Source organism: Streptomyces capillispiralis, from assembly GCF_007829875.1.
In the GTDB taxonomy this organism is placed as follows: domain Bacteria; phylum Actinomycetota; class Actinomycetes; order Streptomycetales; family Streptomycetaceae; genus Streptomyces; species Streptomyces capillispiralis.
Window position 1 is genome coordinate 2948918 of record NZ_VIWV01000001.1, and the last position, 114537, is coordinate 3063454.

Annotated in this window: 105 protein-coding genes (1 of these 105 running past the window's edge); 42 read left to right on the plus strand and 63 right to left on the minus strand. The window is 72.8% G+C overall.

The window, feature by feature from the left end:
• From FHX78_RS12150 to FHX78_RS12170, 5 genes are all read left to right on the plus strand, one after another.
• Positions 1–300, plus strand: the 3' end of a protein-coding gene (locus FHX78_RS12150; RefSeq protein ID WP_145867460.1) for an SPFH domain-containing protein. 636 nt of this gene lie to the left of the window's left edge; 300 of the gene's 936 nt are visible here — the last part of the coding sequence; the start codon falls outside the window, past its left edge; its stop codon occupies positions 298–300.
• Positions 297–551, plus strand: coding sequence for a type II toxin-antitoxin system antitoxin (locus tag FHX78_RS12155; RefSeq protein ID WP_073932240.1), 255 nt, complete (start codon positions 297–299; stop codon positions 549–551). The genes FHX78_RS12150 and FHX78_RS12155 overlap by 4 nt, the downstream gene beginning before the upstream one ends.
• A gap of 160 nt (positions 552–711) precedes the next feature.
• Positions 712–1236, plus strand: coding sequence for a PadR family transcriptional regulator (locus FHX78_RS12160; RefSeq protein ID WP_145867463.1), 525 nt, complete (start codon positions 712–714; stop codon positions 1234–1236).
• On the plus strand, positions 1233–1928 hold the full coding sequence (locus FHX78_RS12165; protein ID WP_145867464.1) for an ABC transporter ATP-binding protein: 696 nt from the start codon (positions 1233–1235) through the stop codon (positions 1926–1928). The genes FHX78_RS12160 and FHX78_RS12165 overlap by 4 nt, the downstream gene beginning before the upstream one ends.
• The gene (locus FHX78_RS12170) at positions 1925–4261 is read left to right on the plus strand and encodes an ABC transporter permease (protein WP_145867465.1); all 2337 of its coding nucleotides are present in this window, start codon (positions 1925–1927) and stop codon (positions 4259–4261) included. The genes FHX78_RS12165 and FHX78_RS12170 overlap by 4 nt, the downstream gene beginning before the upstream one ends.
• Before the next feature lie 71 nt (positions 4262–4332).
• Here FHX78_RS12170 and FHX78_RS12175 read toward each other — a convergent pair whose 3' ends face one another.
• Positions 4333–5277, minus strand: a complete 945-nt coding sequence (locus FHX78_RS12175; protein ID WP_373312983.1) for a LysR substrate-binding domain-containing protein — start codon at positions 5275–5277, stop codon at positions 4333–4335.
• A gap of 133 nt (positions 5278–5410) precedes the next feature.
• Between FHX78_RS12175 and FHX78_RS12180 the strand changes: the two genes are divergently transcribed.
• A complete protein-coding gene (locus FHX78_RS12180; protein WP_030859927.1) occupies positions 5411–5965 on the plus strand; it encodes a peroxiredoxin in 555 nt (184 codons plus the stop codon).
• 6 nt (positions 5966–5971) lie between these two features.
• Positions 5972–6505 (plus strand): alkyl hydroperoxide reductase, encoded by a 534-nt coding sequence (locus FHX78_RS12185; protein WP_145867466.1) that lies wholly within the window; start codon positions 5972–5974, stop codon positions 6503–6505.
• Between the two features lie 88 nt (positions 6506–6593).
• On the opposite strand, the gene FHX78_RS12190 is transcribed toward FHX78_RS12185, so the two are convergent.
• From FHX78_RS12190 to FHX78_RS12245, 10 genes are all read right to left on the minus strand, one after another.
• Positions 6594–7973, minus strand: coding sequence for an AI-2E family transporter (locus tag FHX78_RS12190; RefSeq protein WP_145867468.1), 1380 nt, complete (start codon positions 7971–7973; stop codon positions 6594–6596).
• Positions 7974–8116: 143 nt separating this feature from the next.
• Positions 8117–8815: an aggregation-promoting factor C-terminal-like domain-containing protein gene (locus FHX78_RS12195; RefSeq protein ID WP_145867469.1), complete on the minus strand. Its 699-nt coding sequence runs from the start codon at positions 8813–8815 to the stop codon at positions 8117–8119.
• Positions 8816–9266: 451 nt separating this feature from the next.
• Positions 9267–10592: an RNA 5'-3' helicase PhoH2 gene (phoH2, locus tag FHX78_RS12200; RefSeq protein ID WP_145867470.1), complete on the minus strand. Its 1326-nt coding sequence runs from the start codon at positions 10590–10592 to the stop codon at positions 9267–9269.
• Between the two features lie 338 nt (positions 10593–10930).
• Entirely contained in the window at positions 10931–11704 is a 774-nt protein-coding gene (locus tag FHX78_RS12210) for an isoprenyl transferase (protein WP_145867471.1), read from the minus strand.
• A gap of 177 nt (positions 11705–11881) precedes the next feature.
• A complete protein-coding gene (locus FHX78_RS12215) occupies positions 11882–12118 on the minus strand; it encodes a hypothetical protein (RefSeq protein WP_145867472.1) in 237 nt (78 codons plus the stop codon).
• Between the two features lie 909 nt (positions 12119–13027).
• Positions 13028–13810, minus strand: coding sequence for a methyltransferase domain-containing protein (locus FHX78_RS36740; protein WP_167531746.1), 783 nt, complete (start codon positions 13808–13810; stop codon positions 13028–13030).
• A gap of 88 nt (positions 13811–13898) precedes the next feature.
• Positions 13899–14774 carry an LLM class flavin-dependent oxidoreductase gene (locus tag FHX78_RS12230; RefSeq protein WP_145867474.1) on the minus strand — a complete coding sequence of 292 codons (876 nt, stop codon included), beginning with the start codon at positions 14772–14774 and terminating at the stop codon, positions 13899–13901.
• A gap of 116 nt (positions 14775–14890) precedes the next feature.
• Positions 14891–15919 carry a hypothetical protein gene (locus tag FHX78_RS12235; RefSeq protein WP_373312982.1) on the minus strand — a complete coding sequence of 343 codons (1029 nt, stop codon included), beginning with the start codon at positions 15917–15919 and terminating at the stop codon, positions 14891–14893.
• Positions 15907–16566 (minus strand): hypothetical protein, encoded by a 660-nt coding sequence (locus FHX78_RS12240; RefSeq protein ID WP_145867475.1) that lies wholly within the window; start codon positions 16564–16566, stop codon positions 15907–15909. Before FHX78_RS12240 ends, FHX78_RS12235 begins: the two co-directional genes overlap by 13 nt.
• 148 nt (positions 16567–16714) lie before the next feature.
• Positions 16715–16927, minus strand: a complete 213-nt coding sequence (locus tag FHX78_RS12245; RefSeq protein ID WP_145867477.1) for a DUF4287 domain-containing protein — start codon at positions 16925–16927, stop codon at positions 16715–16717.
• Positions 16928–17112: 185 nt separating this feature from the next.
• Here FHX78_RS12245 and FHX78_RS12250 point away from each other — a divergent pair, with 185 nt between their 5' ends.
• Positions 17113–17721, plus strand: coding sequence for a GNAT family N-acetyltransferase (locus FHX78_RS12250; RefSeq protein WP_145867479.1), 609 nt, complete (start codon positions 17113–17115; stop codon positions 17719–17721).
• A gap of 9 nt (positions 17722–17730) precedes the next feature.
• On the opposite strand, the gene FHX78_RS12255 is transcribed toward FHX78_RS12250, so the two are convergent.
• The 3 genes from FHX78_RS12255 to FHX78_RS12265 all read right to left on the minus strand — a co-directional run bounded on the left by FHX78_RS12255 (position 17731) and on the right by FHX78_RS12265 (position 21398).
• Positions 17731–18261, minus strand: coding sequence for a hypothetical protein (locus tag FHX78_RS12255; RefSeq protein ID WP_145867480.1), 531 nt, complete (start codon positions 18259–18261; stop codon positions 17731–17733).
• Positions 18258–18986 carry an Imm52 family immunity protein gene (locus tag FHX78_RS12260; RefSeq protein WP_145867481.1) on the minus strand — a complete coding sequence of 243 codons (729 nt, stop codon included), beginning with the start codon at positions 18984–18986 and terminating at the stop codon, positions 18258–18260. Before FHX78_RS12260 ends, FHX78_RS12255 begins: the two co-directional genes overlap by 4 nt.
• Positions 18987–19127: 141 nt before the next feature.
• Positions 19128–21398 carry a Tox-REase-5 domain-containing protein gene (locus tag FHX78_RS12265; RefSeq protein ID WP_145867482.1) on the minus strand — a complete coding sequence of 757 codons (2271 nt, stop codon included), beginning with the start codon at positions 21396–21398 and terminating at the stop codon, positions 19128–19130.
• Between the two features lie 223 nt (positions 21399–21621).
• Between FHX78_RS12265 and FHX78_RS12270 the strand changes: the two genes are divergently transcribed.
• Together FHX78_RS12270 and FHX78_RS12275 are read left to right on the plus strand one after the other, a co-directional pair.
• Complete coding sequence (locus tag FHX78_RS12270; protein WP_145867484.1) at positions 21622–23145, plus strand: discoidin domain-containing protein; 1524 nt, start codon at positions 21622–21624, stop codon at positions 23143–23145.
• Positions 23146–23224: 79 nt separating this feature from the next.
• Positions 23225–23593, plus strand: coding sequence for a DUF192 domain-containing protein (locus tag FHX78_RS12275; RefSeq protein WP_145867485.1), 369 nt, complete (start codon positions 23225–23227; stop codon positions 23591–23593).
• Positions 23594–23721: 128 nt separating this feature from the next.
• On the opposite strand, the gene FHX78_RS12280 is transcribed toward FHX78_RS12275, so the two are convergent.
• The 14 genes from FHX78_RS12280 to FHX78_RS12345 form a co-directional block, all read right to left on the minus strand.
• The gene (locus FHX78_RS12280; RefSeq protein ID WP_145867487.1) at positions 23722–24372 is read right to left on the minus strand and encodes an OmpA family protein; all 651 of its coding nucleotides are present in this window, start codon (positions 24370–24372) and stop codon (positions 23722–23724) included.
• Positions 24373–24380: 8 nt separating this feature from the next.
• Positions 24381–24959 (minus strand): hypothetical protein, encoded by a 579-nt coding sequence (locus tag FHX78_RS12285; RefSeq protein WP_145867489.1) that lies wholly within the window; start codon positions 24957–24959, stop codon positions 24381–24383.
• Between the two features lie 34 nt (positions 24960–24993).
• On the minus strand, positions 24994–25596 hold the full coding sequence (locus FHX78_RS12290) for a pilus assembly protein TadG-related protein (protein ID WP_145867490.1): 603 nt from the start codon (positions 25594–25596) through the stop codon (positions 24994–24996).
• Positions 25593–25826: a hypothetical protein gene (locus tag FHX78_RS12295; RefSeq protein ID WP_145867491.1), complete on the minus strand. Its 234-nt coding sequence runs from the start codon at positions 25824–25826 to the stop codon at positions 25593–25595. Before FHX78_RS12295 ends, FHX78_RS12290 begins: the two co-directional genes overlap by 4 nt.
• 160 nt (positions 25827–25986) lie before the next feature.
• Positions 25987–26880 (minus strand): response regulator transcription factor, encoded by an 894-nt coding sequence (locus tag FHX78_RS12300; protein ID WP_145867493.1) that lies wholly within the window; start codon positions 26878–26880, stop codon positions 25987–25989.
• Positions 26877–28595: a sensor histidine kinase gene (locus tag FHX78_RS12305; protein ID WP_373312981.1), complete on the minus strand. Its 1719-nt coding sequence runs from the start codon at positions 28593–28595 to the stop codon at positions 26877–26879. Before FHX78_RS12305 ends, FHX78_RS12300 begins: the two co-directional genes overlap by 4 nt.
• 17 nt (positions 28596–28612) lie before the next feature.
• Positions 28613–29500, minus strand: coding sequence for a DUF5936 domain-containing protein (locus FHX78_RS12310; protein WP_145867494.1), 888 nt, complete (start codon positions 29498–29500; stop codon positions 28613–28615).
• A 22-nt stretch (positions 29501–29522) separates the two neighbouring features.
• Positions 29523–30467, minus strand: coding sequence for a type II secretion system F family protein (locus FHX78_RS12315; protein WP_145867496.1), 945 nt, complete (start codon positions 30465–30467; stop codon positions 29523–29525).
• 11 nt (positions 30468–30478) lie between these two features.
• Positions 30479–31816, minus strand: coding sequence for a TadA family conjugal transfer-associated ATPase (locus FHX78_RS12320; RefSeq protein ID WP_145867497.1), 1338 nt, complete (start codon positions 31814–31816; stop codon positions 30479–30481).
• A 14-nt stretch (positions 31817–31830) separates the two neighbouring features.
• The gene (locus tag FHX78_RS12325; RefSeq protein WP_229923866.1) at positions 31831–32145 is read right to left on the minus strand and encodes a TadE/TadG family type IV pilus assembly protein; all 315 of its coding nucleotides are present in this window, start codon (positions 32143–32145) and stop codon (positions 31831–31833) included.
• Positions 32146–32308: 163 nt separating this feature from the next.
• Positions 32309–32695 carry a pilus assembly protein gene (locus FHX78_RS12330; protein ID WP_145867500.1) on the minus strand — a complete coding sequence of 129 codons (387 nt, stop codon included), beginning with the start codon at positions 32693–32695 and terminating at the stop codon, positions 32309–32311.
• Position 32696: 1 nt separating this feature from the next.
• A complete protein-coding gene (locus FHX78_RS12335) occupies positions 32697–33950 on the minus strand; it encodes a CpaE/TadZ family protein (RefSeq protein WP_145867501.1) in 1254 nt (417 codons plus the stop codon).
• 9 nt (positions 33951–33959) lie between these two features.
• The gene (gene cpaB, locus FHX78_RS12340; RefSeq protein WP_145867502.1) at positions 33960–34667 is read right to left on the minus strand and encodes a Flp pilus assembly protein CpaB; all 708 of its coding nucleotides are present in this window, start codon (positions 34665–34667) and stop codon (positions 33960–33962) included.
• Between the two features lie 142 nt (positions 34668–34809).
• The gene (locus FHX78_RS12345) at positions 34810–35658 is read right to left on the minus strand and encodes a hypothetical protein (RefSeq protein ID WP_167531966.1); all 849 of its coding nucleotides are present in this window, start codon (positions 35656–35658) and stop codon (positions 34810–34812) included.
• 470 nt (positions 35659–36128) lie between these two features.
• On the opposite strand from FHX78_RS12345, the gene FHX78_RS12350 reads away from it, so the two are divergent.
• Complete coding sequence (locus tag FHX78_RS12350) at positions 36129–37835, plus strand: chitinase (protein WP_145867503.1); 1707 nt, start codon at positions 36129–36131, stop codon at positions 37833–37835.
• A gap of 70 nt (positions 37836–37905) precedes the next feature.
• On the opposite strand, the gene FHX78_RS12355 is transcribed toward FHX78_RS12350, so the two are convergent.
• Positions 37906–39228 (minus strand): Nramp family divalent metal transporter, encoded by a 1323-nt coding sequence (locus tag FHX78_RS12355; RefSeq protein ID WP_145867504.1) that lies wholly within the window; start codon positions 39226–39228, stop codon positions 37906–37908.
• Between the two features lie 209 nt (positions 39229–39437).
• On the opposite strand from FHX78_RS12355, the gene FHX78_RS12360 reads away from it, so the two are divergent.
• A complete protein-coding gene (locus FHX78_RS12360; protein ID WP_145867505.1) occupies positions 39438–40778 on the plus strand; it encodes a M14 family metallopeptidase in 1341 nt (446 codons plus the stop codon).
• 6 nt (positions 40779–40784) lie between these two features.
• Here FHX78_RS12360 and FHX78_RS12365 read toward each other — a convergent pair whose 3' ends face one another.
• The 5 genes from FHX78_RS12365 to FHX78_RS12385 all read right to left on the minus strand — a co-directional run bounded on the left by FHX78_RS12365 (position 40785) and on the right by FHX78_RS12385 (position 45251).
• On the minus strand, positions 40785–41351 hold the full coding sequence (locus FHX78_RS12365; protein ID WP_145867506.1) for a hypothetical protein: 567 nt from the start codon (positions 41349–41351) through the stop codon (positions 40785–40787).
• A gap of 83 nt (positions 41352–41434) precedes the next feature.
• Positions 41435–42922, minus strand: coding sequence for a GntP family permease (locus FHX78_RS12370; protein ID WP_145867507.1), 1488 nt, complete (start codon positions 42920–42922; stop codon positions 41435–41437).
• Positions 42923–43042: 120 nt separating this feature from the next.
• Positions 43043–43453, minus strand: coding sequence for a RidA family protein (locus tag FHX78_RS12375; protein ID WP_145867508.1), 411 nt, complete (start codon positions 43451–43453; stop codon positions 43043–43045).
• Positions 43450–44214: an IclR family transcriptional regulator gene (locus FHX78_RS12380; protein ID WP_145867509.1), complete on the minus strand. Its 765-nt coding sequence runs from the start codon at positions 44212–44214 to the stop codon at positions 43450–43452. Before FHX78_RS12380 ends, FHX78_RS12375 begins: the two co-directional genes overlap by 4 nt.
• Positions 44211–45251 carry a sugar kinase gene (locus FHX78_RS12385; protein ID WP_145867510.1) on the minus strand — a complete coding sequence of 347 codons (1041 nt, stop codon included), beginning with the start codon at positions 45249–45251 and terminating at the stop codon, positions 44211–44213. Before FHX78_RS12385 ends, FHX78_RS12380 begins: the two co-directional genes overlap by 4 nt.
• A 133-nt stretch (positions 45252–45384) precedes the next feature.
• Between FHX78_RS12385 and FHX78_RS12390 the strand changes: the two genes are divergently transcribed.
• Positions 45385–46650 carry an amino acid deaminase gene (locus FHX78_RS12390; RefSeq protein ID WP_145867511.1) on the plus strand — a complete coding sequence of 422 codons (1266 nt, stop codon included), beginning with the start codon at positions 45385–45387 and terminating at the stop codon, positions 46648–46650.
• 9 nt (positions 46651–46659) lie between these two features.
• Positions 46660–48270, plus strand: coding sequence for an N-acyl-D-amino-acid deacylase family protein (locus FHX78_RS12395; RefSeq protein WP_145867512.1), 1611 nt, complete (start codon positions 46660–46662; stop codon positions 48268–48270).
• A 22-nt stretch (positions 48271–48292) separates the two neighbouring features.
• Here FHX78_RS12395 and FHX78_RS12400 read toward each other — a convergent pair whose 3' ends face one another.
• Entirely contained in the window at positions 48293–49225 is a 933-nt protein-coding gene (locus FHX78_RS12400) for a trypsin-like serine peptidase (RefSeq protein ID WP_145867513.1), read from the minus strand.
• Between the two features lie 162 nt (positions 49226–49387).
• Positions 49388–50296, minus strand: a complete 909-nt coding sequence (locus FHX78_RS12405) for a hypothetical protein (RefSeq protein ID WP_145867514.1) — start codon at positions 50294–50296, stop codon at positions 49388–49390.
• 125 nt (positions 50297–50421) lie between these two features.
• Between FHX78_RS12405 and FHX78_RS12410 the strand changes: the two genes are divergently transcribed.
• Together FHX78_RS12410 and FHX78_RS12415 are read left to right on the plus strand one after the other, a co-directional pair.
• Positions 50422–51633: a pyridoxal phosphate-dependent aminotransferase gene (locus tag FHX78_RS12410; RefSeq protein WP_145867515.1), complete on the plus strand. Its 1212-nt coding sequence runs from the start codon at positions 50422–50424 to the stop codon at positions 51631–51633.
• 96 nt (positions 51634–51729) lie between these two features.
• On the plus strand, positions 51730–52152 hold the full coding sequence (locus FHX78_RS12415) for an SCO4983 family protein (RefSeq protein ID WP_145867516.1): 423 nt from the start codon (positions 51730–51732) through the stop codon (positions 52150–52152).
• Positions 52153–52298: 146 nt separating this feature from the next.
• Here FHX78_RS12415 and FHX78_RS12420 read toward each other — a convergent pair whose 3' ends face one another.
• Together FHX78_RS12420 and FHX78_RS37425 are read right to left on the minus strand one after the other, a co-directional pair.
• Positions 52299–54041 (minus strand): WD40 repeat domain-containing protein, encoded by a 1743-nt coding sequence (locus tag FHX78_RS12420; RefSeq protein ID WP_229923845.1) that lies wholly within the window; start codon positions 54039–54041, stop codon positions 52299–52301.
• Between the two features lie 172 nt (positions 54042–54213).
• The gene (locus FHX78_RS37425; RefSeq protein ID WP_229923844.1) at positions 54214–54354 is read right to left on the minus strand and encodes a hypothetical protein; all 141 of its coding nucleotides are present in this window, start codon (positions 54352–54354) and stop codon (positions 54214–54216) included.
• A gap of 1 nt (position 54355) precedes the next feature.
• Between FHX78_RS37425 and FHX78_RS37430 the strand changes: the two genes are divergently transcribed.
• Complete coding sequence (locus FHX78_RS37430; protein ID WP_229923843.1) at positions 54356–54637, plus strand: hypothetical protein; 282 nt, start codon at positions 54356–54358, stop codon at positions 54635–54637.
• Between the two features lie 83 nt (positions 54638–54720).
• Entirely contained in the window at positions 54721–55350 is a 630-nt protein-coding gene (locus FHX78_RS12430) for an SMI1/KNR4 family protein (protein WP_145867517.1), read from the plus strand.
• A gap of 45 nt (positions 55351–55395) precedes the next feature.
• Here the strand turns inward: FHX78_RS12430 and FHX78_RS12435 are convergent, their stop codons facing one another.
• Positions 55396–56268: an alpha/beta fold hydrolase gene (locus FHX78_RS12435; protein WP_145867518.1), complete on the minus strand. Its 873-nt coding sequence runs from the start codon at positions 56266–56268 to the stop codon at positions 55396–55398.
• Positions 56269–56468: 200 nt separating this feature from the next.
• On the opposite strand from FHX78_RS12435, the gene FHX78_RS12440 reads away from it, so the two are divergent.
• Positions 56469–57848, plus strand: coding sequence for an SMI1/KNR4 family protein (locus FHX78_RS12440; protein WP_145867519.1), 1380 nt, complete (start codon positions 56469–56471; stop codon positions 57846–57848).
• A gap of 105 nt (positions 57849–57953) precedes the next feature.
• On the opposite strand, the gene FHX78_RS12445 is transcribed toward FHX78_RS12440, so the two are convergent.
• From FHX78_RS12445 to FHX78_RS12455, 3 genes are all read right to left on the minus strand, one after another.
• Positions 57954–59432: an FG-GAP and VCBS repeat-containing protein gene (locus FHX78_RS12445; RefSeq protein ID WP_167531747.1), complete on the minus strand. Its 1479-nt coding sequence runs from the start codon at positions 59430–59432 to the stop codon at positions 57954–57956.
• A gap of 145 nt (positions 59433–59577) precedes the next feature.
• Complete coding sequence (locus tag FHX78_RS12450) at positions 59578–59868, minus strand: DUF397 domain-containing protein (RefSeq protein WP_145867521.1); 291 nt, start codon at positions 59866–59868, stop codon at positions 59578–59580.
• Complete coding sequence (locus tag FHX78_RS12455; protein ID WP_145867522.1) at positions 59849–60703, minus strand: helix-turn-helix domain-containing protein; 855 nt, start codon at positions 60701–60703, stop codon at positions 59849–59851. Before FHX78_RS12455 ends, FHX78_RS12450 begins: the two co-directional genes overlap by 20 nt.
• A gap of 181 nt (positions 60704–60884) precedes the next feature.
• Here FHX78_RS12455 and FHX78_RS12460 point away from each other — a divergent pair, with 181 nt between their 5' ends.
• The 7 genes from FHX78_RS12460 (at position 60885) to FHX78_RS12490 (ending at position 67071) form a co-directional block, all read left to right on the plus strand.
• Positions 60885–61088: a hypothetical protein gene (locus FHX78_RS12460; protein WP_145867523.1), complete on the plus strand. Its 204-nt coding sequence runs from the start codon at positions 60885–60887 to the stop codon at positions 61086–61088.
• Positions 61088–61504, plus strand: a complete 417-nt coding sequence (locus FHX78_RS12465; protein WP_145867524.1) for an ATP-binding protein — start codon at positions 61088–61090, stop codon at positions 61502–61504. Before FHX78_RS12460 ends, FHX78_RS12465 begins: the two co-directional genes overlap by 1 nt.
• A gap of 9 nt (positions 61505–61513) precedes the next feature.
• Positions 61514–62452: an SMI1/KNR4 family protein gene (locus tag FHX78_RS12470; protein WP_229923842.1), complete on the plus strand. Its 939-nt coding sequence runs from the start codon at positions 61514–61516 to the stop codon at positions 62450–62452.
• A gap of 200 nt (positions 62453–62652) precedes the next feature.
• Entirely contained in the window at positions 62653–63729 is a 1077-nt protein-coding gene (locus FHX78_RS12475) for a substrate-binding domain-containing protein (protein ID WP_145867525.1), read from the plus strand.
• A gap of 15 nt (positions 63730–63744) precedes the next feature.
• Positions 63745–64920 carry a toxic anion resistance protein gene (locus FHX78_RS12480; RefSeq protein ID WP_145867526.1) on the plus strand — a complete coding sequence of 392 codons (1176 nt, stop codon included), beginning with the start codon at positions 63745–63747 and terminating at the stop codon, positions 64918–64920.
• Positions 64917–66455, plus strand: coding sequence for a substrate-binding and vWA domain-containing protein (locus FHX78_RS12485; RefSeq protein WP_145867527.1), 1539 nt, complete (start codon positions 64917–64919; stop codon positions 66453–66455). Before FHX78_RS12480 ends, FHX78_RS12485 begins: the two co-directional genes overlap by 4 nt.
• On the plus strand, positions 66442–67071 hold the full coding sequence (locus FHX78_RS12490; RefSeq protein ID WP_189908516.1) for a hypothetical protein: 630 nt from the start codon (positions 66442–66444) through the stop codon (positions 67069–67071). The genes FHX78_RS12485 and FHX78_RS12490 overlap by 14 nt, the downstream gene beginning before the upstream one ends.
• Before the next feature lie 19 nt (positions 67072–67090).
• On the opposite strand, the gene FHX78_RS12495 is transcribed toward FHX78_RS12490, so the two are convergent.
• From FHX78_RS12495 to FHX78_RS12520, 6 genes are all read right to left on the minus strand, one after another.
• Positions 67091–68224, minus strand: a complete 1134-nt coding sequence (locus tag FHX78_RS12495) for an FAD-dependent monooxygenase (protein WP_145867528.1) — start codon at positions 68222–68224, stop codon at positions 67091–67093.
• Positions 68225–68274: 50 nt separating this feature from the next.
• A complete protein-coding gene (locus FHX78_RS12500; RefSeq protein ID WP_145867529.1) occupies positions 68275–68844 on the minus strand; it encodes a GTP-binding protein in 570 nt (189 codons plus the stop codon).
• Positions 68845–68848: 4 nt separating this feature from the next.
• Positions 68849–69256 (minus strand): DUF742 domain-containing protein, encoded by a 408-nt coding sequence (locus tag FHX78_RS12505; protein WP_373312977.1) that lies wholly within the window; start codon positions 69254–69256, stop codon positions 68849–68851.
• A complete protein-coding gene (locus FHX78_RS12510) occupies positions 69253–69690 on the minus strand; it encodes a roadblock/LC7 domain-containing protein (RefSeq protein WP_145867530.1) in 438 nt (145 codons plus the stop codon). Before FHX78_RS12510 ends, FHX78_RS12505 begins: the two co-directional genes overlap by 4 nt.
• Complete coding sequence (locus tag FHX78_RS12515; protein WP_145867531.1) at positions 69687–72461, minus strand: nitrate- and nitrite sensing domain-containing protein; 2775 nt, start codon at positions 72459–72461, stop codon at positions 69687–69689. Before FHX78_RS12515 ends, FHX78_RS12510 begins: the two co-directional genes overlap by 4 nt.
• Positions 72462–72949: 488 nt before the next feature.
• Positions 72950–74770 (minus strand): phosphoenolpyruvate carboxykinase (GTP), encoded by a 1821-nt coding sequence (locus tag FHX78_RS12520; RefSeq protein WP_145867532.1) that lies wholly within the window; start codon positions 74768–74770, stop codon positions 72950–72952.
• A 338-nt stretch (positions 74771–75108) separates the two neighbouring features.
• Between FHX78_RS12520 and trhA the strand changes: the two genes are divergently transcribed.
• The 4 genes from trhA (at position 75109) to FHX78_RS12540 (ending at position 77724) form a co-directional block, all read left to right on the plus strand.
• Entirely contained in the window at positions 75109–75822 is a 714-nt protein-coding gene (gene trhA / locus FHX78_RS12525) for a PAQR family membrane homeostasis protein TrhA (protein ID WP_145867533.1), read from the plus strand.
• A gap of 91 nt (positions 75823–75913) precedes the next feature.
• Complete coding sequence (locus tag FHX78_RS12530) at positions 75914–76570, plus strand: TetR/AcrR family transcriptional regulator (RefSeq protein ID WP_145867534.1); 657 nt, start codon at positions 75914–75916, stop codon at positions 76568–76570.
• A 50-nt stretch (positions 76571–76620) separates the two neighbouring features.
• Positions 76621–77352 carry a Mut7-C RNAse domain-containing protein gene (locus FHX78_RS12535; protein WP_145867535.1) on the plus strand — a complete coding sequence of 244 codons (732 nt, stop codon included), beginning with the start codon at positions 76621–76623 and terminating at the stop codon, positions 77350–77352.
• Positions 77353–77400: 48 nt separating this feature from the next.
• On the plus strand, positions 77401–77724 hold the full coding sequence (locus tag FHX78_RS12540) for a hypothetical protein (protein WP_145867536.1): 324 nt from the start codon (positions 77401–77403) through the stop codon (positions 77722–77724).
• Positions 77725–78138: 414 nt separating this feature from the next.
• Here FHX78_RS12540 and FHX78_RS12545 read toward each other — a convergent pair whose 3' ends face one another.
• Positions 78139–80172, minus strand: coding sequence for a thioredoxin domain-containing protein (locus FHX78_RS12545; RefSeq protein ID WP_167531748.1), 2034 nt, complete (start codon positions 80170–80172; stop codon positions 78139–78141).
• A 136-nt stretch (positions 80173–80308) separates the two neighbouring features.
• A complete protein-coding gene (locus FHX78_RS12550) occupies positions 80309–81310 on the minus strand; it encodes a translation initiation factor 2 (protein WP_145867538.1) in 1002 nt (333 codons plus the stop codon).
• A 45-nt stretch (positions 81311–81355) separates the two neighbouring features.
• Between FHX78_RS12550 and FHX78_RS12555 the strand changes: the two genes are divergently transcribed.
• The 4 genes from FHX78_RS12555 to FHX78_RS12570 all read left to right on the plus strand — a co-directional run bounded on the left by FHX78_RS12555 (position 81356) and on the right by FHX78_RS12570 (position 92547).
• Positions 81356–85846: a peptidase C14 caspase catalytic subunit p20 gene (locus FHX78_RS12555; protein ID WP_145867539.1), complete on the plus strand. Its 4491-nt coding sequence runs from the start codon at positions 81356–81358 to the stop codon at positions 85844–85846.
• A gap of 80 nt (positions 85847–85926) precedes the next feature.
• Positions 85927–87315 (plus strand): lipase family alpha/beta hydrolase, encoded by a 1389-nt coding sequence (locus FHX78_RS12560; protein WP_145867540.1) that lies wholly within the window; start codon positions 85927–85929, stop codon positions 87313–87315.
• Positions 87316–87610: 295 nt separating this feature from the next.
• Entirely contained in the window at positions 87611–89233 is a 1623-nt protein-coding gene (locus tag FHX78_RS12565) for a pentapeptide repeat-containing protein (protein WP_229923841.1), read from the plus strand.
• A 113-nt stretch (positions 89234–89346) separates the two neighbouring features.
• Positions 89347–92547: a tetratricopeptide repeat protein gene (locus FHX78_RS12570; protein ID WP_145867542.1), complete on the plus strand. Its 3201-nt coding sequence runs from the start codon at positions 89347–89349 to the stop codon at positions 92545–92547.
• 120 nt (positions 92548–92667) lie between these two features.
• On the opposite strand, the gene FHX78_RS12575 is transcribed toward FHX78_RS12570, so the two are convergent.
• Both FHX78_RS12575 and mca read right to left on the minus strand, forming a co-directional pair.
• A complete protein-coding gene (locus FHX78_RS12575; RefSeq protein WP_167531749.1) occupies positions 92668–92910 on the minus strand; it encodes a hypothetical protein in 243 nt (80 codons plus the stop codon).
• The gene (mca, locus tag FHX78_RS12580) at positions 92903–93784 is read right to left on the minus strand and encodes a mycothiol conjugate amidase Mca (RefSeq protein WP_145867544.1); all 882 of its coding nucleotides are present in this window, start codon (positions 93782–93784) and stop codon (positions 92903–92905) included. Before mca ends, FHX78_RS12575 begins: the two co-directional genes overlap by 8 nt.
• A 149-nt stretch (positions 93785–93933) precedes the next feature.
• Here mca and FHX78_RS12585 point away from each other — a divergent pair, with 149 nt between their 5' ends.
• Positions 93934–94332, plus strand: a complete 399-nt coding sequence (locus FHX78_RS12585) for a DUF4307 domain-containing protein (protein WP_145867545.1) — start codon at positions 93934–93936, stop codon at positions 94330–94332.
• 168 nt (positions 94333–94500) lie between these two features.
• Positions 94501–94998, plus strand: coding sequence for a transcription elongation factor GreA (gene greA / locus FHX78_RS12590; protein ID WP_145867546.1), 498 nt, complete (start codon positions 94501–94503; stop codon positions 94996–94998).
• Positions 94999–95067: 69 nt separating this feature from the next.
• Here greA and ilvA read toward each other — a convergent pair whose 3' ends face one another.
• Positions 95068–96297, minus strand: a complete 1230-nt coding sequence (gene ilvA, locus FHX78_RS12595; protein WP_145867547.1) for a threonine ammonia-lyase — start codon at positions 96295–96297, stop codon at positions 95068–95070.
• Positions 96298–96459: 162 nt separating this feature from the next.
• Between ilvA and FHX78_RS12600 the strand changes: the two genes are divergently transcribed.
• From FHX78_RS12600 to FHX78_RS12610, 3 genes are all read left to right on the plus strand, one after another.
• On the plus strand, positions 96460–96960 hold the full coding sequence (locus tag FHX78_RS12600) for a MarR family winged helix-turn-helix transcriptional regulator (RefSeq protein ID WP_145871897.1): 501 nt from the start codon (positions 96460–96462) through the stop codon (positions 96958–96960).
• 133 nt (positions 96961–97093) lie between these two features.
• On the plus strand, positions 97094–97600 hold the full coding sequence (locus FHX78_RS12605; RefSeq protein ID WP_145867548.1) for a sigma factor-like helix-turn-helix DNA-binding protein: 507 nt from the start codon (positions 97094–97096) through the stop codon (positions 97598–97600).
• Positions 97597–97845 carry a hypothetical protein gene (locus FHX78_RS12610; RefSeq protein WP_145867549.1) on the plus strand — a complete coding sequence of 83 codons (249 nt, stop codon included), beginning with the start codon at positions 97597–97599 and terminating at the stop codon, positions 97843–97845. Before FHX78_RS12605 ends, FHX78_RS12610 begins: the two co-directional genes overlap by 4 nt.
• A 21-nt stretch (positions 97846–97866) precedes the next feature.
• Here FHX78_RS12610 and FHX78_RS12615 read toward each other — a convergent pair whose 3' ends face one another.
• Complete coding sequence (locus FHX78_RS12615; RefSeq protein ID WP_145867550.1) at positions 97867–99024, minus strand: cystathionine gamma-synthase; 1158 nt, start codon at positions 99022–99024, stop codon at positions 97867–97869.
• A gap of 197 nt (positions 99025–99221) precedes the next feature.
• Between FHX78_RS12615 and FHX78_RS12620 the strand changes: the two genes are divergently transcribed.
• Entirely contained in the window at positions 99222–100340 is a 1119-nt protein-coding gene (locus FHX78_RS12620) for a hypothetical protein (protein ID WP_145867551.1), read from the plus strand.
• Between the two features lie 31 nt (positions 100341–100371).
• On the opposite strand, the gene FHX78_RS12625 is transcribed toward FHX78_RS12620, so the two are convergent.
• Positions 100372–101412 carry an NAD(P)-dependent alcohol dehydrogenase gene (locus tag FHX78_RS12625; RefSeq protein WP_145867552.1) on the minus strand — a complete coding sequence of 347 codons (1041 nt, stop codon included), beginning with the start codon at positions 101410–101412 and terminating at the stop codon, positions 100372–100374.
• A gap of 173 nt (positions 101413–101585) precedes the next feature.
• Between FHX78_RS12625 and FHX78_RS12630 the strand changes: the two genes are divergently transcribed.
• The gene (locus FHX78_RS12630) at positions 101586–102503 is read left to right on the plus strand and encodes a helix-turn-helix transcriptional regulator (RefSeq protein ID WP_145867553.1); all 918 of its coding nucleotides are present in this window, start codon (positions 101586–101588) and stop codon (positions 102501–102503) included.
• 55 nt (positions 102504–102558) lie between these two features.
• Here the strand turns inward: FHX78_RS12630 and FHX78_RS12635 are convergent, their stop codons facing one another.
• The 5 genes from FHX78_RS12635 to FHX78_RS36745 all read right to left on the minus strand — a co-directional run bounded on the left by FHX78_RS12635 (position 102559) and on the right by FHX78_RS36745 (position 110287).
• Positions 102559–105882 carry a S8 family peptidase gene (locus tag FHX78_RS12635; protein WP_145871899.1) on the minus strand — a complete coding sequence of 1108 codons (3324 nt, stop codon included), beginning with the start codon at positions 105880–105882 and terminating at the stop codon, positions 102559–102561.
• A gap of 232 nt (positions 105883–106114) precedes the next feature.
• The gene (locus FHX78_RS12640) at positions 106115–106798 is read right to left on the minus strand and encodes an ABC transporter ATP-binding protein (protein WP_145867554.1); all 684 of its coding nucleotides are present in this window, start codon (positions 106796–106798) and stop codon (positions 106115–106117) included.
• 78 nt (positions 106799–106876) lie between these two features.
• Positions 106877–108322, minus strand: coding sequence for an ABC transporter permease (locus FHX78_RS12645; protein WP_145867555.1), 1446 nt, complete (start codon positions 108320–108322; stop codon positions 106877–106879).
• 168 nt (positions 108323–108490) lie between these two features.
• Positions 108491–109741, minus strand: a complete 1251-nt coding sequence (locus FHX78_RS12650; protein ID WP_145867556.1) for a L,D-transpeptidase — start codon at positions 109739–109741, stop codon at positions 108491–108493.
• 237 nt (positions 109742–109978) lie between these two features.
• A complete protein-coding gene (locus FHX78_RS36745; protein ID WP_244403707.1) occupies positions 109979–110287 on the minus strand; it encodes a hypothetical protein in 309 nt (102 codons plus the stop codon).
• 148 nt (positions 110288–110435) lie between these two features.
• On the opposite strand from FHX78_RS36745, the gene FHX78_RS36750 reads away from it, so the two are divergent.
• Complete coding sequence (locus tag FHX78_RS36750) at positions 110436–110753, plus strand: LAETG motif-containing sortase-dependent surface protein (RefSeq protein ID WP_167531751.1); 318 nt, start codon at positions 110436–110438, stop codon at positions 110751–110753.
• A 54-nt stretch (positions 110754–110807) separates the two neighbouring features.
• On the opposite strand, the gene hutH is transcribed toward FHX78_RS36750, so the two are convergent.
• From hutH to FHX78_RS12670, 3 genes are all read right to left on the minus strand, one after another.
• The gene (gene hutH / locus FHX78_RS12660) at positions 110808–112346 is read right to left on the minus strand and encodes a histidine ammonia-lyase (RefSeq protein WP_145871903.1); all 1539 of its coding nucleotides are present in this window, start codon (positions 112344–112346) and stop codon (positions 110808–110810) included.
• 148 nt (positions 112347–112494) lie between these two features.
• The gene (locus FHX78_RS12665) at positions 112495–113655 is read right to left on the minus strand and encodes a GGDEF domain-containing protein (RefSeq protein WP_145867557.1); all 1161 of its coding nucleotides are present in this window, start codon (positions 113653–113655) and stop codon (positions 112495–112497) included.
• Between the two features lie 57 nt (positions 113656–113712).
• Positions 113713–114513 (minus strand): enoyl-CoA hydratase/isomerase family protein, encoded by an 801-nt coding sequence (locus FHX78_RS12670; RefSeq protein WP_145867558.1) that lies wholly within the window; start codon positions 114511–114513, stop codon positions 113713–113715.
• Positions 114514–114537: the final 24 nt, after the last annotated feature.

A 114537-nucleotide genomic window follows, 5' to 3' on the forward strand; every position in this document is an offset into this window, starting at 1 on the left:
CGGGTGGAGGCGGCCGGTGTGCAGATCATCGAGTCCCGCTTCACCCACCTCGCCTACGCCCCCGAGATCGCCTCGGCGATGCTCCAGCGGCAGCAGGCCGGCGCGGTCGTCGCGGCCCGGCAGCAGATCGTGGAGGGCGCCGTCGGAATGGTCGAGTCGGCGCTGGCCCGGATCGCCGAGCAGGACATCGTGGACCTCGACCCGGAACGGAAGGCGGCGATGGTGTCCAACCTGATGGTGGTGCTGTGCGGCGACCGCTCGGCGCAGCCGGTCCTCAACACGGGAACGCTCTACCAGTGACGACTCCTTCCGGGGGCCCCGCCCCCCAGGGCCGGCCGCAGCGCAAGCAGGTGCTGCTGCGGCTGGACCCGTCGGTGTACGAGGCGCTGGCGCGCTGGGCCAACGACGAACTGCGCTCGGCCAACGCGCAGATCGAGTTCCTGCTGCGGCGGGCGCTGGCCGAGGCGGGGCGGCTGCCGGGCGAGGCCGGGCCGCTGCCCCGCCGCGGCCGTCCTCCCGGCGGTTCCGCGCCGAGACCCCCGTCGGCCTGACCGGCGCCGGCCCCACCCGCCGGGCAGGCCCGTGACGGGGCGCCGGCCTCGGTAGCAGAACCGTGACAATCGGCGCCCACCTGCGCCTCCGCACACCCCGTCGCGCTCTACACACTCGACGTATACATACCGCGTATACACCGTGTGTAGAGTGCTCGGCATGTCCATCGGTCACACCCTCCTGGGGCTCCTGGAGTCCGGCCCGCGCCACGGTTACGACCTGAAGCGGGCCTTCGACGAGAAGTTCGGTCACGACCGGCCGCTGCACTACGGCCAGGTCTACTCGACGATGTCCCGCCTGCTGAAGAACGGGCTCGTCGAAGTCGACGGCATCGAGGCCGGCGGCGGTCCCGAGCGGAAGCGGTACGCGATCACCGAGGCCGGCATCACCGATGTCGAGCGCTGGCTCGCCACACCGGAGAAGCCGGAGCCGTACCTCCAGTCGACGCTCTACACCAAGGTCGTCCTCGCGCTGCTCACCAGCCGCGACGCCGCCGACATCCTCGACACGCAGCGCTCGGAGCACCTGCGCGGCATGCGGATCCTCACCGACCGCAAGCGCAGGGGCGATCTCGCCGACCAGCTCATCTGCGACCACGCCCTGTTCCACCTGGAGGCCGACCTGCGCTGGCTCGAACTGACCGCGGCGCGCCTCGACAAGCTGCGTGAGGCGGTGGCCCGATGACCACGTCCCCTCCCCCCGGTTCCCTGCTGGTCGCACGGGACCTGCGCAAGGCCTACGGCCCGACCACCGCGCTCGACGACGCCGCCTTCTCCATCCACCCCGGCGAGGTCGTCGCCGTGATGGGCCCCTCCGGTTCGGGCAAGTCCACGCTGCTGCACTGCCTCGCCGGCATCGTCATGCCCGACTCGGGGTCGATCACCTACGACGGCCGTGAGCTGACCGCCATGAGCGACGCCGAACGCAGCGCGCTCAGGCGCTCGGAGTTCGGCTTCGTCTTCCAGTTCGGCCAGCTCGTGCCGGAGCTGACCTGCGTGGAGAACGTCGCCCTGCCGCTGCGGCTGAACGGCACGCCCCGCAAGGACGCCGAGCGGGCCGCGCTGGCATGGATGGAGCGGCTGGAGGTCGACGACGTCCGCACCAAGCGGCCCGGCGAGGTGTCCGGCGGCCAGGGGCAGCGGGTCGCCGTGGCCCGTGCGCTGGTCACCGGCCCGCGCCTGCTGTTCGCCGACGAGCCGACCGGCGCGCTGGACTCGCTCAACGGCGAGCGGGTGATGGAACTGCTCACCGACGCCGCCCGGACCGCCAACGCCGCCGTCGTCCTGGTCACGCACGAGGCGCGGGTGGCCGCGTACTCCGACCGCGAGATCGTCGTGCGCGACGGCAGGTCACGGGACATGGAGCGCGTCGTATGAGGAGCACGCAGTGGGCGCGGGACCTCGCGATGGGGGTCCGGTTCGCGTTCGCCGGCGGACGCGAGGGGTGGATCCGGGCGCTGCTGACCGCCGTCGGTGTCGGGCTCGGGGTGGCGCTGCTGCTGCTCACCACCGCCCTGCCGGGCGCGCTGGCGGAGCGGAGCCGGCGGGAGGAGGCACGCCTCGACTACACCTACGCCCAGGAGGTCAGGCCCAAGGCCGACAACACGCTGGTCGTCGCGGACGTCGACACCCAGTTCGACGACCAGGACGTCCGCGGCCGGCTCCTCGAACCGGAGGGCGACAAGGCCCCGCTGCCGCCCGGCATACCGGACTTCCCCGCACCGGGCGAGATGATCGTCTCCCCCGCGCTGCGGGAACTGCTCGACTCGGACGGGGGCAGGCTGCTGCGGGAGCGGCTGCCGTACGACATCACCGGCACGATCGGCGAGCAGGGGCTGATCGGCTCGCGCGAACTGGCCTACTACGCGGGCGGCGAGGGCCTGGCGGAGCGGATCAACAACGCGACGGTGGGGCGCATCGACGCCTTCGGCTCCCCGGTGCCCAGGGAGCAGGAGACGGACCCGGTCCTCGTGCTGCTGGTCCTGGTCGTCTTCGTGGTGCTGCTGATGCCCGTCGCCGTGTTCATCGCCGCGGCCGTACGGTTCGGCGGCGAGCGGCGCGACCGCAGGCTGGCGGCGCTGCGGCTGGTCGGCTCCGACGGCGCCATGACCCGGCGGATCGCCGCGGGCGAGGCGCTCGCCGGGGCGCTGCTCGGGCTGGTGTTCGGCGCCGGGTTCTTCCTGGCGGGGCGTGAGTTCGCGGCGTCCGTCGAGGTGTTCCGGGTCAGTGTCTTCCCCAGCTATCTGAACCCCTCGCCGCTGCTGGCGCTGCTGGTCGCGGTGGCGGTCCCGGCGGCCGCGGTGCTGGTGACGCTGCTGGCGCTGCGCGGGGTGGTCATCGAACCGCTGGGCGTGGTGCGCACGGCGCGGCCCTCGCGCCGCCGGCTGTGGTGGCGGCTGCTGCTGCCGCTGGCCGGGGTCGGCCTGCTGCTCCCCATGACCGGCCAGGGCCGGGACGGCGGCGACTTCAACCAGTACCTGGTCGTCGGCGGTGTCATGTGCCTGCTCGTCGGGATCACCGCGCTGCTGCCGTGGATCGTGGAGACCGTCGTGGCCCGGCTCGGCGCGGGCGCCGTCTCCTGGCAACTGGCGGTGCGCCGCCTTCAGCTGGGCAGCGGCGCGGCGGCCCGGATGGTGAACGGCATCGCGGTGGCGGTGGCCGGCGCGATCGCGTTGCAGATGCTGTTCGCCGGGGTCGAGGGCGACTACACCGAGGACACGGGCTACGACGTGTCACGGGCGCAGATGCACGTGGAGGTGCCGAAGGGCACCGACCTCGCCGCCGCGGCGGCGAAGCTGGAGGCGACCGAGGGCGTGCGCACGGTCTACGCGCTGTCCGGGGGCTATGTCGGCGACCGGCCCTGGCGGCAGGAGCCGGAGCGGGCCGCCGAGCTGACCGTCGGCGACTGCGCGACCCTGCGCGAGGTGGCGAAGCTGCCCTCCTGCGAGGACGGTGACGTCTTCTCGCTCCGGGGCGGCGAGTACGACACCGACACCCCGGCGCTGAGCGAGCCGGGCCGGAAGCTGTACCTGGAGACGGGCGGCCCCGGCGGCTACGGCGAGGACGTCGTCTGGACCCTCCCGGAAGGGCTGAAGCGGGCCGACTCCGTCGAGGACCCGACCGGTACGAAGCGCGGTGGCTTCCTGCTGACCCCGGGCGCGGTGTCCGCGGAGATCGGCGAGGCGGTCCGCGGGGACCTGTATCTGGCGGTGGACGGCGCGGTGCCGCTCGCCCGCGAGCACATCCGCAACGCGGCCGCCGCGATCGACCCGATGGCCCAGCCGATGACGTGGTACGCCACCGAGCGCTCCGAGCGCTACGACTCCATCCGCACGGGTCTGTTCGTCGGCGCCACCGCCGTACTGGCGCTGATCGGGGCGAGCCTGCTGGTCTCCCAGCTGGAGCAGCTGCGGGAGCGCCGCAAGCTGCTGTCGGCCCTGGTCGCCTTCGGCACCCGGCGGCGCACGCTGAGCCTGTCGGTGCTGTGGCAGACGGCCATCCCGATCGGCCTGGGCCTGCTGCTCGCCTCGGTGGTGGGCACGACCCTGGGCGCGGTGCTGCTGCGGATGACCTCCGCCCCGGTCGACGTGCACTGGACGAGCGTGCTCCGGATGACCGGCGCCGGCGCGGCGGTGGTCCTGCTGGTGACGCTGCTGAGCCTGCCGCCGCTGCTGCGCATGATGCGGCCGGACGGCCTGCGCACGGAGTAGGTGCGCCCATCCGCCCGGCCGGGTGCGCACGTCCCGCGCGGGATGTGCGCACCCGGCCGCCTTTTCAGGGGTCAGGGGGTCACCGTGCGGACCGGCAGGTCGCTCATCGCCTCGCGCAGGGCCGCCGCCAGTTGCTCGTACTCCGGTGCGCGGGCCGCGCCCGTGCGCATCGCGAGGGCGATGCGGCGGGTGGGGGCCGGGTCGGTGAAGCAGCCGGTGAGCAGACGGCTGGAGCGGGTGGTCTCGACGTCGACGGCGGTGCGCGGCAGCAGTGTCACCCCGAGGCCGCCCGCCACCAGCTGCACCAGCGTGGACAGTCCCGCCGCCGTGGTCGTGGCCGGGACGCCCGCGCGGCCGGCCTCGCGGCAGATGTCCAGGGCCTGGTCGCGCAGGCAGTGCCCCTCGTCCAGGAGGAGCAGGTTCAGCTCGCGCAGCGCCTCGCGGGGAATGCCCTCCCGGCCGCCGAGCGGATGGTCCAGCGGGGTGACCAGCACGAAGTCCTCGTCGAAGAGGGGGACTTCGCTCACCCCGGGCACTCCGAGCGGCACGGCGAGCAGCAGCAGGTCGAGGCGGCCGCCGGCCAGTCCGTCCAGCAGGTTCGCGGTCTGCTCCTCGTGTACCTGGAGGTCGAGGTGCGGATAGCGGTCGTGGACCAGCCGCAGGACCGTCGGCAGCAGATAGGGGGCGACGGTCGGGATGACACCGAGGCGCAGCGCCCCGGTGAACGGCGCCCTGAGCGCGTCGGCCTCCTCCATCAGCGCCCCGACCTCCGCCAGTACGGCCTTGGCGCGGACGGCGAGCCGCTCACCGGCCGGTGCGAGCAGCACCTTGCGCGTCGTACGCTCCACGAGGGTGACACCCAGCGTCTCCTCCAGCGCCGACACGGCACCCGACAGGGCCGGCTGGCTCATCCCTATCGCCGCCGCGGCGTCCCGGAAGTGCAGGTGCTCGGCCACGGCGGCGAACGCCCGCAGCTGCGCCAGACTCGGCTGTCTGAGCCTCTTACCCACGGTCACTGATAACTACCTCCGATCAACGCGACCGAGTGTAGCTATTTCACTAATCAATGCACCGTGTGCCAACATCGATCAGGTCCAACCCATGGGAAACGCCTGCAATCCGGGTGTTTCTTCGCTGCAAGGAGAGCCTGTGCTCACTGTCGGTGACAAGTTCCCCGAGTTCGAACTGACCGCCTGCGTCTCGCTGGAGAAGGGCAAGGAGTTCGAGACGATCGACCACAAGACCTACGAGGGCAAGTGGAAGATCGTGTTCGCGTGGCCCAAGGACTTCACCTTCGTGTGCCCGACCGAGATCGCGGCGTTCGGCAAGCTGAACGACGAGTTCGCCGACCGCGACGCCCAGGTCCTCGGTTTCTCCGGTGACTCGGAGTTCGTCCACCACGCCTGGCGCAAGGACCACGACGACCTGCGCGACCTGCCGTTCCCGATGATGGCGGACTCCAAGCACGAGCTGATGCGCGACCTGGGCATCGAGGGCGAGGACGGCTTCGCCAAGCGCGCCGTCTTCATCGTCGACCAGAACAACGAGATCCAGTTCTCCATGGTGACCGCCGGCTCCGTCGGCCGTAACCCCAAGGAGGTCCTGCGGGTCCTGGACGCCCTGCAGACCGACGAGCTGTGCCCGTGCAACTGGAGCAAGGGCGACGAGACCCTGGACCCGGTCGCGCTGCTGGCCGGGGAGTGACCTGACATGTCGCTCGACTCCCTGAAGTCCCGCATACCGGACTACGCCAAGGACCTGAAGCTCAACCTGGGTTCGGTCATCGGCAACTCCGACCTGCCGGCCCAGCAGCTGTGGGGCACGGTGCTGTCGACGGCGATCGCCTCGCGCTCGGCCATCGTGCTGCGCGAGCTGGAGCCGGAGGCGAAGGCGAACCTGTCGCCGGAGGCGTACACGGCCGCCAAGGCCGCCGCCGCCGTGATGGCGATGAACAACGTCTTCTACCGCACCCGCCACCTGCTGTCGGACCACGAGTACGGCACCCTGCGCGCCGGTCTGCGGATGAACGTCATCGGCAACCCGGGCGTCGACAAGGTCGACTTCGAGTTCTGGTCCTTCGCGGTGTCCGCGATCAACGGCTGCGGCATGTGCCTGGACTCGCACGAGCAGGTGCTGCGCAAGGCCGGCGTGGAGCGTGACGTGATCCAGGAGGCGTTCAAGATCGCCGCGGTGATCCAGGCGGTCGCCGCCACGCTGGACGCGGAGGCGGCCCTGGCGGAGTGATTCCGCCCCCGTCGCACACAGCGGGCCCGTCCACCGATCGTGGTGGACGGGCCCGCTGCCGTATCCGGCCCCGCGCCCGCGGGCGGGTCTACGAGGTGCCGCCCGGCCCCTTCTTCTCCTGGGACGGCGGCTGCGGCTCCGGGCCGGGCGCCGGCGGGGCCGGGGCGTCCGGCGCCGACAGCGCCGTGGCGCCCCGGGGCCGCGGGGACTGGCGTACGGCCGCCTCGTGGGAGAACGCGCGCAGATAGCCGACGACGGTGTTGGTGACCGCGACCAGCGGTACGGCGACGACCGCGCCGCCGATGCCGGCCACCATGCCGCCGGAGGCGACGGCCAGCACGACCGCGAGCGGATGGACCCGCACCGCGCGGCCCAGGATGAACGGCTGGAGGACGTGGCCCTCGATCTGCTGCACCGCCAGCACCACCGCCAGCGTCATCACGCCCGTGAACACGCCCTGGGTGACGAGCGCGACGACCACCGCCAGCGCGCCCGACACCACCGCACCCACGAGCGGGATGAACGAGAACAGGAAGATGAAGACGGCCAGCGGCACGGCCATCGGCACGTCGAGGAAGTAGATGCCGAGGCCGATGAAGATCGCGTCGATCAGGGCGACTATCACCGTCCCGCGCACGTACGCCGTCAGCGTCCGCCACGCGGCCGGCCCCGCACCGGCGACACCGGGACGGGCGGCGGCGGGGACGAGCTTGAGCGACCACTCCCAGATCCGCTTGCCGTCGTAGAGCAGGAACAGCGTGGAGAAGACCGCCAGCAGGATGCCGGTGAGCGCCTCCACGACGACGGTGACGCCTTCCAGACCAGCCGAGGTGATCTGCTCGGTGTTGGCGCCGACCGCTTCCCGCAGGTTCTTGGCGATCTCGTTGATCTGCTTGTCGGTGACGTGGAACGGGCTGTTGAGCAGCCAGTTGCGCAGTTCGTCGATGCCGTCCTGGATCTGGTTGGAGAGGGTGTCGATGTTCTCCATGACCTGCCAGGTCACGAACCAGCCTATGAGGCCGATCACGACGAACCCGAACAGCGCCGTCAGCGCGGTGGCCGGCCCGCGCGGCACCCCTATGCGGGTCAGCCGGGCCACCGTGGGCTGGAGCAGGGCCGTGATCAGCAGCGCGGCGACGAACGCCAGCACGACCAGCTGGACGGCGCTGATGACCCGCATGAGCACCCAGAGCGTGCCGGCCAGCACCAGCAGCCGCCAGCCGGCCTCGGCCGCGACCCGCACCCCCCAGGGCACGGCCTGCGCGGGGTCGGGGCGGGCCGGGACGACGGCGGCGTACTCGACCTCGGCCGGCGGCGTCACCTGGTCGGGGCGCGCGGCGGGCTCCGGCCCGGGGTCGGCGTCGGGCCGGCGGTCCCGCTCCACCTCGGCGCGGCGCTCCTCCAACCGCTTGCTGACCTCGGTCAGTCCGGCTCCGACCCGGCCGAGCCACCTTGGCACTCGCGACATGATCCGTCCTCTTCCCCCGTTTCCTCCCACCACTCCCCCTGGAGTCGTCGGTCAGACCGTACATGGCGCGAGCCCCGCACCGTAGGACGGTGCGGGGCTGTGCCGGGGTTGAGCCGGGCCGGGGCGCGGGGCTCCGGGTACTCCTAGTACCAGTTGTTGGCCTGCCAGAAGTTCCAGGCGCCGCACGGGCTGCCGTAGCGGTCGTTCATGTAGCCCAGGCCCCACTTGATCTGGGTGGCCGGGTTCGTCATCCAGTCGGCTCCGGCGGAGGCCATCTTGGATCCCGGGAGTGCCTGCACGAGGCCGTAGGCGTCGGAGGTCGGGTTGTCGGCCCGGTAGTTCCAGCTGGACTCGTGGTCCACGATGTTGCTGAAGCACTGGAACTGGTCGGCGGGGACCAGCTGGCGCGCGAGCGCCTGCACCTCGGCGACCGTGTACGAGCTCTGGACGGCGATCTCGGCGGCTTCGCGGGCCGCGTCGCGGCTGGCGGCGGCCTTGGCCTCCGCGCGCTCCTTGGCCTCACGCTCCGCCTTCTCGGCGGCTTCCGCCTTCTTCGCGATGGCGGTCTCGGCGGCGGCCTTGCGGGCGGCCTCCTCCGCGTCCTTCTTGGCGGTCGCGTCCGCGGCGATGGCCATCGTTTCGGCCTGCTGCGTCAGGGACGCGGTCTGCACCTGGGCCTGCTGGCCCGCGGGGATGTCCGCGAGCAGCGTGGTGCCGCTTGCCGTCGCTTCGGCGTCGTTGGTTTGCGCGGTGCTGCCCGAGGCAACGCCGACGACGCTTCCGACAGCGGTGACCGCGGTGGCCGAGGCCACTGCGAATCCCCGGACCGAGATCCGGCTCACACGGTTTCCTTCCAGCATCGCCCGCTTCGGTGACCCTCGCGGACGCAATCGTGCCCCTGACACTGGCCTCCCCAACTGCGGGTCACGGGAGGCACGGGCCCGGTGGGCAACCCCCGCGAGGGGAGCGCCGCGTGTTACCTCGGGCGGCATACGACGGCGCTATGCAGTTGGAGCTGTGCTTACTGAGGCGCCGTACCTCCCCCTCTGCCTCGAAGGCGTGGGAGGTACCCCCAGGGGTACACCTGTGTCGTATGCGGGGCCTGACAGGAATGAGACTCTGCCGTAACCCGACGGCGCGAGGCAATTCCCTGTTGCGTGTGAAAGCTCACATCCCGTTTGGCCCTGGGGATTGCCGGAAATCCGCACACACGCCGACGCCGCCCGGCTAGGCTCTTCGCCTTTCCGGACGGCGCCAACCCATGGGTAACCGGCCCGCGTTGTCACATGGGGGTCAGATCTGCCCGTCCTCGAGCATTTCGGTCACAAGGGCGGCGATCTGGGACCTCTCGGACCGCGTCAGGGTGACGTGCGCGAAGAGCGGATGCCCCTTCAGCTTCTCCACCACGGCGACCACACCGTCGTACCGACCGACCCTCAGATTGTCCCGCTGGGCGACATCGTGGGTCAGCACGACCCGGGAATTCGCCCCGATGCGGGACAGAACGGTCAGCAGGACGTTGCGCTCCAGCGACTGCGCCTCGTCCACGATGACGAACGCGTCGTGCAGCGAGCGGCCCCGGATGTGGGTGAGCGGCAGGACCTCCAGCATGCCGCGCGCGGTGACCTCCTCGATGACCTCCCGGCTGGTGACCGCCGACAGCGTGTCGAACACCGCCTGCGCCCAGGGGCTCATCTTCTCCGCCTCGGTACCGGGCAGATAGCCGAGCTCCTGCCCGCCCACCGCGTACAGCGGACGGAAGACCATCACCTTCTGGTGCTGCCGGCGCTCCAGCACCGCCTCCAGGCCCGCGCACAGCGCCAGCGCCGACTTGCCGGTGCCGGCCCGGCCGCCCATGGACACGATCCCGACGTCCGGGTCGAGCAGCAGGTCGAGCGCGATGCGCTGCTCGGCGCTGCGGCCCTTGATGCCGAACGCCTCCCGGTCGCCGCGCACCAGCCGCACGTTGCCCTCGGGGGTGACCCGGCCGAGCGCCCTGCCGCGCTCGGACTGGAGGGTGAGGCCGGTGTGCACGGGCAGGTGCGCGGCCTCGGGCACATATACGTGCCCTTCCTCGAAGAGGACGTCCACCTGCTCACCGGGCAGGGTCAGTTCGGACATCCCGGTCCAGCCGGAGGAGTCGGTGATGGCGAGTTCCGCGCGGTACTCCTCGGCGAGGAGGCCGACGGAGGACGCCTTGATCCGGAGCGGGAGGTCCTTCGACACGACGGTGACGTCGAATCCCTCGGCCTGCAGATTGCGGGCGACCGCGAGGATGCGGGAGTCGTTGTCCCCCAGGCGGTAGCCGCTGGGCAGCACGCTGGGGTCCGAGTGGTTCAGCTCGACCCGCACGGTCCCGCCGAGGTCCCCGGTCGGAATGGGGGCGTCGAGACGGCCGTACCGCACCCGGTAGTCGTCCAGCAGGCGCAGTGCCTGCCGGGCGAAGTACCCGAGTTCGGGATGGTTCCGCTTGGCCTCCAGTTCCGTCACCACGACGATGGGGAGCACGACCTCGTGCTCGTCGAAGCGGCTCAGGGCGTTCGGGTCGGCCAGCAGGACGCTGGTGTCGAGAACATAGGTGCGCCGGTCTGGCTTGTGGCGCTTTGCGCTGGTCACCACGGAAGGACGTACCCCCTCGGATGAGGTCGGGGAGCGACGGAGTGGAAGCTGGGCCGGGAGGGCGGGAAGATCCCGACCGGTCGACGGCCGCCCTGCACAGCGGGCCGTGAACCGGCCCTCCGCTGCTTCTTCCGTGCCGTGACCGCACGGTCTTGCTGGTGCAAGGGGCCTCCCGGGCGGACGGCCCCGAGCCGCCCGCTGAGATCCGACACCCGTGATTCGGGCGTCGACCTGCCTGGCTTATTCCCTTCAACGAGCGCCGCCATGCCACGGCATATGACGGCGCCCCGGTGAACAGCGCGTGACGACCGGGGCGGAGGAGGGGGGCAGGGGCGCGTTCAGCCGCCGAAGCGCCGGTGGCGGGCGGCGTAGTCGCGCAGCGCGCGCAGGAAGTCGACCTTGCGGAAGGCCGGCCAGAAGACCTCGCAGAAGTAGTACTCCGAATGCGCGGTCTGCCAGAGCATGAAGCCGGAGAGCCGCTGTTCGCCGCTGGTGCGGATGACGAGGTCCGGGTCGGGCTGGGCCCGGGTGTAGAGGTGACGCCCGATCATGTCGACGTCGACGGCCTCGGCCAGCTCCTCCAGGGAGGTGCCCTTCTCCTGGGCGTCGACGAGCATGGACCGCACCGCGTCGGCGATCTCCTGGCGGCCGCCGTAGCCGATGGCGACGTTGACCACTATCCCGTCGACGTGCGCGGTGGCCTCCTCGGCCTCCTTCAGGGTGGTCTGCATCCCGGAGGGCAGCAGGTCGGGCGTGCCCACGTGGTGGACGCGCCAGCGGCCGTCGGCGGCGAGGGTGCGCACCACGTCCTCGATGATGCCGAGGAGCGGGACGAGTTCCTCCTTCGGCCGGTCGAAGTTGTCCGTCGACAGCAGCCAGAGGGTGACCACTTCGACGTCCGTCTCGCTGCACCAGCCGAGGAACTCCTCGATCTTCTCCGCGCCGGCCCGGTGGCCGTGGACGGTGCTGGAACCCGCGGCCTTCGCCCACCGGCGGTTGCCGTCCATGATGACGCCGATGTGCTTGGGCACCTGAGCGGTGTCCAGGTGGCCTTCCACCCGGCGTGCGTACAGCCTGACCAGCAGGCCCCGCAGCTTGTCGCGCAGGTTCACGTGATCGTCAGCCCCTCCGTACGGATCGGACAGGCGCGGCACCCCGCCGCGTCGCGCGGCAGCGGCCCGGTCTCGGCCGCGGGCGGACCCTGTCCGTATGGCGGTCCCCGGGGGCGAAGCCTACCCCCGCCGGGGCGGGGGTCCCCAAAGTCCGGGGTGGCGCGTTTGTCGGCTCTGTCATCTGTGGTGCGGTGGCACGCCGTTTGCCTGGTGCCGCCGGAACCACTGTCCCGCCGAGCCCTGGCTGAGCGGAACGATGACGGCGATCGCGGCACCGAGCCAGAGGATGCCGAGCGGCATGCCCTGGCCCGTCGCGCTGAGGCCGAACAGGATCTGGACCGAGGCCAGGACGATGGAGGTGACGCGGACGCCGTTGCCCGCCTTCGGGTACTGGAACGCCAGGACGCACAGCACCAGGGTGGGCAGGTACGACCCGGCGAACCGGCCCGCGGAGTAGGCGCCGGCCGTGGCGCCGACCAGGACGGAGAGCAGCAGGCGAGCCCGGTGGCCACGAAGATCACGATCTGGGCGCCGCGCACGGAACCGGGCATGGCGAGCGGGGGGTGGGGCTGGTAGGGGCCGTAGTACGGCGCGGCGCCCGGCCGGCCGGGGGGCTGGGCGCCGGGCGGGGGGTAGGGGGCGGGGGCGGGGGCGCCGTAGGGGGTGGGGGGCTGGGCGGGGCCGGGGGGCTGGGCGCCGTAGGGGTGGGGGGCCTGGCCGGGCGGCGGGCCGTACGGGTTGTATGCGCCGGGCTGGTCGTACGCGCCGGGCTGGTCGTATGCGCCGGGTGGGCCCGGTGGGCCGTAGTGGCCGGGCTGGGCGGGATGGCTCGGCTGGGCGGGATGACCGTACTGACCTGGCTGGGCGGGATGGCCTGGCCGGCCGGGGGGCTGGTGAGGTGGTGTCGGATGCTCGTTCGACATGCCTGGACTCTAGCCAGGGGGTGTGATGGGGCGGCGCTCGATGGCCCGGCGCGGGGCGGAGGGCGGGCGGCAAGAAAAAACGGGCCGGTCCGTGGGGGGGAGACGGACCGGCCCGAGGGGGGGTTTCCACCATAACCCTTCGTAAGTGATGCTGCGTGCATTGGCGCGCCACAACTACTCTCCGAAACCGTCCGGCGACGCCCCGATGGCCGTTCAACCCGCGTTTCCGGGGTGTCGCCTGGCTGAAAACCGGCGAAATACCGTGAAAACAGCGCACGGGAGGGAGCGGAGTGCAGGATGTGGCACCGGCGCGTCGACCTCGTCACACTCTTCCGGCCGTCCCCCCGGACGGGTGACCCCGGCGGTGCCTTCCGCTTGACCCGGCGGTGGTACGGCCGGGTCAGGACTTGCGGGCGTGGAAGAGGTGACGGGTGCTGTGGGCCACGAAGGCGCCCTCGGCCTCGATCCGCTCGTGCAGCTCCCGCAGCCGCGGCAGGTACGCCTCGACGGTGAAGCCGGGGACCATCCAGATCACCTTGCGCAGGAAGTGGACGACGGCGGCGATGTCGTGGAACTCCACCCGCAGCCGCTCGGCCCGCAGATCGACGATCTCCAGCCCGGCCTCCTCGGCCGCGCGCCGTTCGCGGTCCGGGTGCCGCGCGTCGCGCCGCGCCTCCGGCTGCGGTCCGAGGAAGTGCTCGACGAGTTCGTACACACTGCTGGGCCCGACGTGCTGGGCGAAGTAGGTGCCACCGTCCTCCAGCACCCGCGCGATCTCCGCCCAGGGGGCCCGGACCGGGTGCCGGCTGGCGACGAGGTCGAAGGCCCCGTCGGCGAAGGGCAGCGGCGCGTCCTCGGGCGAGGCGACGACGGCGACGCCGCGGGCCCGCAGCAGGGCGGTGGCCTTGCGGACGTTGGGCGGCCATCCCTCCGTGGCGACGAGGAGGGGCGGCCGCCGGAGCGCCCGGCCGAGGGCGAAGTCCAGCACCTCCCCTCCCCCGGTCTGGAGGTCGAGGACCGCGCCGGCCTCGCCCAGCCACCCGGCCAGCGCGATGGCATACCCCCAGGACGGGCGCTCCTCGGTCGCCCGCCCCTCGAACCAGGAGAAGTCCCATCCCTCGGTGGGGACGGAGGCGCCCTCGGCGAGAAGCTCCTCGAACGTACGCGTCTGTTGGTCGGACATGGACCGACCTTGCCTCAACGCGGCGTCGTCTGTCGCTCGGTTATCCGTCGGCACGAGCGCGTGGGAGTCGGTGTGCGGGGCCGGTGACTCAGGGCACCAGTGGCCGCACTTCCTCCGCGACGAACCGTACGAAGCCCTCGGGGTCCGGCTCGTCGGAGGTCGGCTGGAGGACGACCGAGTCGGCACCGGCCTCGGCCAGCCGCTCGACCGCCTCGGCGACGGCACCGGCGTCCCCGGCGACCCCGAGGTCCGTTCGCCCGCCCGCCCCTTCGGCGGCCAGGTCGGCACGCACCCGCTCGTCGGCGCCGGGCCCCGTGGCGGCGAGCAGGTAGACGACGACCTGGTGCGGGCCGCCGGCGCGCCCCGCCGCGTCCCGCCCCTCGCCGATGAGCCGGCGTGCGCGGCGCACCTCCTCGGGTGAGGTGGTGCAGGTGAGGATGGTGCCGTCGGCGGCCTCACCGGTGAGCCGCACGGTACGGGGCCCGGTGGCACCGGCGAGCACGTCGACCGGGCCCGTGGGAGGCCAGTCGAGGGCGACGTCGTCGAGCCGGACGTACCGCCCCTCGGTGGTGACCCGCTCCCCGGCCAGCAGGGCGCGCAGCGCGACGAGATGCTCCCGCAGGAGGGTGAGGGGCGACTCGGCGCGCGCCCCGACCTGCCCCATCCAGTCCTGCACGCCGTGTCCGACGCCCAGGATCGCCCGGCCGGGGAACATACGGTGCAGGGTGGCCGCCTCCATGGCGGTGACGGCGACGTTGCGCAACGGCACGGGCAGCAGTCCGACCCCGACCCGCACCCGCTCGGTCCACGCCAGCGCGGCCGCGGCGGTCGAGATCCCGCCCTCGCGGAAGCAGTCCTCCCAGAGCCAGAGTTCGTCCAGCCCCGACGCGTCCGCGAGCCGGGCGACGGAACGGAGACGCTCGGGGGCGAGCTGGGGCCGGAAGACTGCGCCGAGTGTGGTCATGACGGGGGTCCTACCCGGGGAGGGGTGGGTGGGTAACCCCGGCGGCGGGCGTCGGCGGGGCGGCCGCCCCGTCCAGGCCGGGCAGGACCCGGCCCGGACGGGGCTGTGCTGGGCTCTCAGCGGTTGATGGCCTGGATCTCCTGCACGACGACGTCCTGGGTCGCCCCGAAGTCGCCGTCGGGGAGGTCGCCGCCCGCGCCGCCGGTGCCCGTCCAGTGGATCTCCCAGGTGACCGTGGCCTGAAGCGGGAAGGAGCCGTCGCCCGAGGAGCGCAGGTACTTCACCCCGCACGGCGGCGTCCGGTCAGCGTTGCCCTTCGCGTAGGGCTCGCCGATCCGGCCGTCGTCGATCGCGCAGACACCCGAGGCCGGGTACGTCTCCGCATCCGGGGTGCCCGGCTTGATCTGCAGCGAGACCGGCTCGGCCGTGGCGGTCGCCTGGATGCCGATCGTCGGCACCGACGCGGTGACCGAGACCGGCTTGAACTCCGCGCCGTCCAGCCACGCCCAGGTCGGCAGGTTCACCTTGGTCGCCTCCGCCGGGGCCAGGGTCACCTCGGTGCCGGGGACGCGGATCTCCGCGTAGGCGAGTTCGGCGAGGACCTCGGGGGTCACGGCGTTCTCGATGTCGGCGGGCGGGGGGTCGCCCTCGTCCACCCAGAAGTAGTCCTTGTCGCAGGCGTCCCAGCCAGGCGGGTAACTCTCGTTGACGTACGAGCCCCACCAGTAGCCTTTGCCGGACTTGTCCTTGTTGAACCCCTTCTTCTCGTCGTCGGCGTTGTACTTCTTGCGCTGCTCGGCGTCCCACTCGTACCCCGTGGAGCCGGCTTCCCAGATCGGCTCCAGGTACTTCTGCAACTGCTCGGGGGTGTACTTGGGGGCGTACCAGCAGGCCGGGGGCGTCCATGACGTGGACGAGGTCAGGGCACCCGCGGAACCGCCGCTGCCGTTCTTCGAACGGTCGAAGACGATGCCGCCGACGGTCACGGAGACGGTGCCGTCGGCGCCGGTGTCGGCGGTCTGCTGCGTCCCGCCGTCGGTGCCGCCGAACCCCTTCTCCGCGTTCGCGGGCGTCGCGGCGGCCAGGATCAGCGTGCCGACCGCGAGGGGAAGGAGCAGGCGTTTGTTCCGGATCACGGCTGGCACTTGGCGCTCCCCCTCTGGGACGTCAGGCGCTCGGTGACCCACACGCCGCTCTTGTTCTTGCGCAGGGTGCCGGCGTAGATGACATAGGCGTTCTTCGTCACCGGTGTGACGTCCGTCTTGCCGGTCTTCAAAAACTTGTTGAAGGCCTTGCTCTGGTCCTCGCAGTACAGGAGGGCCGCGGTCCCGTCGTCCTTGAGGACCACGCTCTCGTTGTAGTACCGGGTCTCGCCCGTCGTGCGCGCCTCGTGGTCGACGAATTCCTGGATGTACTTCTGGCTGCCCGCAGCGGCCACGCCTTCGGAGTAGAAGCGATAGGCCTCGTGCAGCGGATCCTGTTCGGCGATGGCCATGTCCACTGCCTTGATGCGCTGTTCGGCGTCGCTGAGCACGGCGTCCTTCACCGGATCGCCCGTCTTCTCCCACTCGAACTTGTACGTGACGTCGGACGGCAACTCGATCTTCGGGCGACCGGCCGAGGCCGAGGCCGACGTGCTCGGGGACGGCGACTTCTCGCCCCCTGTGTCCGCTCCCGCGATCGTGTCCTTGTCCTTCGTGGAACTGTCGTCGTCGCTTCCGCATGCGGACAGCGTCAGGGCCGCGGCGGCGGTCAGCGCGAGCGCTGCGAGCAGGGTGGGGCGGCGGTTCACAGTCGGCTCCCGGTGGGGCGAGGCTTCTCTTGAGCCCGGTCACGTTATCCGCGTCCTGCCTGACGACACCAGAGTGGTAGGTGTCAACCCGTGCGCTTCAGTGCTGAATTGATACAGAACCCCCGCCTCACCCACCCCGGTGGGCCGCCTACTTGCCGCCGGCCTCCGCGAGCGTGTGCGCCACGAGGGCGTTGGCGTGGCCGTGGCCCAGTCCGTGGTCGGTCTTGAGCCAGGTGACGAGTTCCATGTGCTTGGTCAGGGGCGAGGAGCGGATGAGTTCCTTCCACTCCGCTATCGGACGCCCGTACTTCTTCTCGATGGAGGGGAAGTAACTGGCGGGTCCCTTGGCGGTGTCGGCCATGTCGGCGATGTCCTCCGTGTCGGTGCCCGGTGGTCCCGAGCGGCTGGTCGTACGCCCACCCTGTGGGCCGGGGCGGTGTGGTCGCTCGTATGACCGATGACGACGGCTCAAGTCATCGGTCGGATGGCGTGATCGGCGTCACCCCAGGGACACCGTGCCGGCAGCGCGTGGAAAGAATGGCCCATATGCCGATGATCAACACGCCCATGACGGCGACGGCCGACGACGCTCCGCTGATCGGCCGGACCCTGGTCCGTGCCTTCGACGACGACCCGATGATGCGCTGGTTCTTCCCCGACGACGCCTCGCGCGAGGTGCGGCTGGGCCGTTACTTCACCACTGTCTTCACCCGGCAGTACGTCCGCCACGGCAGGTGCGAGCGCACCGCGGTGGCGGCCGCGTTCTGGGTGCCGCCGGAGGCGCTGGACAAGGCCGTTCCCGACGCGGAGACGATCCAGGAGCTCCAGGACATCCTCGGCGACCGGGCTCCTCTCTTCAGGGACGCCGTCGAGGCCACCGCCCGGCACGCTCCCCGGGACCCGCACTGGTACCTCGCCCTGATCGGCGCCGACCCCGCCGCCCAGGGCCGGGGACACGGGGCCGCCCTGCTGCGGTCGGGGCTGGCGCAGGCCGACGCGGCGGGCATGCCGGTCCGTCTGGAGTCCTCGAAGCCGTCCAACCTGCCCTTCTACGAGCACTTCGGCTTCACCGTGCGCGAGGAGCAGCAGCTGCCGGGAGGCGGACCGGTGCTGTGGGCGATGGAACGCCTGCCGCGCCGGCCGGCCGACGTGTAGCCGGGCCGGTCACCGGCGTCGGTCCGGGCCGGCGGGTTCCGTGAGCGGGCGGGCGCTGATCAGGGCGGTGAGGAGCAGGGGGGCGTCGCCGTCGGACTGGTTGAGCGAGACGGCGGCCCAGCGCTCGGGCGCGCCCGGCAGCGGGCCCCACACCGTCAGGTCGCCGTAGCAGTCCTTGGCGGCCAGGGTGCGGAACGGTTCCGGAAAGCCTTCCGGACGGGCGCGGAGCGGGGGGACGGGCAGGGGCACCGTGCGGTGGGGGCCCCAGTGGCGGTCGAGTTCCGCCGTGAGCGCGCGCAGGTGGGCTTCGGCCGCCGTCTCGGCCTCGTTCCATGCCGGGCCGTACACGCCCGTCAGGGGCTCGCCCTCCCAGAGCGGGAAGAGGAGGAAGCCGTCGCCGCGGGTCAGGGCCCACTCGCCCGTGGCCGGGTCGTCCTCGTCGGCCGCCGGGCCGGCCGGCGGCAGGGGGGTGGTCAGGCGGGCCCTGAGGGCGGACACGGCCCGGCCGGTGTCGAAGGGTGCGCCCGAGCGGGTGGTCACAGCGTCGGCCTCGTCATGGGCTGGGGCAGCGGCTCCAGGGCCCCGGCCTCCCCGAGGGACCGGTAGGCCGCGACCACGGCGGCGACGTCACCGGGGGACGCGAGGGTGAGCAGTACGCCCCTGTCGTCCGGGAGGTGCCGGGAGTGGGGCTCCAGGGCGGGCGGGACGCGGGTCGCGCGGGACGGCGACAGGTACGCGACCCAGCCCACCGACGGGGTGCCGATCCGGAAACCGGCCTCCTTCTTCAGGGCTGCGGTCACCGCGCGGTCGCTCACGTCGCCGTAGTCCGGATGCCACACCTCGGCGACGGCGGTGAGGAGTCCGGCGTCCGGGAGCGCGGCGTCGTCCGGGGAGACGATCGTGGCGACCAGCGACTGGAGCAGGAACTGCGGCGCGCCGCCCGCCAGTCCGGCGATCTCCACCTTCCAGCCGGGGGCGGTGTCGGCGACCAGGCGCAGCGACGTGCCGTTCCCAGCCGACCAGTCGTCGGCCTCCTGCGCCGTGCGCAGTGCCGCTCGCAGCGACGCCTCGTCCGGCGGCCGGAGCGTCCCGGCCGGCCCGGAGGCGGGGGCGGTGCGCCAGGTCCAGGGCGCACCGGCCTCCGCGGCCGCGGCAGCGGCGGGGAGGAGTCCGGTGAACCGGTCCAGGGTGGCGTGCCACCGTTCGGCGAGCGTCTCCACCGGCTCCTGCCGGGGGCCCCAGAAGCCCCGCACCACTCGTCGCATCGTCCGCGTCCTCTGCCCTTCCTCTTCCGCTTCCGCTTCCCGCTTCGGCTTCGCGCTTCCCGCTTCCCGCTTCCTTCGGTCCGTCCGCCGCCCACCGCACGCGGCCGTCCTCACCTTAGGGCGCCCGGCCCGGTGGGCCCGTCAGTCGAACGCCTCGGGGCGTCGGTCACCGGCGATCGGTTCGGGGTCCGTGTGGACGACCTCGATGTCCAGGCCCGCGTCCTCGAAGGCGTCCCGCGCCGCGTCGGCGACCTCCTCGTTGGAGAAGTGCCACTCGACGTCCTTGCCGCGGGCGGCCTCGACCTGCCGGCGCGCCTCGGTCAGCAGGCGCTCCCTGCCGGACGGCGTGAGCTCCGTGCGGTCGGCGCCCAGGAAGCTGTCGTAGCCGTTCTTGGCCTCCAGGTAGGTCCGGCGCGAGGAGTCCCAGCCGTCGAACTCGACGTCCGGCACGTCCGGGTCGGTGTGCGGGACGACGTACTCGTACCCGCGCCGTGTGCCGGTGACCTGCTCCTGGTAGCGCAGCCACGACTCGTTCTTCCAGGTGGGCTTCGGGTTGCGGTCGCGGCTCGCCCAGAAGCCGTCCCCCTGGTCGGCGTCCCCGTACGTGCGGCTGCTCAGGTTCTCGGCCCAGTCCGGCGGGTTGTAGTTGCGCGGGTCGTGGGCGTCGTTGCGCACGGGGTCCGGCCACTGCTTCTTGTTCTCCAGCGCCTGCCGGGCGCGCTCCGGTTCCTCGGCGCGCTTGCGCTCCAGGTAGGCCTGGCGTTCGTGCTCGCGGGCCTGGCGCGCCAGCTCCGCCGCCTCCTCGTCGCAGCCGCCCTCCGCGAGGACGACGTGGGGGGCGGGTCCGGCGAGGACGGTGGTGCCGGTGCCGGGGCCGCCGGTGGGGGCTCGGGGGGCGTGGTCCCCGTCGTCGTACGGGGTGCGGCGGGGCGGGGCGGAGAGGGTGCAGCCGGTCCTGCGGGCCGTCTCCTCCGCCTCGTCCGCGGCCTCGTCGGCGCGCCGGGCGGCGTCCTCCAGGGCGTCCAGGTCACCGGCCTCGGCGGCACGGCGTGCGTCCTGCGCCGCCTCGGACGCGTCGTCGACGACCTTGCTCAGTCTGCCGAGCGAGCCGACCTTCTCGGCGATCTTCGCTTCGCCGTAGCCGGGGATGAAGAGGGAACCGACGTTCCAGATGACGGTGGTGACGGCCCGGGTCTCGTTGCCGTCGTTCCACTGGTCGACGACGTCGTCGCCGATGAACGAGTCGAACAGCACGGTTCCGCCGGTGCCGAGCGAGGCTCCGCCCCAGTCCAGGACGGCCCCGAGGTAGTCGCCGTCGCCCCACATGTCGCGGGCGTCGGCGGTGCTGCCCCACCACTGGTCGCCGAGGGAACTGCCGTAGTCCATCAGGCCGTTCCAGGTGTCGACGGGGTTGGTCACCACGTCCCAGATGCCGGTGACGTCGCCCCAGACGCCGTCGACGAAGAGGCCCCCGCCCACTTGTCCCAGCTGGTCGCCGGCGCAGCCGAAGAAGGCGCCGAAGCCGGAGAAGCAGCCCTTGTTCTCGTCCCCGTTCTCATCCCCGTTCCCGTTCTCGGTCTCGGTCTCGGTCTGGTCCTCGTTCTCGCCGGCGTCCGTGGTGGCCGGCTCCTCGTACGGCGGCTCGTCGATCTCGTCCTCGGCGGCCACGGGGTCAACGGGGTCAACGGGGTCCGCGAGGGAGGGGGCGTCCTCCGTCCCGGGGGGCGTGTCGCCCTCCGCGGTGACCCGGCCGTCGTCGCCCGCGCCGGGGGCCGGGCACGCCGTGCCGGTGACGCGGCAGACCTGCGACTGGATACCGGTGAGGATCTGAGTGCCCAGGCCGCTGACGACGAGCGCGGTGATGATCGCCGCGACGACCGCGACCAGGCCCGCGTACTCCACCGCCGTCTGCCCCTCGTCCCGGCGCCGGCGCATCATCCGCGGCAGGGAGAAGGGGCGGCGTTCCCGCCGCTCCGGTGCGGCGAGACGGTACCAGTCGCGGCTCTCCGGACGGGTCAGGAGGAAGAGGATCAGGAGGGGGAGGAGGAGCTGGGTGAGGCCGCGGGCCGATCCGTCGGCCAGGTTGGACACCGATCCGAGGACCAGCCAGACCTGTACGGCGATCAGCCCGGTCCGGATTCCGCTTCCGCCCCGCCAGGTGCGGCGGGCCAGCCACCAGCCGAGCACCCCGGGGGCGGCGGCGTACGCCACCTGGGCGAGCAGTGCGCCGTCCACCGCGTCCAGCGAGGCCGCGGTGAGGAGCAGTCCCAGGCCCCCGAGGACGGTGAGCGCGAACAGCGCGTGCACGAGCAGCAGCGCCCGGGACAGGGGCCGGGGCAGGTCCCGCCGGCCTCCCCCGCCCCCGGGTGCCCGCGCCACCCCGGACTCCGGTCCTCCCCCGTCGAAGGCCATGCCCGCCCTCCTCACGTCCCCCGGTTCGTGACCGTGTTCGGGTCACGGCAGGCCCCGAGGGTAGGAAGGGGCGAGTGGTCGGGGCATGGGCCCGTGGGCCCAAATCAGCGCCCAAGCGATGGCGCGCGCCAGTGTTGTCAGTCCGGCCCGTTAGGGTCCGGATCACCGTCGACGGCCGTGCCGGACGGCGCGTGCTGACGATCCGTCAATCTCTGGAGCACCCATGGGCTTTGAGGCCACCTACGCAGACTTCTCCGTCGATCCGGCTCGGCTGGCCAACGCCGACGCCAGGTACCACGGCGCCCGGTTCGCCGGGTCCCACCTGGCGTTGAGCGCGGGCGGGAGCGTGACGCTGGACTTCGAGGTGGAGGACACGGAGGACGTACCGCAGGCGACGCTCTGCGTCACGGCGCTGGTCTCCAAGCTCGGCTCCTCCATCGGCCACGCCCCCATGGACGTACTGATCCAGGGCGAGACCCTGGTCGGGGGGCTGACCGTGCCCGGCGGCGGGGACCTGCCGCACGACAACGTCTTCGCCGTGCCCGGGCACCTGCTGAAGCCCGGCACCAACACCCTGGAGATACGGTCCTCGGCGAAGGCCGACAGCATGCTCTGGGTCTACCGGGTCACCCTGGACCCGGTCTGGGAGCGCGGACGGTCGGAGCGGGCCCGGACGGCCGAGGCCGCCCGCGACTCCGTCTTCACCTACCGGACGGAACTCCGCCCCGCCCACCTCCCCTCCGCCCCCTGGCAGCAGGCCCAGCAGCTGCTCTTCCACATCGACCGCGACGAGCACTCCCTGCCCGCCCAGCTCGGCTGGCGCGGTGAGGACGGGGCCGAGTCCGCCATCAGCTTCCAGTCCAACATGTCGGACTTCCACGGCTGTTACCGCGCGGCGGACGGCACGGCGTACGAGTACCGGGGACGGCTCGCCGACCGCCGGCCGTACTCGGAGGAGACCGTGAACCTCACCGCCGCCACCCTGCACCGGTTCCACACCGAGGAGGGCTGGGGCGGCGGCTGGCACACCTCGCACGAGCTGCGGTTGCTGGTCGACGACGGCGGAGCCCCCGTCGAGCGGGTGACCTGGCGCGACCAGCGGGGCAACTCCGGCGTGGTGGTGCTGCACGTCCCCGCCACCGAGGTCGAGACGACCGGTGTCGAGGCGAGCGACGAGTTCGACGACGGGGGCGAGGGGGCCGACAACCTCCTCGACAACCGGCACAGCAAGTGGCTGGCGTTCGAGGAGACCGCGCAGCTCGACTTCACCCTCGGCCGCCCCACCGCCGTCACCTCGTACACCCTGGTGTCGGCGAACGACGCGCCCGACCGCGACCCCCGCGACTGGACCCTGCACGGCTCCCACGACGGCCACACGTGGACGCCGCTGGACACGCGCAGCGGCGAGTCGTTCGACGGGCGGTTCGCGTCGCGGGAGTTCCACCTCCGCTCCCGTCCCCGGGCCTACCGCCACTACCGTCTCGACATCACCCGCAACGCCGGTGCGGAGGAGACCCAGCTCTCCCAGGTCCGCTTCGCCGAGGCGTCCGCAGGGCAGGCGTTCACCGGGTACTACCAGCGCCACAACGAGGGCCCCATCGGTTATCGCGGCACGCCGGCCGCCGTCGCCCCCTCCGCGCGGGCCGTCGATCCCCGCGTCGCCTCGGAACTGTCGGCCGCCGCCTCCAGCCTGGCCGAGACCGCCCAGACGCTGGCCGCCCTGGCCGAGCGGCTGCGCAGGCACTGACCGCGGAAGCCTTCGCGGGATACGTTCGGTGCGGACGGGCCGGTCGGTCGGGCGTGCGTGCGGAGGGGGTCGGTGGGAGATGAGGCGCTGGCGGGACGGGCGCGGTGAGCTGACCGTACGGTCCGAGGACGGCGGGGGGACGCCGGTCCGCGTACCCCTGGAGATCGCCACCTCCTACCGGGCCCGGACGAAGGGGCTGCTGGGGCGGGACTCCCTCGACGGGGCCCTGCTCCTCTCCCCCGCCAACAGCGTCCACACCTTCCGTATGCGCATGCCCATCGACGTCGCCTATCTCGACCGGCGCCTCCGGGTCGTCGCCGTCCGCACCATGCCACCGGGACGACTCGGCCTGCCCCGGCTCCGCGCACGACACGTGATCGAGGCGGAGGCCGGGACGATGGAGGGGTGGGGGGTGCGGGTGGGGGCCCGGGTGGAGGTGGACCTGTGAAGACACCGTCTACCGATGGCCGTCGGTCGTACGGCGGCTACTTCCGGCCGACCGGCTCAAGTCTGCGGCTGCGATATCAATCATCATGGTGCGGATCACCCCGGCGGCCCTCCCGAAGCGCTACCGCCTCAGCTGCCCTCCGTGCGCGGGAAGGTGATCTCGACCCTGCGGTTCTTCTTGCGGCCGGCCTCCGTGGAGTTGTCGGCGATCGGGTACTGCTCGCCGTAGCCGCGCACTTCGTAGGTGACGTTGGCGTCGCTCAGCTCCTGGCCCAGGACGCTCTGCACGGCGTTCGCGCGCTGCCGGGACAGGACGTCGCCGTGGGCGGAGGAGCCGAGGTCGTCGGTGAAGCCGAAGACGCGGATCTTCGTCGCGTTCTGGGCCTTGATCTCCTGCGCGATCGCGGAGATACGGGCCTTCGCCTCCGCGCCGAGCTTGGCACTGTCCTTGCCGAACAGCACCTCGGCCTGGAGGGCGAACTTGACGTCGGAGTTGGTGTCCTCGCGGCGTTCCTCGCCGCTCTTGTCCTCGACGATCTGCTTGATGTCCAGGACCTTGGGCTCGGTGAGCGTGGCACCCTCGGGAAGCTTGAGGTCGGGGTCGTTGGGATCCACTTCGACGGGCGCCGAGGCGGACGCCTCCGTTCCCGGAGGGACGCTGGGGCCGTCGTCCGCGTGCGCGACCACCGCGCCGTAGACGTTCGTGGCGACCATGACCGTGGCGGCCGAGAGCACCACGGCGAGGCGCGGCCGCGCCGACCGGCTGTGGGTTCGGATCATGGTGGGCCTCACCCGGAGATCTTGATCGTGCCGCTGGAGAAGGTCGGCAGCTGCAAGGCCACGTCGATCGTGTCGGCCGGTGGGGCGGGGAACTGCATGAAGACAGGAAGGCTCTGGCCCGCGTCGAGGGTGGTGAGGCCCGTCGTCGTGAGCGGGCGACCGTCCGTGTCCCGCAGCACGTAATACCGCTTCTTCCCCTTGGAATCCACGAGCGTGGCACCGCCGAGCGATTGCCCGTGCTTGATGACCTCGGTCTCGTCCCCACTCGTCTGAGCCGGGATGGCCGCCGACTGCGCGCCATCGTTCTTGAGGTTGCCGCTGACGGTGACGAAGCCGCCGGAATCCCGTACAGCAGAGGTGATCGTCAGGAGCAGTCCACTAGTGCCCTGGAGTTCGGCCAGCGGAGTCTCCGCCTTGCCCTCCTGAGCACTCGGCTGGGAACCACTGTCCTTGGAGGCCGATGCCGAAGGACTCGGTTTGTCATCGTCGCCTCCGCCCCCGCAACCCACGGCGCCCAGAGCCAATCCGGCCGCAATGGTCAGTCCGACCATCCCCCTGCGGGCCTGCGCAGTGATCCGAATGCTCATCTCTCTGCTTCCTTCATCACTCGTCATTCGCTTGTCAGTCGGCCAGATGGACGTCGAACAGGTCGTGGGGCTCGGGAAGGAGTTCAATGGGCCCCTTCGGGTCCAGGTTCCACTCCTCGCCCTTGCAGGTGAGCAGCGGCAACACGTCGTCTTCGGCATCCTCGGCCGGAAGCTTGAACGTGCAGCGAGGTTCGATCACAGCGGTGGCGGTGGCAGTCGACTGCCGCTCCTCCGTGCCGGGCACGATCGAGTCCCCGACGGTCTTGTTGGTCCTGACCTCGACTTCGTAGCCGAGAAGGCCTGCCAGGTCACAACCGACCACATGGGCGTCGTTCCGTGCCGCCAACTCCTGGGCGCGCCCGCACGAAAACGCGAGTCCCTCGACGTCACCATCGAAAATGGCCTGCCATTCGGCCGGGTCGAGCAGGTCCTGTACCCACCGGTCCGCGAGCTGGTCCCGGGTGTCCTGTGCCGCCGCGAGCGCCGCCGCGTCGGCGGCGGTCTGCGCACCGTTACGATTCGCCGCGGCCTGGCCGACCGCGAAGTAAGCGAACGCAAGGAAGAGCAGGCCCCCCACCACCGTGATGTAGATGGGGAAGGCCTGCCCTGCGTCTCCGTGCGGGCGGCGTCGCGTCAAGGAGCGACCTTGGCGATCTGAGCATTGATCTTGGTGAGGATGGTCTGGCCGATGCTGGTGCCCGTGATCGCCAGGACGATCAGCACGACCACCGCGATGATGCCCAGGTACTCGACCGCGGTTTGCCCCTTGTCGGCGTTGCGGCGCTGCATGGCCTCGACCGTCGTGTTCTTCCAGCCGTTGACGCGGACCTTGGTCGCGACGGCGGTCTTCAGCATCAGGTCGCTCATGGTGTTCCCCTCCGGCTGACGCGGTGGCGGCCCTGTTCGTGGGGCCGCTTTCGACCTTCGCACCGTAGGGCCGGGTGACCCGGGTGCCGGAGGGTCCCAGGGCCCAAATCCGGGCCCAGGCGCGGGCCCAGCGGTTCGTCCCCCCAGAAGTCACCGTGGTTCACCCCACCCCTCGGCCCGGACCCGGTGCCGTGCCGAGCCATTTCGCGGCGGCTTCCGAGCGGCTGGTGCTGTGGAGCTTGGCGAAGATGCGGTTGATGTGGTTCTTGACCGTCTTCTCGCTGATGAAGCACGTCGCGGCGATCTGCTGGTTGTTCATGCCGGATGCGATGAGGTCCATGATCTCCGCCTCCCTCGCGCTCAGCCGGAACCCCGCCCTGTCAGGGGAAGACTGTGCCATAGGCGATTGCAGTTGCGAAAGGTTTTCCGCAGAAGTAGTCGGGGGCGGGAGGGAGGAGCGGCCGATTCCGGTCTGTGGACGGCCATTTGTGTACGCCCCGCCCAGGCCGTCCGGCAGTTGCTGTCCGGTCCCCTGCGCCTGGCGAAGTTGCGCCAGCAATGCGTCGGCCGCCGTGGAGGTGAAGTGGGCCCGGCCTTCCGTGATGTCCCTGACCGCCGCCACCAACTGGTCCGCCGTGAACTCGCCGTGGACCAGGTAGCCCCCCGCCCCCCGGCGCAGCGCCTCCTGGACGATCTCCGACTCCCTGCTGTACGTGAGCATCACGACGGGGGCGATGCCGACCAGGTACGGGAGCGCCGAGATGCCGTCCACGCCCGGCATGCGGACGTCGAGGAGGACGACGTCCGGGCGGTGTGCGCGGGCCGCCTCGTACGCCGCCGAGCCGTCCGCCGCCTCCGCGACCACCGTGATGTCCTCGCGGCCGGAGAGCAGGGCCGTCAGACCGGCGCGGACCACGGGGTTGTCATCGGCGACCACCACCCGCAGCGCGGGTGGCGCGGGGACGTTCCGGAAGGGGTTCGGCGGCGGCTGCACGAGGGTGCCTCCTCGGTGGAGGTGGAGGTGGAGGTGGGGGGACGGACGCGGGACGGTCATGGGGCCTGCTCCGTTCGGGGCGGTGCGGTCAGGGCCGCCAGCGGCAGTTCCAGGAGGACTTCCGTGCCGCCCGCGTGGTTCCCCCGGCCTATGCGGATCCGGGCGCCGACCGAGGCCGCCCGCTCGACCATGCCGACCAGGCCGAAGTGTCCGGCCCTGCGCAGCTGTTCGAGGCTGGTGCCGGGCGGGAGGCCGCGGCCGTCGTCGTGGATGCTCAGCCGGAGGAGGTCGCCGTGGACGCCGGCGCTGACCTCCACCCGGGTCGGTGCGGCATGGCGGTGGGCGTTCTCCAGGGCTTCCGAGGCGATGGTGAGGACCTGGCGGGCCACGGCCGGGGGCACCGGCGGGACGGTGTCCGCGCCCGTCGGGCTGTAGGCGGCCGGCAGGCCGGTGCGGGTGGAGAAGTCGCGGATGCGGGCGGCCAGTTCCACCAGGACGTCCGTGCCCTGGCCGGGGTCCGACTCGCGGCGCAGGTCGGCCAGGAGTTCGCGGGACTCCGCCGCGGCCCGGCGGGCCGAGCGGGCGACCAGTTCGGCCTGCTGCCGCACCAGTGCCGGGTCCGGCCGGTCGGCGCCGGCCGTGCCCGCGAGTCCGTCGGCCGCCAGGGCGACCCCGTGGAGCGTCTTCGCCACCGAGTCGTGCATCTCCCGCGCCAGTCGCGCCCGTTCGGCGCCGACCGCCTCCGTCACGGCCAGGCGGGCCTGGACCTCCGTCAGGGCGTGGGTCGCGGTGCCGAGGCGGAACATCAGGTTGCGCAGGCTGGAGCCGACCGCGCCCGCGATCACGCAGAGGCCGGGCAGCAGCAGCGTCTCCGCCGGTTCCGCGTCGGGGCTGTCCAGTGCCGCGTGGACCAGCAGGAGGATCAGGCCCTGGAGGGAGGCGAAGACCGCCGCGCCCCGCCAGCCGTAGATCAGGCCCGCGAGGAGGGGGGTGCAGACGCTGACGTAGGCGAGGGTGGTGTCCGGGCCGGCGGAGATCAGGAGCAGGGCGCCGAAGAGGGTGTCGGCGGCGAGGAGGGTGGGGTGGCGCAGGAGGAGGGGGCCGAAGCGTTCCCAGTCGCGGAAGAGGACGTAGGACGCCATGAAGGTGACGACGACCGCGATGCCGACGAGGCGGGTGCCCCAGCCGGGGCCCGCGTTGAGGAGGGCGGCGGGGGCGGCCACGGCGATCATCGCCAGCCTGAAGCCGAAGACCTGCCGGCACAGCGCCTGGAGCGCGTTGACCTGGATCTGGACGTCCGGTCCCCGGGTGGCGGGTGAGGGGTCCGTCCGGGCCCCGGCCGGAGGGGGGCTCCCGGGCGCGCGGGACGCGTCGTCCTCGGGCGCGGGTGATGGTCCCTGCGGGGATGGGGATCCCGGCGTGGATGGGGATCCCGGCGTGGATGGTGATCCCTGCGTGGATCGGGATCCCTGCGGGGATGGGGATCCCTGCGGGAGTGGTGGTCCCTGCGGGGGCGGGGTGCGGTCGGCGGGTGCCGCACCGGGGGGTGCCCCGATCGCTGCCCCGGGGGCTGCCTCGGGGGCTGCCTCGGGTGTCTGTGCGGGGCCCGCCGGTTCCCAGCCGGGGGGCAGGGCCGGGGTCACCGACGTCACGGGGACGTCCGGCGCGCCCGTGCGGGCGTAGGGCGGGAGGACGGTGCCGGCCGGCGGGGTGGTGATCTCCGCCGGCTTCGCGGGGCGGCGGAACAGCCCCGTGCGCTCCCCGGTCGTCGTCATCGCGTCCCTCCCCCGCCCTACTCGCCCGTGACCGCGCCGAAGTCGATGCCGGAGCCGAGGATCAGGCCCGCGCCGAGGAGGATCAGGGTGGCCGGGACCATGAACGTGGTGATCATCATGGTGGCCTTGGGGACCGCGCGGGCCGCCTTGCGGCGGGCGTTCTGGGCGTCCGTACGGCGCATGTCCCTGGCCAGCGACACCAGGGTGTCGACGATCGGCGCGCCCAGTTCCTCGCCCTGCTGCAACGCCGTGACGAACATGGTGACCTGCTCGGAGTCGTTGCGGCGGCGCAGTTCCGCGAAGGCCTGGCGGCGGCTCATGCCGAGGTCCATCTGGCGCAGGGTGATGCTGAGTTCGTCCGCCCACGGGCCCTCGTAGCGGGACGCCACCCGGTCCAGGGCCTGGCGGAAGCCGAGGCCCGCGCTGACCACGACCGCCAGGACGTCCAGGAAGTCGGGCAGGGTGCGTTCGATGACGTCCTTGCGGATGCGGATCGCCGACCAGATGCCGACCTCCGTCCAGAACGCGCCGAAGGCGAGCAGCAGCAGGGCCACGAAGAGCTGGCCGCGCATGAGGAAGACCAGGAAGCCGATGCCGCCGAGGGCGCCGTAGACGGCGCGGCGGGCGGCGTAGCGGTCGATGGTGAGGCCGCCGGGGTTGCCCGCCAGGTCGATCCGGCGGCGGTACTTGGCGACCTGCTTGGGGCCCATGAGGCGCAGTACGGCGGGCGCGTAGCGCATGCCCATGCGGTCGATGAGGGAGTCGACCGCGCCGGTGCGGGTGGAGCCGACCTCCAGGGCGAGCATCAGGTCGCCGGGGAGTTTGGCCTCGGCGCGGTACATGCGGATGCCGGCGAAGACGCCCCAGACGGCGAGGCCCATGAGCAGGGCGAGCAGAAGTCCCATGTCGGTCGGTCCTCCTCGCCGGTCAGACGTCGATGCGGGACATGCGGCGGATGAGGACGAAGCCGACGGCGTACAGGCCGAACGCGATGATCACCGCCAGCTGGCCGGCGGGTGAGCCGGTCATGCGTTCCAGGGCGCCGTCCTTCACGCCGTTCATCAGGAACAGCGAGCCGATGCCCAGGACGGGGACGGCGTACGACGTCATGCTGACCTGGGAGAGCTGGGTGCGCACTTCCCGTCGGGTCTCCTTGCGCTCCTCCAGGGTCTCGGTCAGGTTGCGCAGCGCGCCGACCACCTGGCCGCCGGCCCGGTTGGACAGCACCAGGGTGGTGACGAGGACGACGAGTTCGCGGGAGGGGAGGCGGTCGGCGAGTTCGCCGAGCGCGTCGTCCATGGACGCGCCGACGGCCAGCTGGTTGGCGACCTTGGTCAGTTCCTCGCCGGCCGGGGCCTCCAGTTCCTCCGCGGCCATGCCGATGGCCGTGCGCAGGGCGAGGCCCGCCTGGGTGGCGTTGGCGAGGATGCGGGCGAGTTCGGGGAGTTGGTTGATGAACTTCTCGATGCGTTTCTGGCGCTGCCAGTTGAGGAACTGCAGCGCCACCCAGACGCCGGCCAGGCCGGCGATCGGGCCGAAGAAGGGGGCGAGGGTGGCCTGGCCGACGAGCCAGAGGCCGGCGACCGTGGCGAGCATGGCGGCGAAGAACTCGCCGGGGGTGATGTCCAGGCCGGTGGCGAGCAGCCGCAGTTCCAGTTTCCGGCCGGTCCGGGTGCGGCGCAGGCGGCGGTCCAGGGTCGGGAAGTGCCGGCGGCGGCCGGTGATCGGGATCTGCCCGGTGGCCGACAGCCGGTCCACCAGCGCCTGCCGCTGTGCCCTGCCGGTGGCGTAGGAGTGCACGCCGACGACCGCGAGGACGCAGGTCAGCAGGGTGACGCCGGTGGTCAGCGTGATCAGGTTCTGCAGATCCATGGGGACGGTTCCTACCTGGCTTCTCGGATGGCGAGCTGGTCGGAGGACTGGGCGACGCCGAACGCCTGCGGGATGGGCTGGCTCGCCATGTAGAGGCGGTCGGCGGTGCGGCGCGGGAGGGGGTGGTGGGCGTAGACGCCGTGGACGCGGCCGTCGGCGGTCATCGGGCGGGCGTCGAAGCGGGCGACGGTGGTCAGCCGGTACGGTTCCGAGCCGTGGCTCTCCAGCAGGGCGACCTCGGTGATGCGGCGGGCGCCGTCGGCGAAGCGGGTGAGCTGGACGATCACGTCGACGGCGCTGTTGATCTGGTCGTGCAGGGCCACGAAGGGGATCTCCACGTCGGACATGGAGGCGAGGGTCTGCAGGCGCATCAGGGCGTCCTCGGCGCTGTTGGCGTGGACGGTGGCGAGGGAGCCGTCGTGGCCGGTGGACATCGCCTGGAGCATGTCCAGGGACTCGCCGCCGCGGACCTCACCGACGACGATGCGGTCGGGGCGCATGCGCAGGCTGTTGCGCACCAGGTCGCGGATGGTGACCTGGCCCTTGCCCTCGACGTTCGGCGGGCGGGACTCCAGGCGGATGACGTGCGGCTGCTGGAGCTGGAGTTCGGCGGAGTCCTCGATGGTGATGATGCGTTCGCCGGCGGGGATGAGGCCGGAGAGGGCGTTGAGGAGGGTGGTCTTCCCGGTGCCGGTCGCGCCCGAGACGATGACGTTGAAGCGGGCCTGCACCAGGCCGGCCAGCAGGTAGAGCATGTGCTCGTCGAGCGAGCCGAGGCCGATGAGTTCCTGGAGGGTGAAGGAGCGCGGGAAGCGGCGGATGGTGAGGGTGGCGCCGGTCAGGGACAGCGGCGGGATGATGACGTTGACGCGCTCGCCGGAGGGGAGGCGGGCGTCGACCATGGGGTTCGATTCGTCGACGCGGCGGTTGACGGTGGAGACGATGCGTTCGATCGTCTGCATGAGCTGGTCGTTGGAGGCGAAGCGCAGGGGCAGTTGCTCGACCCGGCCGCCGCGCTCGACGAAGATCGCGTCGGGGCCGTTCACCATGATCTCGGTGATCGACGCGTCCTCCAGCAGCGGTTCGAGGATGCCGAGGCCCAGGGCCTCGTCGACGACCCTGCGGATCAGCTGGGAGCGTTCGACGGTGGACAGGACCGGGCCCTCGCGGCTGATGATGTGGCCGAGGACCCGCTCCAGCCGGGCCCGGCGCTCGGCCGCGGCCAGCGAACTCATCTCCGCGAGGTCGATCTCCTCGAGGAGTTTGGCGCGGTAGGAGGCGACCAGGTGGCCGTCCTCGCCCCGTCCGGCCGTCTCCTCGGGGGAGTTGATGCGTGCCCGCAGGCTCATGAGTCGCTTGCTCCTCAGTGGTCTAGCGGCATCGTGGCGGTCTTGCGGGCCGGGTCGAAGCTCCAGCCCGGCACGATCGAGGGGATCTCGACCGTGGCGGTGACGGTGACCTCGTCGCCGCCGGGTCCGCCCGCGCAGGAGGTGCCGTCGGCGAGCCAGTCGCTGACGGCGGCGGTGCAGGCGGAGCCGTAGGCCTGGTCGAGCGAGGCGCTGCGGGCGCCCGCGCGGGCGGCGGTGCCGGCCTGCTGGGCGGTGTAGGCGATCAGGCCGAGCTGTACGGCGGCCATGGCGACGAGGAGCAGGACCGGGAGGAAGCCGAGGTACTCGATGGCGACCTGCCCCCAGTCACGAAGGCCTCGGTCACGACGGCCCCGGTCACGACGGTCGCGGTCACGACGGTCGCGGTCACGACGGTCGCGGTCACGGGGGCCCGGGCGGGACGGGGCGGGATGCGGCGCGCGGGACGGCGCGTTCGGCGTGCGGTACGGCATCTCAGTCCGTCTCCTCCTCGACCGCGCCCGCGTGGCCCTTGACGTCGAACGGGATGGAGACGGTGCCCGGGAAGAGGAGGGGCACGTTCAGCGTGACGTCGGCGGTGACGAAGCCGCCCGCCGTCGTGCAGTTCACGCTCGCTCCCCCCGCCCACGCTCCTGACAGCTTGTCCGTCCCGGCCGCCTGGCAGGCGCCCTGGCGTGCGCCCGGTGCCGCCGCCGTCGCCGCCCGTACGGCCTCGTCCGCAGCATTCCCCGCGAGGGTGAACGTGTACCCCACGAGCACGAGCTGCCACAGCACCACCAGCGTCACCAGGATCGTCGGCGTCATGCCGAGGAACTCGATGGTGACCTGGCCCCGGTCACGGGCCCGCCGTACCGTCTTCATGTCATCCCCCCGCGTCCTTGCGCCGCCGGAAGCTCACCGCGCCGCGGTCGCCGCGCAGCCGGCCCGTCCTGTGGGCGCCCTCGGCGGCCTTGACCAGGCCGAGTTCGCCGGCCAGGCCCCACAGGGCCTGTTTCACCGTGCTCCTGCTCTCCAGTTCGTGGACGCGGCCCGCGTCGACGACGCCCTGGAGTTCCTTGAAGTGGGCGGGGATCGTGGTGGCCGCCACCGCGGTACCGGTGATCCGCTGGATGAGCGGGGGCTGGATCTCCGTGCCCCGGGTGTGCCGGTTGACGACGATCGTGGTCTCCTCCGCCTTGCGGATCTGCAGCCGGTCCCACATCCGCACCGCCCGCTTGGCGCCCCGTACGGCGATCACGTCGGGAGTGGTGACCAGCAGGGCCGTGTCGGCCATCTCCACCGCCGCCGCGCCCGCCCCGCCGAGCTGGGCGCCGCAGTCGATGACGACGACGTCGTAGCGGGAGCGCAGGGCGCTGACGATCTGGCGGGCGGCGCGGTCGGTGACGTCCTCGCCGCGTTCGCCCTCGCCGGGGGCGAGCAGCAGGGCGAGGCCGGTGTCGTGCCGGAAGACCGCGTCGGCCAGGACGCGCGGGGAGATGTCGGTGATGGCGGCGAGGTCGACGACGGACCGGCGGAACTGGACGTCCAGGTAGGAGGCGATGTCGCCGGTCTGGAGGTCCATGTCGACCAGGGCGGCGCTGCGGCCGGAGGCCTGGGCGGCGAGGGCGAGCTGGATGGCCGTGAGGGTGGTGCCGGTGCCGCCCTTGGAGCCGCTGACGGTGACGACGGTGCCGCCGACGCCGGTGAACACGTCGCCGCCGGAGCCGAGGTGGCGCCGTACGCCGACGGACCACTGGGCGACGGCCTGGACGCGGCTGGCGAGTTCCTCGTAGCTGAGCGGGAGGGCGACCAGGCCGCGGGCGCCGTAGTCCATGGCGGCCTGGAAGAGTCCGGGGCTCGCGTCGGAGGTGACCAGGATGACGCCGACGGACGGGAAGCGCAGGGCGACTTCACGGATCAGTTCGAGGGCGGGGACGGGTCCGATGCGCTCGTGCACGACCACGACCTCGGGCAGTTCGTCGACGGACTCGGCGGCCAGGCGCGCGAGGGTGTCGATGAGCTGGGTGGAGTCGGCCACCGGGGCCACCGGCTCGGCGTCCGGGAGCTGGCTGAGCAGTGTGGTGATGGACCGGGCCGCGTCCGGGTCGCCGACTGCCGGGAGGATCCTCGTGGGCATGCGGGCCTCTCACTTGTCCTTGGCGAGTTCGTACGTCCGGTCCTGCTCCGGGACGGCCGTGTCGCTTCCGGGGGCGACCAGCGCGAGCCGGACCCGCTGGGCGAACGACTCGGCGTAGGTGATGCGCTGGGCGTCGATGGTGGACAGCGCGAAGGTGATCGGGACGGCCTCGGTGGCCTGCCGGTCGCGGTCGCTCTCGTCGGGCCGCAGGGCGGTGAGCCGGCCGACGTCCAGGACCTGGGCGTTGGTCACGATGATCTTGGACTGGGAGGGGTCGCCCTCGCGCTCCCCCTCGAAGGTGGCGTAGACGTTGACCGTGGACCCTGGTGTGATCTTGCCGGCCACGCCCGTGGCCGCGTCGATCATGATGGCGACCTCCTGCTGTCCCGGTCGCAGGGCGGGCCGGTCCACGATCATGTCGGTCTGCAGCAGGGAGCCCTCGCGCAGGGTGGTGACGGCGATCTTGTCCTGGATCTCGCGCAGATCGGTCACCGCGTTCTCGGACAGCCACCGCTCGGGCATCGAGATCTTCTCGAACTGGCCTCTGCCGAGCGCGGTGTAGGGCGCCACGTCGGACTTCAGCCGGTACGCGGTGACCTCGGGGCCGACCTTGGACTCCACGTCGTCGATGACGGAGAGGACGCCGGCGAACGCGCCGAGGGCGCACAGGACCGACAGGAGCAGGAGTATCACGCCGCGGCGCTGACGGGAGTTCATGAACCGTACAACCTCGTTGGGGATATCGGTCGAGCGGAATCGGGCGGGAGCGGGTGCGGTGGACGGTGGCCCGGGCGGGCCGGGTGAAGCGGGGCCGCCGCCCCGGGGCGTGCGGTGCGCCGGGTGCCCCGGGGTGCGGGACTCACCCGGCGATCGCCCGGTGCCCGGTCCGGGCCGGGGGCGGTCCTTCCTGGTCGGGTGGTGTGGCCGAGCAGAACACGCACCGGTCGCCGATGACGTCGATGCCGCACCAGTGGCAGGTGCCGCGCCGCACGGAGGTGACCAGCTGGTACAGGACGGACAGGTCGGGCAGATAGGTGCAGAACTCGATCAGCCGGCCGGTCCCCCACCAGGTCGGGGACTCGGCCGGAAGCGGTGTCTCGCGCAGCCCCTGCACCTTCCAGGACGGGGCCAGGGAGGCGGTGACCCAGTCGGACTGGAGCGGGCCCTTGGCGACCAGCATCCAGGTGCCGAACTCGGGTCCGTCCAGTGCGGCTTCGGGGCCGAGGCGGACGAGCTGCGGCTGCGGGTGGGCGAGGACGGCGAACTGGCTGCCGGGCAGCCAGGACTTGGCGTGCTGCTTCAGGTTCACGGGGACGCGGTCGAGCCGGGCGACGGAGCCCAGCAGCGCCCCGGAGTGGAGGTAGTGGATCAGCAGCCGGCCGGCCGAGGCGAGGACGCCGGGACTGAGGTCGCAGGAGGCGAGCTGGCGCAGCTGGCGGGCCAGGACGGCCAGTCCGAGGGGTGGCAGCTCCGGGCTGAACAGGGCTATGCGGTCGCTCTCCAGGAGCGAGCGCAGGGTGTGCAGCCGGCGCCGGACGGCGAGCGGGGTGGCCCGGGAGCAGACGACGATGACGTGGCCGTGCTGCTCGATGAGCGTCTGCAGCTCGGTCAGGACCTGTTCGAGCGGGCGGGTGTGGACGTCCCGCAGCACCACGGCGGGCAGGGTCCGTTCGTCCTGCGCCGGCAGCGCCATGTCGGCGCTGGTCACGGCAATGGCAGTTGGCACGCGCGGCTCCCCGTTCTCCCCATGCCCGTCGGCCCACCGGGCGTTACTCCGATGCACCCTGGTGACTTCACTGCGTGACTTCCTCAGCACTGTATCCGCGGGTCTGTGGCCGGAGAACAGCGTTTGAGCAGCCGTACAGCAACTCCTGCCGTACAAGGTGCGCCAAAACGGGGCAGGTTGAGCATCTCGCCGGTCTCGATCCGGCCCCGTAGGTGTGGGTCCTGTGCACCGGCTTGACGCGGGGCCCCGCTTCGGACCCCCGGGCCCACGCTTCCCCCGCACACCCCGGACTACTCCCGCTCCCGGGGACGCCTTTTTGGTCTGGACCCATTGACAAGGCTATTGGTCTGGACCACCTTGTCTCCATCGGCGGCCGCCGTCGCTCCTTCCCCGCTGTCCTCCCGCGGTGGCGACCGTCCCTCCCTGCCCTTCACCCCCCACCGGAGGCCCCAGTGGACCGCGCACCAGGAACGCCCGGCCGCAGCAGACGCGTCTGGGCCGCAGCCCTCGTCTCCGCCCTCGCCCTCGCCCTGCCCCTCGCCGGCGCGGGCCAGGCGTCCGCGGCGGACGTCAACAACGCCAGGAACGCCGGGTTCGAGGCGGGCCTGAGCGACTGGACCTGCTCGGCGAACAGCGGCACCACCGTCTCCTCCCCGGTGCACGCCGGTACGGCCGCCCTCAAGGCCACCCCGGCCGGGCAGGACAACGCCCGCTGCACCCAGACCGTCACGGTGAGGCCCAACTCCACGTACAGACTGAGCGGGTGGGTGCAGGGCGGCTACGCCTACCTGGGCGTGACCGGCACCGGGACGACGGACGTGTCCACCTGGACCCCCGACTCCGGCAGCTGGAAGCAGCTGTCCACGAGCTTCACCACCGGTTCCTCCACCACCTCGGTGACGGTCTACACCCACGGCTGGTACGGCCAGGCGGCGTACTACGTGGACGACCTGTCGGTCTTCGGGCCCGACGGGGGCGGCGGCGGGGAGCCGGAGCCCACCGTCCCGGGCACCCCGGGCGGGCTCGGCGTCTCGGGGACGACGTCCTCGTCGGTGTCCCTGGCGTGGAACGCGGTGCCGGGCGCGACGGGGTACACGATCTACCGCGACGGCACCAGGGTGACGGCCGTGACGGGCACCTCGGCGACGGTGACCGGCCTCGCCGCCGCCACCTCGTACTCCTTCCAGGTGGCCGCGTCCAACGCGGCCGGCGAGTCGCCCAAGTCCGCCGCGGTGACGGCCCGGACGAAGGAGAGCGGCACCGGGGGCGGCACCCTGCCCAAGCACGCGGTGACCGGCTACTGGCAGAACTTCAACAACGGCGCCGCCGTGCAGAAGATCTCCGACGTCCCCGCCCAGTACGACATCATCGCGGTCTCCTTCGCGGACGCCACCGGCACGCCCGGCGCGGTCACCTTCAACCTGGACACCGCCGGTCTGAACGGCTACACCGTCGACCAGTTCAAGGCGGACGTCCGGGCCAAGCAGGCGGCCGGGAAGAAGGTCATCATCTCGGTCGGCGGCGAGAAGGGCACCGTCGCGGTGAACGACTCCGCCTCCGCGACGAACTTCGCGAACTCGGTGTACGCGCTGATGCGGGAGTACGGCTTCGACGGCGTCGACATCGACCTGGAGAACGGCCTCAACCCGACCTACATGACGCAGGCGCTGCGGGCGCTGTCCGCGAAGGCGGGCCCGTCGATGATCCTGACGATGGCCCCGCAGACCATCGACATGCAGTCGACGTCCGGCTCGTACTTCCGGACCGCGCTGAACGTGAAGGACATCCTCACGGTCGTCAACATGCAGTACTACAACAGCGGTTCCATGCTGGGGTGCGACGGCAAGGTCTACAGCCAGGGCTCGGTGGACTTCCTGACCGCGCTCGCCTGCATCCAGCTGGAGGGCGGCCTCGCCCCGTCCCAGGTGGGCCTGGGCCTGCCGGCCTCCACCCGCGGCGCGGGCAGCGGCTACGTCTCCCCCTCCGTGGTGAACAACGCCCTGGACTGCCTGACGAAGGGCACCAACTGCGGCACGTTCAAGCCCTCGCGGACCTACCCGGACCTGCGGGGCGCGATGACCTGGTCCACCAACTGGGACGCGACGGCGGGCAACGCCTGGTCCAACGCGGTGGGCCCGCACGTGCACGCGCTGCCGTAGCACCGCCCGTACAGCCGTCCGCCCCTGTCCACGGCGCCGTGGACAGGGGCGGTCCGCGTCCCGGGCCGGGTCAGAAGAACTCCGACCAGGGCTGGTCCCAGATCTGCTTCACGCACAGCACCAGGAAGAGCAGGCCCGCGACGGTGAGCATGCCGTTGCTCAGCCAGCCGTTGCGCCACTCGCGCGGGGTGCGGTCGGAATTGAGCAGCCACAGCAGGGTGAGGGCGAGGAAGGGCATGAAGGCGGCGCCCAGGACGCCGTAGATGATGATCAGGCGGAAGGGCTGGCCCTGGAAGAGCAGGATCATGGGCGGGAAGGTGAGCCAGAGCAGGTAGGCGCGGAAGGCCCAGGAGCGTTCGCGCCGGCCGGAGGCCAGCTCGTCGCCCCGCGCCTCCCGTTCGCCCCGCTGCCGGGCCAGGAAGTCGGCGAACATCAGGCTCACGCCGTGCCAGACGCCGATCAGGGAGGTGAAGGAAGTGGCGAAGAAGCCGATCAGGAAGAGCTTGCCGGTCGCCGTGCCGTACTCCTCCTCCAGGATGCCGCCGAGCTGGACCAGGCCCTTGTCGCCGCTGGCGATCGCGATGTTCGCCGAGTGCAGCAGCTCGGCGCCGACGAAGAGCATGGCGACGACGAAGACGCCGGTGGTGGCGTAGGCGACCCGGTTGTCCAGGCGCATGACCTTCATCCAGCCGGTGTTGGTCCAGCCCTTGGCGTTGACCCAGTAGCCGTAGGCGGCCAGCGTGATGGTGCCGCCGACGCCGCCGATCAGACCGAGGGTGTTGAGGACGGAGTCCTTCTCGTCGGGGAGGACCGGGAGCAGGCCGGCGAAGGCGTCACCGAGGTTGGGCGTGACCCTGATGGCCAGGTACACCGTCACCACGAACATGATGCCGACCAGCACCGTCATGACCTTCTCGAAGACGGAGTACTTGTTGAACCAGACGAAGACCAGGCCCACCAAGCCGCAGGCGATGCCCCACCATTCGAGGTCCATCACGTCGGGGAAGAGCGCCTGGAGCGGCAGGGCGCTGGACGACATCGCCGCCGCACCGTAGACGAAGCCCCAGATCACGGTGTAGACGGCGAAGAACCAGGTGGTCCAGCGGCCGAGGCCGGCCCAGCCGTCGAAGAGGGTGCGGCCGGTGGACAGGTGCCACCGGCCGCACGCCTCCGCGAGGGAGATCTTCACCAGACAGCCGAGGATCGCGGCCCACAGCAGGGTGTAGCCGAAGTTGCTGCCCGCGATGAGGGTGGCGACCAGGTCGCCGGCGCCCACGCCGGTGGCCGCGACGACGATGCCGGGCCCGATGTAGCGCCAACTGGACTTGCGCGGGGAGGGGCCGGGCGCTTCCGCAGCTCCGACGCCCCGAGTGTTTCCTGTGGTGTCCGCCATGAAGGTCAAGAAAGCCCATGGCCGACGGCCGGACAAGGGGGCGTGCGGGGATCTTCACGGGATGCACCTGGTCGAGTGGCGGCCGGGGCCGCGGGCCGGGTGCCCGGCCGGAACCCCTATCTTGACCGGGTCACGTCAGACCCCCAGGATGACCGCACCGCACCACGCACGTCGCCATGGACCACCCCCACCTCCCACAAGGAGACTTCATGCGACTCCGCATCCGCGGCAGACGCCGCTCCACCGCGCTCGCCGCCCTCCTCGCCCTCGCCCTCGCCGCTCCCCTGTCGCTGACGGCCACCCAGGCCGGCGCCGACAGCGCCGTGCGGGCCGCGCCCTCGGCCGAGGACGTCCGCCAGTACGAGATCCACCAGCGCACGACTCCCGTGACCCGTACGGCGATCCAGCGGTCCGGGGTCACCGTGGACGAGGCCGACGAGGAGACCGTGGTGGTCTCCGGGCGGGCGGACCAGATCCGGGCCCTGCGGCAACAGGGCTACGAGGTCACCCCGTTGGGCTCCGCGCCCGACCGCTCGTCCGCCGCCGACGGCATGCGGCTCTTCGACTTCCCCTCGACCGACTCCCGCTACCACAACTACGCCGAGATGAACGCGGAGATCGACCAGCGGCTGTCGGCGTACCCGAACATCATGAGCAAGCGGGTGATCGGCAAGTCCTACCAGGGCCGGGACATCGTCGCCATCAAGATCAGCGACAACGTGGCGACCGACGAGAGCGAGCCCGAGGTCCTCTTCACCCACCACCAGCACGCCCGCGAGCACCTGACGGTGGAGATGGCGCTGTACCTGCTGCGCGAACTGGGCGCCGGGTACGGCAGCGACTCCCGCGTGACGAACATGGTCAACGGCCGTGAGATCTGGATCGTCCCGGACCTCAACCCGGACGGCGGCGAGTACGACATCGCCTCCGGCTCCTACCGCTCCTGGCGCAAGAACCGCCAGCCCAACTCCGGTTCGTCGTACGTCGGCACCGACCTGAACCGCAACTGGGACTACCGCTGGGGCTGCTGCGGCGGCTCCTCCGGCTCCGCCTCCTCCGACACCTACCGCGGTTCCGCCCCGGAGTCCGCGACCGAGGTGAAGGTCGTGGCGAACTTCGTGCGCAGCCGCGTCGTCGGCGGGGTGCAGCAGATCAAGGCCGGCGTGGACTTCCACACCTACAGCGAGCTGGTGCTGTGGCCCTTCGGCTACACCTACTCCGACACCACGACCGGGATGACGGCCGACGACTACAACGCGTTCCGGACCGTCGGCCAGAAGATGGCGGCCAGCAACGGCTACACGCCCCAGCAGTCCAGCGACCTGTACATCACGGACGGGTCGATCGACGACTACCTGTGGGGCACGCACAAGATCTTCGGCTACACCTTCGAGATGTACCCGGGTTCCAGCTCCGGAGGCGGCTTCTACCCGCCCGACGAGGTCATCGAGCGGGAGACGTCCCGCAACCGGGACGCCGTCCTGCAACTCCTGGAGAACGCGGACTGCATGTACCGCTCCATCGGCAAGGAGGCGCAGTACTGCCGCTAGACCGCGTTACTCGCCGTCCTCCCCGGGGCCGGCCGGGTCGCCGGCCGGCTCCGCGGACTTGTCGCCGTCCTCGTCGAAGTAGGCGTCGAGGACGGCGTCCAGTCCGGCGTCCCACTCGGCGAACCGGCTCCTGGACGGGGCCTCGACCTCCAGCGGGTACCAGCGGCGGTCGGGGGTGTGGACGGTGACCGTCCAGCGCTTGCCGAAGCGGGCGGTCTCCGTCTCCACCGCGCCGATCTCGTCCCAGCGGAACTCGCACTCCTGGTCGTCCAGGCGCAGGCGGACGCCGCTGTGATCGGCGACGATCGCGGCACGCCGGTCGGACGCCTCGAAGACGGGGCCGTCGGGGGCCTCCGGCTCCTCGGGGGCGGACTCCTCCTCCGCCTCCGGTTCCGGCTCCGGAGTCGTGTCCTCCGGGACCGTCTTCTCCGGGACCGTGTCCTCCGGTTCCTCCGGCTTCGCCTTCGCGTCCTCCTCGCGGCCGGACGCGGGTGCGGTGAGCCCGGGGATGAAGGCCGGGTCGAACCCGGCGCCTTCCAGGGGCTGGCTGCTCGAACCTATGCGCTGCTCCACACCGCAGGAGTATGGCCGACAAACCTGTGCCGGACACAGCCAGCCCCAACTTCGTTATCGGACGCCTACACGGGCACCACGGTTCACACGACGAGGCTGAGCGCGGCGGCGACCACGAATCCGGCCACGGACAGCACGCTCTCCAGCACCGTCCACGTCTTGAGCGTGTCCCGCTCGCTGATGCCGAAGTACTTGGCGACCATCCAGAACCCGCCGTCGTTGACGTGCGAGGCGAAGATGGAGCCCGCCGAGATGGCCATGATGACGAGCGCCACGAACGCCTGCGAGTGGTCCCCCTCGGCCAGCAGCGGGGCGACGATGCCCGCCGTCGTCACGATCGCCACCGTCGCCGAGCCCTGCGCGACCCGCAGCACCACGGAGATCAGGTAGGACAGCACGATCACCGGCAGGCCGACGTCGTTGAAGGTGTCGGAGAGCGCCTGGGCGACACCGCTGGCCTTGAGGATCGCGCCGAAGACACCGCCCGCGCCGACCACCAGCAGGATGTTGCCGACCGGCTTCAGCGAGGACGTGGAGACGGTCTCCAGGGACTTGCGGGACCAGCCGCGCCGGATGCCCAGCAGGTAGTAGGCGAGGAACAGGGCGAGGGTGAGGGCCACGAAGGGGTGGCCGAAGAACTCGATCACCGAGCGGAGCGTGGAGGGGTCCAGGGCGATCGAGGAGAAGGTGGCCGCGAGGATCAGGATCAGCGGCGTACCGATGATGCCGAGGACCGTGCCGAGCGGCACCGGCGCCTCCCGCGGCTCCACGCCGGAGGCGCGCTGCTCGGCGACGACGGCCTGCTTGGCCTCCTCGGCGGCCTCGACCATGTCCTGCGGCACGGCGACGAAGATGCGCTTGCCGATCCAGGCGGAGTAGGCCCAGGCGGCGACGACGGCCGGCAGACCGCAGACGACGCCCATGAGGATGACCCAGCCGAGGTCGACCTGGAGCAGTCCGGCTGCGGCGACCGGGCCGGGGTGCGGCGGCAGGAACGCGTGGGTGACGGACAGGCCGGCGAGCAGGGGCAGGCAGTAGAGCAGGATCGACTTGCCGGACCGCTTGGCGGCGGCGTAGACGATCGGCGCGAGGACGAAGATGCCGACGTCGAAGAAGACCGGGATGCCGAAGATCAGGCCGGTGAGGCCCATCGCGAGCGGGGCCCGCTTCTCGCCGAACAGGCCGAGCAGCCGGCCCGCCAGCACCTCGGCGCCGCCGCTGACTTCGAGGATCGCGCCGAGCATGGTGCCCAGGCCGATGATGATCGCGACGTGGCCGAGGATGCCGCCCATGCCGGACTCGATGGTGGAGACCGCGTCCGAGCGCTGGACCGTGCCGAAGAGTTCGGTGACCGACAGGCCGGCCAGCAGGCCGACGGCTATGGAGACGCCGAGCAGCGCGACGAACGGCTGGAGCCGGACCTTGATGATCAGGAAGAGCAGGAGCGCGATGCCGATGGCGGCGACGGTCAGCAGTCCGGCGGTGCCGTCGAGCAGGAGGAGCAGTCCTCCGGTGTGCGGTGGTGTCTCCGCCGGTGCGGAGGCGGCGAGCGGGAGGAGCGGATGGGACATGCGGGGGTCCTCTGGGTAAGGGCATGGGGCTTTCGGGCAGGGGGGATCGCGGCACGGCGTCCCCGGGGGTGCGGGACACCGTGCCGTGACGACGTACGGCGGTGGGGGGGGAGGGCGCGGTCAGCCGAGGACGGCGAGCGCGTCGATCTCGATGAGGAGTCCGGCGGGCAGACCGACGTAGACGGTGGTGCGCGCGGCGGGCGGCTGGGTGAGGCCCTGCTCCTCGAAGTAGGTGTTGTAGATCTCGTTCATCTCCGCGAAGTGGTCGACGTCGGTGAGGTAGACGCGGATCATCATTACGTCGTCCCAGCCGGCGCCGCCCTCTTCGAGGATCGCCTTGACGTTGGCGAGGGTCTGGAGGGTCTGCTCGCGCAGGGTGGGGCCGGCGGGCGTGGGCGGCCTGCCCTCCTCGGCGGGCAGGAACCCGACCTGGCCGGCGACCTGGAGGATGTTGCCCTTGCGGACGCCGTGGGAGAACTTCGCGGGCGGGGTGGTGTGGGTCGCGGGGGTGAGCGCGATCTTCTCGGTCATGCGGAGGTGTCCTTCGCTGGGGTTCTGCCGGAGTACTCGCCGCTGATCGCGTCCGCGGTACGGCGCACGAGCGGGAGCAGGGTGAGGAGTTCGTCGGCGGTGACGACGACGTTCGGCGCGGAGACCGACATCGCGGCGACCACCCGGCCGTCGGCGCCGCGGATCGGCGCGGCGACGCAGTTGATGGACTCCTCGTGGCCGCCGAGGTCGGTGGCCCAGCCCTGTTCGCGCACCTTGGCCAGTTCCTTCAGGAACGCGGCCGGGTTGGGTGTCGAACGGGGCGTGTACATGGGGTAGTCGAGCTTCTCCGCGAGGGCGCGGCGCTCGTGTTCGGGCAGGTCGGCGAGGAGCAGCTTGGCCACGGCCGCGACGGTGATGGCGACGGGCTTGCCGATCCGCGAGTACATGCGCACCGGGTAGCGGCTCTCCACCTTGTCGATGTAGAGGACCTCGTTCTCCTCGTGGACGGCGAGGTGGACGGTGTGTCCGCACTCCTCGTTGAGGCGGGTCAGGTGGGCGTGGGCGATCTCGCGGACGTCGAGGTTCTCCATCGCCTCCTGGGCGAGGGCGAAGAGGCGGGCGCCGAGGCGGTAGCGCTGGTCGGACTGGCGGTAGACCAGGCCGTGCTCGTGGAGGGTGCGCAGCAGGCGCAGGGCCGTGGACTTGTGCACGCCGAGGCGGTCGGCGACCTGCCCGAGGTCGGCGGGGCCTTCGGCGAGCAGCGGCAGGATGCTCAGCGCGCGGTCGACGGTCTGGCTCATGGGGTGCGTACCTCCTCCTCGGCCCCTTCGTCGGCCTGTGTCCAGCCGGGGCCGAGACGCAGTCTCCCCCACGCGGTGTCGTCCAGGGCGGCCAGGCGGTCGGCGAGGGCGCGGGAGGGGGGTGCGGCGAGGTCGCCGGGGGTCGTGAGGGTGGCGGCGGCGGTGAGGTGGCCGTGCCGGAGCCGGTCGCGTACGGGCAGGCCGCGCAGGGTCGCGGAGAGGAACCCCGCGGCGAAGGCGTCCCCGGCGCCGACGGCGGCGACGACGTCGACGTTCAGGGCCCGCACGAAGGTCGCGGTGCCGGTGGCGTCCTCGGGCACGAGGCCGTCGGTGTCATTGTCGAAGGCGACCGCTCCGCCCCTTCCCTGCTTGACGACCACGATCCCCGGTTCGGGCAGCGCCTCCCGTACCGCACGGGCACCGTGCAGCCCCCACGCGTCCTCCGCCTCGTCCTCGCCCACGAAGACGATGTCCGCCCGGCGGGCCAGTTCCAGCAGGATCTCCGGACCGTGGGCGTCGCGCCACAGGGCCGGCCGGTGGTTGACGTCGAAGGAGATCAGGGGGCGGCCGGGGCGGGGGGCGGTCAGCTCGCGCATCAGGGCCAGGCAGTCGGCCGACAGCGCCGCCGTGATGCCGGACAGGTGCAGGACGCGTCCGGCGCGCACCGCGTCCAGGTCGACGCCGGCGGGCGACATCGCGGAGGCCGCCGAGCCCGCCCGGTAGTACGCGACCTCGTGGGCGTCGGTGGAGCGGTCGCCGGCCGTGCGGAAGTAGATGCCGGTGGGGCGGGCGGGATCGCGGCGGACGAACGAGACGTCGACGCCGTAGCCGCCGATCGTCTCGAGGAGGTGGTCGCCGAAGCCGTCGGTGCCGACCCTGCTGATCCACCGGGTGGTGTGGCCCGCCGCCGCGAGCACGCACGCCACGTTGGACTCCGCTCCCCCGATGCCCCGCTCGAAGGACGGCACGTCGGCGAGGCGGCCCGGCCGGGTGGGCAGGAACGTCACCATGGACTCGCCGAGCGCGACAACGTCCACGGCGTGGCTCCTTCTCTTCTGCGGGTGGGGGCGGTGTCCGTTGACCCCGCGTGGCGGAGATGTTAGACAGCGTTGAGCGATATACGCAACGAGTGTTGCAAGATATGCAACATCACTGATCAGGGAGGCTTTGATGGTCCTCGACGTTCTCACCCACCTCACCGAGGAACGTGTCGACCACCGCTTCAAGGGCCTCCCGCCGGACGCCGGGGGGCTGACCGTCGGCGAGCTGGCCGCCCAGCGCCGGAACCTGTTCACCGACGGCTTCACCACCCCCGTGCTCGCGCTGTCCGCCGAGCGCCTGGAGCACAACCTGAGGCTGATGGAGACGTACGCGGCCCGGCACGGGCTCGCCTTCGCCCCGCACGGCAAGACGTCCATGGCCCCGCAGCTCTTCCACCGCCAGATCGAGCACGGGGCGTGGGGCATCACGCTCGCGGTGCCGCACCAGGTGCGGGTGGCGCGCGCCTTCGGCATCCGGCGGGTCTTCCTCGCCAACGAGCTGGTCGACGCGGCGGCCCTGCGGTGGATCGCCGCCGAGCTGGACGCCGACCCGGACTTCCGGTTCGTCTGCTACGTCGACTCCGTGCGCGGGGCGGAGCTGATGGACGCGGCGCTCGCCGGGGCCTCCCGCCCCGTGGACGTGGTCGTCGAGCTGGCCGCCGGTGAGGGCGCGCGCACCGGTGTGCGGACGGAGGCGGAGTGCGCGGCCGTCGCCGACGCCGTGGCGGCCGCGCGCGGGCTGCGGCTGGTCGGGGTCGCCGGATACGAGGGCGAGGTGCCGCGGGCGGACCCGGAGCGGGTGCACGCCTGGCTGCGGCGGCTGGTGGCGCTGGCCGTGGAGTTCGACGAGGCGGGCCGGTTCGCGGGGCTGGACGAGATCGTGGTGAGCGCGGGCGGCAGCGCCTGGTTCGACGCGGTCGCCGACGTCTTCGCCGAGGTCCCCGTACTCTCCGCGCCCGTGCTGAAGCTGCTGCGCTCGGGCGCGTACGTCTCGCACGACGACGGCCACTACCGCGAGCTGACCCCCTTCAACCGGGTGCCGGAGGAGGGTGCGCTGGAGCCGGCGTTCCGGCTGTGGACGCAGGTCGTCTCCCGGCCCTCCCCCGAGCAGGCGTTCACCAACGCGGGCAAGCGGGACGCGGCCTACGACCTCGACCTGCCGTTCGCCCAGGTGGTGCGCCGGGACGGTGCCGAGCGCCCGGCCACCGGGATCTCGGTGACCGGACTGTCCGACCAGCACGCCTGGCTGCGCACCACCGGGGAGGCCGATCTGGAGGTCGGCGACTGGGTGGGCCTGGGGCTGTCCCACCCGTGCACGTCGTTCGACAAGTGGGTGCTCATCCCCGTGGCGCAGGCGGACGGCACGGTGGTCGACTACATCCGTACGTTCTTCTAGGAGGCCGGCATGGAAGAGCTCGTCATCCGGGACGCGGACGTCGTGGACGGCTCCGGCGCCCCCTCGTACCGCGCGGACGTGGTCGTGGACGGCGGACGGATCGTCTCCATCGTGAAGGAGGCGGCGGACGCGGGCTGCCAGCGCCCGACGGCCCGCCGTGAACTGGACGCCGAGGGGCTGGTGCTGGCCCCCGGTTTCATCGACATGCACGCCCACAGCGATCTGGCGCTGCTGCGCGACCCCGACCACAGCGCCAAGGCCGCGCAGGGCGTCACCCTCGAAGTGCTCGGCCAGGACGGGCTGTCGTACGCGCCGGTCGACGACCGCACGCTCGGCGAGGTGCGCCGGGCGATCGCCGGCTGGAACGGTTCGGGCGACGACATCGACTTCGACTGGCGGTCGGTGGGCGAGTACCTGGACCGGCTGGACCGGGGCATCGCGGTCAACGCCGCGTACCTGATCCCGCAGGGCACGGTCCGCGCGCTCGCCGTCGGCTGGGAGGACCGGGAGGCCACGCCCGCCGAGCTGGACCGGATGCGGCAGCTGGTCGCGGAGGGCATGGAACAGGGCGCGGTCGGCATGTCGTCGGGGCTGACGTACACGCCGGGCATGTACGCCAAGGACGCCGAACTGACCGAGCTGTGCCGGGTGGTGGCGTCGTACGGCGGCTACTACTGCCCGCACCACCGCTCCTACGGCGCGGGCGCCCTGGAGGCGTACGAGGAGATGGTGGCGCTCACCCGGGAGGCGGGCTGCCCGCTGCACCTGGCGCACGCCACGATGAACTTCGGCGTGAACCGGGGCCGGGCGCCCGAGCTGCTGGCGCTGCTGGACGAGGCGCTGGACGCGGGCGCCGACATCAGCCTCGACACCTACCCCTACACCCCCGGCTGCACCACCCTGGTGGCGCTGCTGCCGAGCTGGGCGAGCGAGGGCGGCCCGGAGGAGATCCTGCGGCGGCTCGCGGACGAGGGGACCGCCGAGCGGATCCGGCACCACCTGGAGGTCACCGGCTCGGACGGCTGCCACGGCGTGCCGGTGGAGTGGGAGACCATCGAGATCTCGGGCGTCGGCGACCCCGCGCTGGGTGAGTACGTGGGCCGTACGGTCCTGGAGTCGGCGCGGGCGCGCGGCGGGAGCCCCTGGGCGGTGGCGCGGGAACTGCTGCTGAAGGACCGGCTCGCCCCGACGATCCTCCAGCACGTCGGGCACGAGGAGAACGTGCGGGCGATCATGCGGCACCGGGTGCACACCGGCGGCTCGGACGGCATCCTCCAGGGCGCGAAGCCGCATCCGCGCGCCTACGGAACCTTCCCGCACTACCTCGGCCACTACGTGCGGGAGCTGGGGGTGCTGTCGCTGGAGGAGTGCGTCGCGCATCTGACCTCGCGTCCGGCGGCGCGGCTGCGGCTGGCGGACCGGGGGCTGGTGCGCGAGGGGTACAAGGCCGACCTGGTGCTGTTCGACCCGGCGACGGTGGCGGCGGGGTCGACCTTCGAGCAGCCCCGGACGCTCCCGACGGGTGTCCCGCACGTGCTGGTCGACGGGCGGTTCGTGATCGAGGACGGGCGGCGCACGGACGTGCTGGCGGGGCGGGCGGTCCGCGGGACGCCCCGCTGACCGCCCGCCGCGCGCGGAGCCGTTACGGCTTGGGCAGGACGCAGCCGCTCGCGCTCAGTTCGAGCTTGTTGTCCACGCCGAAGCAGGCGGGGAACTGGTAGGTCTGCTGGGCGTAGTTGATGCCCTGGCGGACCGTCACGTTGCCGTTCTGGTCGACCTCGCACGGGTTGTTGACCGTGCAGCGCTGGCCGTCCTCGTTGCCGGTGTTGTTGACGGCGACCACCGTGCCGGTGGCGTCGTCGACGACCGGCGAACCGGAGGTGCCGCCGATGGTGTCGCACTCGGGGGTGTAACGGACCGAGTCCTTCCAGGTCCAGTCGCCCTCCTTCATGCGGTACGCGAACCCGTCGATGGAGCAGCTGTAGATCCGCTTCCAGTAGCCGGAGACCACGCTGATGGCGGTCCCGGCCTGGGGGTGGGTGTCGGCGAGCGTCAGCGCGTCGATGCCGTACGCGCTCTTGATCTGCGCGTACGTGGTGCCGAGCCGGTAGACCGCCGCGTCCGTGTCGGTCATGGTCGCGTACAGCAGCCGGTCGGCGCGCAGGGTGGCGACCTTGGAGCCGGAGGAGTTCAGCAGCCCGAAGGTGCGGCTGGACGCCCGGTCGACGAGGACCTGGCCGGGCGCCGGGAAGCCGCTCTCCAGGCAGTGGCCGTTGGTGAGCACGAGCGCCGGGTCGTCGGCCGCCGAGTCGGGCATGCGGACGACGGAGCCGGAGCAGTTGCTGAGCGAGACGGTGCCGGCGAAGTTCACCGCGCCCGCCCGGGGCGCGGTGAGGCCGTTCAGCGTGTCCGCCGCGGTGCCGACCGTGTCGTTGACGACGTCCGTCAACGTGGTCGGGCCCGCGCCCGTGGTCGTGTCCGCGCCCGTGGGGGAAGGCGCGGCGGCGACCGCGGGGGTCGCGCCCGCCCCGGCCAACGCCAGGGCGCAGAGCGCGACGACGAGAGGTTTTCTCATGGGGGTCCCCTCAATGCGACGACGGGCGACCGGAAATCCTCCGGACGCCCACAGAATTGTCATGCGCATTGTCAGCACGGGGACGGTGAGGGGGCAAGGACTTGTTTCCGGCCGGTAGCTTTTGCCGGGACGCGCCTTCCGGGGCGTGCCTGGCGGGTCGCGCTACCGGGACCACTTCGGGCCCTGGCCCCGGCCCGGCCGGTCGTCGGTGTCACCCGGACCAGGGTGGCCCGGGGCCGTGGACGCGGTGGGGGCCGCCGTGGGGAGGGTCGGTGTGGAGGTGATGGAGGCAGCGGCCGAGGTCGCGGACGACGGCTCGTCGGCCGGTCCGCCGCCGGCCGACGGCTCCGGTCCGGAGGCGCCCGCGCTCGGGGTGCCGGGGCCGGTCGCGGGGGCGTCACCGCCGGCCGGATCCCCGGCCGGGGTGGACGCCCCGGCGCTCGCGGAGGACGCCCCGGGCTCCCCGGCCGTCGTCCCCGTCCGGCCGTCGCCGCCCTCGGCACCGCCGGACGGCGAGCCCGAGAGGGCGAATCCGGCGATCAGCGCCACGACCGACACCGCGCCCACGGCACCCACGGCCACCGCCGCGCGCCCCGGACGCCGGGGCGCCGCCCGGCGCCTGCCGCCCCGGGCGGATCCGTGCCGCGCCCGCCCACCGGCGGACCGGCCGACGGCACCGTCCTCACCGCCTCCTGCCGGGACGTCTCCCACCGCGCCGCCTCCCACCGCGCGGGCCGCACCGCCCCCGCCCGCCGCGTACGCCGCGCCGCCGTCCGCCGGGGCCACAGCCCCGTACCCGGCGCCGCCGCCCACCGGACCCGCGCCCTCATACCCGGCGCCCCCGCCCCCGCTCCCGGCGCCGCCGCCGTCCCCGGGCCCCGGTCCGGTGGTCCCGTAGCGCGGGAGTTCGCGGGTCTCGTCGTAGGCGTTCTGCCAGCCGTGGGCGGCCGCCGGGTCGGCGTACGCGTCGTACGCCGGGGGTGGGGTGTTCTGGGGGAGGTACACGTTCGGCGTCCCCTGGGGACCCGGCGTGTCGTTCCCCCCATCGGCGTACCGCTGTGGCCTGGACATGGCGGCGCATTGTAGGGACGAGAGGGGCTCCTGGGACAGCGCGCGGACATAACCACACGAACCGTCGCGTCTCACGTGTCGGAAAACACGGCCCGAAGGGCAATACCGGGTCGTAAGCTCCCTGCATGCAGGTGATCCAGTCGACCAAGCTCGCCAACGTCTGTTACGAGATCCGGGGCCCGGTGCTCGAGGAGGCGATGCGGCTGGAAGCGGCCGGTCACCGCATCCTCAAGCTGAACACCGGCAACCCGGCCGCCTTCGGCTTCGAGTGTCCGCCCGAGATCCTGGAGGACATCCTCCGCAACGTGTCGTCGGCGCACGGCTACGGCGACGCGAAGGGCCTGCTGGCCGCGCGCCGGGCGGTCGTGATGCACAACCAGACCCTCGGCATCGAGACGGACGTCGAGCACGTCTTCATCGGCAACGGCGTCTCCGAGCTGATCGTGATGGCGATGCAGGGCCTGCTGGACGACGGCGACGAGGTGCTGGTCCCCGCGCCGGACTACCCGCTGTGGACGGCCGCCGTCTCGCTCTCCGGCGGCACGCCGGTGCACTACCGCTGCGACGAGCAGTCCGACTGGATGCCGGACCTCGCCGACGTGGAGCGCAAGGTCACCGACCGCACCAAGGCGATCGTCATCATCAACCCGAACAACCCGACCGGCGCGGTCTACGACGAGGAGGTCATCAAGGGCCTGACGGACATCGCCCGCCGCCACAACCTGCTGGTCTGCTCCGACGAGATCTACGACAAGATCCTCTACGACGACGCGCGGCACATCCCCACCGCCTCCGTCGCCCCCGATCTGCTCACCCTCACCTTCAACGGCATGTCGAAGGCGTACCGGGTGGCCGGCTACCGGGTGGGCTGGATGGCGATCTCGGGTCCGCGCGCGCACGCCGACTCCTACATCGAGGGCCTGACGATCCTGGCGAACATGCGCCTGTGCGCGAACATGCCGGGCCAGCACGGGGTGGTCGCCGCGCTCAGCGGACGCCAGACGATCAGCGACCTGGTGCTGCCGGGCGGCCGGCTGCGCGAGCAGCGGGACGCGGCGTACGAGCTGCTGACCCAGATCCCGGGCGTGAGCTGTGTGAAGCCGAAGGGGGCGCTGTACCTCTTCCCGCGCCTCGACCCCGATGTCTTCAAGATCAAGGACGACCGGCGGATGGTCCTGGACCTGCTGCGCCGCGAGAAGATCATGGTCGTCCAGGGCACCGGCTTCAACTGGCCGGAGCCGGACCACTTCCGGGTCGTCACCCTGCCGTCGGTCACGGACCTGCGGGACGCGGTGGGCCGGATCGGACGCTTCCTGGACGGCTACAGCCAGCCCTGACAACCGCGACCAACCGTCCGATCTTGTCAGCGACTCAACTTTAGACGAAATCTAAGCTAGGATGGCTTCCTGTCAGCACCCAGGAGGCCATCCACCATGTACGAGCCGATCCGCACCAAGTCGGTCCACAGCACGATGGCCCGCACCCCTGACGACTTCCCGCACCGCACCCGTGAGGAAGAGCTGGACATCCAGCTCGCGGGCCATCTCGCCGCGCTGCTCGCCGTGACCGACGAGCTGCGCGCGGTGGCTCCCACCGCCGACCTGGACACCGCCGCCGAGCGGCTCGCCGAGCAGGTCGCCCGCCTGCGGGGAGGCCGTCCGCCGGCCCGCGCGGCGGCGCCCACGGGGGGCCGCGAGCCGAGCGCGGCCGCCCTGCACCGCCGGGCTCACGCCCTGGCGGGCCGCGCCCTGGTCGTCGCCGCCTCCCGTGCCGACACGTCGGCGGCGATCCTCGCCGCCGAACGGATGGACGCGCACACCGCGGCCCTTCAGCCGCGCGCCCTCGCGTCCCACTGAGCCCCCACCGGGCTCCCCCCGAACGGCCCCGGTCCGCGCGCACCCGCAGCGACGCGCGGACCGGGCGCCACACATCCCCGTCCCCCGCGCCGACGGGGCACCCCGGGCAGCACGCCCGGAGTGCCCCGTCGGCGTTTCGCGTGAGGTCAGCGGGTGACGCGGAGGGTCGCCGACGCGGTGGACCCCTCGTGCAGGCCGTCGCCGGTCCAGCCGACCGTGTAGGTCGTCTCGCCCCGGGTGCGCGGCAGGTCGTCGATGACGAAGGTGCCGTCCGCGGCCACGGTCACCGACGACAGCGTGCCGGCGCCGAGCCGGTCGGCGCGCTCCACCTTGAGCACGGCCCGCTCCGGCAGCGCCTTGCCCTGCGCGGCGAACGTCCCGGTGATCCGGACACCGCTGCTCATCGACGCCTCCGCCGGGGCGGTGAGCGCGATCGAGCTGGCCGCCCTGCCGACGGACACGGTGTGCGTGACGTCGGTGGCCGGGCGGTGGGTCAGGTCGCCGAGGAACGACACGGTGTACGTGGCGTCGCCGACCAGGTCCGGCTCGTCGAGCACGGTGAAGGTGCCGTCCGCCTTGACGGTGGTGGTGCCCAGCTCGTGCGTGCCGTTCGCGTCGGTGCGGGTCGCCGTGACCTTCAGCGGCTCGGCCGGGGCCGGGCCGTCCAGCTCCAGCTTTCCTCGCACCGCCAGCGGCTCGCCCGCGACGGCCTGGGCGGGGCTGTGGGACAGGCCGCCGGTGAAGCGGGCGTCGTACTGGGCGGCCGGGGGCTGGACCACGTGCAGCCAGTACTGGTTGCCGGCGGTGTTGGTGGTGACCGCGAACAGCCGGGAACCGTCGGCCGACCACTCCAGGCCGCGCGGCGCGACCCGGTCGCCGTCGAGGCTGCCCTCGAAGGCGAACTCCAGCGGCGCGGTCGCGTCCGCCGGGTCGGCGGGCGAGAGCAGCAGGTCGGGCGTCGAGCCGGAGGCCGAGGCGCCGCGCGCGAGGTACTTGCCGTCGCCGCTGAAGGCGACGGCGGAGGCGACGGAGCCGGCGGGCAGCGCCGGGTAGCCGGTCGCGGTGTCGGACAGGTCGGCGGTGTTCAGCAGCCGGGTGCCGGCGGCCGCGTCGGCGACGGCGACCTTGCCGCCGTCCGGGGAGAACGCCATGTCCTTGAGGTTCATGGCGCCCTTGCCCTCGCCGTCGGCGAAGCGGCGGCCGGCGGTGCGCACCAGGGTCGTCCCGCTCGCGTCGAACACGGCGAGGAACGGGTCGGCGGCCCTGGTGTTCGACGGCTGGCCCATCATCATGCGGTCACCGGGACCGGCCTCGAGCTGGAGCTTGCCGTAGTCCTGCCAGCCGGTGCGCTGCCAGGTGTTGTCCGCCTGGTTGTTGTCCAGGTAGGTGAGCGTCGTGTCGCACTCCGCCATGGAGTTGGCGTACGGCGTCGTGTGGTACGGCTTGCCGCCCGCGAAGGCCATGCTGCGCCCGCAGGTGTCCGTGCCGGCCACACCCCCCTGGAGCGCGGCGTACGTGGTGGTGTCGTAGCGCAGGATCCCGTCGCGGCCGCCCGCGTGGAGAACGCTGCCGTCGGCGTTCAGCGCGAGGCCGGAGATGTGGCGCGTGGTGGTGAGGGTGGTGATCCGCTCTCCGGAGAAGTCGTAGACCGCGATGAGTCCCTTGTTCTCGTAGTAGCCGAGATTGCTGTCGGCGACGTACACCCGCTGGTGCGCGGAGTCGACCGCGAGCGCCGAGAACGAGGTGATCGGCAGCTTGGCGACGAGGTCGGAGGCCGCCGCGTGCGCGGCGGGCGCGGCCGCGACGGTCAGGCCGCCGGCGGCGAGCGCGGCGGCGGCCAGCGTGGCCGCGAGACGTCTGGTGCGCGCGGAACGTCGTGCTGTCTTCAACTGTGCCCCCCACAGGCTGTGTTGGCGACCGTCTGGACGGCCGCCCCCCACTGACGGAACAGGGAACAGCCGTTCGGTCGTGCAAGATCGGGAGACTACACGGCACGATCGCGTATCACGGCATATTTCCGGTGGCGCGGCGGCGCGGCGGTGCGTGGCGTGACGGTGGCGCTCAGCCGTCGCCGGCGAGTTGCCGGGCCGCGCAGGTCGCCCGTCCGAACTCGCCCAAGGCCGTGGCGCGCTGGACGTGCCTGCCGCGGACGGCGAGTGTGCAGGCGGCCTGTCCGCCCTCCTCCCCGAGGAGGACGGCCACGGTGGGCCTTGCCCAGCGGCACCTGGACGGTGTGCTTCCAGGGCAGTTCGGCGTCCTGGCCGAGGTAGGAGATCTCGGCCGGACCGTCGCCGGTGACTTCGTACGTCACGGCGGCGGTCCGTGTCGCGGGCGGTTCCGGCTCGTCCTCGGTGTCGAGCAGTCCAACAAGAGCAACACCGGCCGCAGCTGGTTCGGTTCGGACCCGGACCGGCTGCTGCGTTTCGAGACGGCGACGGGGGCCGGTCGGTCACCCTCGGCCTGGAGGGGGCGCGCGGCTCCCTGAAGCCGGAGGCCAAGGGCTCGACGGTCACCTACAAGGACGCGGCCGGCGGTGCCGACCTGTCCCACGAGGTCGGTCCGGGCCGGGTGAAGGAGAACATCACCCTGGCCGAGCGGCCCGCCGGTCCGGTGACGTACATGCTGGATCACCAGGGGTGCAGGCGGACATCGATCCTGATGTCCGCCTGCACCCGCCCTTCTGTGAAAGGTCTACACATGTGGGTGGAACGTATGCTCGAGTTCACCTGCTGGGAGCCGTCGGCGCACTCCGTCGACTGGACAGCGGTCGAGGAAGAGCTTCAGATTCCTCTGCCTGCGGACTTCAAGGAGCTGTGTGAAGCTTTCGGCGGAGGCACCTTCTGTGATTCCGTCGCCTTTCTCGGCAGCATGGAAGGCTCCCATTTCAATCTTCTCCTGCCGTGGCGAGCACCCCTTCCCATTCCTGTGGAGAGCGGTCCGTACCCGGAGTACACGCCGGGAGGAAAGGGTGTCATCGTGTGGGCGGCAACCGAATGGGCCGATGAATACGCCTGGCTTGTGGACGCGCGGAATCCTGGCCAGTACTCCGTTCTCGTCCGAGGTGACGTCGGCGAGTGGCGCACCTATGACATGTCGACTTCCGAATTCCTCTACCGGGTCCTTGCGGACGAGGATTTCAAGCCTTTCGGAATCGCGCAGTACGGCCTTGACCCGACGTTCGAGCCGGGCCGCCATTGACCGGCCCCAGCCGGCGTGCTCCGCGCTCACTGCCGGGCCCGTGGGTCACCCGCCCGCCGTTCGCTGTCCGAGCGTGAGCATCGCCCCGGTCACGGCGTCGATCGCCGCATCGGGGATCGCCGTGGCGGCGTCCTCGACGACGAGCAGCCGTGCCGCGGGGATCTCGCGGGCGATCGCCTCGGCGTTGCCGACGGGGAAGAAGCGGTCGTGGCGGCCGTGGACGACGAGCGTGGGGACCTTGATCTCGGGCAGGCGCTCGCGCCAGCGGGGTGTGCAGTCGAGCCGGGAGAACACCATGCCCAGCTGGTTGGCCATCCGGACCGCCGGTGCGGTGCCGGGCGTGCGGTCCCAGACGCGCGCGGCGGTCGCGCGTGCGGCGACGGGGTCGTCGCCGAGGATTTCCGCGCCGGCGGCGGCGAAGTCCGCGACGGCCTCCCGGTCGCTCCAGTCGGGCATCGGGTGCGCGAACAGCCGGCCCATCGTCGCCCGGTCGTGGTCGGGCAGGTCGTCGTCGGGCGGGCCGGGCGCGACCGAGCGGGTGCCGACCAGGGTGAGCGCCGAGAACGCGTCCGGGTGGTCGAGTGCGGCGACCTGGGCGACCATCCCGCCGACGCCGATCCCGGCGAGGTGCGCGGGCCGGCCGCCGAGCGCGTCGGCGAGGGCCGCCGCGTCGGCGGCGAGGTCACGCAGGGTGTAGGCGGGCGCCTCCGGGTCCCTGGTCGTCGACTGCCCGCTGTCCCGCAGGTCGTAGCGCACCACGCGGCGCCCGCCGGCGGCGAGGCGTGCGCAGAGCGCGTCGGGCCAGGAGAGCATCGTCGTCCCGCCCGCGAGCAGGACGAGCGGCGCGTCGTCGTCACCGAAGGACTCGATGCCCAGGGTGATGCCATGGGCGTTGACGGTGGTGGTGAGGTGGTTCATGCCGGGGCAGACCCGTTCCGCCGCCCGAACTCATCGCTCACCCGTCGGCCGGCCGGAGCCCCGTCCGGCAACCGCATCCACCGCATGTCAGTGGGCGGCCCTAGGATCACGCGAGATCCACGGCCTCCCGGGCGGCTGAGCCGTCCCGCGGCGCCCCCATTGCCTCCCCGTCCCCTGCAACCGACCGACCGGAGAACACCTTGTCCTCGATACGTGACCTCGCGACCTGGGAGCCGCTGCTGCGGCTGGTGCGGGCCTCCGACGCGGAGCAGCTCGCCGCGCCCGGTGGTTACCTGACGGGTCAGATCGGCCTCGGCAGTTGGAGCGTTCCGGTGCGGCGACCGCTCCTCGCGCCGGGGCGTGCCGCGCAGGTGGAGGACATGGAGGACGAGTTCGCGGCCGTGCAGCGTGTGCAGGACGCTCTCGGGGCCGACGGCGCGAACGGTGTCTCGTTCATGGTGGAGACGGCGCCGGACGGGAGGACCCTGCTCCATGTCATCGAGTCGGGCCCCGCCGTGGAGCCCGGTTTCATGAGCCCCTTCATAGGGTCGCTGCTCCTGGTCGAGGGCGCTGTCCCCGAACCCTGGCGGCGCCTGCCCGAGGAGGTGCCGGGCGCTGCGCCGGCGCCGTCGGCGGACCCCGCGCTGCTGGAGCGGACCCTTCGCGAGCGGCTGCCCGACGCCATCGGTGCCACCGAGGAGGAGATCGCCGCGGCGGAAGCGCGCCTCGGCGTCACGCTGCCCGACGAGCTGAAGGCGCTCTACCGGGTGACCCGGGCGCGGTGGCAGGACTGGGGCGGCGACTACGAGGCGGCGGAGCGCGTCCATGACGCGGTCGGCTGCGAGGTGTTCTCCCTGGACGGCCTGTACCTCGCGGACGCGGCCTCCCGCCCCTGCCCTTGGCAGTTCGCCGCGAAGGACGCCGTCGTCACCGCGCCGGACGCCGCCGTACAGGGCCTCGTCGGGTCGCCCGGGTGGATCGTCTTCGGCGACAACGGGGGCGGCGACCGGGTGGCCGTCGACCTGACGCCCGGGCCGGGCGGACACACCGGGCAGGTCATCATGATCGACCACGAGCGGAACATCGGCGCCTCGCTGCGTGCCGACTCCCTCACCGACATGGTGGTCAACCACCGCGACGACTGGTACACGGGCCGTGAGAAGGACAGCCCGGCCGTGGCCCACGTGAACATGCGCGCCCTGCGGAGTGTGGAGGCGGCCGCCCACCCCGCGCTGGAGGTGCTCAGCATCGGCGTGTGGGAGGGCGCGCCGCTCGGTCTGGCCCCCGTCGTCGGCCTGCCTCGCCTGCGGACGCTCAGCGCCTACCCCGGGACGCTCGCCGACCCGCTGGAGATCGCCGGGCTGAAGGGCCTGGAGTACCTGAGCCTGGGCCCGGAGGAGTGGCGCGTCCTGCTCGACGCGGGCGCGGTCCCCGGCAGTCTGTCGGCGGCCGGCATCGAGGTCCAGGGCGAACGGTATCCGCTGCCGGTCCTGGACCTCGCCAACGAACTCCTCGCGCTCCGGGACCGTCCGCCGATCACCCGGACCGTCCTCGACGCCGCCCCGGACACCGGCCGGTGAGCGAGGACGGACTGGCGGAGGAGTGGGCGCCGCCGTCCGGGTCGGTGAACCAGCACTGACGCCGGTGGTCTCCGGGGCCGGCGCCCGGAGACCACCGGGCGGGGGTCAGCCGCCGAGGACCGAGCCGAACTCGGCGTTCGGGTAGGTGAGGCCGAAGGACGCCGCGCCGAAGGAGGTCGCGCCGGCCGTCGTCAGGCCGGCGGCCGTGCCGCGCAGCACCCAGTCGGCGCCGTCGCGCGCCGTGCCGTCGGTGGTGTCCTCGCCCTTCGCCGCGACCGTGAGGTCCGCCCTGCCGTCGCCGTCCACGTCGGTGAGGGCCACCGCGGAGCCGAACCAGTCGTCCCGCACCGCCGTGCCGGGCACGCCGTCGGTGTCCTGGTGGAACACCTGTGCACCGGCGTCGGTCAGGCCGGTGGCCGAACCCTTGAGCAGGACCGTCGCGCCGGTCCCCGGCACGCCTCGCACCGTCGCGCCCGGCGCCCCCGCCGCCACGTCGGCGTAACCGTCGCCCGTGACGTCGCCGACCGCGACCGACGCGCCGAAGTTGTCCCCGGCCCGGCTTCCGCCCGGAGCCTCGAACGTGGCGGTGCGCTGGGCGCCCAGGCCCTGCGCGCTGCCGTGGCGGACGTGGACGAAGCCCGCCGCGTCCGGGTACTCGCCGGTGGTCGTCGCCGACGCGGGGACGTGACCGGTCACCAGGTCGGCGTAGCCGTCGCCGTCGATGTCACCGGCGGCCGTAGAGACGGTCGGCGCCTCGTTCGCCCCGGTGGCGTCCGCGCCCGGGTCGGACAGCCAGACCTCCTCCAGTCCGCTGTCGCTCCAGGTGTAGACGCCGGTGAACTGGCAGCCGCCCTCCGTGCCGCAGTTCTCCGGCCCCGTGACGACGAGCTGCGCGCGTCCGGCGCCGGTGAAGTCGCCCGCGGTGAGGGTGCGCGGCTGGATGTAGTTGTTGTAGTTCTCGAAGTGCCGCACGTCGGTGGGGGCCGTGCGGCCCGCCAGGTCGTCGTACACCCACAGGTTGGTGCGGCTGAGCGTGGCTATCTGCGGGATTCCGTCGCCGTCCAGGTCGGCGACGACGACCTTCTTGCCGTAGTCCTTCTCGGAGGACCACTCGCTGGTGGCGTACGGGCTGGCCAGCGAGATGCCGTCACCGGTCAGGCCGCCGGGGCCGCCCCACAGCACGGTGACCGTTCCGTAGGAGCTGCTGTACGGCACCGAGTCGCCCGGCGTGCCGACGACGAGGTCGGTGTAGCCGTCGGCGTCCAGGTCGCCGGCGGCGTGGGTGGTGCCGAACAGGTCGTGCGAGCGGACGTCGCCGGGGACGCCCGCGGAACTCTGGGTGAGGGTGGTCGAGCGGGCGGGCGCGACACCGTCCGCGGAGCCGTAGAGGACGGTGACCGAACCCGCGTTGATGTGGCCGTCGGCGGGGGCGTTGGGGGTGGCGACGACCAGGTCGGCGACCCCGTCGCCGTTGAAGTCGTCGGCCGCCGACGTGGCCGCGCTCGCCGTGGGGGCGAGGGTGAGGGACAGGCCCGCGGCTGCCGAGGCGACCGCCAGGGCAACGGCCAAGGTGCGTGTGCGCAAGATGGCTCCAGTTCGGAGAACAGGTGAGGCGTGGGGGGCCACTTGCACGACGGACCGGGTGGGGCGGGGGTTGTGCCCCGGCCCCGAACGACCCCGGTTCATTCACCCGCGCTTCACAACTGGCGCACGGAGCGGGATGCGGACGTCAGTCCGTGCGCCCCGCCTTGAGGGACGTGACGAACGACGTCCAGGCCGGGGCCGTGACGGTCAGCACCGGGCCGTGCGGCACCTTGGAGTCACGGACGGGGACGACGGCGGTGTGGGCGTCGCAGACCTCCACGCAGTTGCCGCCGTCGCCATTGCTGTAGCTGCTCTTGCGCCAGCGGGCGGCGCCGGGGAAGTCCTCGGCGACCTCCAGGCAGTCGCCGCCCGTTCCGTTGCTGTAGCTGCTCTTGCGCCAGACGGCCATGCTCAAGTCAGTTCCATTGCTTGCCATTTCTGTCATCCTCAGCCGCTCGCTCAATCAGGGCCAGGGACGCCTCCAGAGGCAGTGCGGCGGCCCTGAGCCGATCGTATGCCTTGCGGTACTGCTTCACGAGGGCCGGATCGTCGATGGTGTCGCCGCTGTACTGCGACTCCGTGTAGACCAGGGGTGGGGCATCGGAGAAGGTCATGACCATGGCCGTGCCCAGCATGAGCGGGTGCGGGCCGCAGTTCCACGGAAGGATCTGAGTGACGATTCGGTGGCGCCGCGCCAGTTCCGTGACGCGCTGCCACTGTTCGGCGTTCTGCTCCGGCGGCAGGATCGGCTGACGCAGCAGCGACTCGGGGAGGATCACCCAGTATTCCGGCGTCTTGTGGTTGTCCTCGAACAGCCGGGCCCGCGTAAGCCTGGCGGACACCTTCTCCTCCACCTCCTCGTCCGGCGCCAGTGGATGCGCCGACCGGGTCACCGCCCGCGCGTACGCATCCGTCTGCAACAACCCCGGGATCAGCGTCGGAGACCACTCCTCAATGGTCTCCGCGTGCTTCTCCGCCTCCAGCACCCGCTCGAAGTAACTGGCGTGCCCCCGCCGTTTCGCCCTCCGCACGTCCTCGCACCGCCGCCGGAAGAACCCGTCCGTGCCGAGCACGCGGTCCACGTGCTCGGCGAGTTCCGCCGGCATGCGGCGCGTGCCGCGTTCGATCTCGCTGAGGTGGCTCGGGCCGTAGAAGCTGCCCTCGACGAGCTGCTGGAGGGTGAGTCCCGCCTCCTCCCGTTTCCAGCGCAACTCGCTGCCGTAGAAGGTCGGGACGCCCGTCGATCCGTCGATGTCCTTGCGCTGCCCCATCGTTCACCGTCCTTGGTGTGCCGTTACCGCCCGCTCCCCCGGCGTTCCCCCGCCCCTACCAACTCCCGAACCGCATACGTGCAGTTCAGGGCCGGGATGCCGAAGTGCTGTCACGCTACGCCGACCGGCGGCACAGTGTGAGCAGTTCGTCACACAGCGCACTGGAAGGTGTGAACCACCCATGCACAGCCCCTCCGAAGCCGACGCCTGCGCCGAGGAACTGCGGGCGGCGCTCGCCGCGCACGGCATCACGCTGCCGTCCCTCGGCGTCGACCTGCCGCTCTTCGCCTCCCGCTGCCCGACCCGCCCGCTGATCACGCTCGGCAACTGCAACCTGCTGACCGCCCAGGCCCTGACGGCCGCTCTCCGCAAGGGGGCCGAGTGATGCGGCCGGTGACGACGCTGGAGCTGCTCGCGACCCCGGCCGAGGTGTCCGGCGTGCGGCGGGCGCTGCGCGCGTACGGCACCGACGTCCAGCTGTGCGCGAGTGAACTGGTCACCAACGTGATCCAGCACCTCGGCGAGGGGGTTCCCGTCACCGTCCGCGTCCTGCGGGACGGTGACGGACGGACGCGCCTGGAGGTGACCGATCCCGACCCGCGCGCGCTGCCCGTGCTGCGGGCGGCGGTGGCCGACGAGGACGAGTCGGGGCGGGGGCTCGCGCTGCTCGAGGCGCTGACGCTGAGGTGGGGCGTGGCGCAGGGGCCCGACGGCAAGACCGTGTGGTGCGAGCTGGCAGCGCGGGCGGGGGAAGGGAGCGGGGCCCCGGGACGTGGGCCGGTGTCGGTCGCGTCCGTTTGAATGGCGGCCATGGACGTCATGGAGAAGCCGGGTGTGCCGGAGCTGCTGTCGGCCGTGCACCGGCTGACCGCCCAGCGGGCGGGCGAGCCGGTGTGCGGGACGAGGGGGCACTCCCCGGGGCACACGTGCCTGGTGCCGCCGGCGGGGGTCGGTCTGCCGGACCTTCAGGAGGCGGTCGGCTCCCGGTTCGGGGAGCCGCGCGGCCTCGTCGCGGGCGGGTCCGTCGACCCGGCGGCGAGCGCGCGGAGCGGGCTGCCGCTCCTGACGCCGTTCGGCGGGCGGGTCGTCGAGATGCGGGCGTGGGCGTACGGGGACCGGTGGATCGGCTGCGGTACGGCACGGGCCGCGGACGGTGACGTCCGGCCCGTGGTGCTCGTCGCGGCACGGGAGGATCCGGCGGCGGGCATGCCGGAGCCGGCGTCCTGGGTGGAGCGGATCGTCGCCGTCACCGGATGGGACACGCCCCGGGTGCGTACGGTCGACTGGGCGGCGGTCGAGGCCCGGCTCGGGACCGCGCTGCCGGGCGACTACAAGCGGCTCGTCGAGATCTTCGGCGGGGAGGGCGCCTTCGACGGTTTCCTGCGCCTCCAGGTCCCCGACGCGCCCTCCGCCGGCTCGGACATCGTGCGGCACACCGAGTGGCTGGGCGAGTGGGCCCGTACGCGGGGCGGCGGACTCTGGGAGCCGTACCCGGTGTACCCGGCTCCCGGCGGGGTGCTCCAGTGGGCGGGCACCGAGCAGGCGGACCAGGTGTACTGGCTCACCGACGGTCCCGACCCGGACAGGTGGCCCGTGCTGGCGCAGGAGGACGTCCCCGACTCGTGGCGGCGGTTCGACGGCTCGACCGGCGAGTTCGTGCACCGCCTGCTCACGGACCCGGGCCACCCGTTCTCGACGGCCCGCCACTTCGACGTCCACTGGTACCAGAGCTACGGCACGCCGTCCTGAGGACGTACGCCCGCCGCGGGGTCCCGGCCGGCGCGGCAGCCGTCCCGCGTACCGGTGCCGGTGCTCGGCCGTCCAGGACCGGGCCGAACCCGCCCTGACGGGCGGAGTGGCTGATTCCTGTTGCGTACCGGTATCACGCGGACACCGTCCGTTCACCGGGCCCGCCGGGGAACGTTGGATTCCGGCGGGATGCTCCGCACGTGAGACGCATCGTGGGAATCGTCCTCGCGGTCCTGCTGATCGGTGGCGTGGTGGCCGCCGTCGTCGCGGGCCGGGACAGCGGGGAGACGGGCACGGCAACGAAGACCGTGCGGATGGTGATCGGATCGGAGAAGGCCGAGTTCTTCGCCGATCCCGACGTGGTGAAGGCCCTCGCCGCCAAGGGCTACACCGTCGAGGCCGAGACCTCCGGGTCCTGGGCCATGGAAGGGCTGGACCTCGCCGGGTACGACCTGGCGTTCCCGTCCAGCCGGGCACCCGCCGCCGAACTGGCCGAGAAGCACGGGGTGCGGGGCATCCTGCCGCGCCCGTTCTACTCGCCGCTCGTCGTCGTGTCCCGCCGCGGTGCCGCCGAGGTGCTCGCCGCGAACGGGCTGGTGGTACTCGACGGGAAGAACCCGGGCACGCTGAGGATGGGCGCCTACCTCGACGCGGCCGGGCGCGACCGCACCTGGCAGCAGCTCGACGGGGCCGAGAAGTACGGGGAGCTGACCGGCACCCTCTACATCTCCAGCACCGACCCGGAGACCTCCAACTCAGGTGCGCTGTACCTGGCCGCCGCCTCCTACGTCGCCAACGGCGGCAAGGTGGTGGCGAGTGACGCCGAGGTCGGGCGCACCACTCCCCTGCTGCGCAAGCTGGTCAGTGTCCAGGGCGCCCAGCAGTCCAGCACGGACGCCGCGTTCCGGGACTTCGTCAGCGGGGCCGGCAACCCGCTCGTCCTGGTCTACGAGTCCCAGGTCGCCACACTCCTGGAGGAGCAGCAGAACGCCGACGACCTCGTCGTCCTCTACCCGGACACCACGGTCAACAGTGACCACACGGTGGTCCCGCTCACCGGGGCCGGCCGGGAGGTCGCCGACCTCCTCGGCAGCGACCCGACCCTGCGGAGGCTGGCCGTCCGGCACGGTTTCCGCCCGCAGGGCGACGTCGCCGAGTTCGCGGCGGCCGCCGTGGGCCGCACCGCCTATCTCAAGCAGCGACTGACCGGCGTCCGCCAGGCGCCCGTGCCCACCTCCGCGGTGCTGCACGAACTGGCGCGACGGGCGCGCGGATAAGGGGGGCACCACCAAGTGAGCACCACAGACGGCGACTTCATCCTCACGCCGCCCGAGGCCGTGACGCCCGTGCCGCGGGAGAGGGCCGGCGGACTCGTGCCGGTCGACGAGCAGGTCCGCGCCGACATGACCGCCAGGGCCGCCGCGTACGTCGAGGGCCTGGCCGCGCTGGACGCCCGCTCGCCCGAGTTCGCCGGGAAGGTCGGCGAGATCACGGCGCTGGGGGCCGGTGAGATGCGCGCCGCGGCCGCGCAGTCCAACCGCATGCTGGACCGCACGGTCCGCAGCCTGCCGGACAAGGGCGGCGACGCCCAGTCCAAGGTGGCCGGCTCGCTGGTCGAACTGCGGCGCGTGGTCGAGGACCTGGACCCGCGGGACCTGCCCGCGGGCAAGGGCCGCAAGCTCCTGTCCCGGCTGCCGGGCGGCAACCGGCTGCGCGACCACGTCGCCAAGTACGCCTCCGCGCAGAGCACCCTGAACGGCATCGTGGGCTCCCTGCGGGGCGGCCAGGACGAACTGCGCCGCGACAACGCCGCGCTCCAGACCGAACGGGTCCGCCTGTGGGAGACCATGGGCAAGCTCCAGGAGTACGTGGTGCTGACCGGGGCCCTGGACACCGCGGTCGAGACGCACATCGCGGACGTCGGCGCCACCGACCCCGCGCAGGCCGACTCGCTCCGCGCCGACGTCCTCTTCCCCGTCCGGCAGAAGCACCAGGACCTGCTCACCCAGCTCGCGGTGTGCGCGCAGGGCTACCTCGCCATGGACGTCGTACGCCGCAACAACGACGAGCTGATCAAGGGCGTGGACCGGGCGGCCACCACCACCGTGTCGGCGCTGCGGATCTCCGTGATGCTGGCGTCCGCGCTCGACCACCAGAAGAAGGTCGTCGAGCAGGTCGACGCGCTGCGCGGCACCACCGAGGACCTGATCCGGGGCAACGCGGAGATGCTGGCCACGCAGGGCGGGGAGATCCAGCGGATCGCCGCCGACCCGGCGGTCGGCGCGGAGACCCTGCGCTCCGCGTTCCAGCAGATCTACCGCACCCTCGACGCCATCGACACCTACAAGGTGCAGGCGACCGAGGCGATGGCGGCGACGGTGGAGAACCTGACCTCCGAACTCCGGCACGCGAGCACGTACCTGGAGCGCAGCCGGTCGCAGGGCGCGCTGGAAGGAGGCCTCGGATGAGACGACGGACCCTGACCGCGCTGCTCGCCGCCACCGCGGCGCTGCTGAGCGCGTGCACCGCCGCACCGGAGCGGGACGAGGACCCCCACGCCGCCGAGCCGGGCACCCTGCGGGTGCTCGCCTCCAGCGAACTCAGCGACATGACACCGGTCTTCGAGCGGGTCGAGAAGGACACCGGGGTCACGCTCCGGCCGACGTACATCGGCACCCTCGACGCGGTGGACATGCTGGCCACGGGGAAGACGGACGGCCGCTACGACGCCGTGTGGCTGTCCTCCAACGACTATCTGCGGCTGCGCCCCGAGGCGGCCGCGAAGGTCGTCTCCGAGACACCGGTGATGTCCAGCCCGGTCGCCGTCGGCGTCCGGCCGGCCACCGTGGAGAAGCTGGGCTGGACGCCGGACGACGTCACCTGGGCGCAGGTCGAGCGGGCCGTGCGGGACGGGCGGCTCACCTACGGCATGACCGACCCGGCCCGCTCCAACTCCGGTTTCTCCACGCTGGTCGCCGTCGCCTCGGCGCTGTCCGGCGCCCAGTCCGCGCTCACCGACGCGGACGTGGCGAAGGCGGCACCGCGGATGAAGGACTTCTTCCGGGGCCAGGAGCTGACCTCGGGCTCCTCGGGCTGGCTGGCGGGCGCGTACGCCCGGCGCGGCGACGTCGACGCGCTGCTCAACTACGAGTCGGTGCTCGAAGGGTTCAAGAACCTGACCGTGATCCGTCCGAAGGACGGCGTGGTCACCGCCGACTACCCGCTCTCCTCCCTCGCCTCCACCGGCCCCGCCGCCCGCGAGGACGTGCGCCGGGTCACCGAGGCGCTGCGCACGGACGCCGTGCAGCGGCTGATCACCGACCACACGCACCGCCGCCCGGTCGTCGCCTCGGTGCCGCCCGCCGCCGGGCTGGACACGGACCGGCGACGCGAACTGCCGTTCCCGGGCAGCCGTTCCGTCGCCGACGGGCTGCTCGACGCCTACGAGAACGAGCTGCGCCGCCCCTCGCGGACGGTGTACGTCCTCGACACGTCCGGGTCGATGGAGGGCGACCGCCTGGACCGGCTCAAGCAGGCCCTCACCGGCCTCACCAGCGACTTCCGCGACCGCGAGGAGGTCACGCTGATGCCGTTCGGCTCGGCCGTCAAGAGCGTGCGCACCCATGTCGTGCGGCCCGAGGACCCGCAGGCGGGACTGTCCGCGATCCGCGCCGACACCGCCCGGCTCACGGCCGAGGGCGAGACCGCGATCTACACGTCGCTGCGCACGGCGTACGACCACCTCGGCGACGGCGGGGACGCCTTCACCTCGGTCGTGCTGATGACGGACGGCGAGAACACCGCGGGCGACGGGCCCGCCGACTTCACCTCCTTCCACCGGGGCCTGACCGGCGAACGGCGGGACATCCCCGTCTTCCCGATCCTGTTCGGCGACTCCGACCGCACGGAGCTGGAGGGCATCGCCGAGCTGACCGGCGGCCGGCTCTTCGACGGGCGGGGCTCGCTCGACGGCGCCTTCGAGGAGATCCGTGGCTACCAGTAGGGCGATGGCGTACCTGGAGTCCCGCAAGAACCTCGCCGGGAGCGCGGGCGGACTCGCGGGGCTGGTGCTGACGTTCACCGGGGTGGCGGGACCGTACTGGCCGGTCGTGGTGGCCGGGCTGTACGGGGCGGGCGCGCTGGTCGCCCCGCCGGAGCGTCCGGCGCCGCCCGCCTTCCCCAGCCCGTCCGAGCAGCTCGACGAGGTGCGCGCCGACCTCACCGCCCTACGGGCCTACCTCGCGGACGTCGACCTGCCGCCGGACGCGGCCGGCGCGCTCGACGGGCTGACGGAGCTGCTGGCCGCGCTGCTCGACCCCGGCTGGAGCGGCGAACTCCTCGCCCAGGACCCGGAGGGCGTGCACGTGCTGGCCCGCACGGTCCGCCGGGACCTGCCGGAAGCCGTCGACAGCTACGTACGGACCCGGTGGTGGACCCGGATGGCGCCCGGCGGGACCTCCCCCGAACGCCATCTCGTGCGCCAGCTCGGCCTGCTGCGCACGGAGGCCGAACGGCTGGCGGAGGTCCTCCGCGAGACGGAGTCCCGCCGCCAGGAGTCCCACACCCGCTACCTGGAGGACCGGGGCCCGGCGGCCGGGGGCGGCGGCACCGCCGTCTGACACCCCCCGCCGCCGCCGGTCAGTAGGGCTGGACCAGGGCGTGGGCGGCGCCGGGGACGCCGATCGCGAGGAGTTCGTCCTCCTCGGGGGTCGTCGCGCCGCCCGTCTCCTGCTTGAGCACCGCGCGGGACAGGGCCTGCACCCACAGGGCGCGGGGCCGCCGCCGCTCCTCCCAGGCGGCGAGGGCCGCCGGGACCTCGCCGTGCGCGTCCAGCGACTCGGCGAGCACGACCGCGTCCTCGACGGCCATCGCCGCGCCCTGCGCGAGCTGCGGGGCGCTCGCGTGGGCGGCGTCACCGGCCAGCACCACCCGGCCCACGTGCCAGGGCGCGTCCACGGTCACCTGGGAGATCCGGGAGTACACGACGGCCGCGGGATCGGTGGCGGTGGCGAGCGCCTCGGCGACCGGACCGGAGAACATCGTCAGCCGCCCGGCCAGCTGCTCGTGCGCGCGCTCCGGGTCCGGCCGGAAGCCGGGGTCCTCCGCGAACACCGCGCCCAGGTACATCGAGTCGTCCGTGATGGGCGTGAGCAGCGCCTTCGCCTCCTGCCCCGCGGTGGCCATCACCACCCCGCGCACCTGCGGCAGACGCGGCACCGTGACCCGCCAGTTGGCGAAGCCGGTGTACTCGGGGGTGAAGCGGTCGCCGTACAGGCGGGTGCGCAGCGGGGAGCCGATGCCGTCGAAGCCGACCACCAGGTCCCAGCGGCCCGAGGAGCCGTCCGAGAGGGTGACGTCGACGCCGGAGCCGTCGTCGGTGAGGTCCGTGACCGTGGCGGAGAACCGTATCCTCGCGCCGGCCGCCACGGCAGCGGCACCGAGCACCCGGGCGAGCGCCGGGCGGGGGATGCCGTTGCCGGGGGGAACGTCGCCCATGCGGGGCTGCGGGACGCGGGCCAGCGTCGTGCCCGCCGGGTCGGCGATGGTCAGGACCTCCCACGCGAACCCGGCCGCCAGGCACTCGTCGAGCACGCCGATCTCCCGCATCACGTGCAGCGCGTTGGACGGCTGGATGATGCCCACGCCCAGCGCCTCCAGCTCGCCGCGGAGTTCGGCGACCTCCACGGTGTGGCCGCGCCGGGCCAGCGCGGTGGCGAGGGTGAGTCCGCCGATGCCGCCGCCGTGAACGAGGACGCGCAGCTGTGGGGCCATGTCAGGTCTCCGGGAGGGTGTCGGGAGGAGGGGGCGGGCGTGCGAGGGGGTCAGGCGGCCGGCGCGTTCAGGCGGTGCAGGTGGTCGACCAGGGCGAGCAGCGTCTCCTTGCCGTAGGCGCGCTCGCGGACGTCGCCGATGAGCAGCGGCACGTGCGGGTCGAGGTCGAGGGCCGCCCTGATCTCGTCGGGCGTACGGGTGTTGCGGCCGTGGAAGCAGTTGATGGCCACCACGAACGGGATGCGCCGGCTCTCGAAGAAGTCGATCGAGGCGAAACTGCTGTCCAGGCGGCGGGTGTCGGCGATGACCACACCGCCGAGCGCCCCGTGGACCAGGTCGTTCCACATGAACCAGAAGCGTTCCTGGCCCGGTGTGCCGAAGAGGTAGACGACCAGGTCGTCGTTGATCGTGATGCGTCCGAAGTCCAGCGCGACCGTGGTGGTCTCCTTGTCGCCGACCCCGGCGAGGTCGTCGACGCCGATGCTGGCCCGCGTCATGTACTCCTCGGTGTGCAGCGGCGCGACCTCGCTGACCGCGCCCACCAGGGTGGTCTTGCCGACGCCGAAGCCGCCCGCGACGAGGATCTTGAGGGCGGCGGGCGCCGCCTGACTGGTGATCATGTTTCTACAGTCTCCGGAGTCCGTCACGAACGGCGGCCAGCAGGGTCGGGTCGATGCCGCCCGCGGCCCAGGCCACCGTGATCGGCGCCCGCGCGGTGAGCAGGCCCTGGCCGACCAGGTCGGCCAGCAGGATCTTGGTCACCGACACGGCGAGGTCGAGATCGGCGGCGACCTCGGCGACCGCCGCGGGCTGCCGGCAGCGCTGCAGGATCCGGCGGTGCTCCGGCTGGAGCCTGCCCGGCCGCACCGGCGCCCCGTGCTCGTCGCGCGGGTCCTCCACGGTCGTGAGCACGGTGATGAGGGTCAGGTCGTCGCGTGCGGGAGCGGTGCGGCCCCGGGTGATGGTGTACGGGCGCACCATGTTCCCCGCGGCGTCCTCCCCCGCCTCGTCGTCCTCCCATCCCGGGTTCACGCGCCGGTTCCCTGCCCCGTGCCGAAGGCGTCGAAGCCGCCGCGGGCCGCCGTGCCGAGCTTCTGCCCGACCTGCTGCACCAGGTTGTGCATGGCCAGCGACATCACCTCCGCGTCGACCTCCTGGGAGGCGACCACGGCCAGGTGGGTGCCCTGTCCGGCCGCGATGATGAAGAGCCACAGGTCGGCGAGTTCGACGATGACCTGGTGGACGGAACCGCCGTCGAAGAGCTGCCCCACTCCGCGGGCCAGGCTCTGCTGGCCGGTGCAGATGGCCGCCAGCCGCTCGGCGTCGGCGCGCGCGATGCTCTGCGAATGGCTCACGACCAGGCCGTCGTCGGACAGCAGGACCGCGTTCCTGGTCTCGGCGACCGAGTCCACGAGGCCGTCGAGCAGCCAGTCCAGGTCCTGGTGGGTCGCGGTGGTACGTGTCATGACTCTTCTTCTTCTCTCATCGGGGGACGGGGGGCGCCGGCGGGGGGCGGCGTCGGGATCCTCCCCTCCCGGGCGGCGCGCGACCGGCGCTGGAACGCGCCGATCGTCGCCCCGGCGCGGCGGGGGGCGGGGCGGGGGGCGGGGCGCAGCAGCGGGTCGTCCTGCCAGCGGGGAGGCCGGGGCGGCGGGGGCCCGGTCGTGGTGTCGACGCGCAGTTCGTCGACCAGGTTGGCCTGCCGCACGCGCCGCGGCAGGGGGGCCTCGTCGTCGGTCAGCGCACCGCCGTCGGAGGCGTGCTGCGGGACGGCACGGGGCGCGGTGGGGGCGGGCGGGTAGGCGGCGGGTTCCGGTGCGGTGGGGGCGGGCGGATAGGCGGCGGGCTGCGGTGCGGTGCCGGGCGAGTAGGCGGCGGGGCCGGTGCCGTACGGCGCGGAGTCCGTCCCGTGGTACGGCGCGGAGTCCGTCCCGTGGTACGGCGCGGAGTCCGTCCCGTGGTACGGCGCGGGGTGGGTGCCGTAGGGGGTGGGGTCGGTGCCGTAGGGGGTGGTGGCGTTCTCGTAGGGGGTGGCGTTCTCGTAGGGCGCGGGGTCGGACCCGTAGGGCGCGGGGTCGGACCCGTAGGCGTTCCCGTGCTCGTACGGCATCTGCGGCGTGCCCGGGGTCCCCGGCGCCTCCTGTGCCGGGCGCGGGGGGTGCTGTTCGCGGGACCCGGCCGGGATCAGCGCCGTGATTTCGGCCATCGCCCGCCCCTGCACCCGTACCGGCAGCGGCTCCTCGGCGACGGGCGCGGGAGCGGCCGGGGCCGGGGCGGGCTCCGGGTCCGGGGCGAGCGAGGGCACCGCCACCGGGCCCTGCTGCGGTGCGGGGACGATGAGTTCGGCCGGGACGAGCACGACCACGCGCGTACCGCCGAACGCGGACGCGCGGAACTCCACCCGCAGCCCGTACTGGTGCGTCAGACGCGCCACCACGTGCAGGCCCAGGCGGATGTCGTCGGAGTGGGCCAGCACGTCGAGCCGGTGCGGACGGGCCATCAGCTCGTTGGCCGCGGCCAGCGCCTCGGACTCCATGCCCAGGCCGCGGTCCTCGATCTCGATGGCCAGACCGCGGCTCACCTCGGCCGCCCTGACCTCGACCGGGCTCGGCGGGCGGGAGAACGTCAGAGCGTTCTCGATCAGTTCGGCCAGCACGTGCGTGACCGGACCGACGGCCCGGGCCGCCAGCCAGGGCCCGCCCTCCTGGTCCAGCACCACCCGCCGGTAGTCCTGCACCTCGCCCTGCGCCGAGCGCATCACGTCCAGCAGGGCGACCGGCTTGCGCCACCGCCGGTGCGGGGTGCCGCCGGCCAGGATGACCAGGTTCTCCTCGTAACGCCGCAGGCGGGCGGTGAGGTGGTCGAGGTCGAAGAGGCCGTCGAGGACCTCCGCGTCCTCGTGGCGGCGCTCCATCTCGTCGAGCTTCTTCAGCTGCTGCCCGATCAGCTGCTGGGTGCGGCGGGCGATGCGTTGCAGCAGCCGCTCGAACCCGCGGTGCTGGTCGGCCTGCTTGACGGCGGCCTGGAGGGCGCTGGTGCGGGCGAGGTTGAGCGCCGTACCGAGCCGGGTCAGTTCGTCGTCGGCGCGGCCGGTGCCTTCGTGCGCGACGGCCTTCGCCTCGGCCTCGACGTCGATCCGCTCGCCCTGCGCGAGCCGCTCCACGACGTCGGGCAGGGCCGCCTCCAGCATCTCTGCCTGCTCCTGGAGGCTGCCGATGCGCAGGCGGAGGCTGCGGGTGAGGCGCCACGTCGTCCAGATCACGGCGACGACGGCGGCGAGACCGACGGCGGTGGTGAGCACCATCCTGAGCAGCAGCGCCATCACACTGGCCTTGCCCTGCTCGTTCACCAGCGCGGTCCGGTGTTCGAGGAGTTCCTCGATGTCCGGGGTGAGGGCGTCCATCGCGGCGCGCCAGGTCTTCCGGTCGGCGTCCAGGGTGACCCGGCCACCCGCGTCGGGCTCGTCGGCGGCCAGCACCGCCTCCTCCACGCCGGTCTTGTCCTTCCAGGCCGCGCTGCCGGTGATCCGCTTCCACAGGGCGCGCTCGTCGGCGGGCAGTTCGGGCGCGACCTTCACGGTGCCGAGGAACGACTGCGCCTCGACCGCCTCACGGACCTGCCGGACCTCGCCGGGGCTCAGCGCGCCCGCGCCCCAGCCGCGGGCCAGCAGCGCGTCCGAGCGGGAGATCATCTCCTTGGTCCAGAACAGGTCGACGAGCGGCTGGGAGAGCACGGTGATCCGGCCGTTGTCGACCTGGCTGAGGGAGGTGAACAGCTCCAGGTCGACGGCGATCAGGTCGGTGTAGTACCGGTACACCGCCGCCTGCTGGTCCTCGTCGCCGCTGTCGACCAGGGAGCGCTGCGCGGGCAGCCGGTCGATCGCCTCGCGTGCCCGGCCGACCGCCTCCCGGACCTTCCGGGGCGCGTTGCCGGCCGCGGACAGGTCGTCCGACAGGGCCCTGAAGTCGTCCACCGCCTCGTCGGTCGACGTGCGCTGCCGGGCCAGCGCCTCGGCCGCGCCGTCCTCTCCGGCGAGCACCTCGGCGCTGAGGCGGCGCTCCTCCTGGAGGTTGTAGTAGACGATGTTCGACGGGTTCCCGGCCTTCTCCGCCAGCAGCCCCTGGTCGGCCTGGCGCTGGAAGTCGAGATAGGTCTGGCCGCTGGTGACGGCCCACAGGGCGATCAGCGCGATGCCGGGGACGAACGCCAGGACGAGGAGGGCCGTCCGCAACGACATGCTCGTCGAGATGGGCTTTCTGGCACGCGAGCGCAGGACGGACTCCCTCGGACGGACCGGCTTCACAACCGGACGGTTTCAATCACACATGATGCAGCGCGCATATTAGTCACACCGGGCGTTCGATTACCCCCGGTGGGATGACGTCAGAGAGCGTTCACCTCGGGGCACTTCGGGCATCACCGCCCGGACCGATCCGCTCCCCGGCATTCCGACACAACGGCCGAGCGCTCCAGCCGGCCCGGTCGGGCGGCTGGAGCGCTCGGTCACCCGTGGCCCGTTCGTGAGAGCCCGCGGAGGCGGGCCGGGCCGGGGAAGGCGGGCCGGATCCGGTCACCGCGGTACCCGTCGGGGCGGACGGGAGGGCGGCGACGGGACCGCCCCGCACGCCGTTGTGCGGGGTCCCGCCGGTGTGTTCCGCGGCCGGCCGTGACGATCGCAGGTCAGGGCATCCCATCCAACCGGCCGCGGGGTCTGTGAGGGGGCGGTCAGCCCAGGCGCCGCACCAGCGCGTGGTACTGGTCCCACAGCTCCTTGGGCGTGTGGTCGCCGAAGGTGTTCAGGTGGTCGGGGACCAGGGACGCCTCCTCGCGCCACACGTCCTTGTCGACGGTGAGCAGGAAGTCCAGGTCGGCGTCGGAGAGGTCCAGGCCGTCGGTGTCCAGCGCGCCCTTGGCCGGCAGCACGCCGATCGGGGTCTCGACGCCCTCCGCCCGGCCCTCCAGTCGCTCCACGATCCACTTCAGGACGCGGGAGTTCTCACCGAAGCCGGGCCAGACGAACCGGCCCGCGTCGTCCTTGCGGAACCAGTTGACGTAGTAGATCCTCGGCAGCTTCGACGGGTCCTTGTCCTTGGCCACGTCGATCCAGTGCGCCATGTAGTCGCCCATGTTGTAGCCGCAGAACGGCAGCATGGCGAACGGGTCGCGGCGCAGCTCGCCGACCTTGCCCTCGGCGGCGGCGGTCTTCTCGGAGGCCACGTTGGCGCCGAGGAAGACGCCGTGGTTCCAGTCGAAGGACTCCGTCACCAGCGGTACGGCGCTGGCGCGGCGCCCGCCGAAGAGGATCGCCGAGATCGGCACGCCCTTGGGGTCCTCCCACTCGGGCGCGATGATCGGGCACTGGGCGGCCGGGGTGGTGAAGCGGGCGTTGGGGTGGGCGGCGGGGGTGCCGGACTCGGGGGTCCAGTCGTTGCCCTTCCAGTCCGTGAGGTGGGCCGGGGTCTCCTCGGTCATGCCCTCCCACCACACGTCGTTGTCGTCGGTGAGGGCGACGTTGGTGAAGACGGAGTTGCCCCAGAGGGTCTTCATGGCGTTGGCGTTGGTGTGCTCGCCGGTGCCGGGCGCGACGCCGAAGAAACCGGCCTCGGGGTTGATGGCGTACAGGCGGCCGTCCTCGCCGAAGCGCATCCAGGCGATGTCGTCGCCGATCGTCTCGACCGTCCAGCCGGAGATCGTGGGCTCCAGCATGGCGAGGTTGGTCTTGCCGCAGGCGGACGGGAAGGCGGCGGCGACGTACTTGGACTCCCCCTGCGGCGGGGTGAGCTTCAGGATGAGCATGTGCTCGGCCAGCCAGCCCTCGTCGCGGGCCATGACGGAGGCGATGCGCAGGGCGTAGCACTTCTTGCCGAGCAGGGCGTTGCCGCCGTAGCCGGAGCCGTAGGACCAGATCTCGCGGTCCTCGGGGAAGTGGGAGATGTACTTGGTCCGGTTGCAGGGCCAGGGGACGTCCTCCTGGCCGGGCTCCAGCGGGGCGCCGACCGAGTGCACGGCCTTGACGAAGAAGCCGTCGTCGCCCAGCTCGTCCAGGACCGGCCGGCCCATGCGGGTCATGGTGCGCATGGAGACGGCGACGTACGCCGAGTCGGTGATCTCGACGCCGATGGCGGACAGCGGCGAGCCGAGGGGGCCCATGCAGAAGGGCACCACGTACAGGGTGCGGCCCTTCATGGAGCCGCGGAAGACGCCCCGCTCGCCCCGGAAGATCTCCCGCATCTCGGCGGGGGCCTTCCAGTGGTTGGTCGGGCCGGCGTCCTCCTCCTTCTCGGAGCAGATGAAGGTCCGGTCCTCGACGCGGGCGACGTCGGTGGGGTCGGAGGCGGCGTAGTAGGAGTTCGGGCGCTTGACCGGGTCCAGTTTCCGGAAGGTGCCCTTGGCGACGAGCTCCTCGCACAGGCGCTCGTACTCGGCTTCCGAGCCGTCGCACCAGACCACCCGGTCCGGCTGCGTCAGGTCTGCGATCTCGTTGACCCAGGAGATCAGTCCCTGGTGAGTGGTGGGGACGCCGGGTTCCGCGATGTCGCGCGCCACGATTGCTCCTAAATGAGGGGTTTTTTGTTGGGAGGCCCCGTGGGGGCTGCGACCCGGATGCTTCACGGTGGAATCCCTGGCGCTCATCCGGTGCCGACCGCACTCATTTGATCATCCGACGAGAGCGCCCATCTGTCCAGAGGACCGCACAAGTGAGCAACGTGACGATGACCACGGTTTCTCGCGGCGCTTTACGTGCACGTTGCGTATACCTTGTGGTCTCTTTGCGTGACGATGCGGCGAAGAGGTGGCGGACGGGCGTGAGATGATGGCCACTTCGCGTGCCCAATTGCTCGGTCCGATCCGTAACTTACGGTTCCGTAGGTACGATGCGAGACATGACTGCGTTCGCCCCCGACGCGCCCACGGACCCGCCGGCCGACGGCCGCGGTCCCGTCGCGACCTCCCTGCCGCACCCGGTCAAGCCCAAGCTGCGCGGCTGGCTGCACCTCGGCATGTTCCCCGCCGCCCTGGTGGCCGGGCTGGTGCTGACCGCCTTCGCGGACTCGCCCCGGGGACGCCTGGCCTGCGGGGTATACGCCCTCACGGCCTGCCTGCTGTTCGGCGTGAGCGCGCTGTACCACCGGGGCGACTGGAGCCCCCGCATGGACGGGGTGCTGCGCCGCCTCGACCACGCCAACATCTTCCTGATCATCGCGGGCACCTACACCCCGCTGACGATCCTGCTGCTGCCGCACTCCACGGGCCGCTGGCTGCTGTGGGGCATCTGGGCGGCGGCCGCCGCCGGGATCGTCTTCCGGGTCTTCTGGGTCGGCGCCCCCCGCTGGCTCTACACGCCCTGCTACATCGCGATGGGCTGGGCGGCCGTCTTCTTCCTCCCCGACTTCCTGCGCACCGGCGGCATCGCCGTCCTGGTCCTGGTGGTCGTCGGCGGCCTGCTCTACAGCGCGGGCGGGGTGATCTACGGCCTCAAGAAGCCCAACCCGTCACCGCGCTGGTTCGGCTTCCACGAGGTCTTCCACTCCTTCACCCTGGCCGCGTTCATCGCGCACTACGTCGGGATCTCCCTGGTGGCGTACCAGCACGCGTAGGGGCCGGACGCGTACGGGGGCCGCGTAAGGGCCGCACGCCGGGTGGCCGGACGCTCGGTGGCCGGACGCGCGGTGGCCGAGAATGGCCGTCATGAAGGCCGCACGCTCCCCCCTCATGCCCGCCGGCCCCGCCCGCCCGGGGCTGCGCGAGCGGAAGAAGACCAAGACCCGTGAGGCGATCCGCGAGGCGACCTTCGCGCTGATCGGGGAGCGGGGGTACGACGCCGTGACGATCGAGCGGATCGCCGAGCGCGCCGAGGTGTCGCCCTCGACCGTCCTGCGGTACTTCCCCGCCAAGGAGGACATCGTCCTCACGGACGCGTACGACCGGCCCCTGCTCTCCGCCCTCGCCGAGCGGCCCGCCGACGAGCCGTGGCCGGCGTCGGTCCGGCACGCGCTGCACCGGGCCGTCGGCCTCGCCCTGGCCGAGCAGCCGGAGACCACGCTGCTGCGGGCGCGGCTGCTGCTGGAGGTGCCCGCGGTGCGCTCGCGGATGCTGGAGAGCCTGTCGGCCACCGGCCGCGTGCTCGCCCGGGACCTCGCCGCGCGCACCGGGCTGGACCCGGACGGCCTGGAGGTGCGGGTGCGCGCCACGTCCCTCCTGTGCGGTCTGCTGGAGGCCGCGACGTACTGGGCCGAACACGGCCGCGCCGACGACCTCCCCGGCCTCGTCGACCGGACCCTCGACATCCTCGGACACGGCCTGCCGGAGCCGTCCCCCACCCGCCCGGCGGACCACGCCCCCTGAGCCGCGAAAAGCGTGGGGCCGCCGGTGGGGGGCGTGCCATGCTTGGGCGGGTGAACGGTCCCGAGATCCACGTCGAGTTCGACCCCGAGCTGCTGCTCTTCGTCCCCCAGGCCCGGCCCACGGGCGCCACGAAGACCGCCACCGACGGTGTCTCCACCCTCGGCCATGTCGTCGAGTCCCTCGGCGTCCCGCTGACCGAGGTGGGCGCGCTGCTCGTGGACGGCCGCGAGGTGCCCGCCGGCCACGTCCCCGGCGCCGGCGAGTCGGTGACCGTACGCGCCGTCGCACACCCCCAGCAGGTGCCGGGCGCCCCCCTGTGCTTCCTGCTCGACGTGCACCTCGGCACGCTGGCCCGCCGGCTGCGGCTGCTGGGCGTGGACACGGCGTACGAGTCGACGGACATCGGCGACCCCGCGCTGGCCGCCCGCTCCGCGGCCGAGCGGCGGGTCATGCTCAGCCGCGACCGCGGCCTGCTGCGCCGCCGGGAGCTGTGGGCGGGCGCGTTCGTCTACAGCACCCGCCCCGAGGAGCAGCTGACCTACGTCCTGGACCGTTTCCGGCCCGAGCTGCGCCCCTGGACCCGCTGCACCGCCTGCAACGGCCTGCTGCGCCCTGCCACCAAGGACGAGGTCGCCGACCAGCTGAAGGGCGGCACCCACCGCTCCTACGACGTGTTCGCGCAGTGCGGCGCGTGCGGCAGGGCGTACTGGAAGGGCGCCCACCACGACCAGCTGGTGGCGATCGTGGAGCGCGCCCTGAGCCGGAGTACCCGGGCGGACTGAGTACCCGGCCGGTGTCGCCGGGCCCGCGGGGCGCGGTGGGATGGGGCCATGAACAGCACACCCTCTCCGGCCGCCGCCCGGCAGCTGACCGGATGGTCCGTCGCCGGACTGGTCCTGCTGCTGCCCGCCGTCGCCCTCGCCTGGGCCGCCGTGCTCGCCGGCGAGCGGGGCAGCCGGTGCCTGACCTACGGCGAGCAGTGCTCCCGGGTCCCCGACGGCGTCGTCCACGGCTTCTTCCTGACCGCCCTCGCGGCCGGACTGCTCGCCGCCGTCTGGCCACGGACCCGGTGGCTGCCCGCCCGGTCCGCGGCCGTGGCCGTGCAGTGGCTCGCCCTGCTCACCACGAGCGCCCTGATCCTCAGCGGCGCCTGACCCGCGCCCGCGGCACGGTCACCCTCGCGGTCACCGGGCCCCGAGAGCCCCGCCCGCCCAGCGCCTGACACCCCGCGACACCCCGGGCGGCACCCTCGCGTGTGCCGGGCCCCGGCGGGCCCACACGCTCAGCCACCGAGCGCCCCATGCAAGCGGCGCGTGACACCCGTGGCCCCCGGGGCGGCACCGTCGCGGTCGCCGCCCGGGCCGCCGGGCCCCGGCCGGCCCACCCGCTCAGCCGCCCAGCGCCCCACCCAAGCGGCGCCTGACGATGACGCCCCGGACGGCACCGTCGCCGTCGCCGGGCCCCGGGAGGCCCGCCCGCCCAGCGCCCCCGCGCAAGCGGCACCTGACACCCCCGTGCCGGCCCGGACGGCACCCTCGCGGGTGCCGGGCCCCGGCCGGCTCGCCCGCTCAGCCGCCCAGGGCCTCGCGCAGCCGGTCCGGGTCCGTCGTCGGCGCGTCGCAGGTGAAGTCACGGCAGACGTAGGCGGCCGGCGCGCCCCCGACCAGCGGCCGGTCCGCGAGCAACGGGAACTCGTCACTTTCCGGGGTCCCCACGGCGACCACCGCGCCCGGCGCGGCCCCCAGCAGCGCCGTGCGGTGCAGCGCGGCCGTCGCCGGGTCGTCGAGCGAGGGACCGACCACCGCGACCTCACGCGGCCCGTCCAGCGCCGCCTCGGCGACCGCCAGCCCCCACCCGATGAACCGCGGCACCCGCGGGCCGAGCGCCTTCACCACGCCCAGCGCCCGTTCGGCGGTGGTGCGGTGCGGCTCCGAACCGGTATGCGCCGCATAGCCCAGCAGCGCGCCCGCGGCGGCGGTCCAGCCCGACGGGGCGGCGTTGTCGGTCGGGTCCTGCGGGCGCCTGATCAGCCGCTCCGCGTCGGACGCCGTGTCGTACAGGGCACCCGAGTCCGGGTCGGTGAACCGGGCGAGCACATGGTCGAGCAGCAGCCCGGAGAACTCCAGCCACACGCCCTCCCCCGTCACCGAGGCGAGCGCCAGGAAGCCCTCGGCGACGTCGGCGTAGTCCTCCAGCACCCCCGCACTGGCGCCGGCCCGGCCGTCCTTGCTGGTGCGGGCGATCCGGGCCTGGTCGTCCAGGTGCAGCCGCACCAGCAGGTCACCGGCGGCGACGGCGGCCTCGACCAGGTCCGGCCGGTCGAAGTAGGCCCCGGTCTCGGCGAGCGCGGCGATCGCCAGCCCGTTCCAGGCGGCGACCACCTTGTCGTCCCGGCCGGGGGCGGGCCGCGCCGAGCGCGCCGCGAGCAGCCGCTCCCTGACGCCGTCGATCCGCCCGGCGTCGAACACCTCCTCGCGCTGCGGCAGCCGCAGCACCGAGGCGCCCTCCTCGAAGGTGCCCTCCTCGGTCACCCCGAAGTACCGCGCGGCCAGGTCGGCGTCCTCCGGCCCGAGCACCTCCCGCAGCTGCGCCGGCGTCCACACGTAGTACGCGCCCTCGACGTGCCGGCCGGTCCCGTCGTCGCTGTCGGCGTCCAGCGCGGACGCGAATCCGCCCTGGTCGGTGCGCAGTTCCCGCACCATGAAGTCGGCGGTCTCCAGCGCCACCCGGCGGGCCAGGTCCGAGCCCGTGGCCCGCCACAGGTGGGCGTAGACCCGGCACAGCAGCGCGTTGTCGTAGAGCATCTTCTCGAAGTGCGGCACCACCCAGTCCCGGTCCACGGAGTACCGCGCGAACCCGCCGCCGAGCTGGTCGTAGATCCCGCCGCGCGCCATCGCCTCACAGGTGTCCCGCGCCATCTGGAGCGCGCCCTCGGCGCCGGTGCGGGCGTGGTGGCGCAGCAGGAACTCGATCACCATGGACGGCGGGAACTTCGGCGCCCCGCCGAACCCGCCGCGCTGCGGGTCGTACTCCCTGGTCAACCCCAGCAGCGCCTGCGCCAGCTCCTGCTCGCCGGGCATCCGGTCGTCGCCGTAGGCGAGCTCCCGGTCGGCCAGGTCCCGCGCGATCTTCCCGGCGACCTCGTCGACCTCGTGCCGCCGCTCGTCCCACGCCTGGTGGACGCCCTGGAGCACCTGCCGGAACGACGGCATGCCGTGCCGGGGGGCGGGCGGGAAGTACGTACCGAAGTAGAACGGCTCGGCGTCCGGCGTGAGGAACACGGTCATGGGCCACCCGCCCTGCCCGGTCGCCGCCTGCACGGCCTCCATGTAGACGGCGTCGACATCGGGGCGCTCCTCGCGGTCCACCTTGATGCTGACGAAGTGCGCGTTCAGCTCGTCGGCGGTGGCCCGGTCCTCGAAGGACTCGTGCGCCATGACGTGGCACCAGTGGCAGCTCGCGTAGCCGACGCTCAGCAGGACGGGCACGTTCCGTTCGCGCGCCTCCGCGAAGGCCTCGTCCGACCACGGCCACCAGTCGACGGGGTTGTCGGCGTGCTGAAGGAGGTAGGGGGACGTCTCGTGCGCCAGTCGGTTCGGCATACCGCCATCTTCGCGCACCCGGCCGCACGCCGCGGACAGGCGACCGCGCGCCCCGTGCGTGTTGCGCGGCCGGTCCGGCGCGCGGGACGGTGACGCGGGCACCGGCCCGGGGCGGGGCGGCCGGGGCGGGAGGCGGTCAGGGCCTCCTGGCCTCCAGGACCCGCTGCTCGGCGGCCTCGACCTCGAAGCGCGCGGCCGGATCACCGTCCGCGCGGCGTACCGCGCCGCGCACCAGGGCCAGGTAGAACAGGGTCGGCGCACAGGGCGTCCACCGCTCCGGCGGCTCGTCGGCGAGGAAACCGAGCACGGAGTCGGGGTCGGCGGGCACGAACTCGAAGCGGTCGTGCTCCCACTTGTCGGCGACGCCGCGCGTCCAGCGCAGCCGCAGGGTCTCCTCGTCCAGGTCGGGCAGCACCGCCCGGAAGAAACCCGCCCACTGGTGGTTGTCCAGGTCCAGGCCGAAGCCGAGCAGCTCCAGGTCGAGCCGGTCGGTGGAGTGGACGGCGAGCTCCTCGAAGAGGGCCCGGCGGGCCACCGCGTGCAGGCTGACCGGGCCGCCGTCCTCGGGGAGGTCGTGTTTGCGGGCCAGGCCCTCGTTGGCGGAGGAGTTCCACTTCGAGCTGTTCGGCCCGGCCACGTGGGCGCTGCGCCGCGAGAACAGCATCTTGCCGTCCTTGCCGGTCTCCAGCGCCACGTTGACGCCGAAGCTGCAGTTCATCCACGCCGGGGCGTGGGCCGGGTCGTCGCCCTCCAGGTACTGCTCGCGCAGGGTCAGGCCGTTCTGCTGCTTGCGTCCGAGGTTGAGGGAGGTGGTGAGGAAGTCGAAGTAGTCGGCGTCCTGGAGGGTGAGGGTGACGACGGGGTCCTCGGCCAGGTGGGTGCGGGTGACGACGACCCGCTCGACCGCGAAGCGGTCGTTGTTCCAGCGGTACGGCAGGCCGCGGGCCTTCTTGCGCCGCTCCTCCTCCTGGATGGCGTGCCGCCAGCCGCCGATCTCCTCGGGGAACTCCACGCGCTGCGGGCGGTACTTGACGCGGAGGTTGTCCTCGTGGATGGGACGGGTCCCGTCACCCTCGAAGAGGTGGCAGCCCGTCACCCTGCCGACCACGGTGAACCTGTCCCGACGCAATATCAACACCCTTTTCAGTAAGCTTCGTTGAGCCCGTAGCTGCAGGACCTCGTCATGATACGGAGTGATGTGGGCGTTCACCCGGCGCTGGTCAAGTCCGCACGGCGGTCCTCGTCCCTGGTGGGCACCGTGGCCGTGGCCGAGTACGCGCATCCCGACCCGGACACGCGGCACCAGCTGAGACTGAGGAACGTCGCGGACGTGCGCGACCGGTTCACCCGGGTGGCGCGGACCTCGCTGGGGTTCGGGGAGAGCGTCCGCGTCGACGGGGCGGGCGCGGGGCGCGAGCAGCTGCTGGAAGGGCTCGAGGACTTCCTGGCCCACGACGCCGAGCGGAAGATCCTCTACTGGACGGGGCACGGGCTCCAACGGGGCGACGACGGCTACTTCCTCGCCTGCGCCGACTCCTGGCGGAACGGCCGCTTCGCACCGGAGCGTGCCCTCGCCCTGACCGCTCTCGTGGACCGGCTGCTGGACCCCGGGTGCGAGACCGACACCCTGCTGATCGTCGACGCCTGCTCCTCCCACGGCGGCCACCTCTCCGCGGCCCTGCGCCACGCCCTGCGCCTGGAGCGGGACAGCGTGGACCGGGCGAGGCGGAGCCGGCGGGCCGGTTTCGTCGTCGTCGGCACCTCCGGGTTCGAGGCGGAGGTCCCCGAGGGACGCTGGGTGAAGTGGCTGGAGGAGGCGCTCGCCCAGCCGGACTTCGTGGCCCCCGACCACGCCCGCCCCTTCGAACCCTCCGCCCTCTACCTTCCCGTGCCCTACCTGCTGGACGGTGTGGACGCGGCGGCCGCGGCCTCCGGCCTCGACGAACCGGCGCAGCGCCCCGGCCACACGGAGATCCGGTCGCTGCCCAACAGCTTCCTGGACAACCCCCACTACCAGGACGGCGAGCGGCGGGTGCACACCCCCGCCGTGCTGGCGGGGCGGAAGCCGTGGGTCGTCGCCGGGCAGTTCGATCTGGAGGAGGGCGGCCACCTCAGCCGTCACTTCGCGGGCCGCCGGCGGGCCCTGGGCCGGGTGGTGCGCTGGATGGACACCCGCCCGAAGGGGCTCCTCGCGGTGACGGGCCTGGCGGGGACGGGCAAGACGGCCCTGCTCGGCCGGCTGGCCCTCACCTCGCTGCCGGAGTGGCGGGAGACCCTCGGACCGGAGCTCGACCCGTCGACGCTGCCGCGCCCCGGGACCGTGCACGCCGCGCTGAGCTGCAAGGGGCAGTCGGTCCACTCGCTGGTCACGGCCCTGTGGGGCGTCCTGTCGCCGTTCGAGGGGATGGCGCCGCTGCCCGCGGGGCCGGTCACCCCGGAGCAGTGCCGTACGGCGGTCGACGCCCTCGTGTCCCGGGCGGGCTCCCTGAACCTGCTCTTCGACGCCCTCGACGAAGCCCTCCCGGACCAGGCCCACGAGATCGCGCGCCACCTGCTGAACCCGCTGTCCGAACTGTGGGGCGTCCGGGTGGTCGTCGGCACGCGGCCGCAGCCCCGCAGACGCACCACGGCGGTCGCGGAGGAGGAGTCGCTGCTGGACACGCTGGACCAGAGCGCCGATCCGGTGGTGCTGGGGGACGACGAGGAGGCGAGGACGAGCATCGCGGCGATGGCCCGGTCGGTGCTCGACACGGACGGCTCCCCGTACCGGGGGCGGGAACGGGAGGCCGACCGGGCCTGGACCGCCGGCCAGGTCGCCTCCGGGAGCCAGGGCTCGTTCCTGGTGGCCCGTCTCGCCGCCTCGGAACTCGCCCGCCGGCCCCTGGTCGCCACCGAGGCGGAGCTGTCGGCGTGGATGACGTCCGGCGGCATGGACCTGCACGAGCGCCTCGCCGAGGAGGTCGGCCACCTCACCTCGCAGCGGGGCGCGGAGCGCGCGCACGAGGTGCTGCGCCCGCTGGCCGTGGTCCAGGGCCGGGGACTGGCACCGGGCCGGACCTGGCTCTCCCTCGCCAACGCGCTGCGCGAGGACGACAGCGACGAACTGACGCTGGGCGACCTGCGGCAGGTGTGCCGGAGCGCCCACGGCGGCATCGTCGCCTCCCAGACCGCCCCGCACGACGGAGGGACGACCTACCACCTGGCGCACCCCAGCTTCGGCGAGTTCTTCCTCACCGGCGCCGGACTCGACGCACGGTCCGCCCACCGCAGGGTGGTGACGGCGCTCCGCGCTCAGGCCCGGGACGGCTGGAGCGGGGCGGACGCCTACGCGCGCGACTACCTGGGCGCCCATGCCGCCCAGGTCGGGCCGCGGGAACTGCGGGAGCTGTTCCAGGACGTCGACTTCCTGCTGCACACCAACCCGGACGTGATGCTGCCGCCGGCCTCCGCCCTGGCCCGGGACTGCGACGGGGCGGCGCTCTACGGCCGGGTCGGGGGCGCCTTCCGCGACTCCTCCTCCCCGCGGGCCCGCAAGGCGCTGCTGCGGGCGACCGCCTTCGTCAGCCACCGGGACGGAACCTACCGGGCGCTGGCGGACGCCGACGGGTTCCTGCCGTGGCGGGAGTACTGGACCGACATGCCGCCCGACCCGCTGGAATGGCGCCGCCCCGCCCCGCTGGGCGGGGCGCGGACGCTGAGCTGGCGTACCGGTACGGGGGCGGAACCGGCGGCCGGGGACACGCTGACCGCCGGCGGGCGCGGCGAGATCCTGGTCCTGCACCCGGAGTCGGGCAAGCGGCTGCTGACCCGGCGGACCGGGGAGGCGTCCGGGGAGCGCGGGAGCGCCCTCACCGAGGTGCGCGAGGTGGGCGCCGGACCCCGCTGGACCACCGTCGCCCGCGACGACCGGGCCGTCTACTTCTGGCACTCCGGCTCCCGGCTGCCCGACCACGTCTACCGCTGGGGCGGCGCCGTGGGCGCGCTGGCGGCGGCCGAGCGGGCGTCGGAGACCGTCGTGCTGGCGGCCGACGGGCAGCGGCTGTGGATGTGGTCCTGGAAGGGCGGTCTGCGCCGGCTCGGCACGCCCCTGACGGACATCCGCCTGATGGACGCGGAGCGGCTGGCCGCGCTCCCCATGGGCGCGCGGCTGTTCGCCGTGGTCGCCGGGGACCGGGCCGCGCTGTTCGAGGTCGACCGCGGCACGGCGGGGTCCGGCGGGCTGCTCGCGGAGGGCACCGGCCTGGGCCGGCTCGGGGCACCCGCGCTGGCCGCCGCCGCGACCTCCGGACCGGTGCCGGCCCCCGGCGGACGGCTGCGGGGCTGGTTCGCGGTCGCCGACGGCAGCCGGGTGCGGGTCTGGCGCTGCGAGACGGACGACGCGGCCCCCGTCGCACCGCCGGCCGTGGAACTCGTACGGGAGGTCGAGTCGTCGGCGCGGGGGCTGGTCTTCGGGCGCCACGGCGACGACCTGCTCCTCGCCGGCTACGAGGAGGTCACCGTCCGGGTCTGGGCCGTCGAGGACCCCGCGCGGGAGGCGGCGTTCCGGATGACCGCGCCCCGGGACCGGGCCATGGCCTTCGAACCCGGCGGGCAGGGACTGCTCGCCGTGGCCGACGGCCCCGACATCCGCATGCTCGACGTGGGTCCCGCGCTCGCCGCCGGGCGCGGCGGGCGGTGGCGGCCGAGCAACCAGCGGCCCGCGGTCGCCCTGGCGCAGGGCCCGGACGGGCCGCCGCTGCTGTGCCGCACCCGGGCCGAACGGATCCTGGTGTCCCGGCCGGTCCGGGACGCCCCGGCCACCGCCCCGGCGACCGTGCTCACCCACGAGGGGCTGGTGACCGCCGTGGAGGCGGTGCACGCGGGGGGCGCCTGGAACGTGGTCGCGGTGGCGGATCGCACCCTGCGGATGTGGCGTCTGGCCGAGGACCTGTCCGTCGAGGCGCGGCACGACCTGACGATCGGCGAGGACGAGGGGGACGCCGTCCCGTACCTGGGTCTCGTCGCCGACCGCTCCGCGGGCCGGCTGCGGGTCTGTGTGCCGGACGGCAGCCGCGTCGTCCACGCGGACCTGCCCGCCGACGCCTCGCGCGGCTGGCGCAGGGGGGAGCCGACCCCGGTGGGGCTGCTCTGCTGCGGCCTCGGCGCCCGCTCCATGCGGGACGGGACGTACTGGCTGGCCGCCGACCTCGGGGACGAGATCCGGCTGTGGGAACACGACGAGGACCGCCCGGTGCGCCCCCACCGCATCACCGACGTGTACCCCGCCCACCTGGCGCTGGGCGAGCTGTACGACCCGGAGGACGAGGAGTCCTTCCCGCTGCTGGCCTGGGTGGACGGGGGCGTGCTGGTGAAGGACTGCTCGGCCGGGTACGACAAGCCGGCCCAGCGGCTGCCGGGCGACCTGCCCGGTGTGACGTCGCTGGTGTTCGCGGGGCCCGCGGAGCGGCCCGTGCTGCTGGTCTGCGACGAGTGGACGGCGCCGCGGGTGTGGGACGTGCGGGCCAGGGCCTGGCTGCACGGGGAGGGGGTCCCCTGGCGCGGCTACGCCGTGCACGCCGTCGACGCCGCCCCGGACGCGGAGGGCCTGGTGGTGGCGCTCCAGGGGAACGAGCGGTGCGATCTGATCCGGCTGCCCCACGCCTTCTTCGAACCGGGCGCCGCCCACCCCACGTGACGACCCGTACGACCCGGACGATCCGTACGACCCGTGCGACCCGGACGGCCCGGACGGCCTTGTGCGACTGAGGAGGCGCAGTGGAACACGACCTCGTGGTCTTCGTACCCGGATTACTCGGCAGCCGGCTGGTCAGGGACGGCCGGGACCTGTGGGGCGAGGCCGGCGACGCCCTGCTCGGGTCCCGGCCCTCCCCGGCGGCACTGGCAGACCTGGCCCTTCCGCCGGGGCTCGGGGACGAGCCGCCCGAGGACCGGTTCCGGGTGACGGCCGACGGGCTGACCACGGCCCCGGACTCGATGCCGGGGCTGCTCTCCTGCATGGGCCATCCCGGCATCCGCGCCGCGCTCGGCGATCCGGTCGACGGCCAGTACGTTCCCTTCGCCTACGACTGGCGCCTGTCCCACCGGCTCGTCGCCGCGCGGCTGAAGGAGCGGGTGGAGCGGGAACTCACCCGGTGGACCGAGCGCGTGGACGCGCACCACCCCGGCCGCCCGGACGACCCGAAGGTCGTGCTGGTCTGCCACTCGACGGGCGGCCTCGCCGGCCGGTACTACCTGGAGTGCCTGGGCGGCCGGGAGACGGCCAGGACCCTGGTCACGCTGGGCACGCCCCACCAGGGCGTGCCCCGGGCCGTCCGCTTCCTGACCGGCCACGCCGTCGGCGACGGCGCGGACGCGCGCGCCCTCGGCGAGGTGCTGCGCGACTTCGCCCTCACCCTGCCGTCGGTGGCGCAGCTGCTGCCGTACGACGACGCCGTCCGGGTCACCGGGAAGAGCCGTCCGCGGAGACTGGACGACCGCCGGTACCCCGTCCCCGGGCTGCCCTCCGAGGCGGTCGCCGACGCGTTCTCCTTCCACCGGCGCTTCCACGCCGCCCGGGAGGCGCACCGGCGCACCGACGCCGGCGGGCGGCTGCCGTACGACGTGTACTGCCTGGGGAGCACCGCGCACCCGACGCTCCGCACCGTCGGGCTGTCGTCCGACGGGCGGCACCTCGCCGCGCAGAGCGACGGCTTCGGGCCCGGCGACGGGACGGTGCCGCGGGATTCCGCCGTCGCGGAGTGGGCCCTGCGGGACCCGGCCGACATGCTGTGGACCGACGCCCGGCACGCCGACCTGGCGGGCACCGAGGCCCTGGGCGGGAAGCTGATCGCCATCAGGAAGGGCGCCGCGGTGACCGCCAACCTCGCCGGCGACGCACGGATCACCCTGCACGCCCCCTCGGAGGCCGTCGCCGGCCGGCCCTTCGAGGCGTCCGTCCTGGGCGTCAACCTCGCGGACCGCAGACCGCGCGTCGTCATGCGGCGCATCGGAACCCGGGCCGGCGACGAGGTCGTCTTCGCCCGTGACACGGCGGGCCGGTTCCGGGCGGAACTGACGGGAGGGCCCGGCAAGTGGATGGTGGAGGCGAGGGTCGAGCGCCCGAACGGCGCCGACCGCAAGGTCGTCACCCTCTACACCGCGTGACCCCCGCCCCCCAAGACATCCCCCCGGCTGCCACAGGAGTACGGCCATCACCTCGCCCTCGTCCGAAGCCCCCGACTGGCCGCACTGCGGCCACGACTGCCGCGGCCGCCGTGTCGCCCCGCACGCGGCCTGCCTCGCCCACCTGGACGCGGACCGGCGCGCCGCGTACCTGGCCGCCCTGGAACCCGGCGCCGATCTCGACCACCGGGGCACGCCCTTCACCCAGGACCTGCTGAACGACCTGCTCGCCGCGCTCACCGACCCGGCGACCGGGCGGCACCGCCTGGGCGGTGCCGTGCTCGACGAGGCGGTGTTCAGCGGTGACGCGCAGTTCGACGACGTGGACTTCACGGGCGACTGCTGCCTCGGCGGGGCGCGCTTCCACGGCGGCGCCTACTTCAACGGGGCCGTCTTCCGGGGGGACCTCAGGTTCGGGGAGGCGACCGTCACCGGCGACGCCTGGTTCGACGACGTGGAGATCCACGCCCAAGCCTGGTTCGACCGCGCCAGGATCGGCGGCGACCTGCGGTTCGGTGCCGTACGGATCGACGGCAACGCCGTGTTCGAGGGGCTGGCCGTCGGCGGGGACGCCACGTTCAGCGGGACCGGGTTCCGGGGGCTGGCGCTCTTCACCGGGGCGGACTTCGGCGGAGCGGCCTGGTTCGACGGGGCCGGGTTCGGCCGGGAGGCGCGCTTCGACTCGGCGACGACGGGCGGCGACCTGTCGTTCCACGGCGCGGACTTCGCCGAGGGCGCCGGTTTCCCCGGGGCGACCTTCGGCGGCGACGTCGAGTTCGGCGGGAACGACATCACCGGCGACATCACGTTCCGCAGGGCGACCTTCCTGCGCACGGCGGTGCTGGGCCCGCTCGTGTTCCCCGGGCTGCTCGACCTCTCCGACGCGGAGTTCCAGTCCGCGGTGACGATCCGGGCGGCCACGCGGAGCCTGCGCTGCCGGCGGACCCGGTGGGCGTCGACGGCGGCGCTCCGCCTCCGCCACGCCTGCGTGGACGTCAGTGACGCCGTCCTGGAGTTCCCGGTGAGCATCGCCGGCCGCTCCCGCCCGTTCCTCGCGGACGACGGCGGGGAGCTGCCCGAACCGGGACTCGACGACCCCCGGGTGCGCGTCACCTCCCTGCGGGGCGCGGACGCCGCCCACCTGGTCCTCACCGACGTCGACCTGACCCGCTGCCTGTTCGCCGAGACCGTCCACCTCGACCAGCTGAAACTCGACGGGCGGTGCCCCCTCCCGCTGCCTCCGCCGGGCATCCGCCGGACCCGCCGCCGCACCCTGATCGAGGAGCACCACTGGCGCGCCGCCCGCGACGGCGCGGAGGGCTGGACGCGCGCGCCGCGGGGCGTCGAGGTGCGGGAACCCGCGGTGTTGGCCCCCGTGTACCGGCAACTGCGCAAGGCCCTCGAGGATGGCAGGAACGAACCGGGGGCGGCCGACTTCTACTACGGCGAGATGGAGATGCGCCGCCACGACCCGGAGTCGCCCCCCGGCGAGCGGACCCTCCTCGCCCTGTACTGGGCGGTCTCCGGGTACGGCCTGCGGGCGGCACGGGCCCTCGGCTGGCTGCTCCTGGCCGTCGTCGCCACCGTGCTGGCGATGATGCTGTGGGGACTGCCCCAGGACGACCCCGAGCCGGTGAGCACCGGGCGGGTCACCGGCGACCGCTTCACCCTGACCACGGACAAGCCCGACCCGGTCAACCCCCGGGGGTCGTACGGCAGCCGGCTGTCGTCCGAGCGGTTCGACAAGTCGCTGCGGGTCGTCGTCAACTCCGTGGTCTTCCGCTCCTCCGGGCAGGACCTGACCACCGCCGGCACCTACGTCGAGATGACCTCCCGCGTCGTCGAACCCGCCCTGCTCGGACTCGCGGCCCTCGCCGTCCGCAGCCGGGTGAAGAGGTAGCGCCGGCCGTCCGGGCACCCGGGGGAAGACCCGTTGATCGCACCCCCTCGCGCTGACGGCCCGTACCAAGGACACTCGTGGGCGAAGGAGTTGCCGCCGGAGGGGGACATGACATGCGGGACGGTCATCGGGCGGACGCCGAGCGGCTGTTGGCGCGGGCCGTGGAGGAGGAGGTGCGCAGATCGGGCGGGCGCACCGACGGCAAGGTGCTGCTGGCGCGGGCCCGCGGGGCGATGGAGGCGATGGCGGCGAAGGCCGCCGAGGAGTACGAGGCGTACACCCGGGCCCTGGACGAGGCGGAGGCCGGACAGCTCACCTTCCGGCAGCGCTACGCCCGCGAGGGCGCCGGGACGCCGCTGCTGGTGGCCGGGGTGGCCGGAGTCGCCGCCGTGATCGCCGACATGGCGCTCGGCACGGGCACCGGGACCGCGCTGGGAGCGGGCGTGACCGTCGGCGTCGTCGGTGCCGCGGCGACCGTGGTGAAGGTGGCCGGCGCCCATGTGCCCGCCGCCCACCACCGGGCCGGCGCGGTCGGCCAGCCGGGCGGCCCCGAGCAGTTGCGGTTGCAGTGGCTGACGGCGCTGGAGGTGCGCGGGATCCGCCCCTTCCTGGACCAGCAGCGGGTGCTGGCCGCGTCCACGGGGCCGAAGCAGACCGGGCCGCGGCTGCGCGGCGCCGACAAGAGCGCGGCGGCCCGCGGCCGCAACGTGCTGGAGCAGTCCTTCGGGCAACTGCCGGAACCGCTCGGCCCGTTCGCCGGCCGGCGGCAGGAGATGGCGCGGATCCGGCAGTGGGTGCAGGCGGCCCGCGCGACCACGGAGACCCAGCCGACGGTGGTGGTGCTGCACGGGCCGTCCGGCAGCGGCCGCACGACGCTCGCGGTGCGCGCCACCCACGACCTGAAGGACTACTTCCGCGGCGCCTGCGTCGTCGACCTGCGCGGCGACAGCCCCGGCGAGCCCCCGCTGTCCACCCGGGACGCCCTGCTGCACCTGCTGAACCGGCTCGGCGCGCCCCGCGAGCAGCTGCTGTTCCGTGAGCGGTCCTCCCCGGACCAGCAGGTCAAGCGGCTGAGCGAGCTGTACCACCAGCATGTGACCGGGATGCCGGTCACCGTCGTGCTGGACGACGCCTGCGACCCGCAGCAGGTCCGCACGCTGATCCCCGAGCGCTCCGACAGCCTGGTCCTGGTCACCGCCCGCGCACCGCTCGGCCTGCCCGACGACCTGCCGGCCCGGGTGTACCAGCTGCCGGTGGAGCCGCTGGACCCGGCGGGCGCCGAGGAACTCCTGACGGCCGCCGCGCAGGACCCCTCGGGGCCGTACGACGCCGAGTCCGCCGAGCGGGTGCGGGAGCTGTGCGGCGGACTGCCGCTGGCCCTGCGGATCGCCGGCGCGGCCCTGGGCCCGCGCTCACCGCTCGCCCTCGCCACCGACCTGGGCGCCTACGGGCCCGTCGAACCGGTCGAACGCGCCCTGTGGCTGCGCTACACCGACCAGCCGGAGACCGCGCGGCGGCTGCTGCGCCGCCTGGCGCTGGCCGGACGGGCGTCCCTGGGCGCCGCGGCCGCGGCGGCGCTCCTGGCCACCGACGAGGCGGAGGCGACCCGGCACCTGGTGGCGCTGTCCCGCGCCGGCCTGATCGACCGCGTACGGCACAGCCGCTACCGGCTGCACGACCTCGTCCGCGCCTTCGCCCTGGCCCGCCTCCTCGACGAGGAGGACCCCGCCGAGCGCACCGCGGCGCAGGAACGGCTGATCGTGAACTACGCCGAGCTGGCCGACTCGGTGCTGCGGCTGGTCGACGGCAACATGTCGACCCGCTCGGACCGCTTCAGCCCCTACGGCTTCACCTCGCTGGACGAGGCGCTGCGCTGGCTGGACGACGAGTCGAGCTTCATCACGGCCGCCCTGCGGCACGCGGAGGGCGTGAACCAGAGCGCGGTGCTGAACCTGCTCGGCGCCCTGTGCGACTACTGCCTGCTGCGCGGCGACCTGTACCGGCTCGGGGAGATCAGCGAGCTGGCGCAGGCCGTGGACGAGGGGCTGCTGGTCCGCTCGGTGCAGTGGCGCACCGGTATCGCGGCACGCCAGCTCGGTGAGCTGGACAAGGCGCGCGCGACGCTGACGTCGGTGGTGGACCTGTACCGGGAGGCGCACCACGACGCCGGTGCGGCCCGGGCGCTGACCTCGCTCGGCATCACCCTGCACCACCAGGGCAACCTGACGGAGGCGTCGGCGAAGCTGCGGGAGGCGATGGACCTCCAGGCCGCGCCCGAGCTGGCCACGGACCGCGCCTGGACGATGCACGCGCTGGCGGCGGTGGAGCGCGACCGCGCCCGGCTGTCCGAGGCGCTGGACCTGCTCACCGGGTCGCTGGTGCTGCACCGCGCGGGCGAGTCCGTGCACGGGCAGGCGTGGGCGCACTTCCAGCTGGGCCAGCTGAACCTGCGGATGGGCGACGTCCCGCGCGCACGGGCCGAGCTGGACGCCGCCCTGGAGCTGTACGGCCGTACCCGCGACGCCCGTGGCGAGGCCTGGGCGCTCACCCAGCTGGCGCGGGCCCGCCTGGTGGACGGCGACGCCTCACCGGCGGTGGAGGAGCTGCGCCGGGCCGCCGCCCGGCACCGGGACAACGAGGACGCGCGCGGCGAGGCCTGGACGCTGTACTACCTGGGCCAGGCCCTGGAGGAGACCGGCGACCTGGACCGGGCGGTGCGCGAGCTGGAACGCGCCCGCACGATGTTCTCCCGCATGCGGGACGTCTACGGTCTGGCCTGCGCCCGGCACCACTCGGCGCGGGTGACCCGCGACCAGCGGGCGGCGCAGACCGGGTCGCTGCGCAACTCCGGGTTCGCCCGCCAGCTCCTGGTGGACGCCCGCGCCGACTTCCAGCGCATCGGGGTGGCGCACGGGGAGGCGTGGACCTGCCTGGAGCTGGCGGTCGTCGACGCGGGCAACGCCCGCACGCAGCAGGCGCTCGCCCTGTGCGACGAGGCGGTGGGCCTGTTCGTGTCCTACGGCGACCGGCGCGGCGAGGACTGGGCGCGCTTCCTGCGCTGCACGCTGCTGCCGTACGCGGCACCGGGCGGCACGGAGGTCGGTACGGCGGTGGCGCAGGAGGAACTGGCGCAGCTGGGCCGCGCCTCCCACCCCTCCCGCGACGGGAAACTGGCGGACTGCGTGGAGGCCTACCAGCTCCTCCTGGAACGCGGCGTCACGCTGGAGGCCGGCTGGCAGGCCTGGCACCTGGGCCTGTACCCGACCCGGCACGCCCGCGAGATCATGGGCGTACCGGTGGACCCGGAGGCGTAGCTCCCCGCGCGAGGGGCGGCCGCTGGGGGCCAGGTGGGGAAGGGGGGCGCGACGGCACCCGAAGGCGCCGCGCACCCACCCCGGCACCGGGACCCACCCGTACCGCCTACCGCTCAGCCGTCAGGCCCGCTTCTCCGCACCGTTCGACACACCGGCGTCCCGCGGCTCCGACTCCCCCTCCGGGAAGTCCACCCGCCCCATGTGCCGGTTCATGGACTTCATCAGCCCCCACACCGCCAGAGCCATCACCGCGAACACGATGAACCCGAGGACACCGGGGGTCACCTTGTCCTCGTCGAGCTCCTTGGCCAGAGGCACCAGGTGGGTCATTGCCAGGCTTGCGCTTGCGCTCATGTCAGACATTGTCCCGGATGCCCGCGAAGAGGTCGTCCTCGGGGAGGGATGTGTCGACGAGCGACTTGGCGAGCTCGTACTCCTCCGTCGGCCAGACCTCCCTCTGGAGGTCCATCGGCACCCGGAACCAGCCCCCGTCCGGATCGATCTGCGTCGCGTGCGCGATCAGCGCCTTGTCCCGGATCTCGAAGAACTCGGCACACGGGACGTACGTGGTGAGCGTGCGCTCCGTGCGCTCGAACTCGCTCCACCGCTTCAGCCAGTCCCCGTACGGCGACTCCAGCCCACGGTCCAGCATGGCCTGGTGCAGCGCCTCGGTGCGGGGCCGGTTGAAGCCCTGGTTGTAGTACACCTTCAGCGGCTGGTACGCCGGGCCGAACTCGGCCTCCGGGTACTTCGCGGTGTCCGCCGCGCCCTCGAACGCCACCATCGTGATCTTGTGGGTCATGATGTGGTCGGGGTGCGGGTAACCGCCGTTCTCGTCATAGGTGGTGATCACCTGGGGACGGAACGCGCGGATCTTGCGGACCAGCTCACCGGCCGCCTTGTCGACGTCCTCCAGGGCGAAGCAGCCCTCCGGCAGCGGCGGCAGCGGGTCCCCCTCGGGCAGCCCGGAGTCGACGAACCCGAGCCACTCCTGCTTCACCCCCAGGATCTCCCGGGCCTCGTCCATCTCCTTCTTGCGTACCTCGTGGATGTGCTCCTCGATGTAGGCGTCGCCCTGCAGCTTCGGGTTGAGGATGGAGCCGCGCTCCCCGCCCGTGCAGGTCACCACCAGCACGTCCACCCCCTCGGACACGTACTTCGCCATGGTGGCCGCGCCCTTGCTCGACTCGTCGTCGGGGTGGGCGTGCACGGCCATCAGTCGCAGCTGGTCAGTCAAGACTCAATCCTCAAGTCGGTCGGCGCCCTCCGTGCGGCGGCGCGGTAGCAGGCTTCTATAGTGACCGAATCGGGGGACGAATAATTCCGGGGTTTCGCACTCCGGCGCCTGCCAGGGGACGCCCGTCCCCTCCTGCCGAGGAGACGATCATGAGTACGCCGAGCACGCGGCTGCCCGAGGGCCGTTACGGCCGCTCCTCGGACGAGCGTGCCGACCGCACCCTCAAGGCCGTCGGCGCCGTCCTGGGGGTGCTGCTCCTCGCACTGGTCGGCTGGTTCGGGTACCACTACGTCGCCCAGAACGAGATCAGCGCCGAGGTGATCGGCTTCGAGCTCTCCGACGACGCGGTGAAGGTGCACCTGGAGGTGCACAAGGACGCGGGGACCGCCGGCTACTGCACGGTGCGCTCGCAGGCCGAGAACGGCGCCGAGGTGGGCCGCGCCGACTTCCGCTTCGCCGCGGACGCCACGCGCGTCGACGAGGTCGTCACCCTGCGCACGGCCTCCCCCGGCACCACCGCCGAGCTCGTCGGCTGCCACGCCGAGTGAACCGGCGAGGAATACCTGCGCGCTGACCTGCGCTGACATGAGTCTGGTGGCTTATGTCCTCCCCCTACGGTCCCTGAATTGTTAGGCTCGTGGTTTCGCCCATCCCTGGAGGAACATGCTTGAGGGGAGGGCGATGCTTTGTATTCCCAGTACCTACGAGGAGCACCTGTGACCCAGACCAGCGAGAACGTCACCTGGCTGACCCAGGAGGCGTACAACAAGCTCAAGGACGAGCTTGAGTACCTTACTGGTCCCGCGCGCTCGGAGATCGCCGCCAAGATCGCCGCCGCGCGCGAGGAGGGCGACCTGCGGGAGAACGGCGGGTACCACGCGGCCAAGGAGGAGCAGGGCAAGCAGGAGCTCCGTGTGCGCCAGCTGACCCAGCTCCTCGAGAACGCGAAGGTCGGTGAGGCTCCGGCGGCCAACGGCGCGGTGGCGCCCGGCATGGTCGTGACGATCGCCTTCGACGGCGACGAGGACGACACGCTGACGTTCCTGCTCGCCTCGCGCGAGTACGCCAGCTCGGAGATCGAGACCTACTCGCCGCAGTCCCCGCTCGGCTCCGGCGTGATCGGCCACAAGGTCGGCGAGGACGCGGAGTACGAGCTGCCCAACGGCAAGAAGGCCTCGGTGAAGATCCTCAAGGCCGAGCCGTACAGCGGCTGACCCGGCCCGCGACACCCCGACGAGCCCCCGGAGCCCCCAGCGGCGCCGGGGGCCTTGTCGTGCCGCGCGTCAGCCGATGACCGTGTAGCCCGCCTCGCGCAGGGCCTGGCCGACCTCGGTGCAGTGCGCCGGGCCCTTCGTCTCCAGGTGCAGCTCGACCTCCGCCTCCGTGAGCCCGAGCCGCGGATCGGTCCGCACATGGCTCACGTCGAGGACGTTGGCGTCGGCCGCCGACAACGTGCCGAGCAGCGACGCGAGGGCGCCGGGCCGGTCCGTCAGACGCAGCCGCACGGCCAGGTAGCGGCCCTGGGCCGCCATGCCGTGCCGCAGCACCCGCTCCATCAGCACCGGGTCCACGTTGCCGCCGGACAGCACCGCGACGACCGGCCCCTCGAAGGTGTCCGGGCGGCTCAGCAGGGCCGCGACCGGGCTGGCCCCGGCCGGCTCGACGACCAGCTTGGCCCGCTCCAGACACAGCAGCAGGGCGGCCGACAGCTCGTCCTCGGTGACCGTGCGCACCTCGTCCACCAGCTCGTCGACGATGCCGAACGGCACGTCCCCGGGCCGTCCCACCTTGATGCCGTCGGCCATCGTCACCGGGTTGCGCACCGACACCGGACGCCCGGCCGCCAGCGAGGGCGGATACGCCGCCGCGCCCGCCGCCTGCACCCCGACGATCCGCACGTCGGGCCGCAGCGCCTTCACCGCGACCGCGATCCCGGCCGCCAGCCCGCCGCCGCCCACCCCGACGACGATCGTGCGCACCTGCGGGCACTGCTCCAGGATTTCCAGCCCCACCGTGCCCTGGCCCGCGATGACGTCCGGGTGGTCGAAGGGGTGGATGAACACCGCGCCGGTCTCGTGCGCGTACTCGGTCGCGGCGGCCAGCGTCTCGTCGACCACCTGGCCGTGCAGGCGCACCTCGGCGCCGTACTCCCGGGTCGCGCTGATCTTCGGCAGCGGGGCACCCTTCGGCATGAACACGGTGGAACGCACCCCGAGCAGCGACGACGCCAGCGCGACACCCTGCGCGTGGTTGCCGGCGCTCGCGGCGACGACACCGGCGGCCCGCTCCTCGGGCAGCAGCCCGGCGATCCTCACGTACGCGCCGCGCAGCTTGAACGATCCCGTCCGCTGGAGGTTCTCGCACTTCAGGTGCACCGGGGCCGCCACGGCCCCGGACAGGTGCCTGCTGCCCTCCAGCGCGGTCGTGCGGGCCACGCCCGAGAGCATCTTCCGCGCGCCGCGCACATCGTCGAGAGTGACGGTCCGCAGGGCGTCGGCCGTGCTGTAGCTCATGACTCCAGCATCGCAGTTCGCCGGCGGCGGCGACCGGTGTGACCAACCCGCGGACTCGGCTTTGCGCAGCCCCGGTACGACCCGCCCTCCATCCGCGTACCCTGTCCCCCAATTAGCAGCCCTCCACGAAGTGAGCCCCCGGCCATGCCCACACCACCTGACATGTCGATGGACATGACGACGGACCTGTCGGCCGTCGGTGACACCGGTCTTCTCGACACGCTGCAGCACGAGGTGGCGTTGTTCGCCCGCCGCGCGGAACAGACGCGGCTCGGCGGGGTCGGCCAGGTGCGCAACTCGATGGACCGCGCCGCGTACCTGCTGCTCAACCGCCTGGACAAGGAAGGCCCGATGGGCGTCAAGGCGCTCGCCGCGAGCATGGGCATCGACTCCTCGACGGTCACCCGACAGGTCGCCCCGCTCGTGGACACCGGCCTGGTCAAGCGGACCTCGCACCCCGAGGACGGGCGGGCGGTCGTGCTCCAGCTGTCCCCGCGCGGGCAGGCGCGCCTGGAGGAAGTGCGCTCCTCGCGGCGTCAGTTGATGGCCGAGTTGACACACGACTGGGCGCCGGAGGAGCGCGAGGCGTTCTGCGCGCTCCTGACGCGCTTCAACAGCGCGCTGTCCTCCCGGATGTCCATCCAGGACCGGGTGGACTCCTGAGCCCCGGGGGCCGCGCCCCGGCCCCCCTTTCGGCCCCGCGGGCCCCTGCGCGCGTGCACGTCTCTTGACCCCGAGGCGCACCCTGGCCTGATATGAGAACCAAGGGCTCTCTCAGCGGTGGCGGGAGGCGCGGTTGCGACCACGGCACGCGTCCGGAAACGTTCCCCGCGCCCGCGAGTTCGAGGCGTACGTCGCGGGCGCGGGCGGACGGCTGCTGCACACCGCGACCCTGCTCACCGCCGAGGCCCGGGACGACAACCCGCGCGCGCGGCGCCTGCTCACCCTGGCCATGGCCCACACGTACGCCTCCTGGGACCGGCTGCGCGGCGAGGATCCCTACGACCACACCCGCCAGTACCTGGCGACCCGCTTCGCGCGCGGCGCCTGGCACCGGCACGGGGGCCTGCTCCGCTCCCGCCCCCACCCCGGGAGCCCCGTGGCCCGGCTGACCCCGCGGGAGCGCCTGGTCCTCGTGCTGCGGCTCCACGAGGGCGTCGCCGAGGAGCAGACGGCGGCGCTGCTCGGCCTGCCCGCGGAGCGCGTGCGCACGGTCTTCCACCGCGCGATGGCCACCGTCCTGCGCCCGCCCCCGGCACCGGCCGCGCCCGCGCCCGGCGGCGTCGGGAGGGTGCCGTCATGACCCGGATGAACCGCGAGGCGACCGTGCGGCGGCTGCTGGAGCAGGCGCCGCCGCCCGTGCCGCCCGGCCTGCACGCGGAGGCCGCGCGCCGCGGGGCCCGGCTGCTGCGCCGCAGGACGCTCGCCCGCCGCGCGATGTGGCTGGTGCTGCTCGCGGTGACCGTGGTGTTCGTGGTGTGGGCGCTGACGGTCCGCCCCTGGGTGGAGCCGCCGTCGGAGACGACTCCACCCCTGACGGTCTGGTGACCGGCCGGCGCGGTCCGGCCGCTAGCGGCCGAGCGCCTGCTGGAGGTCCTCGAGCAGGTCGTCGACGTTCTCGATGCCCACGGACAGGCGCACCAGGTCGGCCGGGACCTCGAGCGCGGAGCCGGCCGCGGACGCGTGCGTCATCCGCCCCGGGTGCTCGATCAGCGACTCGACGCCGCCCAGCGACTCGCCGAGCGTGAACACCCTGGCCCGGTCGCAGACCGCGACGGCCGCCTCCTCGCCGCCCTCCACGCGGAAGGAGACCATGCCGCCGAAGGCCCGCATCTGCTTGGCGGCCACCTCGTGACCGGGGTGGTCCGGCAGCCCCGGGTACAGGACGCTCGTCACGCGCGGGTGGCGGGTGAGCATGTCGGCGATCTTCGTGGCGTTCTCGCTGTGCCGGTCCATGCGGACCGAGAGCGTCTTGGTGCCGCGCAGCACCAGCCAGGAGTCGAAGGGCCCGGCGACCGCGCCCATCGCGTTCTGGTGGAACGCCAGCTCCTCGCCCAGCTCCGCGTCACCGGTGATCAGCGCGCCGCCGACGACGTCCGAGTGGCCGCCCATGTACTTGGTCAGGGAGTGCACGACGACGTCCGCGCCGAGCGCCAGCGGCTGCTGGAGGTAGGGCGTGGCGAAGGTGTTGTCGACGACGAGGCGGGCGCCCGCGTCCCGGGCGACCTGGGCGACGGCGGCGATGTCGGTGATGCCGAGCAGCGGGTTGGAGGGGGTCTCCACCCAGACGACCTTGGTCCTCGGGGTGAGGGCGGCCCGTACGGCGGAGGGGTCGCTGGTGTCGGCCACCGACCACTCCACGCCCCAGCGGGCGACGACCTTGGCGAAGAGGCGGAACGTGCCGCCGTACGCGTCGTTCGGGATCACCACGTGATCGCCGGGGCCGAGCAGCGTACGCAACAGGCAGTCCTCGGCCGCCAGTCCGGACGCGAACGCGAGGCCGCGGCGGCCGCCCTCCAGGGCGGCGAGGTTCTCCTCCAGCGCTGTCCTGGTCGGATTGGCGCTGCGGCTGTACTCGTAGCCGCCGCGCAGGCCGCCGACGCCGTCCTGCTTGTAGGTGGACACCTGGTAGATCGGCGGGACGACCGCGCCCGTCAGGGGGTCGGCGGTGTTGCCCGCGTGGATCGCGAGCGTCTCGAAGTGCTGACTGATGTGCCTGTCGCTCATGGGCACCGAGGGTAGTGCGCGCGGCGCGCGGATGCCGGACCCGGAGCGCGCTCGGAGCGTGCGCGGGTTCCGGGAAGGGGTCGGGAAGGGCGGCGAGAAGGGGTCGGGGCGGGCTCGCGGGGGCGGGTGCCGGGAGTTCTCCACAGGTTCGGGGACCGGGTTGGCCAAGTGTCGGCGCGGTCTGGTTCGCTGGTGGCATGGAGATTCTGTGGGTCCTGATCGCCCTCGTCATGCTCGGCTTCGTGGTGCTGCCGTTCCTGCGGCGCCGGCGCGGCGCGGTCGGGCTGGTGCCGCCCGGCCACCCGGACGCGGCGGACCCGGCGAACTACGGCTTCGCCCGCGAGGAGGAGCTGGACATCCGCATGCCCGGCCCCGACCAGGACCTGCTGGACGTCCTGGACCTGGTGCAGCGCACCCAGGACCACCGGGCGGCGCAGCAGCTGCTGGCCGGCACGGCCGCGGAGGGCGAGCCGCGCTGGCAGCGCGTCCAGGCCTTCGCGGGCGCGGCCTCGCTGGAGCTGAGCACGCGGCCCGGCGGAGTGAGCGAGGCGCCGGGCGGACAGTGGCTGCGGGTGTGGCGCACCGAGGCGCCCAAGGACGCGGGCGGCGCGGCGGTGCACGCCGAGTTCCTGGTGCAGCAGGCGTGGCGTACGGCGGCGCCCGGGACGGACGAGTTCCGGATCATCATGGAGGAGGCGAGGGCGGCGTGCGGCGAGGCGGCGCTGCTGGCCCCCGGTGACCCGGTCCCGTACATCGTGGAGCTCTCGGTGGCCCGCGGGCTCGGCTACTCGCAGCCGGAGTTCGAGCAGCTGTGGCTGAAGATCCTGGACCGCGCGCCGAACCACATGGGCGCCCACCTGGCCGCCCTGCACTACTGGTGCGAGAAGTGGCACGGCTCGCGGCAGCAGGCCTACTCCTTCGCGGAGGCCGCGGCGGCCAGGGCACCGCAGGGCTCGCTGCTCGCCGCGATGCCGCTCTTCGCGGTGTTCGAGCACCTGCCCGAGGTGAACCTGGTCAGCGGCTTCTACCGGAGCGAGGTCGTCACCAAGGCGATCCACGGCGCGCTGCACGCGGTGCACTCGGCGCGGCCCGACGACCCGATGCTCGCCCATGTGCGGCACCTGCTGGTCTTCTTCCTGGTCCGCGCCGAGCGCTGGGCGGAGGCCATGAGCCAGCTGATACACGTCGACGGCCACGTCGGCGCCCTGCCCTGGACGCTGTCCCGGGACCCCGCCGCCGAGTTCGCCGTCTACCGCGCCCTGGCGGTCGCCGGCTACGAGGCGAACGGCGGCAGCCCGGCGACCCTGCCGCACTGACGCGTGCGGCGGCCGCCGGGCCGGGGGTGGCTCAGATCGTCGCCGTGTCGATCACGAAGCGGTAGCGGACGTCGCTGTTCAGGACCCGCTCGTAGGCCTCGTTGATCTCCGCGGCACCGATCAGCTCGATCTCCGCGCCGATGCCGTGCTCGGCGCAGAAGTCCAGCATCTCCTGGGTCTCCCGGATGCCGCCGATGCTCGACCCGGCGAGGGTCTTGCGGCCGCCGATCACCGAGAACAGGTTGAGGGAGACGGGCTCCTCCGGGGCGCCCACGTTCACCAGCGCGCCGTCCGTCTTCAGCAGCGACAGGTACGCGCCGAGGTCGAGCGGGGCGGAGACGGTGGAGACGATCAGGTCGAGGCTGCCCCGCAGGTTCTCGAAGGTGGCCGGGTCGGCGGTGGCGTAGTAGTGGTCGGCGCCCAGCTTCAGGCCGTCGTCCTTCTTGCGCAGGGACTGCGACAGCACCGTCACCTCGGCGCCGAGCGCGTGCGCGATCTTCACGGCCAGGTGGCCAAGGCCGCCGAGCCCGACGACGGCGACCTTCTTGCCGGGACCGGCGTTCCAGTGCCGCAGCGGGGAGTACGTGGTGATGCCCGCGCACAGCAGCGGGGCGGCCTCATCGAGGGAGAGGCCCTCGGGGATGCGGACGACGTAGTTCTCGTCGACGACGATGGTCCGCGCGTAGCCGCCCTGGGTGGGCAGGCCGTCCCGGCCGATGCCGTTGTAGGTCATCGTGGCGCCGTTCAGGCAGTACTGCTCCAGGCCCGCTCGGCAGTTGTCGCACTCGCGGCAGGAGTCGACCATGCAGCCGACGCCCACGCGGTCGCCGACCCGGAACCTGGTGACGCCGGACCCGACCTCGGACACCACACCGGCGATCTCGTGGCCGGGGACCATCGGGAAGATCGCCTCGCCCCAGCCCTCACGGGCCTGGTGGATGTCGGAGTGGCAGATGCCGGCGAACTTGATGTCGATCAGGATGTCGTGCTCGCCGACCTCGCGCCGCTCGATGGTCGTCCGCTCCAGCGGAGCCTTGGCGGCGGGTGCGGCGTACGCGGCAACAGTGGTCATGCGGGGGTTCTCCTCGTGACGTCGTGCGCCCGGCTGCCTTCTGTCCGGCCGGGCACGGCCTCCAGCCTGCGCCGATCGCCGCGCCTCACCCAGCCCACGCTTCTTCGTACGTTGGCTGTGCGTACCACTGGCGGGGACAGGATGGTGCGCGTACGACCGGGAATACTGGAGTCATGGACGAGCAGCACACCGATCCGGCCGGTCCCGCGGGCGCCGGCCTCGACCCGCGGGCGGAACTCAGCGAGTTCCTGCGCACCCGGCGGGCCCGGCTGAAGCCCGGGGACGTGGGCCTGCCGGACTTCGGGCGGACCCGCAGGGTGCCGGGACTGCGCCGGGAGGAGCTGGCGCAGCTCGCCGGGGTGTCGCCCGCGTACTACACGCGTCTGGAGCAGGGCAACGGGCAGAACGTGTCGGCGGAGGTGCTGGACTCGATCGCGCGCGCCCTGCGCCTGACCGACGCCGAGCACGCCCACCTCACGCACCTGGCGAAGCCGAAGCGGCTCAGGAAGAAGCAGCCGGCCCGGTCCCAGCAGCCCCGCGCGGCGCTGCGGCAGCTCCTGGAGTCGATGGACACGGTCCCGGCGTACGTGGTGGGCCGGCGTTCCGAGATCCTCGCCTGGAACCGGATGGCGGCGGCGCTCTTCGGCGACTGGGGCGGGATGCCGGCGCCGGAGCGGAACTGGGCGCGGCTGGTCTTCCTGAACCCGGACTACCGGGAGCTGTTCGTGGAGTGGGAGCAGAAGGCGTCCGACATGGTCGCCTATCTGCGCATGGACGCGGGCCGCCGTCCGGACGACCCCCAGCTGTCCGCCCTGGTCGGGGAGCTCTCGGTCAAGAGCGAGGAGTTCCGGCGCCTGTGGGCGGCGCACGACGTCAAGGAGAAGAGCCACGGCGTCAAGCACCTCCGGCATCCGCTGGTCGGTGAGCTGACGCTGCTGTGGGAGTCGTTCCGCCCGGCGGGCGACACCAGCGAGCAGTCGCTGGTGACGTACTTCGCCGAGCCGGGCTCGCCGTCGGCGGAGGCGCTGCGGCTGCTGGCCAGCTGGGGCGCGGACGCGCACCGCTCCGGCACGTCGGCGCCCACGGCCTGACACACGGACGGCCCGCCGGAAGCAGAGCTTCCGACGGGCCGTGCGCGGTCGGGTCCTACTTGCCGTAGTAGGCGTTGTAGATCGAGATCGTCGACTTGTTGCCCTTCTTGTCGGCGATCTTGGCGTGGAAGGAGATGGCCTTCCCCTTCGCCGGGTTCTTGACCGAGATGCTGCCCTTGTTCACGGTGACCTTCTTCCAGGTCTTGCCGTAGTCGTAGGACACGTACACCGACAGGGACTTGAGGTTCTTGCCCTTGGCGGCGCCCTCCACGGTGACCGGGATCTTGGCCGTCTTGCCGGCCGCGACCTTGCTGTCCAGCCCGGTGGCCGCGAGGAAGCGGGCCGTGGAGGCGGGCAGCTGGGTGAGGTCGCTGGTCTTCTTGGAGCGGAAGGACCAGCTCGCGTCGATCCGGGTGGAGGCGGCGGCGACCTTGGCGCTGCGCTTGACCGAGGTGGTCAGCTTGTACGCGGCGTCACCGGACGGGACCTTGAACTCCCCGTCGCCGAACAGCGGGTCGTCGTTCGAGCCGACCTTCTTGCCGTCACGGTAGAGGGTGGTGGTGGCCGAGGTGAACAGCGAGGAGCCGGCGTGGCCCTTGCCGTCGGCGAACAGCGGGATGAGGCCCGAGATGCTGTTGCCGTCCCGGAACAGCCCGTAGTCCGCGGTCAGACGCGGCTGGAAGACGGCCGTGTTCACGGTCTCGGAGTAGCTCTTGCCGGCCTTGTAGCCCTTGCCGTAGCCGACGGAGTAACCGGCCTCGGTGATCGGCCAGCCTTCCTCGTCGAGACCGCCCTGCTGCTCGAAGTCGAGGTCCCACTTGACCCCGTTCGCCGTGGACAGGTGCAGGACGCGGGTGCCGGGCAGGGTCTGCGGGATGCCGATGGAGGAGGCACCGCTGCTCGCCGGCAGCCAGCCCACCGCGCCGAGAACGCCCTTCTTGCCGCTCGCCGCCGTGCCGAGGCCGACCTTCACCGTGGCGAGGTCGCCCGCCTTGTAGGCGCGGTTGTAGCCGGTGGCGAGCTGCTTGACCTTGCCGCCGGCGACGGTGTCGTACTGCTCCTTGGCGCCCTTGCTCCAGTGGGCGTCCCACTGCTGGCTCAGCGAGCCGTCGGTGATCTGCGGACCGAGGTGGGCGGAGCGGAAGTTGTCGTACGACTCCAGCCACCAGCCGAAGGCGTGCGCACTGTTCTTCGTCTCGACGGTGTAGTCGGCCGAGGCGAACTCCGACTTGACCCCCTTGGCCGGCACGGTGATCTTCACCGGCTTGGCCTTGCGGGCGTCCAGCGTGATCGTCGTCTTCTTGGTGACGTTCAGCTTCGGCTGGGCCAGCCAGTCGGCGCCCTCGTACTTCTCCGGGTCGGAGCCGACGAAGATGCCGGTGTCCAGGACGTAACCGCCCTTGGGCACGCGGACGGTGACGGTGCCGTCGGTCTCGTAGGGCTGGTACCACTGCCCGGCGCCCAGACCGGTGAGGCCGGACAGGCTGGCGTTGTAGTTGCCGGCCGGCTTGCCCGCGCGGTCGAGGAGCTTCAGCGTCACGTCGTACGACTCGACCTCGCGCTGCACCGCGGCCGCCGTGCGCACGCTCTGCCCGCCGCCGGTGGCGACCACGTACGCGGAGTACGCGCCGTCGACCGTGCCGCCGAGCCGGGTGTCCACGGTGAGGTCCACGGAGGCCTTGCCGCCCGCCGGGACGGTGACCGAGGTGGCACCGAGCTTGAAGAAGCCGGCCGGGGCCGCCTTGCCCTTGGGGTCGGTCGCCGTCGACGCCAGCTTCAGCGTGACGTCCGTCGTGCCGAGGTTGCGGTAGGTCAGTGCCTTGGTGACCGGCTTGTCGTCGGTGTGCGGCCACTGCTGCACGCCGAAGCTCAGCGACACCGGCTCGGCGATCACCGTCTGCTGGACGGCCTTGTCGACCTGGATCCGGCCCGAGCCCTGCTCGAACGGCGTGTACTTGCCGCCCTTGGTGGAGCCGGTGAGGGCGCCCTTCAGCTCCGCGTACGTCCACTCCGGGTGCTGCTGCTTCAGGATCGCCGCCGCGCCCGCCACGTGCGGGGTCGCCATCGACGTACCGGAGATGGTCATGTAGCCGGCCGGCTGCTCGCCGACCTCCTTGGCGATGTCGTTGCCCTCCGCCGAGGCCGCCGTGATGTCCACGCCCGGCGCGGTGACGTCCGGCTTGATGGCGCCGTCGCCGAGACGGGGGCCGGTGGAGGAGAAGTCGGCGAGCGCGTCCTTGTCGTCGACGGCGCCGACGGTGAGCGCGGCGTCCGCGCTGCCGGGCGAACCGATCGACCGCGGGCCCTCGTTGCCGGCCGCGATGGCGAAGAGCACGCCCTTCTCGGCGGACAGCTTGTTGACCGCCGCCTCCAGCGGGTCCACCTCGGCGGTGTCCATGCCGCCCAGGCTCATGTTGACGACGTCGGCGCCCTGCGCGGCCGCCCACTCCATGCCGGCGAGGATGCCGGAGTCGTCACCGAAGCCCGCGTCGTCGAGGACCTTGCCGTTGAGGATCTTCGCGCCGGGCGCGACGCCCTTGTACTTCCCCTTGGACTCGGCGCCCGTACCGGCCGCGATGGACGCGACGTGGGTGCCGTGGCCGACCTTGTCACCGGCGGTGGCCGCGGAGGTGAAGTTCTTGGACTCGGTCACCTGGCCCTTGAGGTCCGGGTGGTTGGCGTCGACACCGGTGTCCAGCACGGCGATGGTGACGCCCTTGCCGTCGTAGCCGGCGGCCCACGCCTTGGGGGTGCCGATCTGCCCGACGGAGGTGTCCAGGCTCGCCTCGCGCACCCCGTCGAGCCAGACGTGGGCGACACCGGCGGCGGTCCGGTCGCCGTCGGTGACGGCGTCCCACAGCTCGGGCGCGTCCTCGTGCGGGGTCTGCACCGCGTCCGCGTTCAGGGTCTTGAGGGTCCGGCGGAGCGTGCCCGCGTCCCGGACCTCGGTCTTGGCGCCCGCCGCGCTGCCCTGGTAGCCGACGATGACCTTCAGGCCCCGCTTCTGGGAGCCGCGGGTCGTGGCCCTGTTGAGTTCGGTGATGTCGAACAGTCGCTGGTCGAGCTTGCCGCTCGCCACCAGCCGGGCGGCGTCCGCCGGCACCACGAAGGTGTGGCCGCCGGACCTGCGGACCTGCACGGGTATGTGCTCCCGGCCCTCCGCGCGCTCCAGTCCGACCACACGGCCCTTGGCGTCCACCGCGACCCGGTCACCGGTGATCAGCGTGATGCGGTGCTTGGCCTTGAGCGCGGACGCCTTCGAGGACGTCTGCGCCCCGGCGGTCGTGTGCCCCCCGTCCGCCGCCGCCGGACTGGTCATGCCCGCCGCGAGCGCGACGGCCGCCGCCGTGGCGACCGTGGCCGCGCACGCTCTTTTCACTTGTCTGCGCAAGGTTCCCCCTAGCGAAGTCGCCGGGCGCACAACACATCACCCGGCCGGGGGTGGTCTCGTACGCATGCGCGCACCCCCCGGATCACGCAGTATGCCGAGGGGTGATCACGCGTCTCAAGGCACTTCGGGGGCCTGGACGAAAGGTGCGGAAGTCGACGGACGGCTGTAACGCCACCGCCGGAACTTCGTTACCGAACCGAGGGGTTGGGCCTGCGCGGGGTCAGGTCCGGGCGTTCTCCCGCACGGTGATCCGCCCCTTGCGGATGGTCGCCACGCGCGGCGCCCGCTTCGCGAGGGCCGAGTCGTGGGTGACCATGACGAAGGTCAGCCCGAGCTCCTTCCACATCCGGATCAGCACGTCCATGATCTCGTCGCGCGTCGACTCGTCGAGGTTTCCGGTGGGTTCGTCGGCGAGCAGCACCTTCGGCTCCTTCACCAGCGCCCGCGCGATGGCCACCCGCTGCTGCTGACCGCCGGACATCTCGCCCGGCAGGTGGCCGAGCCGCTCGCCGAGCCCGACCGACGCCAGCGCCTCGGCGGCCTTCTCCCGGCGCTCCCTCGCCTGCACGCCGAGCGGCACGAGGGCGGTCTCCACGTTCTCCTGCGCGGTGAGCGTGGGGATCAGGTTGAACGACTGGAAGACGAAACCGATGCTCTCACTGCGGACCCGGGTGAGCCGCGCCTCGGGCAGCCCGGCCAGGTCGGTGCCGTCGAGGACGATCTCGCCGGAGCTGGGCCGGTCGAGCCCGCCGAGCATCTGCAGCAGCGTGGACTTGCCGCCGCCCGTGGGCCCCTGGATGACGAGCCGGTCGCCGTCGGGGATGGTCAGGTCGACGCCGTCGAGCGCGTGGACGGTCTCCTTGCCACGCGTGTACCGCCGGGTGACGCCGCTGAGTTGGTACATGGGTCTCCTCCTGGATCGCGTACGGGGGTGGGGCCCGTCCCTCGTGGGGCGGGCCCCGGTGCCGGTGCCGGGCGGGTGCTACCCGACGCGGCGCAGCGCGTCGGCCGGCCGCAGCCGGGAGGCGCGCCAGCCGCCGAAGGCGCCGGCGACGAGGCCGCCGGTCACGGCGAGGCCGACCGCGAGGGCGAGCGTGGTGAGGCTGACGGGCGCGGTGAGCGCCACGTCGAGGGTCTGCGCGGAGGCCTGCCGGACGGGCCCGCCCATACCGCCGCCCCCGGGCCCGGTCGTGCCCGCGCCGCCGCCGAGCTGGGCCTGCAAGGTGGGGCCGACCGCGGTGACGGCGTACGCGCCCGCCAGCCCGAGCGCGATGCCGAGGGCGCCGCCGACCAGGCCGTGGACCACGGACTCGCCGACCACCTGCCGGGTCACCCGGCCCGACGTCCAGCCCAGCGCCTTGAGCGTGCCGAACTCGCGCACCCGGCGGGAGACCGCCGAGGAGGTGAGCAGACCGGCGACGAGGAACGCGGCCACGAGCACCACGACGGACAGCCAGGTGCCGACGCCGGCGGCGAGCGAGGAGGCGGTGGACAGGGAGCCGGAGACGGTGTCGGCGAGGTCGGCGGAGGTGGTGACGGTGGTCCCCGGGATGTTCTTCCGGATCGTGGACTTGACGTCGTCGATCCGCTGGGAGTCCGTCGCCTTGACGTAGATCGTGGTGACCTCGTCCGTGGCGCCGGCGAGCGTCTGCGCCTGCTTCAGCGGGATGTAGAGGTTGGCCGCCGCGTCCCCGCTGGACGCGGTGGCGATGCCGATGACCTTGTAGTCGGTGCCCTTGACGGTGACGGTGTCACCGGTTTCGAGCTTCTTCTCCTGGGCGTAGGCGGAGTCGGCGACGGCGACCTCGGCGTCGGTCTCGGTCGTCCTGAAGGCGCGTCCGTCGGTGATCTCCGAGGAGGTCAGCGGGCCGAGCGCGGGGGCGGTGACGTCGGTGCCGTAGACGGTGTAGCTGTTGACGTCGAAGTCGGCGCCGCCGCCCTGGACCCGCCCCTGCGGGGAGGACTGGCCGGCGCCGGGTCCGCCGCCCTCACCGCCCTGGCCCTCCTGCTGGAACCGGCCCCGGGTGAACTCGCCGCTCACCTTGACTACGTTCAGGCTCAGTCCGCCCACCGCGTCGGCGACACCGCTCTGTTCGCCGACCTCGCCCACGGTGGAGCTCGCCAGGGTCTGGAAGCCCTGCACCATGACGCGGTCGCTGCTCTGCTCCTCGCCGGAGCCGTCGTCCTGGGCGTCGAAGCTGAAGCGGGGGCGCTCGGGGGTGGTGGTGGCCTCGGCGGCCTTGGTGACCGTCATGTCGGTGCCCAGTCCGTACAGGGACTGCAGGACCTTCTCCTGGGCCCTGCCCATGCCGGAGGAGACGGAGGTGACCACGACGACCAGCGCGATGCCGAGCGCGAGGCCGGAGGCGACGACGAGGGCCGCCTTTCTGCGGCGGCGCAGCTCGCGCCTCAGGTAGGTGAAGAACATGGCGGCAAGCTAGGGGCGGTCCGTGATGAAGCGTTGAGCCCGGGATAAGAGCCGCATGAGAACCGTCGGGGCCGCCGGTGGCCGCCGGGGACGACGGATGCCGCCGCCCGCTCCCGTGAGGAGCGGACGGCGGCATCGGTCAGGTGGGGTGAGGTGCTCCGCGCCGCGTCAGACCGCCGAGCCCGCCTTCCACTGGTCCCAGCTCATGTTCCAGCCGTTGAGGCCGTTGTCCGGGGCGATGGTCTTGTCGCCGGTGTTCTGGACGACGACCACGTCACCGATGATCGAGTTGTCGTAGAACCAGGCGCCCGGCGTGTTCGGGTCGTCGGCGCCCTTGGCGTCCTGGAGGCCCACACAGCCGTGGCTGGTGTTGACGCTGCCGAAGATGGACTTGGCACCCCAGTAGTTGCCGTGGATGAAGGTGCCGGAGGTGCTCAGCCGCATGGCGTGCGGCACGTCCTTGATGTCGTACTCGCCCTTGCCGTCGTCGTCGGTGAAGCCGACCGTCGCGCCGTTCATCCGGGTCTCCTTGAACTTCTCGGAGATCACCATCTGGCCCTCGTACGTCTTGTTCTCGGGCGCCCCGGCGGAGATCGGGATGGTGCGGACGGTCTTGCCGTCCTGCGTCACCTTCATCTGCTTGGTCTTGGCGTCGACGTACGTCACCTGGTTGCGGCCGATCTTGAAGGTGACCGTCTTCTGCTGGACGCCGTAGACGCCCTCGGCGCCCTCGACCCCGTCGAGCGCCAGCTTCAGCGTGACGGTGGAGCCCTCCTGCCAGTACTCGTCGGGCCGGCAGTCCATGCGGTTGGCGTTGAACCAGTGGCAGGCGACCTCCTGGCCACTGGTGGTGGAGACGGTGATGCCCTTCTGCACCGCGGCCTTGTCGGTGATCGCCTTGTCGAAGTTGATCGACACCGGCATGCCCACGCCGACGGTGGTGCCGTCGTCCGGGGTGAAGGTGCCGATGAAGCTGTTGTCCGGGGCGACCGTGGTGAACGAGGCGTTCTCGTGGGCGGCGAGGCCCGCGGCGTCCTCGGCGGTGGCCGACAGCTTGTAGGTGGTGGCCCGCTCCAGCTGGACGCTGGGCTTCCAGCTCTTCTTGTCGGCGGATATCTCACCGGCCACGGCGGTGCCGTCGGCGGTGGTCATCTTCACCTCGGTGAGCGTGCCCTTGCTCACCTTCACGGCGGCGGAGTTGTTGATGGAGGCGTTGTTCGAGCCGTCCTTGGGCGTGATCTCGATCTGCGCCTCGGAGGACTTCTTGGCCGCCGCCTCGTCGACCTGGGCCTGCGAGTCACCCTTGCCGCCGTCGCCCGAGGCGCTGTCGTCGCCGCCGGAACACGCCGAGAGCACCAGCACTCCGCCGAGCAGAGCGGACGCGGCCGCCAGACCCCTGCGCCGCTTACCGTCCGTCATCACACGCTTCTCCATCGTCGCCGATTCCCAACCCCACGAGACCTCCGCCCGGAGCCGAAGGACCTCGTCCACAACCTTCAACGCTACGACCGGGTGATCCGGTTCCCCATGGCCCGCGGGTGTGGGGCTCACCACGTCCGCCGGAAGGACGGTGGGGACAGCGGTCGGTGCGCCGCTTGAGACGCCGTGACCCCGGGCGGCGGTTGCCTCCCGGGGTCACGATTTCCCCAAGTCGCGTCAGCCGGCCCTGTCCGCCCCGTCGTCGTAGGACTCCTCATCATCCTCGTCGAGGTCCCATTCCGGCGAGTCCGGGTCGTAGTCGATCTGCTCGCCGCTCCAGGAGGCCTGCAGGAGGTCCACTCCCGGCACCTCGCCGACCAGGTTCAGCGGGTCCACGAGATAGGCCAGGGCCTCCGCGGTGTCCTCTGTCACGGCGTTCTCCGCGTGTACCCGTTCCTCGGCCGGCATATCGCCGTCCTCGGTGATCCTGCGCAGCGCGGCCTTGGTCACCGCGTCCTCGTCGTCGATCTCGAGGACGAGTTCCACGCGAAGTCGTACAAACCGTGTTGTCTCCGGAGTGCTCATGACCGGAGCGTACGGCCCTTGGCTCCCGTGACTTTCCTGTGACCCGCGCCTTTCACTAACATCGCCCCACACGGCCAATTCGCCAGCGCCACAAGGGGATCGATATTCCGTGTCATCCGCGCTCCGTCCGTTGCTGACCGCCACCGCCGCGGGCACCCTGCTGTGCGCCCTGTGGTTCGTCCCGTCCGCGAACGCGACCTCGGTGTCGGACGCGCCCGCCACCGGCCCGTCCCCGCAGGTCACCGAACAGGCGAGAGTCGTCACGAGCAGCACGACGGCCTCCCTGGACGGCACCGGCCAGGACGTCCGCCTCGCGGACACGGGCAGCTTCGACAGCACCCCGTACATCGCGGGCGGCACGGCCTTCCTGGCCCTCGGCGCCGGCTTCGTCGTCTACTCGGTGCGCCGGGAGCGCCTGGAGTTCTGACGCGCCCGGCGCCGACCGGGGCCGCGCGGCGTCACCGCGGAGCCCCGGACGCGTTCAGCGCAGCGGTCCGGTGACCGTCTCCACGGCCGCGACCAGCCGCCCGTCCCGCACGAACGCCTCCGCCGCGGCGAGGTCGGGTGCCAGGTGGCGGTCCGGTCCGGGACCCCTCACCCCCGCGGCCCGCACGGCGTCGATGACGGCCCGGGTCGCGGGCGCCGGGGTCAGTCCCTCGCGCAGCTCCACCGCGCGGGTGGCGGCGTACATCTCGACGGCGATGACCCGGGCGAGGTTGTCGACGGCCGTACGGAGCTTGCGCGCCGCCGACCAGCCCATGGAGACGTGGTCCTCCTGCATCGCGGAGGACGGGATCGAGTCCGCCGACGCCGGTACGGCGAGCCGCTTCAGCTCGCTGACCAGGGCGGCCTGCGTGTACTGGGCGATCATCAGCCCGGAGTCGACGCCCGGGTCGTCGGCGAGGAACGGCGGCAGCCCGTGGCTGCGGTTCTTGTCCAGCAGCCGGTCGGTGCGGCGCTCGGCGATGGAGCCGAGGTCGGCGACGGCGACGGCGAGGAAGTCCAGCACGTACGCCACCGGCGCCCCGTGGAAGTTGCCGTTGGACTCCACCCGTCCGTCGGGCAGCACCACCGGATTGTCGACGGCGGAGGCGAGTTCGCGCTCGGCGACCAGCCGGGCGTGGGCCAGGGTGTCCCGTCCTGCGCCGGCGACCTGCGGGGCGCAGCGCACCGAGTAGGCGTCCTGGACCCGGGGCGCGTCGTCCTGGTGATGTCCCGTCAGCCCCGACCCCGCGACCACCGCGAGCATGTTGGCGGCGCTCGCGGCCTGGCCCGGGTGCGGGCGGATGGCGTGCAGGTCGGGGGCGAGCACCCGGTCGGTGCCGAGCAGCGCCTCCAGGGTGAGGGCGGCCGTGACGTCGGCGGACTTGTACAGGACGTCCAGGTCGGCGAGGGCCATGATCAGCATGCCGAGCATGCCGTCGGTCCCGTTGAGGAGGGCGAGCCCCTCCTTCTCGCGCAGTTCGACGGGCCGGATGCCGTGCTCGGCGAGCAGTTCCCCGGCCGGGCGCACCCGGCCGTCGGGGCCCTCCGCCTCCCCCTCGCCCATCAGGGTGAGGGCGCAGTGGGACAGCGGGGCCAGGTCGCCGGAGCAGCCGAGGGAGCCGTACTCGTGGACGACCGGGGTGATCCCGGCGTTCAGCACGTCGGCCATCGCCCGCGCGACCTCGGGCCGGACGCCGGTGCGCCCGGAGCAGACGGTCTTGAGCCGCAGGAACATCAGGGCGCGGACGACCTCCCGCTCCACGCGGGGCCCCATGCCGGCGGCGTGCGAGCGGACGATGTTGCGCTGCAGCTGGGCGCGCAGCTCCGGGCTGATGTGCCGGGTCGCCAGGGCGCCGAAGCCGGTGCTCACCCCGTACACGGGGTCCGGTTTGGCGGCCAGGGCCTCCACGATCTCGCGGGACGCGGCGAGGGCGGCCACGGCCTCCGGGGACAGGTCGATGCGGGCACCGCCGCGCGCCACGGCGAGCACGTCGGACGCGGTCGCGCCGGACGTCCCCACCACCACAGTGTGCATATCCATATTCAGGAGCGTACGCAGTGAATTCGATGATGTCACCACTGGGGCCGGGGTCCACCCCTTACCGATGCGTCACAGGGGCCGCCGCCGAAACCCGTGACCACTCCGGACCCACCGGCCCCAGACCGGCGGACGGACCTTCGCGTCACACCGGCCCCTCCGGCGAGCGCCGCCCCCGGAACCGGCGCCGCTCCCCGCCCCTCACCCGCGACGGCTCGTCGGCGAGCCGCACCACCGGGTCGTCCGGCCCCTCGCGCCCGGCCACCACCGGATGGGCGGACCGCTCGGCCTTGGCCCGGTACTGCGCCGCGTCGGCCAGCCGGAACAGCCGCCGGGCGGAGCGCACCGGCCCGATGGGGTCCTCCGTGGTCGCCACCCCGCAGGCGACACCGTCCCCGATGCCCAGTTCGACGGCGCGGCGGCACACCTCGTCGGCCGCCTTGACCACCTCGTCGGCGGGCGGCCCCACCGCCAGCAGACAGAACTCGTCCCCGCCGAGCCGCGCCGCCAGGGCCCCCGGCAGCATGGCCCCGCACAGCGAGAGCACGGTCCCGAACCGCTCCAGCAGCCGGTCCCCCACGGCGTGGCCCAGCGTGTCGTTGACCCGCTTCAGACCGTTCACGTCGCACACCACCAGGCTGACGACGGCCCCGTCCCGGCGGTGCCGCTCCACCGCCTCGTCGAGCCGCGCGTCCACGGCCCGCCGGTTGGCCAGCCCGGTCAGCGCGTCCGTGTACGCCAGCCGCCGGGCCTCCTCCAGCCGCTCGGTCTGCGCGAGCCCGGCGGCCACGACGGCGGCCAGCACCGTCGCGAAGTCGGCGTCGGCCCGCCCGAAGACGGGCACACCGGCCGGCCGGGCCACGTACAGCTCGCCCCAGGCCCGCCCGTGCAGCACGATCGGCGCGACCACGCAGCACCCGCGCCCCCGCCGCCTGAGCGCGGCCACCCGCTGGTGGCAGTACCCGGGGCGCCCCGCCGAGGGCCCCTCGGCGGTCTCCACCCACGCGTCGGGCTCACCGCCCCCCGCCCACCGCTCGTGCAGGAACTCGGTGATCTCGGCGAACTGGTGCACCGGATAGGACTCGTCGTCCGGGAACTCCTCCTCCCCCTCGGCCAGCTCGCCGACGTTGACCAGGACGCGCAGCCGCCCGAGCTCCCGCTCCCACACCGACAGCGCCGCGAAGCTCCCGCTCAGCGCCCGGCAGGCCCCGCCGGCCGCCGCCCGCCAGGCGTCCCGCGAACCGTGCGCGGCGGCCATGCCCTGAGCCAGCGCCACCACGGCCGCCAGTCGCGTCTCCTCACCCATGCCCCCAGACTAGGGAGATTCCCGACCAATCGGGACATCGGGGAGGCGGGCGGGCGGCTACTCCCCGGGCCACTGCGGCCTGCGCTTCTCGTTGAACGCGGCGACGCCTTCCGCCCGGTCCCCGGAGAACGCCACCGCTCTCCACGCCGCGTCCTCCACCTCCAGCCCGGCGGCCAGGTCCAGCCCGTGCCCGAGGCGCAGCGCGCGCTTGGCCGCCCGCAGCCCCACCGGGGAGTTCGCGGCGATCCGGGTCGCCATGGCCAGGGCCTCCTCCCGGTCCCGCCCCTCGTCCACCAGCACGTCGACCAGTCCCAGCTCCCGGGCCTCTCCGGCCTCCACCCGCCGCGCCGTGAAGATCAGCTCGGCGGCCCGCGCAGCCCCCACCCGCCGGGGCAGCAACTGCGTACCGCCGCCGCCCGGGATCACCCCGACGGACACCTCGGGCAGCCCCATGACGGCCGTACGGTCGGCCACGATCACGTCGCAGGACAGCGCCAGCTCACACCCGCCGCCCAGCGCGAACCCGTGCACCGCCGCGACCGTCGGCACCGGCACCTCGAGCACCCCGGTGTACGCCGCCCGCGCCACGGGCCGCTGCCGCACCAGGTCCGCGTCACTGAAGGAGTTCCGCTCCTTCAGGTCGGCCCCCACGCAGAACGCCCGCTCGTGCGACGAGGTCAGCACCACCGCCCGTACGTCACGGTCCTCCCCCAGCGCCGCACAGGCCCCGGCGAGGGAGCGGGCCATCTCGGTCGACACGGCGTTCATGGCCTTGGGCCGGTCGAGGACGAGCTCCGCGACATGCCCCCGCTCATGCCGGCGCACCAGCACGAACTCCCCGAACCGTTCCTCACTCATGACACCCTCCGGTTAACGCGGGTT

Coding starts and splice junctions, on each gene's coding strand:
- FHX78_RS12555 (WP_145867539.1), top strand. CDS start 81,356: ATGATACGGAGTGATGTGGGCGTTCACCCGGCGCTGGTCAAGTCCGCA.
- FHX78_RS12315 (WP_145867496.1), bottom strand. CDS start 30,467: ATGGATCTGCAGAACCTGATCACGCTGACCACCGGCGTCACCCTGCTG.
- FHX78_RS12570 (WP_145867542.1), top strand. CDS start 89,347: ATGCGGGACGGTCATCGGGCGGACGCCGAGCGGCTGTTGGCGCGGGCC.
- FHX78_RS12320 (WP_145867497.1), bottom strand. CDS start 31,816: ATGAGCCTGCGGGCACGCATCAACTCCCCCGAGGAGACGGCCGGACGG.
- FHX78_RS12645 (WP_145867555.1), bottom strand. CDS start 108,322: ATGTTCTTCACCTACCTGAGGCGCGAGCTGCGCCGCCGCAGAAAGGCG.
- FHX78_RS12245 (WP_145867477.1), bottom strand. CDS start 16,927: ATGGCCGACACCGCCAAGGGACCCGCCAGTTACTTCCCCTCCATCGAG.
- ilvA (WP_145867547.1), bottom strand. CDS start 96,297: ATGAGCTACAGCACGGCCGACGCCCTGCGGACCGTCACTCTCGACGAT.
- FHX78_RS12510 (WP_145867530.1), bottom strand. CDS start 69,690: ATGACACGTACCACCGCGACCCACCAGGACCTGGACTGGCTGCTCGAC.
- FHX78_RS12500 (WP_145867529.1), bottom strand. CDS start 68,844: ATGATCACCAGTCAGGCGGCGCCCGCCGCCCTCAAGATCCTCGTCGCG.
- FHX78_RS12360 (WP_145867505.1), top strand. CDS start 39,438: ATGCGACTCCGCATCCGCGGCAGACGCCGCTCCACCGCGCTCGCCGCC.
- FHX78_RS12160 (WP_145867463.1), top strand. CDS start 712: ATGTCCATCGGTCACACCCTCCTGGGGCTCCTGGAGTCCGGCCCGCGC.
- trhA (WP_145867533.1), top strand. CDS start 75,109: ATGACTGCGTTCGCCCCCGACGCGCCCACGGACCCGCCGGCCGACGGC.
- FHX78_RS12410 (WP_145867515.1), top strand. CDS start 50,422: ATGCAGGTGATCCAGTCGACCAAGCTCGCCAACGTCTGTTACGAGATC.
- FHX78_RS12265 (WP_145867482.1), bottom strand. CDS start 21,398: ATGGCCTTCGACGGGGGAGGACCGGAGTCCGGGGTGGCGCGGGCACCC.
- FHX78_RS12630 (WP_145867553.1), top strand. CDS start 101,586: ATGGACGAGCAGCACACCGATCCGGCCGGTCCCGCGGGCGCCGGCCTC.
- FHX78_RS12610 (WP_145867549.1), top strand. CDS start 97,597: ATGACCCGGATGAACCGCGAGGCGACCGTGCGGCGGCTGCTGGAGCAG.
- FHX78_RS12650 (WP_145867556.1), bottom strand. CDS start 109,741: ATGACGGACGGTAAGCGGCGCAGGGGTCTGGCGGCCGCGTCCGCTCTG.
- FHX78_RS12405 (WP_145867514.1), bottom strand. CDS start 50,296: ATGTCCAGGCCACAGCGGTACGCCGATGGGGGGAACGACACGCCGGGT.
- FHX78_RS12270 (WP_145867484.1), top strand. CDS start 21,622: ATGGGCTTTGAGGCCACCTACGCAGACTTCTCCGTCGATCCGGCTCGG.
- FHX78_RS12665 (WP_145867557.1), bottom strand. CDS start 113,655: ATGGGTGAGGAGACGCGACTGGCGGCCGTGGTGGCGCTGGCTCAGGGC.
- FHX78_RS12400 (WP_145867513.1), bottom strand. CDS start 49,225: ATGAGAAAACCTCTCGTCGTCGCGCTCTGCGCCCTGGCGTTGGCCGGG.
- hutH (WP_145871903.1), bottom strand. CDS start 112,346: ATGCACACTGTGGTGGTGGGGACGTCCGGCGCGACCGCGTCCGACGTG.
- FHX78_RS12640 (WP_145867554.1), bottom strand. CDS start 106,798: ATGTACCAACTCAGCGGCGTCACCCGGCGGTACACGCGTGGCAAGGAG.
- FHX78_RS36740 (WP_167531746.1), bottom strand. CDS start 13,810: ATGTCCGACCAACAGACGCGTACGTTCGAGGAGCTTCTCGCCGAGGGC.
- FHX78_RS12170 (WP_145867465.1), top strand. CDS start 1,925: ATGAGGAGCACGCAGTGGGCGCGGGACCTCGCGATGGGGGTCCGGTTC.
- FHX78_RS12355 (WP_145867504.1), bottom strand. CDS start 39,228: ATGGCGGACACCACAGGAAACACTCGGGGCGTCGGAGCTGCGGAAGCG.
- FHX78_RS12165 (WP_145867464.1), top strand. CDS start 1,233: ATGACCACGTCCCCTCCCCCCGGTTCCCTGCTGGTCGCACGGGACCTG.
- FHX78_RS12395 (WP_145867512.1), top strand. CDS start 46,660: ATGGAAGAGCTCGTCATCCGGGACGCGGACGTCGTGGACGGCTCCGGC.
- FHX78_RS12185 (WP_145867466.1), top strand. CDS start 5,972: ATGTCGCTCGACTCCCTGAAGTCCCGCATACCGGACTACGCCAAGGAC.
- FHX78_RS12330 (WP_145867500.1), bottom strand. CDS start 32,695: ATGAAGACGGTACGGCGGGCCCGTGACCGGGGCCAGGTCACCATCGAG.
- FHX78_RS12515 (WP_145867531.1), bottom strand. CDS start 72,461: ATGTCGTTGCGGACGGCCCTCCTCGTCCTGGCGTTCGTCCCCGGCATC.
- cpaB (WP_145867502.1), bottom strand. CDS start 34,667: ATGAACTCCCGTCAGCGCCGCGGCGTGATACTCCTGCTCCTGTCGGTC.
- FHX78_RS12585 (WP_145867545.1), top strand. CDS start 93,934: ATGAGTACGCCGAGCACGCGGCTGCCCGAGGGCCGTTACGGCCGCTCC.
- FHX78_RS12670 (WP_145867558.1), bottom strand. CDS start 114,513: ATGAGTGAGGAACGGTTCGGGGAGTTCGTGCTGGTGCGCCGGCATGAG.
- FHX78_RS12530 (WP_145867534.1), top strand. CDS start 75,914: ATGAAGGCCGCACGCTCCCCCCTCATGCCCGCCGGCCCCGCCCGCCCG.
- FHX78_RS12190 (WP_145867468.1), bottom strand. CDS start 7,973: ATGTCGCGAGTGCCAAGGTGGCTCGGCCGGGTCGGAGCCGGACTGACC.
- FHX78_RS12450 (WP_145867521.1), bottom strand. CDS start 59,868: ATGGCAAGCAATGGAACTGACTTGAGCATGGCCGTCTGGCGCAAGAGC.
- FHX78_RS12465 (WP_145867524.1), top strand. CDS start 61,088: ATGCGGCCGGTGACGACGCTGGAGCTGCTCGCGACCCCGGCCGAGGTG.
- FHX78_RS12250 (WP_145867479.1), top strand. CDS start 17,113: ATGCCGATGATCAACACGCCCATGACGGCGACGGCCGACGACGCTCCG.
- FHX78_RS12230 (WP_145867474.1), bottom strand. CDS start 14,774: ATGACCACACTCGGCGCAGTCTTCCGGCCCCAGCTCGCCCCCGAGCGT.
- FHX78_RS12380 (WP_145867509.1), bottom strand. CDS start 44,214: ATGAGCCAGACCGTCGACCGCGCGCTGAGCATCCTGCCGCTGCTCGCC.
- FHX78_RS12305 (WP_373312981.1), bottom strand. CDS start 28,595: ATGACGACGACCGGGGAGCGCACGGGGCTGTTCCGCCGCCCCGCGAAG.
- FHX78_RS12285 (WP_145867489.1), bottom strand. CDS start 24,959: ATGAGCATTCGGATCACTGCGCAGGCCCGCAGGGGGATGGTCGGACTG.
- FHX78_RS12600 (WP_145871897.1), top strand. CDS start 96,460: ATGTCGATGGACATGACGACGGACCTGTCGGCCGTCGGTGACACCGGT.
- FHX78_RS12485 (WP_145867527.1), top strand. CDS start 64,917: ATGAGACGACGGACCCTGACCGCGCTGCTCGCCGCCACCGCGGCGCTG.
- FHX78_RS12275 (WP_145867485.1), top strand. CDS start 23,225: ATGAGGCGCTGGCGGGACGGGCGCGGTGAGCTGACCGTACGGTCCGAG.
- FHX78_RS12370 (WP_145867507.1), bottom strand. CDS start 42,922: ATGTCCCATCCGCTCCTCCCGCTCGCCGCCTCCGCACCGGCGGAGACA.
- FHX78_RS12495 (WP_145867528.1), bottom strand. CDS start 68,224: ATGGCCCCACAGCTGCGCGTCCTCGTTCACGGCGGCGGCATCGGCGGA.
- FHX78_RS12460 (WP_145867523.1), top strand. CDS start 60,885: ATGCACAGCCCCTCCGAAGCCGACGCCTGCGCCGAGGAACTGCGGGCG.
- FHX78_RS12375 (WP_145867508.1), bottom strand. CDS start 43,453: ATGACCGAGAAGATCGCGCTCACCCCCGCGACCCACACCACCCCGCCC.
- FHX78_RS12260 (WP_145867481.1), bottom strand. CDS start 18,986: ATGCGACGAGTGGTGCGGGGCTTCTGGGGCCCCCGGCAGGAGCCGGTG.
- FHX78_RS12295 (WP_145867491.1), bottom strand. CDS start 25,826: ATGAGCGACCTGATGCTGAAGACCGCCGTCGCGACCAAGGTCCGCGTC.
- FHX78_RS12310 (WP_145867494.1), bottom strand. CDS start 29,500: ATGGGACTTCTGCTCGCCCTGCTCATGGGCCTCGCCGTCTGGGGCGTC.
- FHX78_RS12470 (WP_229923842.1), top strand. CDS start 61,514: ATGGACGTCATGGAGAAGCCGGGTGTGCCGGAGCTGCTGTCGGCCGTG.
- FHX78_RS12415 (WP_145867516.1), top strand. CDS start 51,730: ATGTACGAGCCGATCCGCACCAAGTCGGTCCACAGCACGATGGCCCGC.
- FHX78_RS12545 (WP_167531748.1), bottom strand. CDS start 80,172: ATGCCGAACCGACTGGCGCACGAGACGTCCCCCTACCTCCTTCAGCAC.
- FHX78_RS12390 (WP_145867511.1), top strand. CDS start 45,385: ATGGTCCTCGACGTTCTCACCCACCTCACCGAGGAACGTGTCGACCAC.
- FHX78_RS12575 (WP_167531749.1), bottom strand. CDS start 92,910: ATGTCTGACATGAGCGCAAGCGCAAGCCTGGCAATGACCCACCTGGTG.
- FHX78_RS12625 (WP_145867552.1), bottom strand. CDS start 101,412: ATGACCACTGTTGCCGCGTACGCCGCACCCGCCGCCAAGGCTCCGCTG.
- FHX78_RS12300 (WP_145867493.1), bottom strand. CDS start 26,880: ATGACCGTCCCGCGTCCGTCCCCCCACCTCCACCTCCACCTCCACCGA.
- FHX78_RS12455 (WP_145867522.1), bottom strand. CDS start 60,703: ATGGGGCAGCGCAAGGACATCGACGGATCGACGGGCGTCCCGACCTTC.
- FHX78_RS12435 (WP_145867518.1), bottom strand. CDS start 56,268: ATGAACCACCTCACCACCACCGTCAACGCCCATGGCATCACCCTGGGC.
- FHX78_RS12615 (WP_145867550.1), bottom strand. CDS start 99,024: ATGAGCGACAGGCACATCAGTCAGCACTTCGAGACGCTCGCGATCCAC.
- FHX78_RS12540 (WP_145867536.1), top strand. CDS start 77,401: ATGAACAGCACACCCTCTCCGGCCGCCGCCCGGCAGCTGACCGGATGG.
- FHX78_RS12335 (WP_145867501.1), bottom strand. CDS start 33,950: ATGCCCACGAGGATCCTCCCGGCAGTCGGCGACCCGGACGCGGCCCGG.
- FHX78_RS12620 (WP_145867551.1), top strand. CDS start 99,222: ATGGAGATTCTGTGGGTCCTGATCGCCCTCGTCATGCTCGGCTTCGTG.
- FHX78_RS12280 (WP_145867487.1), bottom strand. CDS start 24,372: ATGATCCGAACCCACAGCCGGTCGGCGCGGCCGCGCCTCGCCGTGGTG.